Here is a 114,586-nt window from a genome sequence, read left to right as displayed (position 1 = left end):
CACCTCCGTGTCGCCGGACAAGGAAGCCATCGGCCGACTGGCGGTCGAGTCGGTTCTGGCACGGCTCGGCGGCGACGAGGTGTCCGAACCGCACCGCGTCTGGGCGGAGTACCGCCTGGTGGAACGCGAGAGCACTCTGGGGCGGGCGGCCGGCGGCCGCGGTCCCATGTGATCCCACGGACCGCGCACGGGTGAATCCAAGGGCCCGCCCAGTCCTCCCGGGGCGGCCTGACGCGCGTGGTGTGACGGCTCCTCCGCCCCAGTGCCACCGGCCCGCGGCTTCTCCGTCTCAGTGCTACCGGCCCGCCCCCAAGCCGGCCGTGTGCCACGTGTTTTTGACGTGAAGTTTCCTGACGTTCCGTCAAAACAGCTCCTTCAGCGCGTGTTGCGATAGCGCACGCATGCGAGAGGGGCCCGCGTGCCGAGTGTCACGTTCCCGGACGACGCTGCCGCCATCGAGGGATCCGGTCAAATCGCAGAACTGCCGGACCTCTGACCACGTTTGCGGGTGCGCGTTCCTTGGTCAGCCCGCGCCCCGTCGCCGTCTCACCGGTTACGGCGGAGGAACAAGGTAGTTCGCGGCACGCCGCGCACGCTGTGTGCGCAGGGGGTTTACAGAGTCCTTCCAACGATGTAAAAACTCTGTGCGGCGGGCCGAACGTCCTTTCCCGCCAGGGGAGAAGCACTACTCAGCTGGACCATGCTCGACCTCTGCCTACTCACATCTCCCCAGTGCCCTTTCAGCGTCACCCGGATCGGGGTCACCATGCAGCGCACTACTCACCGTCGTCTCATTGCCCGTCCCGTGGTCGTCTCCCTGGCCGCAGCCGTGGCGTTGACCGCCACCTCCTGCGCCAAGTCGGAGGACGACGGGGCGAACGACACCACCTCCTCGGCCGCCGCCGACTCCGCGCAGAAGGTCGCCGAGCCCAAGCCGGGCAGCAAGACCTGCACCATCGACGCGTTCGGCGGAAAGAAGCTGGACCTCAAGAACGCCACCGTCGGCTTCTCCCAGTCGGAGAAGGAAGCCAACCCCTTCCGTATCGCCGAGACGCAGTCCATCAAGGACGAGGCGAAGAAGCGGGGCGTCAAGCTGCTGACGGCCAACGCCCAGTCGCAGTTCTCCAAGCAGATCAGCGACGTCCAGGACCTCCTGGCCAAGGGCGCCGATCTCCTGGTCATAGCCCCGCTCAACTCCGACGGCTGGGAGCCGGTGTTCAAGGCCGCCGCGGCGAAGAAGGTCCCCATCGTAACGATCGACCGCAAGATCAACGCTGCAGCCTGCAAGGACTATGTGTCCTTCATCGCCTCCGACTTCGTCGAGCAGGGCAAGCGCGCCGCCGACCAGATGATCGAGGCGACGGGCGGCAAGGGCGAGGTCGCGATCCTGCTCGGCGCCGCGGGCAACAACGTCACCACCGAGCGCACCAAGGGCTTCAAGGATCAGATCGCCAAGAAGGCGCCCGGCCTGAAGGTGGTCTTCGAGCAGACCGGTGACTTCGCCCGGGAGAAGGGCCAGCAGGTCACCGAGCAGCTCATCCAGTCGAAGCCCGGCATCAAGGGAATCTACGCCGAGAACGACGAGATGGGCCTGGGTGCGGTCGCCGCGCTGAAGGGCGCCGGCAAGAAGCCGGGTGCCGTCAAGATCGTCACGGTGGACGGCACCCGCAACGCCGTCAAGGGCATCGTGGACGGCTGGATCAGCGGCGTCATCGAGTCCAACCCGCGCTTCGGACCGCTGGCCTTCCAGACGCTCGACAGCTTCACCAAGGGCGACGAAGTGGCGCAGGACGTCATCATCGAGGACGGCGCCTACGCCCCGGACAACGCGAAGGCCGACATCGGCAAGGCCTACTGACCCTCCGCAGGGGCCCGCTCCCGCGGGCCCCTCCGTCCTCCCCCACTCCTCGCATCGCACCCTGGAGGAACAGGTGGCACCCCCCGCCGAAGTGCTCGCCGTCCGCGGGCTGAGCAAGACCTTCCCCGGCGTCCGGGCCCTGGACGACGTGGACCTGACCCTGCACGCAGGTGAGGTCCATGCCCTGATCGGCGAGAACGGCGCCGGAAAGTCGACCCTCATCAAACTCCTCACCGGCGTGTACCGTCCCGATGCCGGTGAGGTCGTGTTCCAGGGCCGTCCGGTCTCCTTCGCGACCCCGCTGGAGGCCCAGAAGGCCGGGATCTCGACCATCTACCAAGAGGTCAACCTCATCCCGCTGCTCAGCGTGGCCCGCAATCTCTTCCTGGGCCGCGAGCCACGCAACCGGTTCGGCGTGCTGGACATGGCCCGCATGAACCGGGAGGCCGAAGAGACCCTGAGCACCTACGGCGTGCGCGTGGACGTCCGCCGGCCGCTGCGCACCCTCGGGGTCGGCGCCCAGCAGATGGTCGCCCTGGCCCGTGCCGTCGCCACGGACGCGCGGATCGTCATCATGGACGAGCCGACCTCCTCCCTCGAACCCCGCGAGGTCGAGACCCTGTTCTCGGTGATCCGGCGGCTGCGGGGCGCGGGCATCGCCGTCGTCTACGTCAGCCACCGCCTCGACGAGCTGTACGCCGTGTGCAGCACGGTCACCGTGCTGCGCGACGGACGACGTGTCCATCACGGCCCGCTGGCCGACCTCGACCGGCTCTCCCTGGTGTCGACCATGCTCGGCCGGGACCTGGGCGAGGTCCGCGAGGAGGGCCTGACCAAGTTCACCGGCGACCACGCGGCTGCCGACGCCGAACCGGTCCTCGCCGCCGCCGACCTGACCGTGCCGCACAAGCTGCACGGTGTCTCCCTGAGCGTGCGTCCCGGAGAGGTCGTCGGTCTGGGAGGACTGCTCGGTTCCGGGCGCACCGAAACCGCCAAGGCCATCGCCGGAGCCCTGCCGCTGCGCTCGGGCGGTGTCACGGTGGCCGGGGTGCCGCTGCGCACGGGATCGACGCCGGCCGCCCTGCGCGCGGGCATCAGCCTGCTGCCCGAGGACCGCAAGAGCGAGGGCATCGTGCCGGGCCTGTCGGTGCGCGAGAACATCGCGCTGGCCGTACTGCCCCGCCTCTCCCGCTTCGGCCTGGTCTCCGAGTCCCGCGTCGACAGCATCGTGGACACGTTCATCGAACGGCTGCGCATCAAGACCTCCTCGCCGCAGCAGAAGGTCGGTGAACTCTCCGGCGGCAACCAGCAAAAGGTGCTGCTCGCCCGGTGGCTCGCGATGAATCCCAAGGTGCTGCTGCTCGACGAACCCACCCGCGGCATCGACGTGGGAGCCAAGGCCGAAGTACAGAAACTCGTCGACGAACTGGCCGCCGACGGCCTGGGCGTCCTGCTCATCTCCTCCGACCTGGAGGAACTCATCGAAGGGTCCGACCGCGTGGTCGTACTGAAGGACGGCTCCGTCGTCGGCGAGCTGGCCGGCGACGACGTCACGGAAGAGAAGCTGATGCGCACCATCGCCGGCGACGGCCCCGCGCAGGACACGGTCAAGGAGGCGGCCATCGATGGCTGAAGCCACCCTGCGCACCCTCCCGCTGGACAAGGCCCGCATCCTGCCCTGGCTCCAGCGCTACGGCGTCTATGCCGGCGTGGCGGCGCTCCTCGTCGTCAACTCCCTCATCACTCCGTACTTCCTGACCGTCGAGAACTTCCGCACCCAGGCCGTCCAGGTCGCCCCCGTCATCATCGTCGCCCTCGGCATGGCTCTGGTCATCGGCACCGAGGGCGTGGACCTGTCGGTCGGCGCGGTGATGGCTCTGGCGGCCTCCGTGACAGCCCTCTACCTCGGCTACGGCCTGCTGCCCGCACTGCTGGTCGTCGCCCTGTTCGCCGCCGCGGTCGGACTCGCCAACGGAGCCCTGGTCGCCTTCGTCGGGGTGCAACCGATCGTCGCCACCCTGGCCCTCATGGTCGGCGGCCGAGGACTGGCCCTGGTGCTGCTGCCTCAGCTCAAGGACCTCCAGAATCCCAACCTGGCCTCCCTGGGCTCCGGCGACCTCCTCGGCTTCCCCTACCTGATCCTCATCGCCGCCGCCCTGGCTCTGCTGCTGGCCTTCGTGATGCGTCGCACCACCTTCGGACGCCAGCTCCTGGCCATCGGCGACAGCCGCCCCGCCGCACAGCTCTCCGGCCTGCCCGTCCGACGCGTGCTGATCATCGTCTACGTCGTCAGCGCTCTCCTCGCCGCGGTCGCGGGCGTGCTCGCCACTGCCCGTCTCCAGGCCAGCGACCCCACCTCGCTGGGCAACCTGATGGAACTGTCCGCGATCACCGCGGTCGTGGTCGGCGGCACCCCGCTGACCGGCGGCCGCGTCAACATCGCCGGCACCGTGGCCGGAGCCGTCCTCATCCAGCTCCTCACCGCCACCCTCATCAAGCACGATCTGCCGCCCTCCTGGACCCAGATCGCCCAGGCCATCGTGATCGTCGCCGCCGTCTACGCGGCACGCGGACGGGGGAAGCGTTGACCACCACGAAAACGGACGCGCCCGTGACCATCGCGAGCATCGAACCGCCCCAGGACGCCCACCCGGTGGGCTCCGCCCGCTCCGAACGACTCAGTGCCCTCGTCCAGCAGCACGGCGCCCTGGCCGTCCTGCTGATCGTCTCCCTCGTGGCGTCGCTGTCCTTCGACTCCTTCGCCACCGGCGACAACGTCAGCAACATGGCGACCAGTTCCGCCTTCCTGGCGATCGTCGCCCTCGGCATGACCTTCGTGATCATCACCGGCGGGATCGACCTGTCCGTCGGCTCCCAGTTCGCCCTCGGCGGCGTCCTGGCCGCCTGGGGATCGCGACACGGCACCCTGGTGGCCCTGCTGCTGCCACTCGCCGTGTGCGGGCTGATCGGCGTCGTCAACGGCCTGCTGATCGCCCGCTCCCGCCTCGCGCCCTTCATCGTCACGCTCGCCGCCATGCTGGGCGCGCGCGGCCTGATGCTGGCGCTCACCGACGAGGGCGCCGACACCTACCTCATCGGCAAGGGCTCCTTCCTCGCCCGACTCGGCCAGGGCACCACCCTCGGCCTCGGCAACCCGGTGTGGATCGCGCTCGCCCTGTTCGCCGGCGGAGCTGTCGTGCTGCGCCGGACCCGCTTCGGGCAGCACGTCTACGCGGTCGGCGGCAACGAGGACGCCGCCGCGCTGATGGGCGCCCCCGTGGCCCGTACCAAGATCCTCGTCTACGCCCTGTCAGGCCTGCTCGCCGGACTGGCAGGCGCCCTCAACGCCGCCTGGCTCGCCTCCGGCGTCACCATCCTCGGCAGCGGCATGGAACTGGACGCCATCTCCGCCGTCGTCATCGGAGGCACCCTGCTGACCGGCGGACTCGGCTACGTCAGCGGCTCGCTCGTCGGGGTGCTGCTGCTGAAGGTGATCCAGAACGTCATCAACCAGATCGGTTCGCTCGACTCCTCCTACCAGCAGGTCGTCAGCGGTGCCTTCCTCGCCGTGGTCGTCATCGCACAGACCTGGCTCGGGCGCCGCCGGCAACTGATCTGACAAGCCCCGGACCCGGCGGCCGAGCCCCAATGACCCGGCCGCCGGGTCCGGTTCCAGACGGTCGGGCCTCCCCCGGCCGTCTTTTGCACGCGCCCGTCTCGCCACCCCACGCGTCGAGGAGGCACGACGCGTCGACCACGCGCAGGCCGAAGGCACCTCGTCTGACGAAGACAGCGAGCGTGGTGGGCAACCACCGCGCTCGCTGCGCTCGTCCTGGCGGCCGGCACAGCACTGACGGCCACCGCTTCCGCGGCCGCCGCACGCCGCGCATGGACACCCCACCCGGACCGGTGCCAAGCCGACGACCCGTCCCTCTACGACATCAAGGCCGGCCTGCTCCCCGGCACCTCCGCTGTCGACGCCGTCGGCAGCTGCACCGTATGCCCACCATCGCCGTGGCCGGCGTGGGCGGAGCGCAGCGCCCGGTGACAAGGCACATGCCGTGCCGGACAGCCCCGGAAGTCCGCTTGAGGGCACGGGTGAACTGGCGTTGGAACGTCACCAGCTACGACAGCATCGTCCTCATGAAGAACCTGCCGTCGGCGACCCTTTGTGGCAGGACGGACAGACCCCAGCTCTTCACGGAGATCGTCAACAGCGGCAGTGGCACGCTGCTGAAGAACGACGCCTTTGGACGATCGGCCCGGGCCTCGGGGCCGTGACTCCCGTATTGCCCGCACAGCAGTGGCCCCGGTGGCGGGAGGTCTCCCTCCCGCCACCGGGACCACGTTCATGGGCGCTGCCGGTTACGGCTTCTCCTCGCTGTAGAGGTCGCTCACCTCCTCGGCGGTCAGGGCACGGTCGACGGCGTGGACCTCGTCCACCGCGCCGTGCCAGAAGTCGACGTTCGAGCCGTCCCAGTGGGCGCGGCCGACGGTCAGCGGGCCGGTGCTCGGGAAGGCGGCGCCGCCGGTGGCCGTCGCCGCGAGCTTTCCGTCGAGGTACAACCGGATCTGGTTGGTGCCGGCGTCGCGTACGCCGACGAGGTGGTACCAGCGTCCCGTCTCCGCGGAGACGGGCACCTGGGCACGACGCTCATCGGGGGTGCTGAAGGCGAAGTTGCCGTGTCCGTACTGCAGGTAGAACGAGTTGGCCGTGGCACGGGAGTCCTGGCTGACCGCGGTGGCGTAGTTGCCGGGGATGCCGTCGAGCCGGACCCAGGCGGACACCGAGTAGCTGCCGCTGGTGTCGAGCACCGGGCCCGAGGTCTCCGCGTACTGCTTCTGACCGTCGAATTTCAGGGCGCTGCCGCTGACGCCGTCGGTCCAGGAAGCGCCCTCGCGCAGGGTGAGGGGGGTCCCGTTGGGGCCGGTGTCCTCGGCAATGGTGCCGGTGCCCTCGTCCAGGGTCCAGTGCCCGCCGCCCTTGAGTTCCTTCTGGCCCGCCGCGGCGCCGGCGGCGATGACCTTGAGGTTGATCTTCCGTACCTCGGCGGCATCCATCTTGATCTCGCGCCGGTCGTACGTGTACAGGCCGTTGAGCTCGTTCTCCAGGTCGGTGATCTGTGTGTACACCGAGCCGGAGAGTTCGGCGCCGGCCTGTTCGAGGTAGAACTTCTCGGTGTTCTCGACGTACCTGCGGGTCAGCTCCGCCTTGGTGGTGACACCGCTGTAGATCACCGTGGGGGCTCCCGGCCACATGTGGCCCGGGGACCGTAGCGTGAAGCCGCCGTGCTCGCCGTCCATGGCGGCCCGCTTGTCGTCGGGGAAGGGCGGGTCCTCGTTGTTGTAGTCGTGGTGGTCGATGATGTCGCCCTTGCCCGAGTCACCCTTGGAGTTGCAGCAGTTGACACCGCTGTGGGCGTTGACGACTCGGGAGGGGTCGGCTGCCTTGACGGCCTCGGTAATTCGGCCGGTCTCCTCGCGGTTCCACTCGCCCCAGCCCTCGTTGAAGACGATCCAGCCGATCACGGAGGGCGAGTTGTGGTGCTGGCGCACCGTCTCCCGGCCCTGGTCGACGAACGCCTTCTGGCCCGTCTCGTTGGTGAGGTTGCCGGAGACGAAGTCCTGCCAGACGAGCAGGCCGAGCTTGTCGGCGTGGTAGAACCACCGGGCCGGCTCCACCTTGATGTGCTTGCGCACCGCGTTGAAGCCGAGCTTCTTGTGCGCCTTGAGGTCGAAGGCGAGTGCCTCGTCGCTGGGCGCGGTGTAGAGACCGTCGGGCCAGAAGCCCTGGTCGAGGGTGGCGAGAGAGAAGATCGGCTTGTGGTTGAGGACGAGCTTGTTGAAGCCTCCCACCTTCTCGATGCCGATCTTCCGCATACCGAAGTAGCTGCGGATCTTGTCGCTCGACCTGCCGTCGGTGAGGGTGACGTCGAGGTCGTAGAGGTACGGGTCGTCCGGGCTCCACAGATGCTGCTTCGCCACGGGCAGGGTGAGCTGTTTGTCCGCCGCCCCGCTGATCTTGCCGACCACCTGACCGCGGGTGTCACGGGCGACGGCGTCCACACGGGCGGACGAGGAGGCGCCTGCGGCGTCGACCGTCACCGCCAGGGTGCCGGTGTCGATGTCGGGCGTGGTGACGACGTTCTCGATCGAGACGGGCGCCACGGGCTCCATCCACACGGTCTGCCAGATACCGGAGCTCTGTGTGTAGAAGATGCCGCCCGGGTTCGTGGACTGCTTGCCCATGGGCTGGTCCGCGCCACCGGTGTCGGTGACGGCGACCACGATCTCCTGCTTGCCGGTGCCCTTCAGGGCGTCGGTGATGTCGGCGCTGAAGGCGTTGTAGCCGCCGGTGTGGTCGGCGACCTTCGTGCCGTTGACGTAGACGCGGGCCTGGTAGTCGACGGCGCCGAAGTTGAGCTTGAGCCGGTTGGAGCGCTCGCTCTTGCCCACCTTCCAGCTCTCGGGCACGTCGATGAGGCGGCGGTAGAACATGTGGTCCTCGTGCCGTTCGAGTCCGGAGAGCTGCGACTCGACCGGGTACGGCACGATGATCTTCTCGTCGAGGTTCTTGCCGAAGACCGGCTGTTCCCCGGCCTTGGCGCCGCTGAACTGCCAAGGCCCGTTGAGGTTCCGCCACTTGGGCCGCTTCTGCTGCGGGCGCGGGTACTCGGGCAGCGGGTGGTTCTTGTCGACCTCGTCGCCCCACTTCGTGGTGAGGCGGTGGGTGGAGTCGTTCTCCGCGTAGCGGATGACCTTCGGCACGGCCTTGCCGCCGGTCGTCAGACCGCCCTCACCGTCGTAGGAGACCCGGACCAGCTGGTTCTTCTGGATGGGCTCCGAGAGGTTGACGTAGAGGGAGGAGGAGTCCCCGGGGACGGAGGTGACCGAGTCGATCGGCATGGCGGTCGTGTCGGCCTCGACCTTCAGATGGTCCTTGACCGCCTGGAGGCCGCCGACCCTGCCCTCGAAACGGGCGCGCAGCCGCCGCCCGTTCTCGGCCACGGTCGGCTCCACCGGGAAGACCTCGAAGTCGGACGGCGGGGTGAACGCGGACATCGGCACGATCTGCTTGGCCAGCGTCGGCGTCGACCAGCGCAGATACATGTTGGCTCCGCCGGTGTCCTGGAACAGTTCCAGGCGGAACGTGTGCTTCTCACCGGCGGTCAGTTCGACGGGCTGACTGGTCTGTTCCCGGTCCCAGTCGCCCACCCAGTGGTCGATGACGGGCTTGTCGTCGATGAAGAGCCGGAAGCCGTTGTCGCCGATGGCGTAGAAGGTGTAGTCACCCGTGGCCGGCGCCTCGATCTGGCCCGTCCAGCGGGCGGTGGTGTGCTCCGTCTTCCCGGTCAACTCCTTGAAGGTGTCGGTCAGACCGGAAAAGTTGATCTGCGGGTCGAGTGTCGTCCCACCGAGTTCGGCGAAGTCCCGGGCGCCGGGGGCCGACATGCTGAAGTACTCGCCCTTCAGACCGTGCGTCTGGACGGCGGCCTGTCCGGCGGCGAATGCCGAGGCACTGCCCGTCGACTCTGCGGCTGCCGCGGCGGGCAGCAAGCCGCTCGGCGGCAGCACCAGGGCCGCGGTGGCGAGCAGCGCCAGCACTCTGGCTCTGGGGCGGGTGTCGTGTCGTGTCATCGAACCTTTCCTCGTACAGAGGCCGTGACCGCGTCCGACCGCCGGGGCAGGGTTACGGGCTCCTGCGAGGAAGCCCGTAGGGAGAAGCTGCACACCGGCTGAGGCACGTTCGGCGAGGCGGCCTTTTCAACGTTGGAAACCCTCTGCCAGCGGTATGACAGCACGCCCTCAGGAGGCTGTCCAGACCTCGCGCAGCACTTCGTCTCCAGACGCCACCGCGAGGAGGTGGCGAGGAACCCCCGAAGTCGTCGGATACGTCAGGGCCGCTGTGGAGGGGGCCTTGCGCCCGTCAAAGCACCTCGGCAGAGCACGAGTTGAACCAGACGCCCCCTGGTCGGCCGCGCGCTGTCGAATGCACGAACGGGCCCGCGAGCGGGTGTTCACGATCGGGAACGCCTGACCGCACTGGCAGCGGCAGCGGCAGCCGGCAGCTTGCCGACAACCTCCGCACCCGAGCGGGACACCTTTGACCGCTCGTGCAGGCAATCCTCTTAGCAGGCTGCGGAGTTGCGCGATCCGCGGCGGCCGGACCCACCCTGTCCTCACGGCACCGTCAGCGCGACACCGACGAAGGGCACTGGCACTCGGCTTCGCCTCACCACGGCAGTCCCGGCGCCGCAAACAGGTCTGCGCTCTGGCCACGACCGTCCTCGATCTGCTGGATTTCGGCCATGCATCTGAGGACAACGCGCGTGCCTCCCGTACTATCGCTAGAACCGAGGTGTGCGGTAGCAACAATCACTGCCCACACCGCACCAGCCTGAACAGCACACGATGAGACGTCACATGCACCGCGCCCCTGCCGTCCGTCGGCCGCGGCGCCCTGAAGGGGTGTGAACATCATGGCCGAAACCACAACCGTGACCACCGAGTTGACCTCGCAGTACAGCGCGCAGGTGGCCGGGGACCTTGAGCGGAATCTCAAGGAACAGGAACGTATTGCCGGCGAGATCGAGGCGTTGCAGGCGCAGTTGAGCGCGCTGCAGCACGACCACAGCGTCCTGGTGAACGTCCAGCAGGCCCTGGGCGTCCCGGCGCCGCTCGCAGCGCCTGCCCCTGAAGCCGCCGCGGCAGTGCCCGCTCCCCGCAAGAAGGCGGCGACAGCATCGGGCACGGGCAGGAAGCCGCGGACGGCGAAGAAGTCCGTGGACACGCCGCGGGCGAAGAGCAGCAAGAAGACAGGGGGCGTGACGCCGACCGCGTCGTCGTCCCTCCCCAAGCTCGTCGACCTCGTCCGCGACCACCTGGCAGACAGCGGTGAACCCCGCTCCGCCGCCGAAGTCGCCACCGCGCTGGGACAGCAGCACCCCGAGCGTGCCATCAAGAACACGGTCGTGCGCACCACGCTCGAAGGACTGGTGGCCAAGAACCAGGCCCAGCGCAGCAAGCAGGGCTCATCCGTCTTCTACACCACCCCGGAGGGCTCAGAGGCTGCCCGGGAGACGCCGGCCACGCAGCAGTCCGCTTGAGCGCTGACACCTCGCCCGTTCACCGCAGTCGGACCGCACCAGGCCCGCTGATGCCGCGCGGCATCAGCGGGCTCGTGTAGCAGCGGGCCTGGTCAACGGGGCGCCGCGTCCGGATCTCGCGGTGCAGGATGTGGTCCTCCGCATGGATGTGTTCCGGTTCCCACCGGCCATTGGTGCACGGCCGCGGTGACGTCTTTGCCCGTGGCGTCGACGCGGCGGGCGAGGTCGGCGGTGTCGAAGCCGCTGGTGGTGGCGGAGCCGTAGGAGTGTTCCTCGGTGTGGTCGGCACGCTGCACGACATCGTGGCGTATGCCCGGCGGCTCGACACCCAAGCCGGGCACGCTCATGGGACGCAGGACCAGCTCCTCAGGCCCCCGACCTCCGAGGAGCGCCCTCACCGCTTCTTCCGGCGAGGTCGCGGGTCTGCCGAGAACGCGCTGGACGTCGTCTGTCTGCTGTTCCAGCACACCGGTGAAGTCGGAGGCAGTGCCGCCGTGGTGGTCCTCGGTCAGGACGCGGACTGCGGCAGGCATCCGGTCGGCGGGGCAGCGGGTCAGCAGGCGGTCGACGACCCGTAGCCCAAGGGCTCCTGACTCGGCCGGCACGACGATCATTCTTCTCCTTCGCCAGGAGCTTCGGCCGACGGCCTCTCGGGCTCGACTTTGTGGCCCCGATTCCGGCACACCATGGCCGAGTCCGGCCGCGGCGGCGATTCTTGCCCCCTCCGTACGGGGGCCGGGCTTTCGCCGGCATTGAGATGGCTCTCTCGGTGTCGCCGAGCATCCGTGTGCGCCGTACGACCCGTAAGCACGCGCTGGTCGGGCACCTGCTCGTAGTAGACGCGCTCGGCTCGACAAGCGCGGTGCGCGCCTACGAGACGGGAACCCTCACACAGGCCGAGACGACCGTCGTACGGGCGAACGGCGTGTCCCACCTCGAGGCCGGGGTGAAACTTGCGCCCGTCGGTGCGGTCGCCGAGGCACGTCCCGTGCAGGAGCTGCCGCGGACGGCGGTTCTGTGCCCTGCCCGATCGGCGTGCGGCAGCAGCCACGGCCTGCCACCGACGCCGACCTGCTGCTCCGGGCTGAGCGAGCTTCCGGCGGTTGCTTGCGCTCAGCGTCGCTGCGGCACCTGGGCCTCGCAGATCCGCCATGTCTTGGTGTTCCCGCCAACCTGGGAGGCGATCCGTTCCCCAACCGTTCGGTCGGTCTCACACTGGCGTCCTCGGCGACGACGCCGGATCGATGAAAGGCCCATGACGATGCCCATATTCAACGACGGGATCTCCGAGACCGAACTGCCGATCGACTCGGCCGTGACGACCGATGTCGTGGTCGTCGGTTCCGGCCCTGCGGGTGCGTCCGCCGCGCTGCTGCTGTCGACCCTCGGCGTCGACACCATCATGATCACGAAGTACCGGTGGACGGCCAACACTCCGCGCGCGCACATCACCAACCAGCGGGCCATGGAGGTCTTTCGCGATCTCGGCATCGAGGACCAGGTCCTGGCCGATGCCACCGAACACGGTCTGGTCGGTGACACGGTGTTCTGCACCAGCATCGCCGGTGAGGAGATCGGGCGCATCCACACCTGGGGCACCCGTCCCGACCGGGAGGCCGACTACCGCCTCGCGTCTCCCTGTCTGACCGTGGACATCCCGCAGTCCTATCTGGAGCCGATCCTGGTGCGCAACGCGACGCAGCGTGGCGCCCAGACCAGGTTCTCCACCGAGTACCTTTCCCACACCCAGGACGCCGACGGCGTCACCGTGCAGGTGTTGGACCGGCTCACCGGCCAGGAATACAGCATCCGTGCGAAGTACCTGATCGGCGCGGACGGGGCCCGCTCCAAGGTCGCCTCGGACATCGATCTGCCCTTCGAAGGCGCGATGGACATCGCCGGCTCGATGAACATCACGTTCAAGGCCGACATCAGCCGTCTCGTCGCCCACCGGCCGTCCGTCCTGTACTGGGTCATCCAGCCGGGCTCCAACGTGGGCGGCATCGGCGCGGGTCTGGTGCGCATGGTGCGCCCGTGGAACGAGTGGCTGATCGTGTGGGGCTACGACATCGCGGAGGAACCCCCGACCGTCGACGAGGAAGCCGCGGCACAGATCGTGCGCAATCTCCTCGGAGTCCCGGATCTTGAGGTCGAGATCACCGGCACGAGCCTGTGGGGCAACAACGAGATGTACGCGACCCGGCTTCAGCAAGGCCGGGTGTTCTGCGCGGGCGACGCCGTCCACCGGCACCCGCCGAGCAACGGTCTGGGGTCCAACACCTCCGTCCAGGACTCCTACAATCTCGCGTGGAAGATCGCGGCCGTGCTCAAGGGGCATGCGGACCCGGCCCTGTTGGAGACCTACAGCGCCGAGCGGGCACCGGTCGCTGAGCGCATCGTCAAGCGAGCCAACAAGTCCAGCCGCGAATTCATCGACATCTTCAAGGCGCTGGGTGTCCTCGACGCGACGAGCGAGGCGGAGATGACGGCCGCCATCGAGGAGCGCAAGGCCAACACCCCTGCGGGCGCTGCCAAGCGGGCTGCCCTGGTGCGGGCGATGGATCTGAAGAACTACGAGTTCAACGCACACGGTGTCGAGCTCGGCCAGCACTACACGTCGACCGCCGTCGTTGCCGAGGGTGCCGAACCGCCGTCCTCTGCACGCGATGCCGATCTCTACTACGAGATGTCGACCGTCCCCGGGGCGCACCTGCCGCACGCCTGGGTGGGCGACAGCGCGCACCGCAAGGCCCTCATGGACCTGGCGCCCTACGACCGCTGGACCCTGCTGACCGGTATCGCGGGCGAGGCGTGGCAGGACGTGGCCGAGAAGGTCGGCCAGGACCTCGGCATCCCGCTGGGTGCCGTCGTCATCGGCCCGGGCCGCGAGGTCAGCGACCTGTACTACGACTGGGCCAAGCTGCGCGAGATCAGCGAGGGTGGTGTCCTGCTGGTGCGGCCCGACAAGCACATCGCCTGGCGTGCGATGGAGCTGCCCGAGAGTCCTGAGGACGAGCTGCGCGCCGCCCTGCTCTCGATCCTGGGGAGGGACTGACCCGTGCAGTTCGTACACGACACACTGGCGCAGCGGGTGAGGTTCGCCTCCGGCGCCGCGGCGGACGGGCTCGCCGCCGAAGTCGCCGCGCTCGGCGCCCGGCGGGTGATGGTGATCGCGGGTGCGTCCGAGGAGGAACTGGCCGACCGCATCACCGCCGGCCTGCCTGTGGCCCACCGGCACCGTGAGGTCGTCATGCACGTTCCCGTGGAGGTGGCACACAGGGCGCGAGCCGCTGCCGCCGAGCGTGACGTCGACGCCCTGGTCAGCGTGGGCGGCGGTTCGACCACCGGTCTGGCCAAGGCGGTCGCGCTGACCACGGGGCTGCCGATCATCGCCGTGCCCACCACATATGCGGGGTCTGAGGCCACTGCTGTGTGGGGGATGACCGAGAACTCGGTCAAGACCACCGGCTCGGATCCGAAGGTCCTGCCGCGCACGATCGTCTACGACCCCGCGCTGACTCTCACCCTGCCCGTCGAGCTGAGTGTCGCCTCGGGTCTGAACGCCCTGGCGCACTGTGTGGACTCCCTGTGGGCCCCGCGGGCCGATCCCATCAATCAGGCTCTGGCCATCGAGGGTGCCTGGGCCCTGCGCGTCGGCCTGCCTCTGGTCGCCGCGGAACCGGAGGCGATGGAGGGCCGGGAGAAGGCGCTGTACGGCGCGTACCTGTCCGCGGCCGCATTCGCGTCGGCGGGCTCGGGTCTGCACCACAAGATCTGCCATGTGCTGGGCGGCATGTTCAACCTGCCGCACGCCCAGACCCACGCCGTCGTCCTGCCCTACGTCCTCGCTTTCAACGCTCCGGGCGTCCCGGGTGCCGAGCGGCGTCTGGCGGCGGCCCTCGACGCTCCCAGCGCGAGCGAGGGGCTGGCGCGCCTGATCGACCGGCTGCGCGCCCCACGTTCGCTGCGCGATCTCGGGATGCCTGCCGACGGCATTGCCGAAGCCGCCCAGGCCGTCGTGGCGGCCGCCCCGGTCGGCAACCCCCGGCCGGTCACCCTCCACGCGATCACCGACCTCGTCCGAAGCGCCTGGGAAGGAAGCGATGCCTCATGACCCCCGACCTCACCACCCCTGGTGCCCCCGTCCCGGCTGAGCAGCAGGAGCGGGAAGCCGCGATCACCCGCGAGGTGCTCGAGTCCTTCGACGGCTGCACCGACCCTCGGCTGCGCGAGATCATGCGGTCCCTGGTCCACCACCTGCACGACTTCGTGCGCGAGGTCCGTCTCACCGAGCAGGAATGGAGTGCGGGGATCGACTTCCTGACCCGCACCGGTCACATCACCGACGAGCGGCGCCAGGAGTTCATCCTGCTGTCGGACGTGCTCGGCGCCTCCATGCAGACGGTCGCCGTCAACAACGCGGCGCACGGCGACGCCACCGAAGCCACCGTCTTCGGGCCCTTCTTCGTCGAGAACAGTCCTGAGATCGATCTCGGCGGAGACATCGCCTTCGGCGCGCCCGGACAGCCCTGCTGGGTGGAGGGCACCGTCACCGACACCACCGGGAGGCCGGTCTTCGGAGCGCGGATCGAGGTGTGGGAGGCGGACGAGGACGGCTTCTACGACACGCAGTACGGCGACGACCGGATCGCGGCGCGGGCACATCTGTTCACCGACGCCGACGGGCGCTACCGCTTCTGGGGGCTGATGCCGACGCCGTACCCCATCCCCCACGACGGGCCGGTCGGAGGGCTGCTGGCGGCGACCGGCCGTTCACCCATGCGGGCCTCGCACCTGCACTTCATGGTCAGCGCCCCCGCCCTGCGCACCCTGGTTACGCACATCTTCGTCAGCGGTGACGAACTCCTCGGCAGCGACTCCGTGTTCGGGGTGAAGGAATCGCTCGTGAAGGACTTCCACGTGCAGCCGCCGGGTACGCCCGCGCCGGACGGACGCGATCTGAGCGACCGTTCGTGGACCCAGGTGCGCTTCGACATCGTTCTGGCGCCCGAGGGGAGTTGACGGGGCCCGGCTGCGTCAGGGCTGTGCGCGGCCCTGACGCAGCACATCGGTGGCGCGCAGCCCGAAGCGCTGCTTGAACCGGTGGGAGAAGTGGGTGGCCGATCCGAAGCCGCAGCGCGCGGCGGCTTCGGTCACGGTCGTCACTCCTCCCTGCTGCAGCAGCGTGCGGGCGCGCTCGAGGCGGCGGTGGAGCAGGTATTGCGGAACGGTCGTGCCGCCCGAGGAGAAAACCCGTGAGAGGTGGCGCTCGCTGATCCCGACGCCGCGGGCGATGCGGGCCGCCGAGAGACCCGGGTCGGTCAGGTGCTCGTCGATGTATGCCTTGGCGACGGTCAGGTGGACGGTGGCGAGCGATGCTGTTCGACCGGTCACCATGGAGGCGAGCAGGTCCAGCAGGACATCCTCGTCCACGTCGGCGGAGCTTTCCGGACGCAGTGCCTGGGCGGCGAGCGTGGCCAGCGTCCTGGTCTGGACGACGGCGTCTTCGCCGATGACCAGCGGTTGTGCGAGAGAGGCCGGACCTCCGAGCTCGCGCCAGACCTCGTGGGGGATCTTGATCGCGAGTTCCTCCAGACCGTGGGAGAAGCCGCGCATGAAGGGCTGGTCGGCGTCGCAGACCAGCATCTGCCCGGGGTGCAGCAGGTGGACTCCGTCGTCGTGGTAGAAGAACGCGTCGCCGGCCAGGGTCAGGTAGCAGGCCACGGCTCCGGACGGGACGCGGCGGATCTCTGCCTCGGGCCGTTCGACGACGTGCGGGCTGCCGAGCACGCGTGCCACATGCGCCCGGGGGAGCTGCAGGTTGATCTCTGTCGCGTTCAGGGCCGCATCCTGAAGGGCGCGGCAGCGCAGGCCGATGAGGGCCGTGGCGTTGTGCTCTTCCCACAAGGCGATGCGTTGTGCCTCGGGAAGGCCGACGGTGCTGAAGCGCACCGGGGCGTCTGTCGTCCCGCTCGTCATTTCTACAGAGTAGGGGTACGGGCGGGGCTCTCTGGGTGTTCCAGGTCGTGGGCGCATCGTCTGATCACGGAGGAGACCTGCTCGGTTGCGGGGGTGCTGCCCCGGGCGCGGCGGGCGAGCACCAGGTCGACGGATTCGTCCTCGGCGATCGGCACGTAGGCGACGCTGCTGAGGCTGAGGCTCTGGACCGACGCGGGGACGAGGGCGACGCCGTGGCCGGCGGCGACGAAGACGACGAGTGTGGCGGTCTCGCCGACCTCCATCAGTGAGGGGGGCTGGAAGCCGGCACGTCGGCAGGCGGCCAGGACCTGGTCGTACATGGAGGAGCGGGAGCGTGAGGGGTGGATGACGAAGGGCTCGTCGGCCAGCTCTTCGAGCGCGATACGTCGTCGGCCTGCCAGCGGATGATGGGAGGGCAGAACGGCCACCAGGGATTCGGAGCGCAGGAGCGTGGTGCGGATGTCCTCGTGCTCGACGGCGCCGCGAAGGACCGCGAGGTCGTAGGCGCCGGCGAGGAGGCCGTCGACGAGGTCGGGGGTGAGGAGTTCGCCTCGCAGATCCATGGTGACGTTGGGCATTTCGGCGCGTACGGTGCGTGCGACATGGGGTAGCAGGTCGTAGGTGGCCGTGCCGATGAAGCCGATGGAGACGCGGCCGACGTGGCCGGTGGCCAGCTCCGTCATGTGGCGTCGGGCCTGTTCGGCCTGGGCGGTCAGGGAGCGTGCGTACTCGATGAAGTGCTGACCTGCTTCGGTGAGTGCGACGTGCCGGGTGGAGCGGGTGAACAGCGCGGTTCCCAGCTCCTTCTCCAGCTGCTTGATCTGCTGGGAGAGGGCCGGCTGTGCCACGTGGAGGCGGGTGGCCGCGCGGCCGAAGTGGCATTCCTCGGCCAACGTCAGGAAGTAGCGAATCTGCCGTAGCTCCATGACCTGATTCTATAAGGTATCGTTATCAATCGATCGCGATTAGGTCTTGGACGGGCCGTCCGGCGGACTCCTACCGTGACGGTGTGAACGACAGCTATCTCTATTCGGCGGCGCGGACCCCCTTCGGCCGGTACGCGGGCGCCCTCGCCCATGTCCGGCCCGACGACCTCGCCGCACACATCATCAAAGGAACTCTGGCCAGGACTCCGGCCCTGGATCCGCAAGAGATCGGCGACGTCGTCTGGGGCAACGCCAACGGCGCCGGTGAGGACAACCGCAATGTCGGCAGGATGGCGGTCCTCCTCGCCGGTCTCCCCACTTCGGTGCCCGCCACGACTGTCAATCGCCTGTGCGGATCGTCCCTGGACGCCGCCCTCATCGCCTCGCGCGCCATCGAGAGCGGCGACACCGACATCGTCCTGACGGGCGGGGTGGAATCGATGACCCGGGCTCCCTGGGTGCTGCCCAAGCCGGAGCGCGCCTACCCGGTCGCGAACACCACCGCGGTGTCGACCACGCTCGGATGGCGCTTGATCAACGAGCGCATGCCCAAGGAATGGACGGTCTCGCTGGGCGAGGCCAACGAACAGCTGGCCGACCGCTTCGCGATCTCCCGCGAGCGCCAGGACGCATTCGCCCTCCGTTCCCACCGTCTCGCCGACGAGGCCTGGAACGCGGGCTTCTACGACGACCTGGTCGTCCCCGTCCCGCAGGAAGACGGCACCGCTCTCCAGCGGGACGAGGGAATCCGCCCCGGAACCAGCATGGACAAGCTCGCCGCACTCAAACCGGCCTTCCGCACCGACGGCCTCATCACGGCCGGCAACGCCTCCCCGCTCAACGACGGCGCCTCGGCGGTACTCATCGGCTCGGAGGCCGCCGCGGAGCGCATCGGCAGCGATCCCCTCGCCCGCATCGCGGGCCGCGGCGTCTGCGCGCTGGATCCGCAGATGTTCGGCTTCGCCCCCGTCGAGGCGGCGAACCGGGCCCTCAAACGCGCAGGCATCTCCTGGTCGGACGTCGCAGCCGTCGAACTCAACGAGGCCTACGCGGTGCAGGCACTGGCATGCGTGGACGCCTGGGACATCGATCCGCAGATCGTCAATGCGAAGGGCGGCGCCATCGCCCTCGGCCACCCCCTGGGTGCCTCCGGCGGCAGGTTGCTGGGCACCCTCTGCCGCCGCCTGCAGGAGTCCGGGCAGCGATGGGGTGTCGCCGCCATCTGCATCGGCGTCGGCCAGGCACTGGCTGTCGTCCTGGAGAACGTCACCGGGAGCAGCCGATGACCGCGCAGCTGTACACCGACGCGGACGAGGCGGTCGCCGGCATCCAGGACGGCTCGACGGTGCTCGTCGGAGGCTTCGGCATGGCCGGCATGCCTGTGTCCCTGATCGCCGCCCTGATACGGCAGGGAGCCACCGGCCTCACCGTCGTCTCCAACAACGCCGGCAACGGCGACACCGGCCTGGCCGCGCTCCTCGCCAAGGGACGGGTCCGCAAGGTGATCTGTTCCTTCCCCCGCCAGGCCGACTCGTGGGTGTTCGACAACCTCTACCGGGCAGGAAAGATCGAACTAGAGGTCGTCCCCCAGGGGAATCTCGCGGAACGGCTCAGGGCGGCCGGAGCCGGCATCGGCGCCTTCTTCTGCCCCACCGGCGCCGGCACACTGCTCGCCGAGGGCAAGGAGGTACGCGAGATCAACGGCCGCACCCATGTGCTGGAGTACCCCATCAGCGGAGACGTCGCGCTGATCGGCGCCCACCGCGCCGACCGTATGGGCAACCTCGTCTATCGCAAGACCGCCCGGAACTTCGGCCCTGTCATGGCCACCGCGGCCGCCACGGTCATCGTCCAGGTCCAGGAGATCGTCGAGACCGGCGCGATCGACCCCGAGGCCGTCGTGACGCCCGGCATCTACGTCGACCGAGTCGTCCAGGTGGGTGATCACGCATGAACCGGACACCTTCACAGACGCCCGGGCAGGGCCCGCTGGGCAAGCACGACATCGCAGCGCTGATCGCTCGCGACATCCCGCACGGCTCCTACGTCAATCTCGGCATCGGCCAGCCCACCCTGGTCGCCGACCACCTCTCCCCCGCCTCTGGCGTCGTCCTCCACACCGAGAACGGCATGCTCAACATGGGACCCGCCGCCCGGGAGGACCAGGTCGACCCGGACCTGACCAACGCCGGCAAGGTTCCCGTCACCGAACTGCCCGGCGCCGCCTACTTCCACCACGCCGACTCCTTCGCGATGATGCGCGGCGGCCACCTGGACGTCTGCGTACTCGGCGCGTTCCAGGTATCCGCACAGGGCGACCTCGCCAACTGGCACACCGGCGCACCCGACGCCATCCCCGCGGTGGGCGGAGCCATGGACCTGGCGATCGGCGCGAAGAAGGTCTTCGTGATGATGAACCTGTTCACCCGCGACGGAACACCCAAGCTGGTGTCCGAGTGCAGCTACCCGCTCACCGGGCTCGCCTGCGTGAACCGCGTCTACACGGACCTGGCGGTGTTCGACATCACCGCGCAGGGTGTGAGCGTGCGACAGACGTTCGGTATCGACGTGCACGAGCTCACCGATCGTCTGGGCCTGCCGTTGCTGGCTGCGGCACCGGGGCGGTCCGCTTGACAGCGGCGACATGAGGCACTGCGGCGCGGTCCCGTTATGCCTTCGCGCGGCCGGTGGCCGCGCGAAGGCATAACGGGACCGCGCCGAGGAAGATCCTGCTCGGAGGGTAAGAGCTGCATCCGTGGGCACGATGCGTCTATGCGCGTCGCCGAGGACGCTGGGCTCATCAGCCATGAGGAGGGGTCATGAACCGTCAGATCCGGATTCGCGTCAACCGCCGGCCCGCCGCTCCACGCGAGATGCCGATCGACCGCAGAACGCCCTCGGGACGTCTGCTGCCGTACTGACTCGTCCACGGTGATTCCCCGTACTGATCGGCTCGTGCCGACCCGGACGTGCCGGCACCTTCACACCGACTCGCGCGCCAGTGGCCGTGCGACCCCTCACGGCTGTCGGACGGTCAGGAGGAACACCGGCGCGGCCGCATACGGCTGATCCACACCCCGAAGACTCCTGGCCGAGCTCACCCTCCGGTGCCGAACCACCTGGAGGCGGCGTCAATTCGCCGTGGTCCGCGACACGGTGGCGACACGCCGCGCACCGAGCAACGCCGCGCGTCGCTGGAGTATGACGATTTCGCCCCGTTCGCGAGAGGCCTCCCCCCGTGCGCGTGTGGCTTTTATGAACGGCGGGGGAAATTAGGCCCTCGTCCAGGGCAAACCACGTCCCGATCGGGTGAGTCGAACTGTGCGGCGTTGAGGGGATCTTGAGCCCTCGCCGCGCCGCACCCCTCTGTCTCCACGACTTCCGGAGCCGATGTGTCCCCCAGTCCCGAACCTTCCGCACGCGCACTCTCGCGACGGCCACCGCTGTCGTCCTGGCCGCCGGAGCCCTGCCGGCGCTGACCTCCGCGGCGAGTGCCGCTCCCCAGCAGTCCGCCCACCAGTTGCGTGCCGACCTCAACGGCGACGGCTACGAGGACCTGGCCGTCGGCGCTCCGTACGCCACCGTGGGGGGCAAGGCCCGCGCAGGCTATGTGGCCGTGCTGTACGGGTCCGCCGCGGGGCTTTCGGCGAGGAAGGTGTACACGCAGGCGTCCGCCGGCATCCCCGGCGCCGTCGAGCAGGGCGACCTGTTCGGCGGCCGGCTCACCACAGCTGACCTGGACGGCGACGGATACACCGATCTGCTCGTCGATTCCGGGAACGAGCGCTGGAGTCAGGACGGCATCGACCGGCAGGGCAGCCGGACGGTGCTGTGGGGTGGTTCGAAGGGCGTCGGCTCCGGCTCGCTGCTGCCCGCTGAGGGCACCGGTATCGGGCAGGCCTATCGGACCGTGGCCGGTGACTTCGACGGCGACGGGCACCAGGACCTGGCGCACAACGGCCGTGTGCTGTTCAGCCCGTTCGGGCGCGACGGCCGCCCGGCGAACACCCAGGAGGGAGCGGCCTTCAGCGACGGCGACCTGAACACGGTCGCTGCGGCGGTCGGGGACACCGACGGCGACGGCTTCGACGACATCGTGACGCTGGCCCGGACGTACGACCCGGACGACGAGGGCCAGTACGGCACCTACGTGTACTACGCGCGGGGCGGCCGCGACGGACTGCGGGCCCCGGTGCGGCTGTCGGACCTGACCGGGCCGCCCGCCGACACCGTGGCGCTCGGCGATCTCGACGGTGACCACCGGGCGCCCGCAGCCCCCGCCTGCGCCAGCACGCAGCGGCCGTCGCCCGTGAAACCCCGGAGACCTTCTGCGCGGAACTGCTGACCGGTCTTGCGCCGACAGCACCGACGACGTCGCCCTGCTCGCTCTGCGCCTGCCGCCGAACGACCACTCCCCCACGTCAACGGCGTCCCACGAGAGCTGACGGTTCGTGTGAACGCCACGCGGTGAGACGGCGCGACGGCGTCCCGCCACCGTGTGAAACCGCCCCGCTCTCCGTTCTCCCTCTTGCTCTACCTATCGAATTTCGATAGATTTCTATCGTAACTCGCTGGAAGGGTAGGTCATGGGAAAGCTGACAGTGCGTGCGCTGCGCGCCGTGCTCGCGGTGGTGTTCGCCGGCACCGTGTTCGTACAGGCATTGATGGTGTGGACGTTGGTCAGCGGGAGCGACCCGGAGGACGGGTCGCTCCCGCTGACCCCGTTGCGCGTGTGCACGATCCTGGGCATGGTTTCGGCACAGGTCGCCCTGGTCTGCGTCTGGCGGCTGGTGACGATGGTGCGACGCGGAACCGTGTTCTCCCGCGCCGCCTTCCGGTACGTGGACGGGATGATCGGCGCGATCGTGGCGGCTGCCCTCGTGTGGTTCGCGGTCACGGCCCTCAACGCGCCGGGCCAGCGGGACGACCCGGGTGTCACCGTCATCATGGGCGGGGTCGGCGTGGCCATCCTCGGGGTCGCACTCATCGTGCACGTACTGCGGATGCTGCTCAACCAGGCCGTCGCACGCGATGTCGAAGCGGCGCAGATGCAGGCCGAGTTGGACGAGGTGATCTGATGCCGATCGCCGTCGACATCGACGTGATGCTGGCCAAACGCAAGATGTCCGTGGGAGAACTCGCGGACCGCGTAGGGATCACACCCGCCAACCTGGCGGTACTCAAGAACGGCCGGGCCAAGGCGGTACGCTTCGCGACGCTCGCCGCGCTCTGCGAGGTGCTCGAGTGCCAGCCGGGCGACCTGCTGCGCTGGGAGGCCGAGGACGTCGCGGGCTGATGAACCGTGCCCGACCCGCCGTCCACCCTGGAGCGGAGTCTGCCGGCGGAGCGGCGTCGCGGCACGCGTTGCCGCCCGGGCCGAGCGAGGCATCTTGTCGAGAATCCGGCGACGGCGATACCTGAAGGCACTGCGTGCACGAACACCGCCCATGTACGGGCACGCCTCGAAACGCGGTCGCTCGGGAACGTACGCCGGGCCCCGCCTCCGCACACGGACTGGGCCACACACGCCTCCGACGGGTCGTTCCCCTCGGGCCACAGCACCACGGGCGCACCGGCGGGCCCGAGCCGCGTCCCTCTCCGGGCGCACTGCACGGATGGCGTCGCAGGCCGGGTCTTCGCCACCGGCCTGCTCGGCATGTGTTGGGGGCGTGACCCACCGGCTGCACGGATCGTTCACCGCGGGCACGACTCCTCGCTCGGCCCACGGAGACCCCCATGCGCTCCAAGATCCTGATCGTCGAGGACGACCACGCGCTGCGGGACGCGCTGCGCCGCGGGCTGTCCGACGACTTCGATCCCGTGCTCGCCCCCGACGGGGCGATGGCCCTGCGGCTGGCGACCCCCGCCGTCTCGGCGGCGGTCCTGGACATCGGACTGCCCGACGCGGATGGCCGGGACGTGTGCCAGGCCATGCGGGCCAACGGCTTCCCTGGTCCCGTGATCTTCCTGACCGCCCGCCACCAGCTCACCGACCGGCTGTCCGGGTTCTCCGCCGGGGGCGACGACTACCTGCCCAAGCCCTTCCACCTCGCCGAACTCGCTGCCCGGTTGAGAGCCGCGCTGAAGAGATCCGCTCCACGGTCCGCAGCCTCGTCCGGCGACGTGGTCCTGGACGCCGTGGACCACACCGTGACGGCTCACGGCGCGCCGGTCGCCTTGTCCCCGACCGAATTCCGGGTCCTGGCCACGCTCGTTGCCGCGGACGGCGGGATCGTGCGCCGTATCGACCTGGTTCGGGCCGGCTGGCCGGACGGCGCACAGGTCAGTGACAACACCCTGGACCAGTACCTGACCCGGCTGCGCCGCAAGCTGCGCGAGTCAGGCAGCGGCCTGAGCCTCGGCACAGCCCGCGGGATCGGACACCGCCTGTCATGAGCGGACCCCTGCGCCGCATGGTCCCCCGAACCCTGCGTGGCCGCCTTTCCCTGGTGGCGCTGGCCATCGCCGCGCTGCTGATGACGGTCCTGACCGTGGTGTTCGACGTGGTGATGGACCGGTACCTGCAACACCAGGCGGACGGCGAACTGCACACCCGGGCGGACGCAGTGGCCACCACCGTCGACACCAGCGGCAACCGGGTGCGAGTCCTGGAGACCGCCCACGACCGGCTCCTCGACTCGAACGTGTGGATCTACGCCGGCGATCGACTGCTGGAGAAGCCTCCCTCTGCCGCGACCGGCGGTCCGCTGACCGAGGCCGCGGACCGGCTGGCCGCGCAGCGCCGGTACGCCTGTACGACGGTCAAGGGCCGTCAGCCCGTCCGTCTGTGCGCGCTGGCCATGGCCGGACACCATGCCGCCGCTGTCGTGACCGCCCTGGACCTCGGCCCGTACCGGAGTTCGGTCGACACTCTGCTGCTGGGCTCTCTGGTGCTGGACACCGTGATGCTCGGGTGCACGTACGTGCTCACCCGCCTGTCCGTCGGCAGGGCCCTTCGCCCCGTGCGGACCATGACCGATCAGGCCGCCCAGTGGAGTGCCGTGGGCTCGGACGACCGTTTCGGCGCCGCGCATCAGCCGGCCGAACTCGCCAATCTGGGCACCTCGCTGGACGCACTCCTGGACCGCATACGCACCGTGCTGCGGCACGAGCAGCAGCTGACCGGGGAGTTGTCCCACGAACTGCGCACCCCGCTCACCCGGATCGTCATCGAGCTCGACTGGCTGCAGGCCCGGCCCCGCTCCGCCGGTGAGATGCGTGCGGTCCACGTGGTGATGGCCGAGGCCGCGCAGTCCATGCGGACGATCTGCGACACGCTGCTCAACGACGCCCGCGAGAGCTCCCTGAACCCGGCGACGCTTCCCGCTACCACCGACGTCGTGCCCGTCCTGCAGCGACTGCTCCAGGCCACCGAGGCTCCGAAGCGGCTGAAGACGACGCTGGAGACCGAGGGTCCGATTCTGCGGGCGGCGGTCGCGCCCGCTCTGCTCGAGCGGATCCTCAGTCCCCTGCTGGCCAATGCCGCCCGCTACGCCGGGTCCACCGTGACCGTGTCCGCGCGGACCATGCCCGGCGCAGTGGGCATCGACGTCGTCGACGACGGTCCGGGCGTGCCGGAGGCGTTCGTCGGCGAGTTGTTCCGGCCGGGGCGGCGCGCCGACGCCGATGACGGACACGACGGGGCGGGGCTGGGACTTCCGCTCGCGCGGCGCCTGGCCCGTGCCGTCGGCGGCGAGGTCTTCTACGACGCCGAGTACGCCTCCGGGGCCAGATTCACGGTCAGCCTGCCCGCCGGCGGCTGACCTGTCCCCGTTTCGCGGCCGATGCGGCGCTGCTCCTGCGCTCCTGCGCCTGGGCATAGACCATCAGACCGAACAGGACGGCAACGAGGATGGCCGACGAACCCGCGGTGCCGAGGTCCAGACCACCGTCGGCAACTGGCTTCGTGAGGAAGTCTCCCGCCGTCGCGCCGAGAGGACGGGTGAGAACGAAGGCAATCCAGAACAGGAGCACGTTCGGAACCGTGGGCACCTTCATCAGCGCGAGGAGCAGCGCGAGTACGCCGGTCACGAGCAGCGCGCCCCCTGCGTAGCCGAGGCCCGAGCTGTCGGACAGGAAGTCGCCCATCGAGGTGCCGAGCGTGTTGGACACCAGGATCGCGGACCAGAACAGGGCCTCGCCGCGGAAACTGACGATGTCACGGATCTGGAATGTCATCCCGCTCAGCTTCCAGGCGAAGAAGATGGCCAGGAGGATCGCGATCAGGATGGCTGCTCCGGCCGGGTAGCCCAGGCCGAGGCCCTGCGGGCCCCAGCCGAGCGAAGTGGCGCCGTCGGAGAGGTACCCGGCGCTGGCGTCGCGGTTCATGAAGTCGGACATCGTGGTGCCGGCCATGCTGGTCGACAGGATCACGGTCCAGTACAGGAACGGGTTGTAGCGGCGGGACCGCAGCTGGACGACCAGGGTCACCACAAAGATCGCGAACAGGGCGATCGTGGTGAGGAAGTAGCCGAATTTCAGGGTCTGCGCGAAGAGGTCGCCCGCTGTCTCGCCGAGAGTCGTCGCGGCGATCTTCATGATCCAGAATGCCAGTGTGACCTCTGGGAGTTTCTTCATCACCGCAGTGGTCGACACGCTCGCCGCGTCTACGCCGTCGAGAACCTCTGGTTTCTCCATCGTGGTGCTCCTGTCGTGCCGAACGACGCAGCGCCCGCCCCGAGACGCGGCGAGCGCTCCGCTCCGATGAGCCGACCGCAGACGGCAGCCGGCATGTCGACCGTGGCACGGCAAGCCTGAACGCGGCCTGAATGCCCGCCGGACGGAGCGTCAGGCCACCTGAGGGTCCCTGCCTCCGGATCGGTGACGTCCTTGCGGGAAACGGCCAGGTACACCGTCGGTCCCGCAGTGCCGCGAACACGCTCGCTTGCGACTCGCCGGCGGGCCCGCGCTCGCCCTCCGTGTCCGCCATGGAGCCGCCTCCGCCTGCCTGTCGTCTACAGTGAAGTAGACCGACTACTGTCGTGTAGACATAGGTGCGCGCGGAGCAAGCACGGCTTCGAGCGTTCCGGTCCGCCTGCCCCCTACCGGCATCACGAAGAGGCTCGTCCATGACGCTCGCGCACCAAGCCGCATCTCAGGTGAACCTCGCCGTGAACCTTCTCGACGCACAGTCGTTGGTCGCCGCCTTCGGCACCCTCGGCATCGCCGTCGTCCTCTTCGCCGAGACCGGTCTCCTCCTCGGCTTCTTCCTGCCGGGCGACTCACTGCTGTTCACCGCTGGGCTGCTGTGCGCCGGCTCGGCGACGCAGCCCGGTCACCTGTCTCTGGCCTGGGTCCTCGTCGCCGCGGCGGCCGGGGCCCTGGCCGGCGCACAGACCGGATACCTGCTGGGCCGCAAGGCGGGACCGGCGTTCCTGGCCCGCACGAAGTCCCGCAAGATCAAAGAAGGCGCCGACCGTGCCGGGGACATCCTCCACCGGTACGGTCACGCCAAGGCGATCGTGCTGGCCCGGTTCCTGCCGATCGTGCGCACCGTGCTGAACCCCCTGGCCGGCATCCTGGCCGTTCCGGCGCGCACCTTCGCACTGTCGCAGATCCTCGGAGGTCTGGTGTGGACGGTCGGCCTGGTCCTCGCCGGTTACGGCCTGGGCGCTTCAGTACCCAACGTCGACCGCTACCTCCTGCCGATCATCGCCGTGATCGTCATGGTCTCGCTCGTGCCGATCGGCCTCGAACTGATCCGCGCCCGGCAGGCCTGCCAGACAGGCGACAGCGCGTGAGCCCTCACCGCAACGACCTCGGGACAGGCTCCGCTCGGCGGCCTGCCGCTGTCCGGCTTCTTTTGGTGCGGTGGCCCCTGCGAACGTTCGGGGGATGTCACATGGTTCGACATCGAGAGCGGGGCGGGCATCCCGCGGCGCGCGGGCTCACTGTCGGTCCCGGCGGCGTCCGACATCATCTTTGTCCGATGACGTCAGACCCGGGTGCGGTCGACGAACCGCCCATCGGGTTGCGCCTCGGTACAGCGGCTCACCGTGCTCCGGCACACGAACCACGAAAGCGTCCCGGCGGCCCGTGGAGGTCTTCCCGCTATTCGCCGCCGTCGCCCCGGATCACGACGACCGGACAAGCAGCGTGCTGCGTGCAGTGCTGAGCAACGGACCCCAACAGCAGTCCTGAGAATCCCCCAAGGCCTCGGCTGCCGACGACGAGCAACTCCGCTTCCCGAGCGGCACTGAGCAGCACACTGGCGGGGGTGCCGTAGCGGATGTCGCTTCGTACCTCCACTGATGGCTGCGCTCCCACGGTTTCCTCAACGGCTTCTCTGAGTTCCTTCCGTGCCCGGCCTTCCAGGGCCGCTTCATCACTGCTCGAAGGGGGCAGCCACCCGAGCGCGCCGTGGAATTGCGGAAAGTCCCACGCGGTGACCGCCTCCACCACGCAGCCGGTGAGCTCCGCCTGACGCACCGCCCAGCGAAGCGCCCGCTTCGACGAGTCCGAGCCGTCCACCCCGACCACGATGCGGCGCGCTGCCTCAGGCTGGTCAGCCATGGTCTCTCCTCGACGTGATGATGGGGACAACCGCGCCGGAACGCGGGCCGCATCCACTTGGGCTTGGCCTCCAGCCTCGCGCCGATCACCCCGAATGCCCACTCCGAGAGGTCCGGATGGGGGCTGCGCCGGGCGGCTCCCTGTTTTCACCGAAAAGCATCACCGCCGGAGTGGCTGGATCGTCATACGTCACGATCCGCGGAAATGTGGCGGCAAGAGCGGCACGTCATTTCGGGCGGCGGCGCGTCGACCGGAGGGGCGAAGCAGGTGAAAGCCTTCGTGATGAAAGAAATCGGGCGGGTGGATTTCATGGAGAAGCCCGTTCCGCAGTTGGGTCCAAGTGACGCCCTCGTGCGGACGAGCCGAGCCCTCATCTGCACCTCCGACTCCCATACCGTCCAAGGTGGCATCGGACCTCGGGAGGACCTGACACTGGGCCATGAAGCGGTGGGAGTCGTTGACTCCGTGGGCAGCGAGGTGAAGGACTTCCAGCCCGGCGACCGTGTGCTGGTCGGTGCCATCACTCCCGACTGGGGCGACCTGGCTTCCCAGAACGGCTACCCCTCACAGTCCGGCGGGCCACTCGGCGGCTTCAAATTCGCCAACTCCAAGGACGGGGTCTTCGCCGAGTACTTTCATGTGAACGACGCCGATGCCAACCTTGCCAAAATCCCCGACTCCATCTCTGACGCAGCGGCTGTCTACTGCGCCGACATGATCTCCACCGGATTCATGGGCGCCGAGAACGGAAACATTCCGATGGGCGGGACCGTCGCCGTTCTGGCGCAGGGTCCGGTGGGCCTGATGGCGACCGCAGGGGCCAGGCTGCGAGGCGCCGGTCTCGTCATCGGGGTCGAATCGGTCCCCAGCCGGAAAAAGCTCGCACGGACCTATGGCGCGGACGAGATCATCGACTTCACCGACGAGGATGTCGTCGAGCGGATCCTCGAACTGACCCAAGGGCGGGGAGTCGACACCGCCATCGAGGCACTCGGCGCGGACGTGACCTTCCAGAGCGCAGTCAAGATCACCAAGCCTGGAGGAACCATCTCCAACACCGGCTACTTCGGCGAAGGGGAATTCGTCCGCATTCCCCGCGTCGAATGGGGCGTCGGCATGGCCGACAAGACGATCGCAACGGGTCTCTGCCCGGGCGGGAGACTGCGCATGGAACGGCTTTTGCAGGTACTGCAGAAACAGCGTATCGATCCGACCCATCTGACGACACACGAGTTCCACTTCGATGACATCGAACGCGCCTTCGAGGTCGCGGACAAGAAACTCGAAGACGTCGTGAAAGTAATGATCAGCTTCTAGACCACCCTCCTTCCCCGTGCGCGCCTCCAGGTCGCACGGATGTTCTCAGCGTTGCAGAGGCGAGGCGGCATGCACGATCCTGACCCTCCGTTCCGGCCGGTCCGCAGACGGAAGGGCTACCTGCCGCTGGAGGACCTCGGCCTCATCGGGGACGGCACGACCACCGCGCTGGTCGGCCTCGACGGCTCCATCTCCTGGATGTGCCTGCCCCGGTTCGATTCCGAGCCCCTGTTCTGCGGCTTGCTGGATCACGCACGCGGCGGGAGTTTCAGCCTGGCTCCGGAGGACCTGCTCGAGGCGCGGCAGCGCTATGAACCGGACACCGGCGTCCTGACGACCGAGTTGCGCAGCCCCACCGGCCTGGTGCGCGTCACCGATGCGCTGGCCCTGCGCCACGGCGCCGACCTCACCGATGACGCACCGGCCGACCGGTGCGAACTCGTACGCTCGGCGGTCGTGCTGGACGGGAACGTCCGCCTGCGAGTCGGCCTGGAGCCCCGCGGCGGCGCGCAGGCACGGGAATTGTTCAGCGGACTCGAAGTGCGCCCCTCCCGGCGACCGGACCTGCGACTCCATCTCCGGTCCAACCGTCCCTTGTCCGGCCTGCACAGCACACACGACCTGCAGCAGGGCGACCGTCTCGATCTCGTGCTGTCCTGGGGCCGCTTCCATCGTCACCACCGGCTCGACACCGACGCCATGCTGCAGGGCACCGTCGACGCATGGCGCCGCTGGATGCACCACTTCACCTACGGGGGCCCCGAGGAACTACTGGTCAGACGCTCCGCCCTGACATTGAAGCTCTGTGACGACTGGGCCAACGGCTCGCTGGTGGCGGCACCCACCTCCTCGCTGCCCGCACCGATCGGCGGCATCCGCAACTGGGACTACCGCTATACCTGGATCCGCGACGCGTCCTTCGCCGTGTTCGCCCTGCGCCGCATCGGCTTCCACGGCGAGGCGGACGCCTTCCTCGGCTGGGTTCTCGACGCCTTCGAATACAGCGGCCAACCCCGGATCATGTACGACCTCCACGGCGATCCGGTGCCGGACGAGGTCGAGGACAGCGAGTTGGAGGGCTACCAGCGCTCTGCCCCGGTGCGCTGGGGCAATGGCGCGGCCGACCAGCGCCAGCACGACGTCTACGGCGAGATTCTGGACTGCGCCCACCAGTGGCTGCGCTCCGACAAAGCGATCCAGCCCGCGCTGTGGGCCCGCCTGGCCACTCTGGCCGACGCCGCGGAGCAGGCCTGGCGCCAGCCCGACCAAGGCATCTGGGAAGTACGCAGCGAGGGGCGCGTGTTCACGTATTCGGCCGGACTGTGCCAGGTGGCCCTGGACCGGGCCGCGCAGATGGGACAGCGGCTCGGCCTGCCCGGTCGGATCGCCCACTGGCAGGCCTCGGCCGACGAGCTGCGCCGAAAGATCCTGGAGCAGTCCTGGGACGAGAGTGCGCAGACCCTCAGCGCGCACCTGGACGGCGGCGGCATCCTGGACGCCAGCCTGCTCGCGCTCCCGCTGCGCCAGGTGGTGCCGGCTGATCACCCGCGGATGGTGGCGACCACCGCGGCCATCGCGAAGCGCCTGTCAGCAGGTGACGGGCTGCTCTACCGCTACCTGCACGAGGAGTCGCCCGACGGCCTGTCCGGTGACGAGGGTGCGTTCGTGCTCTGCAGTTTCTGGCTGGTCGACAATCTGATCGGCCAGGGCCGCATCGAAGAGGCCGAGGAGCTGTACGCCTCGCTGTGTGCCCGAGCCAGCCCGCTGGGGCTCCTGTCGGAGCAGATCAACCCTTCCACAGGAGAGTTCATGGGCAACTTCCCTCAGGCGTTCAGCCACATCGGCATCATCGCCAGCGGCGTCAACCTGGCCCGGGCGAGGGAAGGTACGCAGGCGTGATCAACCGTCTCGCCGTCTTCGGCGCCACAGGCGACCTCGCCGCACGCTATCTGCTGCCGGCACTCGTTGCTCTGCGGGCAGCAGGACACCTCGGCGACGAACTGCAGTTGACCGGCGCAAGCAGGGAGGACTGGAGCAGTGAGCAGTACCGGGAGTGGGTCAACGCCCAGCTCGAACGTCATGGCGGCCCCGGTCCCGTCGACGCCGGAGAGGCGATCGCCGCATCGGCCCGCTACCTGAGGGCCGATGTCACCGATCCCGCCGAAGTCGCCGCCGTCATCGCCGGCGACGGACCCATCGCCGTCTATCTGGCCCTCCCGCCGACACTGTTTCCCCGCGCGGTCACCGCACTGCACGCCGCAGGTCTGCCGGCACGCAGCCGGATCGTGCTGGAGAAGCCGTTCGGCGAAGACCTGGCCAGTGCACAGGAGTTGAACCGGCTCCTCGCCGATCTCGTTCCGGAGCAGGCGGTGTTCCGGGTCGACCACTTCCTGGCCATGACCACCGTCCAGAACGTGCTCGGCAGCCGCCTGGCCAACCGTGTACTCGAGCCCATCTGGAACAGCACGCACATCGCCGAAGTGGAGATCGTCTGGGACGAGACGCTGGCGTTGGAAGGCAGAGCCGGCTACTACGACCACGTCGGAGCTCTCAAGGACATGATCCAGAACCACCTCCTGCAATTGCTCTGCCTGGTCGCCATGGAACCGCCGATCACCCTCGGCGAGCGAGACCTGCGCGACCGCAAGGTCGACGTGCTGCGGTCAGTGCGGCCCCTGACCGAGTACGACGTCGTGCACCGCACCCGCCGCGCGCGCTATCTGCCCGGAACGGTCGCCGGCCACAACATTCCCGCATACGCCGACGAGGACGGCGTGAGCCCACAGCGCCGGACCGAGACCTACGCAGAGGTGGAGCTGGAACTGGACAGCTGGCGTTGGGCCGGAACAATCTTCCGGCTCCGCAGTGGCAAGGCACTGGAGGCGGACCGCAAGCAGGTGGCAGTGCGTTTCCGCGCCGTGCCTCATCTTCCTTTCGGGCACAGCGGAGAAGCCCTGCCCAACGTGCTCCGCTTCAACCTTGAGCCCGAAGGACTGGCCCTGGATCTGACGGGCATCGGCGCACACGCCCACGAACTCACCCCCCTCTCGCTGACCGCGGAGATGGAACCACCGGGCCTGCCCGCCTACGGCCGGCTCCTGCTGGACGTCCTCAGAGGGGATCCGGCCCTGTCCATCCGTGGCGACGAAGCCGAGGAGGCGTGGCGGGTGCTCGAACCCGTACTGTCCGCGTGGGAGAAGGAACTTGTTCCGCTGGAGGAGTACCCGGCCGGCTCCCAGGGTCCGCCCCCACGTCAGCAGTACGCAGACGGCCGACGGCGACGAGAAGACCTGCCCCACGATACGGCCCTCCTCCCGGAGGACATCTGACACCCGCCCGGACCCCCGGTCCGGCAAGACGGGCAGCGGCCTGACAACGCTCGGTCGAGCCCTCCTCCACGCATCGGCTGGCGCCCACCGGCCGCGTCGACCGCAGGGGCGCTGTGCGGGACTCGCAATCGCGCCGCCGCGGCGGCCGGTCGACATCTCGACATGGGGCGGACCACGCCGCCTCGCCTTCGACCGACACCTCTTTCACATCCGGCCGCCGGGCGACGACCACCACGGATGTCAGGTACCAGGCGACGGGGCGGGGGCCGTGGTGGGCGGAATGGTTGAGGAGGGCGAGGAGATTGGTCCGTTCTGCATCCAGCCACTGTCCGGGTGCGATGGCTGACGGCATGTCCGGGTGTCTGCCTGCGCAGCGGCAGTTCACGGGCCTCGCCGGTTCGACGGGCTGCCGGTCGTGGTCGAAGCCGTGCAGGTTGACGTGGAGCTGGCCGTCCGGGAAGGGCTCGCGGACCCGGTGTGCCCAGTGCACGGCCGGCGCGGTCTTGCCGGTGCCCGCGGTGCCGCCGGCCGTCAGCGACTCGTCGTAGCGGTCGGACGCGCACGACAGCCCGCCGTGCGGCCATCGCGTGGGCCAGACCGTGGCGCCGGGCCGGTCTCTCTGCGGCCGGTCACGGCAGTCTCGCGCACACCTGAGCGAATCTCCGCGTGAACACCGACCACGCCGAGACCGCCGCCCCCTCGTCGGCCACGGCCTCGGCGTGCAGCCGGTCTCTGTCGAAGCCCTGGCGGGCCAGCTGCTCCCGGTCCCAGCCAGCGATCCGCTCGGCCTCCGCCTCCGGGTGGAACTGCACGCCCCATGCCCGCGCCCCGACCCGGAACGCCTGGTGGGGGCAGGCCGCGCTGGACGCCAACCAGGCGGCGCCCGGAGGGAGTTCGGTAATCGCGTCCACGTGCCGCTCGATCGCGGGAACCGTCGCGCCGAGCCCGTACAGCAGCGGATCATCGGCGGCTTCGGGGCGCAGCCGGATCTGTGTGCTCCCGAACTCGGGCTGCCCGTGACGCGCCCGTACGCTGCCGCCCGCGACCTGTGCGAGCAACTGGCCACCGAGGCAGATGCCGAGGACGGGCGTGCCGTCGCCCAAGGCCTGCGCAACGAGGCGGCGGGTGGCCGGGAGCCACGGCGCACGCTCGTCGTCGTCCGGCAGGAAGCCGCCGCCGAGCACGAGAAGCGGCCTGCCGTCGAGCGCCTGGGGCAGGGAATCACCCTCGTAGGGACGCAGCACTTCGAGGCCGATTCCCGCCTCGTCCAGCCAGGCCCCGACCCGGCCGGGACCGCCGCTCCTGGTGTTCTGCACGACCACGGCGGTCGGCGGGCCCGCTGCATGCGAGGGCGTCATGGCCTCAGCTCCCCTGCTCGGCATCTGCGTTCGCTGCGTCGATCTCCAGGTTGATCAAGGCAGCAGATCAGGGTGCGACGCGCGACGTCAACGGTCCATCGGCCGCCTTGTTCCGCGCCCCGGCGGATACCTCCGCTTCGCCCCTGAGTGCCTGACCGCGTACCTCGACCAGGATCTGCTCCTGCGGATGTGGCCCGTCCTGCGCACACCCGGCGTGCCAGTCCCACTCCGGATCCGCTGCGTCCCATACGCTGCGAAGACGTCCAACCTGATGTCCCTGGTATTGCGTGCATTGCCGCACGGCGGCGGCTCTTCACGCCGGGCCGGATGGCGCAGCCGCCGGATACGGGAAGGGGTGTGACATGAAGTCCCCGGGCGTGCACCTGCGGGAGATCACCGACGACAACCGGGACGCCGTTCGCGCCCTCCGCGTCCGACGACGCCAGAAGCAGTTCGTCGCCTCCGTGTCCAAGTCACTCAAGGAAGCGGCAAAGAAACCGGAGACCAATCCCTGGTACCGCGCCATGTACGTCGGCGACGAGCCGGTCGGCTTCGTGATGCTGTCGTGGAAGCCCCCGGCTGGTCCTTACAAAGGGCGGCACTTCATCTGGCGCCTCCTCGTCGACAAGCGGCACCAGCGGCGAGGGATCGGCCGGGAGACGCTCACCCAGATCGCCGCCCTGGTGCGCGCCGACGGCGCCACCGAGTTGCTGACCAGCTACGATCCCGGCGACGGCGAACCGTGGCCCTTCTACCGGAAGTTCGGCTTCGAGCCCACCGGGGAGGTCGACGACGGCGAGATCGTCCTGCGGCTCGTCCTTCCCACCCAGTGAGCCCATCCGGCAGGCAGTCTCCCGGCAGTCGCACGACCAAGGCTCGCCCCGCACCGGTGCAGTCCGTCCCTGCTGACACACTGCTCCCATGGACACCACGCCCGAGCAAATCAGCTCCCGGACCGCCGCCGCATGGACGGTCGCGCTCGCGGTCCTCGGAGGATTCACCGGCCTCGCCTGGGGCGGCCCGTTCCTCGCCGTCACCTGCTGCCTTTCTCTGGGCGGCGGCGCCGCCGTGGGCACGGCCCTGTCCCGCCGTCGCATCGTCGCGACCATGCGCGAAGGCCAGGGGAAGGCTGCCGCCCTCGGGTACGCCGACGGCATCGCCGACATGATGGTGCTGGGGATCTCCGCATACAGGGCTTCCGTCTTTCCGCTGTCCGGACCCGACGCGGTGGACGCCGCCGAGCGCAGGGCGCGCCGCAAGGCCGCCTACCAACTCACGGCCGCCGACGGGCTTCCCCATCACATTCGTGAGGCTGCGGCCGCCGCTCTCAAGGCGATCGACGAGGGTCATGATCGCGAAACCCAGTCCGCCGTGGAAGACCTCATGAAGGCCGTCCAGGAGCAGCGCCGCGCCACTTGACGGTACGAGCGGGACGGTGCCCCCTTCTACGCCTCATGCAGGATGACCGGCCGTACGCCATCAGCGTGGCGGCCCGGGCACAAAAGCTCCCACGACGACGGGCACGAGCCGGCACCGCGCAGCGGGCCGGTCTGCGCGCTCCTGCGCCGACCGCGGAACGCGGCGCTGCCGTAGCCGTGCGGCGTGGTACCAGTCATGGCCGGCAGCGGCTCGTCTGACCATCACCCCGCAGGCACGGACGACTTCGGCGCTCCGCACCTCCGGGCCAGGAATGCGTTGCCTCCGGGCCAGGGGTGCGTTTCCCTGGCCCGGAACGCGGCTGTCGACCGCCCCGGTCGTCGATTTCAGTAGGAGGTGTGACATTGCGAGACCGTCGACGTGATGCGCATCACCGCATGGGTGCTTCGGGTCGGGCATGCGCGATCATGTCCGGATGGACGCTCGTTTCCTTGGCATCGCTCAGTTGGCCGAAACCCCGTCCGTGGCGGTCGTGGTCGACGTCATGCGCGCTTTCACCGTGGCCGCCTGGGCCTTTGCCCAAGGAGCGGAAGAAATCGTTCTTGCCGAGTCGCTGGACGAAGCCCTCGCGCTCAGGGCTCGCCACCCGGATTGGGTGGCGCTCAAGGACGGTCCGCCCGCGCCCGGGTTCGACGCCGTCAACTCGCCGGGCCTGCTTCGGTCCATCGACCTCGGCGGACGGACCGTTGTGCAGAAGACCACGGCAGGGACGGTCGGCGCCCTCGCGGTCAAGGAGGCGTCGCTGGTGCTGTGCGCCGGCTTCGTAGTGGCGGAGGCAACGGCTCGCGTCTTGCGGACACGCCGGAGTGGCAGTGTCACGTTCGTGGTCACCGGCGAAGACGGGCAGGCCGATGAAGATCTGGCGTGTGCTCAATACATCGCGCGGAGGGCCACGGAGGCGGGGACGCCTGCTGCTGAGTACCTTCGCCGAGCTGCCGAGTCGCGCGCCGCTGCCGAGCTGGCGGAGGGTGTGCGTCAGGGAGTCCATCCCGATGACGTCGCACTCTGTCTCGAGCTCGACCGGTTTCCCTTCGCCATGGTGGCAGCCTTGGAAGACTCCCTCATGGTTCTGCGTCCGTGCGCCGTACCTTCGCTGGTCGACGAGGCTTCGATCTGATCGTTGGTGAGGTCCGGCTCTCTCCATGCGAGAGTCAGCCGGTCGGGCGCCGTCACCGCGAGCAGACCGACGGCTTCCGTGATGTACCGGTACACCGTGCTCGCGCACCTCGAACCAGGCCGCGAGCTGCGCGTAGGTGTTGCCCCAGGCGCAGGTGTGGCAGCACCAGCAGCGTCCGGTAGCCGACGCCGCCGAGTCCCGCGCGCGGCCCGATGCGCGGCCGGCCGGTCGGTCAGGCTGGGCGTCCTGAACGTTCTGAGCCGCTGGTGCGCCTGGACCGACCTCCTCGATGGCCAGAGGATGCAGCTTCTGATACGCGCGCAGCCCGCAACAAGTGGGCCGGGGACGGCGTCGACCACCGTATCTCCCGGTCCCGCGCGAAGACTTGCTCCCACTCACCGCGGGCTACGGACCCGCATGAGTCAGACGTCAGGTGGAAGCCACAGATTCGGCGAGCTTCTGGAATTCACCGAGGTCGTAGTTGGCGAGGACCGAGTCCAGATTGGTGAGTGCTCCGAGGTGCTCGACGAATCCCTTGGGGTCGTACTCGACCTGCAGAGTCACGCGGCTCGAGGTGTCGCTCAGTCGATGAAACGTCACGACGCCCGCATGGTGGACGCCCTCGGTGGTGTGCCAGGCGATCCTCTCTCCGGGGATCACCTCGGTCAGTTCGGCGACGAAGTTCTTGTCCGCTCCCGGCAAGGACAGTTGCCAGGCGAAGCGGCGTTCGTCCAACGGGTCCACCAGGCGGACGTGACTCAGGAAGGAAGGCCACCTGGTCACATCGCTCCACAGATCCCACGTAACGGACACGGGGGCTTGGATGTCGACGGTCTCCACCAGGGAAGCGGACACGCTGTACCTCTCTCTCGTCCTGGGGTCGGCGCCGGGCAGCGACGATTCGGTGAGTCCCGGCTACCCGCGCACCTCGGCCCCACACAGCGCGTGGGCACCCGGCCTCGCTCCACAGCACTCTCGTGGCGTGAGGCCGGCCAGTGCGGTCGCTGGAGACGGCTGCGCACTCGCCGGCCTTGTCCCTGACTGCGACACGCACGGCGGCCGGTGTCGGAAGCCGAGTTGCACGGCAGGTCCGTCTCTCGACCCGGAGTCATGAGTTCAGCCTGCGCAGGTCTCATGCGCAGCACAGCCGTGGTCAGGCGTTGATGGCCTGATTCAGGGTGGGGTAGCAGGCGACGATGGTGTCCAGGCCGACGATCTGGATCACGCGTAGGACGGCGTTGTCGGGGGCGGCGATCCGGATCCATCCGTGGGCGCTCCGCGTACTGCGGTGGGTGGCGGCAAGGGCTTGGATGCCGGTGGAGTCCATGAAGGTGACGCCGCTGAGGTCCACCACGATCCGCGGGGGCGAGGCGGTGTGTCCGGTGTTGAGGGCTTGGTGGAACTGCCCGGCGGAATCGTGGTCGATCTCGCCTCGCACCGTCAGTACGGTGATCTGGCCGGTGGTGCGGCTGGTGATGGCCAGCCGTGCCGACTCTGGTTCGTTACGGGTCACGTTCCCCAGACAGTTTTGATCTCTTCGAGTAGGCCCCTTTATGAGGCCCCGGCACGTGGTCCGGTGCACCATATGGCACCGTTACGCCTACGGTACCGGGGCGGTGACACTCGTCCAGCAATCCCGGACGGATACGGGGATGCGGAGCGGGCGGCAGTTGGCCAGGGAAACCAACAGCAAGGGTGTCCGCACAAGCCATTCACCACATACCTCGCACGTTCCAGCCCCGGTGTGCTCAGCCTCTCACCCTGCCTCGCGGAAGTGAGAGGAGGCTTGCGGAAACGCCTGTGCTACAAAGGACGTCTCGGCTCTTGTGGCCGCACGGTCGGTTGTTGGGGAAACAGCAGCCTCACCAGGTACTTCCCCACGTCGTCAAACACCGACCGCAGCGCATCGCCCGGTACCAGCACCGCCGGGCGAACGCAGTCCCCCGCACAAGACCGTTCTCCGTTCACAGCCGGTGAGCGTGCCGCCGGGTCCGACCGCATCGTTCTGCACCGCGTTGCCTGGCTGGACAAGGAGCGGTCATGACCAGCACCACCGCACACCTCGGAGCAGAGTCCACCCCGCTGTCGACCACCTCCGCGCGTGCCCTGTCGGAGCTGGAGCGGCTGGCCCTGCTCGCCGACACCACAGCTCAGCTCATCTCCAACAACGACGTGGACGAGGCGCTGCGCCGGGTGGTCGGCCTCGTGCTGCCACGTCTCGCGGACTGGGCCGTCATCGACCTGATCACAGAAAACAATGATGTGTCACGTTATCTGGTGATACATGCTGACGTTTCGGGTCTCACGGTGCGTGAGGATCTGCAAGGACCCATGCCCCCGGTGTCCGACGAATCCCCGATGCCTTTGTCCAGAGCCCTGCGGGGAGTGGCTTCGACCCTCGCCGGCCCGCAGACCTACCAAGGATCACCGGACAGCGGAATCGCGGTGGAACAGCACAAGCTGTTCAGAGCGACGGGGATCAAGACCGCGGCCATCGCCCCGATCCGCGGGCCGCGGGAGGTGCTGGGCGCCGTCACACTCGGCCGCTCCGAGAAGACCGAGCCCTTCACCCTGGATGATCTGGCCCTGCTGGAGGACATCGCCCGTCGCATCGGCCTGGCGCTGGAGAATGCCCGCCACTACCAGCGCCAACGGCAGGTCGCGGAGACGATGCAGCGCTACCTGCTGCCGCACCTGCCGCGCCTGCCGGGTGTCGCGATGGCCGCCCGCTACCTGTCCGCACCGGATGCCTCCTACGTCGGCGGCGACTGGTACGACGCCTTCGCCCTCCCCGGCGGTGACACTGCGCTGGTCGTGGGCGACGTGGTCGGTCACGACCTCGATGCGGCGGCCGGCATGGCACAACTGCGCAACATGCTGCGCGCTTTCGCCTGGTCGCAGGATCAGCCCACACATCGCATCGTCCAGCATTTGGATGAAGCCATGACGCAGATCACCGACGTCCGTATGGCCACCGTGATCCTGGCTCGGCTGGCGGCCGACCCCACAGGCGGGTGGCAGCTGCGGTGGAGCAGCGCCGGCCACCCGCCGCCGCTGCTCGTCGGCCGCGACGGCCTGACCCGCTACCTCTTCGAGGGCAATGGCCTGCTCCTTGGCATAGCTTCACACCGGCCGCGTTCCGAGGCCTGCGTCAGCCTTCCCGCGGGTTCCACCCTCGTCTTCTACACGGACGGCCTGATCGAATCCCGCAGGCAGCCACTTGACGCAGGGATGGAGAACCTGCGCCGGCACGCCGCGTCCCTGGCCCACCGCGATCTGGACGCCTTCGCCGACCAACTACTGCAACGCGCCCGGCCTCGCGACAACGACGACGACGTCGCCCTCCTCGCCCTCCGCCTCCCAGCCGTCGACGAGAGTCAAGACGTCTGACCGCGCCTTACGGTCGCGGACGCCGTCAGGAGCTCTCCGGGCCTCCCAGCGCAGCGCGCACCGACGGAGGGCACACCTGCTGTCATTCTTGAGCGTGACGAGCCAGGGGCTGCAGAAGGCACGGAGGCCGCTTCGGGGCGTGACCGTGTGGGCGTCAGAGGTTCTCGGCAGCGGAGGCAGCCGGTCCCTGCGGGATGTCAAGGCGGTTCGGTCAACGACACCGTTCCTCTGCCGCGGCATCGGCTACCGCGGCATCGGCCTGGTCATCTCGCACCGCCGCGAATGACCGCTCGACAGCCTGGAGCCATGGGCCGACGCGATGGTGGAGCCACGCGCGGTACCAGTGGCTAAGCGCTTGACCCTCACGTGGCGTGATGCCGCATGGTCGGTGGCGTGGAAGAACATCTGACCGTGGGACGTGCGGCCGAGCTGGCCGGCGTGAGCGTCCGCACGCTGCATCACTACGACGAGATCGGCCTCGCGCGTCCGTCCGCGCGGACCGCGGCCGGATACCGGGCCTACTCGGCGGACGACTTGGAGCGACTGCGGGAGGTGCTCGCCTACCGGCGGCTGGGCTTCGGATTGCGGGAGATCGCGGATCTGGTTGACGACCCGGCCACCGACGCGGTCGCGCGCCTGCACCGGCTGCGCGGCCTGCTGCTGGAACAGCGCGACCGCGCTGCCGCCATGGTGAGGGCCATAGACAGAGAACTGGGGGCACGGGCAATGGGGATCAGGACGACGCCAGAGGAACAACTGAAGGTCTTCGGGGCGCAGTTGTACGAAGCCATCGGGTCCGCCTACCCAGCGACGCGACGCACCGAGCCGCGGATCGCTGCGAGGGTCTGGGACGCGCTCGGGGACGCGCGGACGGTGCTGAACGTGGGTGCCGGCACCGGCTCCTACGAACCCCCGGACCACGACGTGACCGCGGTGGAGCCGTCGGCGGTCATGCGGGCGCAGCGTCCCGCGGGGGCGGCGCCGTGCGTAGCCGCCGCCGCGGAGAGTCTCCCGTTCAAGGACCAGTCCTTCGACGCGGCGATGGCCTTCAGCACCGTTCACCACTGGCAGGACCCGATCGCCGGGCTCCGCGAGATGCGGCGCGTGGCCCGCCGCGTCGTGGTGTTCACGCACGACTCAAGTGACACCGGCTGGCGTCAGCGGTTCTGGCTCTCCCGCGACTACCTGCCCGAGGTCGCCGACCTCGTCGCCGGCCGACCCTCGGTGGACCAGCTGGCCCGCGCCATCGGGGCCCGCATCGAACCGGTGCTCATCCCGTGGGATTGCGCTGACGGCTTCTTCGAGGCGTACTGGCGCCGGCCCGAGGCCTACCTGGACGAACATGTGCGCCGCGCGGTTTCGGTATGGACCAGGGTCGGGCCACAGGCCGAGCAGCGGGCGGTGGACAGGCTCCGAGACGACCTTGCCTCAGGCCGGTGGGCCGAGCGCAACCGCGACCTCGTCGATCTCGACGCGGCGGAGCTCGGCCTCCGCCTGCTCGTAGCCTGACCCCTCGTGCGCGAGAACGCCTGGAGGGCAATCGATGTCGTCCCGCGGGATGCTGGTGGGTGACCCCTCCGGCGTACGTCAGCAGGTGGGGTGCTGCGCCGGCCCGGGCAGTGAGCTCGGCGGCGGCCCGAATTCGAGGCGTACCGAGTCGTTGCGGGGGATGACCGGTGCGACTCCATCGGCCCGTGTCCCCAAAGAGGAGCACGGCGCCGGGCTGTGGTGCGGCAGGCGGTCCGCCGATCCGGCCGGCCCCGATGACGCCTGGACATCAGCGGCCGTGCGGTTCGGGGACGTCAGCGGCCCTGGGGCGGGACCGGAAGCCGATCCGCGTTGTACATGGCAGCAAGGTGGCTCATCCCTTGCCCACTCACCCCGCAGCACAACGGGGCCCGGCGTTGCGCCGAGCCCCGTCCTCTGCCTTTGGCTAAGCCTTGTCAGCCGCGGACGATGTTCTCGGCCTGGGGGCCCTTCTGACCCTGGGCGACGTCGAACGTGACCTTCTCACCCTCGACGAGCTCGCGGAAACCGTTCCCGGCGATGTTGGAGTAGTGGGCGAAGACGTCCGGGCCGCCGCCGTCCTGCTCGATGAATCCGAAGCCCTTCTCGGCGTTGAACCACTTCACGGTACCGCTGGCCATGCTGCTGTCCTTCGATATAGCCGGGACGTCCCGGCTGGTCTATGAAAAGGGGCTGCCCGCGAGCGAGCAACACCCAGCGTCTGTTCTACACCACCGGCCGCTCGTCATAACAGCAGGTCCGTGCCTCATTTTGAAGCGATCGCTGGTGAGGGCCCGGAAGGAAAGTCTTCAGCGCCGCTCACGCAGTACCCCAGGACCGTCCACGCCGACGAGCCACGGACACCGCCTGACCGCTCGCTCCGGGTCCACGCGGCACGACATCGCGGGCGCGAGTCGTTGTAGGGATGGCCGTCGTCAGCAATGACGGGCCCGCCTCGCCCCCTGCCGAAGTGGTCGGAGAGGGAAGCGATTCAGCGGTCTTCCTGTCAGGTTCTGGCAACTAGTTGGCACTTGGGACGTGAGTAGGCAGCACGCTCCTACCGTGTCTGCCACGGCGGGCGAGCATCGCCCGGCCGAGCGATGGAGGGGAGCAGACCGTGGCCAGTGTGGAAGTTTCACTCAAGGAGCTGATGACGGCCGTCGAGGGATCGGTGGGGGCCGCCGTTGTCGATTACGGCAGCGGGATGGCGCTGGGAACCCTGGGCGGAGGAGCCGACCTCGACCTGATGGTGGCAGCAGCCGGAAACACTGACGTGATCCGCGCGGAGGTCCGGGCCATGGAGCAGGTAGGCCTCGGCGGGCAGATCGAGGACATCCTCATCACTCTTGGGCACCAGTACCACCTCATCCGGCTGGTGACCGGCCGGGACGGCAACGGCCTGTTCCTGTACTTGGTGCTGGACAGGGCCAGGTCCAATCTGGCCATGGCCAGGCATCAGCTCAAGAACGTGGAGCAGCAGCTCGCCGTGTGACGGAATTTTTCGCGTGCCTGCGATGTGAAGAGTTCTGCAACTCTCCATATCCGCATTCCGCCATTTCGCGGATCTGGGCGGTGTACAGGTGCACGATCGGTTGTGCGGGGCGGGACACGCGAGTCTCCCGCCCCTCCCCGGCAGCCCCTCTCGGGGTCCTCGCTGACGCGCAGGGAGCGTATGTCTTGCAAGTTCCCCTTTATCAGGCCAAGGCCGAGTTCTTCCGGATGCTGGGGCATCCGGTGCGCATCAGAGTGCTGGAGCTGCTGCAACACGGTCCCGTCTCCGTCAGAGACCTGCTCGCCGACATCGACATCGAGCCGTCCAGCCTCTCCCAGCAACTGGCGGTCCTGCGCAGGTCGGGCATCGTCGTTTCGATCCGTGACGGAAGCACGGTCAGCTACGCGCTCGCCGGCGGTGACGTCGCCGAGCTGCTGAGAGCCGCCCGGCGCATCCTGACGGAGCTGTTGGCGGGACAGAACGAGCTCCTCGCCGAGCTCCGTCAGGCCGAGCCGCCCACTGCCGTGCCGTCCAGCAGCGGCTGACAGGCAGCGGCCGCTCTCGTCCCTGCCGGACGGGTCCAGCCGATGCCCGGCTCATTGCTCTGCCGTCTGGTCGCGCACACGTTCTGTTCGTCTGTGATGCCGGTCTGCCTCGGCCCGATCTGGCATCCGCCGATCTCGGCGGGAGTATCCGGGTTCCCCGAGCCTGCGCCGGGCGGCTCGACACTGACCTTGCCGGTGCCGCACGAGCCCCGGCTCTCCGACCGCCCGTGCCCCCTACGGCTGTTCCGCCGGTTGCCGCATAGCGGCCGGAGCGGCCTCGCTTCTCTCTTCTGTTCTTGTGGGCCGGCCGGATGCCCGCAGTGGGCAGCCAGTGCCGACGCGCGTGGCCAGGTCGGCTCGCAGAGCGGCCAGTTCGGCGATACGGGCGTCGACGACCTGAATCTTCTCCTCGAAGAGCGCGGACAGCGCTACCGCGGTGTCCGGTGCCTCGCGCAGTCTCTCGCCGTTCCGCGCGATCTCCGACAGTGAGAATCCGAGCGCCTGCGCAGTGCGGATGTATCGCAGCCAGGCCAGCGTCTCGGGTGGAAAGTCGCGATACCCGTTGGGCAGACGCCGACCTGCGACAAGGCCGACCTTCTCGTAGAACCGGATGGTGTCTCTGGTCATGCCTGCCTGCGCGGCAAGCTCCCCGATGCGCATGCCCCTCCATCGGATGTCGGACTTGACCTTGGACCGTACTCCACTGTTTAGCGTGAGGCATCACTGCCGAGAGACCAGCAGGAGCCTCATCGTGAGTCGTCTTCGCACCCCCGTGCACCCCAACTATCCCCGCCTCGTGCGCGCAAGCGCCTGGTACGACCTGGCCGTCACAGCCGGATTCGCAACTCCGTGGACCTACGCCTTGGTTCACGACGCACTGTCGTCGTGCGGCAACGCGCTCGGACTCGGCGCTCTGCCCGAACTCGACCCGTGGCAGATTCTGTACGCCAATCTGATGGGCTCGGTGGTGGTCGTCTGGGCCGTTCTGCGGATCGTCAGGACGCTGCCGGAGCACGGCCTGTTCGACGGCTTCGCGCGTATCCTGTTCGCCGCATGGCAGGCGTACGCCCTGGCCCACGGTGTGTCGCGGCTCCTGTGGCTGTTCTTCGGCGTCGAAGTGGCGTTCGGCGTCCTCCAGCTCATGCCGTGGAGGTGGGTCCGAGAGGCAGACCTCGCACGCAAGGATGCAGGCGCGACCGACGGACGCCGACTCCGCACAGCGAGTCGGTGACGTAGGAGCACGCCCACCCGTGCCGCTCACCGGTGGGCGTGTACGCGCCGTACCACGCGTCATCGGATCTGCGGGCGCCATTCGAAGAGCAGGATGGTCAGGTCGTCCCGCAGCTGGTTGCGCTGGTAATCGAGGATGGCGTGGATGAGCAGCCGCAGCACCTCGGCCGGGCGCTCTCCGGCGGCGTGGGAGCGGATGATGAAGTCGGTGAACCGCTCAAGGCCGAACTCCGCACCGTCCGCGTCGCGAGCCTCCACGACACCGTCGGTGTAGAGCAGGACGCAATCACCCGGTTCCAGGGTCGTCTCGTGGACCTGCCGGCCTGCTGGGGCGAAGGGGCCGGCCAGGCCGATCGGCGGCTGTGGGGGGCTGTCCAGCGCCCCGGCGAGCACCCGCTCGCCACGGATCAGCAGTGGTGGCGGGTGACCGCAATTGACCCAGCGCAGCACTCCGGTCTCGGCATCGAGCCGACACAGCACGCCTGTGCAGAACTGGTCGGGCAGCCACTGGGCGAGCGCCTGGTCGACGGAGCCCACGACGTCGGCCAGGTGGCCACCGCCGCGACGGGCGTTGCGCGCCGCCGCCATGGCGACCGACGTGGTCAGTCCGGCGTTCAGATCGTGACCCATGGCGTCGAGGATCATGGTGTGCAGGATGTTCTTGACCACCGAGTGGTCGAAGGCGTCGCCGGCGACGTCGTACGCCGGTTCCATCGCCGCGGTCGAGACGCACCTGGTGCTGCCGATGGTGCAGGGCGGCAGGAAGGCCCGCAGCATCTCGGCGGGCAACTGCATGGTCGCGGTGCGGGTACGGGCGGCGAGCCAGTCGCTGCAGGCGCGCTTGGAGGTGATCAGCATGGCGAGGAGATGGGCCAGCATCCGGATGCGACGCATCCGTATCCCATCGAGCGAGGCGGTCCGCACCGCCAGCACGCCCAGCCGCTGCGCACCGTCGACCAGAGGCATCCAGAGGATCAAGCCGTCGTCGGCCTCGGCCACCCGCGGGGAGACGGTGCGGTACGCCCAGCCGGCCGACGATTGGTCCACCGGCAGCGGCTCCAGAGCCTCATCGAGTGGGATGAGCAGCCGTTGTTGCAGGTCGACGAGGTAGATCAGCGCGGTGTCAAGGCCGAGCAATGAGGCGCACCGGTTCGCCAGGGCGGGCAGTTCGACCGGCAGTGCCGTCTGCGCCTCGACGATCAGCTCTTCCAGCCGGCTCTCGTCGATGGTGGTGTCGGGACCGGAGGACGCGTGCGGCGGATCCGGCACGGGGATCACCCCTTCCGTGCCCAGTCTCACACCGACCCCGACCTTTCTCACGTCAGGCGAACCCGTGACGAGGACGAGAACGGTCGGCTCAGCTCGACCCAGGCCCACCTCATGCGCGCCCTGTGATCAGTCGGTCCGGTGTGCTCCCGCTGATCCCGCAGCACACGTGCATGTCCTCGTACCGTTGGTCTGCGTCTGGTCGGACCCCGCCCACCCGGGCCGGCCCAGCACCACCCTGCTGACGTCCGACTACGCCTGGTCACTCTCGCCTGCCTACGATTCCTGCTGCCCTGACGTTGGGGGCACGATCCCGGGCGCTCACCAGCACTCACTCGTCTGTGGCGTTCCTCGCCGACGGCCCAGGAGTCCGTCAACAGGGATTGATGACCCGGTCAAGCACCGGTCGCCGTCCCTTTCGATCCTGAAGTGGGTGCTTGTACTTTTGATCCTGCTCGGCGGGGAGATCAAGTTGCGGACAGGTTCCCGGTGTTGCCGCAAGACAAGGAGCTGGGATGCCACGAGTGCTGAGCTGCTCGATGACACGTCCGCCTCCGACGTTCCTGCCCGTAGGTTCCGCGGGAAGAACAAGGGCAAGCGGTGGACGCGTGGCAAGGACACCGAGCTCGCGGTCGTCCGGCTGTCGCTCGATGTGAGCCGCCGTGAGGCGCGGCATCGGGTCGAGCGGCTGTTTGCGGCGATGTGGTCGGTGAAGCGTGCACCGCAACGCGATGCCCGGGACGTCGTCGACGCGTACTGGGCCGGCGATGTCCGCCGTGCCGTGGACGCGAAGGCGTGGCGGGCCGGGCTCGGCCTCTCCCGTGACGACTCCTAGGGCGGATCGACGAAGAAGCTGTCGTGGCGGAGCAGGAACTCCCGCAGCTCGTCGCCGCCGCGCTGCGCCACCTCGCCAATCTTCTCGAAGTACTCCTCGCGGGGCGCGCCGGGCGTGAAGAGCAGAAGCATCGACGCCGGCTCGTCGGCCTCGTTGTGGAAGGCGTGCAGACCGCCGGGCGGCACGTAGAGGAAGTCGCCGGGACGGGCGGTGACCCATTGGTCGCCGTTGAAGAGGTTCACTGCCCCTGAGAGGATGAAGAACGACTCCGAGATCGACCGGTGGAAGTGGGTGCTGGGACCGGGGGACGCCGGGCCCAGATCGACCCGGTACAGGCCGAACTCGCCGCCCGTGGTTGTGTGGGTGGCGAGGTAGTGGGTGCGGTTGCCTGTAGGTGCGCTGATGTCGGGCGAGGTGTCGGCGGGGCGGAACAGCGCGGTGATCTCGCCCTGTTCCCCGAGGTAACGGGGCTCCGGGTAGGACATGATCGATCGACGCCTCCTTCGCTGTCGGTCGAAACACGACATGAATCCAGCCTGCCTCGCTGGGGCCCGTGTGGCCTCCTGGGGCCCGTGCCTCGTGACTGCCACCACGGGCTGCCGGCTCGGATGCCGAGGGGTGCGACGGCATCGGTGTCGACGATCGCGCGGGCCTGTTCGAGCGGGAGGCCGACGTGACCCACCGGTCGCGAATTCAGGGCCGCCTGGAGCCCACGCAACTGCGCCGACGCACCCTGCGCAGCCACCGAAGATCCCGGAGAGCCATGGACAAGCAGAATGTCAGTGCCCGTCGCTCCCGTTGGGCCCTTCACGATCTTCAGTGAGGGTGGCTCGATGGGCGCCGGTGGGTGCGACTACGTGACCGGGTACGACGGGGACGTCGAGGCGGCTTCGGCGACTTTGCAGGCCGACGTGTTTCAGAACGAGTACGGCGACGGTGCGACAGAAGAGATCCGTCACCGTGCCTCACGCAGCTGAAGAAGGTACGCCGCGGTCAGCGCGACGGCCCGGTCCTCGTCGTGCGACAGCTCCACGAGGGCACGTGACGCGGTGGTCCCCGGGATGTCCGCCAGCGCCTGGGTCAGCCGTCCCCGTGCGGGGGCCTCGGTGGTGTCGGCGGCGAGGCGGTCGACGAGCCCGGTCGCGATCTGATCCGCCGTCACGGTGTCGCTCGCCAGGGCGCTCAGCGCGTCGGCCGCATCGGTGTCGTTCCTTCCCTCCACGATCATGTCGATGAGCGTCGGGACCACATCGGCCACACCTCGTGTCCCGAGCGCCAGAGCCGCACAACCGCGGACCGCGACGTCGGGGTTCGCGAGGGCGTCACGCAGCCGCGCGGTGGCTTCGGTACCGGGCATCTCGGCGAGGGATCGAACGGCGCGTTCCCGCACTGCGGCGACCGGTGAGCCCAGGCCCTCCGCGAGCAGTTCCGTGCCGCCCTCGCCCGATCGCGCCAGGGCCCATCGAAGGGCTCCGGCGACGTTCGGCTCCGTCTCGCTCAGCGCCGCCTCGGCCAGCGCCTCCACCGGCACCGGAACCTCGTCGACCGAGGAAAGAGCCGCGCGCTGGCGCGTGTCGGGGCTCTTCGACTCAAGTGCCTGGAGAAGCGCGACGACCTGGAGGACGTCCTGCCAGCCGGCGGGTTCCGCGGCGTCGATCCGGCGGAGCCGCGTGAGCAGTTCGTTCTCGGCCGCGAGGCGTTCACGTGTCTGACGGATGAGGTCGTCGACGAGCGCCGAGGGTGCGAAGCCGGGATCGTCGAGCGCACGCCCGATGTCACGCAGCGACAGCCCCAGCGACCGCAGGCTCTCGATGTGGAAGATCCGCCGGATGTCCTCACCGGAGTACTCCCGATAGCCGGAGCCCGTACGACCAGAGGGCCGCACCAGGCCGAGCGACTCGTAATGCCGGAGCATCCGGGCACTGACCCCGGACCGCCGCGCCACCTCACCGATCAACACTTCCCCATCGTCCCTCCTGGTCGAAGCCGCCGAGGGCCAGGATGCGTCTCGCCTCCTCGATCGCGAACTCGAATCCGGCATCCGGGTCGCGCAGCAGCCGCTCCGTGGCGAGCCCGTGCGCACGCACGCCGGGGTCAGGGGCCGTCGTCGCGGAACGCAGAGCCGGCAGAACGACGTCACCCAGGGCGACCAGCGCCCGGCTGAGGCTCAGCTGTGTCTCCCGTTCACCGCGCCCCAGCTGCGTCGCCAGCACCGTGGCCAGGGCGGACTCCTCGCCCTGCGGCACGAGTACGACTGCGGCCCGCCAGGCGCTCCGCGCCACCTCGTCGTCGACGTCGGTCAGGAGCGCCGGTGTGATCGACGGCCACGCCAGCCGGTCCCCGATCTTGGACAGCGTATGCAACGCCTGGCTCCGCGCCTGCGTACGCTCCGAGCGGACTTCGCGCAACAGACCGGGGAGCGTGACGGACACCGGATGCCGGGTGAGGGCCCAGGTCAGCATGTCGCGGACGAAGAACTCCGGCTCGATCGCGCATCGCTCGATGAGCTTGTCGACGAAGCGCGGGTCAGGCGTTGTACCGGCCTCCAGAGCCGCTCGCAGTCGTACGGACGACCGGCCGTCCTCCAGCGCCTGGAGCGCTCGTCTCGCATCCGTGTCCTGTCTCGTCATGGCCGTCGGGACCACCTCCTTGGCGAGCAGTGAAGGCCTTGTCACCGTGTCAAGGTCAAACGGGACCGGCCCGCTTCGCGATCACCGGTCACCTGCGCTGTGTACCGGGCGTCTTCATTCGGCACGGTGCATCGCGAAGACGCCGGTCACGAGGCCGGCGCGCGGCGCGCCGCCCGGACGGAAGGTTCAGGCGGCGCGGTAGAGCGCGACTGGATCGGCGGGCGCCGCGTCGCGCGCCAAAGTGGCATGCACGAGACGCGCCCCGCGGTCGCCGGCTGCGACCTGCGAGCGGCTCCGCGCGAAGACGACGAGGCGCAGCACCGCGAACCGCGCGACACCGGCGAGCGCGGAGGCCGACAAGTAGACGACCTGCTCAAGCACGGCGCCCGGTTGCACCACGAGGTGCTGCAGGACGAATATCGCCACGCAGGTCACCGCGTACGCGGCTGCCGCGGACCCGGCGGACTGCGCGTGCTGGCGCCGGGTTGCGCTTACGCCCGCACCGAAGGTGAAGCGGGCGTGCAGCTCGGTGGCGAGGAGCGTGGAGACCACGGTGATCAGGGCATTGGCCAGGCCCCAGGGAATCCAGCACGCGAGGGCCGCCACAGCGAAGCTGGAGGCGATACCCACTCCACCGCCGCAGACCACGAAGCGTGCGAAGGCGGTGACGGTGCCGGGTTCCCCCGGCTGCCGTCTCTGCACTGTGTCCATGGTCCGCCCCCTTTGATCGCCCACCCCGCGAAACGCGCGCTTCGCGGGCTACGAGGCCTCGAACGCGGGTTTCCGGCGAAGGAAACGCTACGTTGCATTCACGCCTTCAGCAATCTATTAATCGAGCAGAGTCGACATAATCGCAGGCAGAAGAAGAATAATCGTTGCGATGACTTGACTTTAACGCAACGAGCGGACCTTGATTCCATTGCAATGAATTGAGGGTGAACGCTATAGCGAAAGGTCGCCCGGCCTACGAGCACACGCCCGCCCTGGAAGCCACGACCGAGGCGGGCCCGACGCAGCACCAGGTCGTCGAGTACGTGGCGGGGCCGACGACGGACCCCTTGAGCAGCCGTATCGCCTCGCAGCAATTGCGCGCTCACCCACCACCTAGGGATCCGCCAAGACTCAGCCACAGAACCAGTCCTGACCGAACGTCACCTCGCCTGCGATGCGACGCCACTGAGCCTGCCCGCCGGGCAGAGGCCAGGCCCACGTGAGCTGCGCCGCCGCATCCAGGTCGTGGAGGCGGCGGACGAGTTGCGCGCCGGCGATGGCGGCACCGTCCGGGACGGCCGGGCCGTGGACGGCGCGGAGTTCGGCGAAGCGGGCCAGTTCGCGCTCGTACAAGCCGACGGCGTCATCGACGCGTACGGCGAGGTCATTACGCGGCACCGATCGGTGCAGGTGCAGCAGCGGAGGCTCCACGGACTCGGCGATCGCCGCGGCGAGCCGTGCGTGACCGTCCAGGATCAAGTGGCAGTCCAAGCCACTGACCCACCACAACAGGACGGGTGGGAGGACCCCTTCACGGGCCTGCTTGCGGTACGCCTTCACCCGACTGCCGCCCGGATCGGGCATCGGCCGCAGCGGAAGGACCTCCCACGAGCCCGAGTGGACGAACCAGTCGATGTATCCGTCCGGATGGCCCTCCACGAGCATCGAGCTCCAGTACTCGGCATGCGAAGCGTCAGTGTGATGCCGCCGCCGGAGCGCGCTCTGGGCCGAGAGCAGCCATCGATCCTCGTGCAACGGGCTGCCCGACGAGTCGATGAGGTACTGCGCGAAGCGGTGAGCCCACCGTTCCGCACTGCCCGCCAGGGCACGCGCCACGTCGGCGCGCAGCGGCGGAATGCACGAGCGGTACTCCTCGGTGCGCCAGAACTCCACGCCCTGGAATTGCTCGTCGACCTCGGCGAGCAGCACGGGGCGCGACTGCTGGGAGATCAGCAGTCGGGGCCCGGCACTGAGCACGCACAGTCCTGGCCGGCGGCGGTCCTGAATGTCCAGGGACAGACCCGCCCATGTGCCGTCGTCCCCTGTGACATTGCTGCGCCGCATGTCGAGAGCGAAGACGGCCGGCGGAGGGGGACGCGGCGCACCGGGCCCGCGATGGTGAAAGGTACCGGGGCGGGGCGCGGGCCGTTTCGATCTTGCGCAAGGTTTCCCGGGAAACCCCGCCGCGACCGCCACCTCCACCAGGCCTCGGCCTCCGCACGTTCGACGCAGGAGCGAGCCCCAACCCGTTCGCCGCACACCCGTTCCCGTCTCCAGGCCGCACAAGGAGCCCGCACCACGACCGTGATGCTGATACCGGTATAAGAATTGGGTCGACGTGCTTCGAGGAGTCACTGCCGCAACCGGCCCAGGTGGAGACGCGCTTGGTGCGATACGACGTTGCCTGATGAGTGCGCTGTGCCCTCAGGCCGGATCGGCCCGGACACGGCTGCTGCCGTACCCCCGATGTTGCGATCCCTGCGCGTCGGGTGGTTCACCGGCCGAGCCTGGAGTGAATGTCAGGTCCATCATGCCTGTTCGGCGGGTGTTTCGGTAGGACGGATAGCACGTCCGTTCGGGCTTGTCGCAGGTGTTGGTCCGCCCGCAGACTCGTCGTCATCCACATTCCGGCGTCCGTGCCGGCAACCGTCCGCGGCTGCCGGTGCGTTCGCCGTGCTGTCTCGTCGTGCGACGGGCGCGTCGGGGGCACGGGAACAGAGGGGGATCGTTGGATCAGGACATGGTCGTGCTGGCGAGGGTCAAGCTGCTCAGCGCCAACCGACGGGTGGTACGCGGCGCGGAGGGGCTGTGGGTGTACCGCCTTCTCACACAGGTCGAGCCGGAGGTGTACGGATCGAAGTTGGCGTACGTCCTGGTGGAGGCCAGCACCTCGCCCCTGGTGCGGGACCTGCCGGAGCAACGGCTGGCCCTGCTGGATGAGGCGGTGACGGTGGCGACGGCCCTCAGCGCGGCGAACCCCTACAGGGCGAAGATGCTGGCGCGGGCACTGGCTGCCCGGCAGCGGGAGTTGGAGAGCCGTCCGGCGACGTAACGGGCCGTCAGCGGCTCCGGGTGGCCGGGGTTCTTCCCACGTCTGGTCCAGCGACAGCTGGGCCAGACGTGTTCCCGCCTCTCCCTGTCCGGCAGCGCTCCACTGGCGGCGCTCACCGCACCGATGGCTGTCGGGCCGGTCGGGAACCCCGTGCACTCAAGCCAGTTGAGAGGTTTGGCGAAGCCCCCTCCCCTGTTGCTGCTGCGGCGCACATCACGGCTTCCGCCGGCCAGCGGTGAACTTTGAACTCACTGATGACAAAGTATGGACGCGCTCCACGAAAGGCCCCTACCGTATCGACACAACCGCACCAGTACCGCCCTCTCTGCGCGCCGCCCGCGTGGAGGGAAAGCTCGACCGGAGTGCGACCCGCCGGCCTCCGGTCCGACTGGAGGTCCGATGCATCGACGGTTGTTCTCACGTGCCCGAAGACGGCTCGCTCCGCTGCTTCTGGGCAGCTTCCTTGTCGGAGGTGTGTGGGCAGCGCCTTCGACCGCCGCAGCCGGCGCCGACATCCCGCCCCAGGAACCGGGAGTGACCCTGCGGGTCTTCGACACCCAGGTTCCGCTCAGCAAGTTGTGCACGCTCAAGCCGGGCCAGACACCCAACGTCGACAAGCTGATGCCGACCGTGGACTGGTCGACAACCGGTGACTTCGGCGGCTTCGCCGACAACTTCATGGCCGAGGCCTCCGGCTACCTGGTCGTGCCCGGCGACGGAACGTACGACTTCCGCCTCACCAGCGATGACGGCTCACGGCTGACCGTCGACGACCGGACAGTCATCGAGCACGACGGACTCCACGCGGCCGAACCAAAGGACGGATCCGTCCAACTCGGTGCCGGATCCCACCCCTTCCGCATCGACTACTTCGAAGCCGGCGGCGAGCAGCGCCTGGCGCTCGCTTGGAAGCCGCCGGGCGCAGACGGCTTCACCACCGTGCCGAGCGAGGCGCTGAGCACCGACAGCGGAGTCGTCCGGGTCACCGCTCCCGGCCGCAAGGAGTGCGAATCGGGGGCGGACAGCCCCGGCGACGGCCTGCCCCTGACCGAGGTACGACCCGACCTCGACCTCACCGACCTGCGCCCGGACGGCTTCGACCCTCAGGTCACCGGCATGGACTGGCTGCCCGACGGCCGCCTGGCGATCTCCACCTGGGGTGGTTCCCAGACCACGGCGGGCGAGGTGTACCTCCTGGACCACGTCACCGGAAAGACGAGTCGCGACAAGGTGACCGTGCAGCAGGTGGCGAGCGGACTGCGTGAACCGATGGGCATCAAGTACGTCGACGGTTCGCTGTACGTGTCACAGAAGCACGAGCTGACCCAGCTGGTCGACAGCAACGGGGACTTCGTCGCCGACGAGTACCGCACGATCGCCACATGGCCCTACGGCGGCAACTTCCACGAGTTCGCCTTCGGCCTGCTCTACCGTGACGGCTACTTCTACGTGAACCTCTCCGTCGCCATCAATTACGGCGGGGCGACCACGACTCCGCAGCCGGCCCCGGGCCGTGGCACCACGTACAGGATCAACAAGAAGACAGGGGACATCCACCCGGTCGCAGGCGGCCTGCGCACCCCGAACGGCATCGGCTGGGGTCCCGGTGGCGACATCTTCACCACCGACAACCAAGGCGGCTGGCTCCCCGCCTCGAAGCTCGTCCACATCAAGCAGGACCGCTTCTTCAACCACTACACCGAGCCCCAGGGCCCCTTCGACGACCGCTCCGTCACCCAGCCGGTGCTGTGGCTGCCGCAGAACGAGATCGCCAACTCCCCCAGCACACCGCTCTACCTGGCCAAGGGCCGGTACGCCGGGCAAATGCTCTTCGGTGACGTCACCTACGGCGGGCTCCAACGCGCCTACCTGGAAAAGGTGAAGGGGCAGTACCAGGGCGCCGTGTTCCGCTACACGCAAGGACTCGAAGCCGGCGTCAACCGCATCACCATGGGCCCCGACGGAGCCATCTACGCGGGCGGGCTCGGCGCCGACGGCAACTGGGGTCAGGAAGGGAAACTGAAGTTCGGCCTGCAGAAACTGACGCCCAACGGCGGCAACACGTTCGACATCAAGGAAATGCGCGCCGTGAACGGCGGCTTCGACCTGGAGTACACCCAAGCGCTGTCACAGGCCACCGCGGAGAAACTGGCCTCCCGCTACCAGGCCGAGCAGTGGCGCTACACCCCCACGTCGGACTACGGAGGGCCGAAGATCGCAGAGGAGCGGCTCGGCGTCCGCTCGGCAACACTCGCCGACGACGGACGCACGGTCCATCTGCAGATCGACGGCCTCAAGCCCGGCCGCGTCGTGCACGTCCGCTCCCCACGCCCGTTCGCATCCGTCTCCGGTGAGGCCCTGTGGAGCACGGAGGCCTGGTACACCCTCAATGCCCTGCCGGGAAAGCAACCGCCACCCGCCACACTGTATGAAGCCGAGGAGGCGCGGCTGACCGGGACGGCGGGCATCAACACCGACCACACCGGCTACTCCGGCAGCGGCTTCGTCGATCGCTACAACACCGAGGGCAAGGGCGCCACGACCTTCGACGTCACCGTGCCCGAGGCCGGCGAGTACGACGTGAACCTGCGCTACTCCAACGGGCCCAACCCCTACCAGGGCACCAAGTCACTCTCGTTGTACGCCAATGGGCAGAAGCTGAGGCAGACGAAGCTCGCCTCGACCGGCACCTGGGACGCCTGGTCGACGCAGACCGAGCGGATCGATCTCCGCAAGGGGAAGAACACCATCGCGTACCGCTTCGACTCCGGCGACGCCGGCCACGTGAATCTGGACCTGATCACCGTGCGCCCGCACGGCACCCGGATCACCCTCTTCGACGGCTCCACCGGCTCGCAGAGCCAGTGGCAGCACACCAACGGGCGGGCCGTGCAATGGCCGCTGACCGACGAGCAGTCCATGGAGGTGTGCTGCGGCGACATCCGCACCAAGGACGCCTACCAGGACTTCAAGCTGCACGTGGAGTTCCGCGTCCCGCTCCTGCCGGACGACGTGACCGGCCAGGACCGGGGCAACAGCGGCGTCTACCTCCAGGACCGCTACGAACTGCAGATCCTCGACTCCTACGGTGACACGACACTCGACACGAACGAAGCCGGAGCGATCTATCTGAAGAAGGCGCCGGACGTCAACGCGGCAACGGCCCCGCAAACGTGGCAGACCTACGACATCACCTTCCACGCGGCACGATTCGATGCCGACGGCACCAAGACCGCTGACGCTCGCGTGACCGTCGTCTGGAACGGCAAGAAGGTCCACGACGACGTCACGATCAACGGTCCGACCGGCGGAGGCGCGTCGGAGGGACTGTCAGCCGGAGCCGTCCGCCTCCAGGACCACGGCAACAAGGTGCGCTACCGCAACATCTGGATCGAACCGCTGAGCTGACGTCGAGCGTCGAGGGAACGACGAGAAGCGACTGACGCGCCTACGACCCTGTAGGCGCGTCAGTCGCACACAGGCCGCACCCGGCCTCCCGCGTGCCAGTCGGTCTTCCCGCGTCCTTCTTGAAGCCGTTCGACGACAGCTCCTTGACCTCGGCCGGGAAATTGACTGCCGTCCCGGAGACCAGGACGTCGACCGGGCCCCACTACGAGCTCACCGCCTCGAGCACTTCCGAGTCCGATCCCGTGTCCCGCACGTCGGCCACGAAGCCGCGTACCGGAGTCCCCTGCGCGCCGAGCTGCTTCACGGCCGCGCCGACGTTGGACCGCTTCCGGCCGACCAACGCAACCGCGGCACCCCTCGCGGCGAACGCTGCTCCAGGACGTCCGGCCCGGCGACGACCAGTGCATCACAAGTACGCCGGCCACGTGTGGTGGTCGATGGCGCCGGAGCCGGCTTGATCCGCTGTCTTCCCATGCTCCCACCCCCGCATTGGCCCAGTTCCCGCTGCGGCGACACCGTTTCCTGGGAAGACCTGCCGGCTCGCATCAAGCCGACGAGTTGGCGGTGGCAGATGAGGGGGCACGGGTTTTCGTGGGCCCGGCCATGGTCGGCGGGCATCTGATGCGTGACCTCGTACCCTGTTCACCGTGTCCTCCTCCCGCCTGCGTCGCGTCGCCGTTCTGGTTCTCGCGGGTGCGAAGCCGCTTGATGTCGGCATCCCCGCTCAGGTGTTCACGACCCGGGCGAGCATGCCGTACGAGGTGCGGGTGTGCGGTGCGGCACCCGGCCTGGTGACGGGCGGCGACGGCCTGGCCTACCACGTCGCCCACGGTCTCGACGCGCTGGCGTGGGCCGACATCGTCTTCATCCCCGGCTATCGGTTCCCGGACCGCGACGACCCGCCTCAGGCCGTCGTGGATGCGCTCATCTCCGCGCACGAGCGAGGTGCACGGCTCGCCGCCATCTCGACCGGCGCCTTCGCGCTCGCCGCGACAGGCCTGCTCGACGGCAAGCGCGCCACGACGCACTGGCACTACACGCATGCGCTCGCCCAGAAGCATCCGCTGATCCGGATCGACGAGAACGTCCTGTTCGTCGACGAGGGCAGTGTGCTGACATCGGCCGGCGCCGCCTCGGGCATCGACCTGTGTCTGCACATCCTGCGCGGCGACCTCGGGGTGGCCGCGTCGAACCACGCGGCCCGGCGCCTGGTCGCGGCCCCCTACCGCAGCGGCGGCCAGGCGCAGTACGTGCCGCGCAGCGTGCCCGAGCCGCTCGGTGAACGTTTCGCCGCCACCCGCGAATGGGCCCTGCACCGACTCGACGAACCACTCAGCCTCGAATCCCTCGCCCAGCACGCGGCGGTCTCACCGCGCACGTTCTCGCGCCGCTTCGCCGAAGACACCGGGTACACGCCGATGCAGTGGGTCATGCGCGCCCGCATCGACCTGGCCCGCGAACTGCTCGAGCGTTCGAAGCGCAGCATCGAGCAGATCGCCAACGACGTCGGTCTGGGCACCGGCGCGAATCTGCGGTTGCACTTCCAGCGCATCCTCGGCACCACACCGAGCGAGTACCGGCGCACCTTCACCCGAGGCGAGTAGCCCAGCCGTCCCGCGCTTGGCGCGATCCTTACGAACCATGGCGCTCTCGCCACGGCCACGGACGGATCGCGCACGCGAGGCTGGTGGGGAACCGAAGGGACACCCCACATGACTCGCATCGCCATCAACGGATTCGGCCGCATCGGACGCAACGTGCTGCGCGCCCTGCTGGAACGCGACAGCAGCCTCGAGATCGTCGCCGTCAACGACCTCACCGAGCCCGCCACCCTCGCGCGGCTCCTCGCCTACGACTCCACCGCGGGACGGCTCGGCCGGCCGGTGACCGTCGACGGGAACACCCTGGTCGTCGACGGCCGGCGCATCACGGTGCTCGCCGAGCGGGATCCGGCCCAGCTGCCGTGGGCCGAGCTCGGCGTCGACATCGTGCTGGAGGCGACCGGCCGCTTCACGTCGGCCAAGGCGGCCCGCGCCCACCTGGACGCGGGAGCGAGCAAGGTGCTCGTCAGTGCCCCGTCGGACGGCGCCGACGTGACGCTCGCGTACGGGGTCAACACGGACGCGTACGACCCGGCCGTGCACACGATCGTCTCGAACGCCTCCTGCACGACCAACGCGCTCGCGCCGCTGGCCGCGGTGCTCGACGACCTCGCCGGCATCGAGCACGGCTTCATGACCACGGTGCACGCCTACACGCAGGAGCAGAACCTGCAGGACGGCCCGCACCGCGACGCCCGCCGCGCCCGTGCCGCCGCCGTCAACATCGTGCCGACCACGACGGGCGCCGCCAAGGCGATCGGCCTCGTACTGCCCGGACTCGACGGCAAGCTGTCGGGCGACTCGATCCGTGTGCCGGTGCCGGTCGGCTCGATCGTGGAGCTCAACACCACGGTCGCCCGCGATGTGACCCGCGACGACGTGCTGGCCGCCTACCGCACCGCCGCGCAGGGCCCGCTGGCCGGCGTCCTGGAGTACTCCGACGACGCCCTCGTGTCCTCCGACATCGTCGGCAACCCCGCCTCGTCGATCTTCGACGCGCCCCTCACCCGAGTCGAGGGCCGACACGTCAAGGTCGTCGCTTGGTACGACAACGAGTGGGGCTTCTCGAACCGCGTCATCGACACCCTGGAACTCCTCGCCACACGCTGAACGGTCCACGAAAGCGTGAGCTGAACCACGTGCGGGCGTGACCCGCTCAAGGAGACCTGGCCCGCTCCTTGTCCGGCGGTCCGTGGCGGCCGGCCCCGAGCGTGGCGAGCGATGACACCCCAGCCGAACATCGCCGCCGGGTGCGCCACAGCCCATACCTTTCAGGCGTCGGCCCGGCGCAGCCGCTCGGCTGCTTCTTCGGCCGGCCGAGCGGCTGCACGGCCGTTCGGCCGCCGTGGCCGATCACCTCGGGCAGGGCGGCGCGCCGCAGCCGAGTGCGCACGCGGCGCGCCGTCTCGTCCGGCCGGCCGGGCCCGGGGCGATCGTTGAGGTCCACGTCCGTGTCGTCCGGACACGGCCAGGGCCGCGGATCGGCATGGTCCCAGCCGTTCCACGATGGCGCGGGAGGCAGCGGCGGCACGTCCGCAGCTGACGGCGCTGCCGTCACCAGGCGGGCCAGCGCAGCCGCGAACAGTTCGGGCGCGTCCGGACGCGGCGGCAGCACGGTGCCGTCGGGGACCAGTGCCTCGGCCGTGCCGACCAGACCCCTCAACGGCCCCCGGCCACCAGGAGGCTCCGGCCCCACCAGCGGCTGCGGACACGGGAAGCCGGCTTGGTGCGTGCCGCGTTGCGCCTCCAGGCGGCCGGCCATTCGTTGCTCGAACGGCCTTGCATTGACAACGACTTCGCGGCCGTCCGCCGGCCGCAGTCCCACGACCGTGGACGGGTGAGCGCGTTCGAAGAGAGTCTCTACGGGCGGCGAGCCCAGCCACTTGGCACACCTCGTGGGCCATTCGCCCACCGCAAGATCTCCCTGTCCTCGGCATCACCGCACCTCGCCACAGGAGCGGTCGCCTGATCAGCGTTGCGCACGGCCTCGATCTTCGCGACTCGGACGGTCATCCGGGCAGGTGCGCGGCGCGGCTGCGCAGGGCAGGCTCCAACCAGGGAGTCCCTGTCTGCCTATTGCGATCGCATGAGGTCCAGGTCCTCGCCCCATGCATCCAGTACGTCGCCATGTCCGGCTTCTCGGGCCGCCGCCTCGGCAAGGGCGAAAAGGCGCCGCTGCACAGATACGTCGCCTGTTGCCGAGATCCGGTCCAGGTCGCGGAGCAACACGTCGGTGTCCCAGCCCGGAAGCGGGTTTCGGGCAAGCTCCCATGCCAGGTATTTGTTGTAGGGGCGGGGGCGACGGTCGAGAGCGAAGAGCAGTTCGAGCAGGAACCGAATGCTGTCGGCGGCGTCGAGGAGAGCGGCGAGAGCCTGGCCGTCCCGGTGGTTCTTGACGGAGCGGTAGAGCGAGTTGGCGTAGGCGTCGAGCCAGCCGCGAGCGTCCTGGAATGCCTCGTCGGCTCCCAGACGTGCCTTGTCGGCAAGGATCCGGGCGATGCCTCCGTCGAGCCGGTCGAGCACGATCCGGGCGCGGGCGAGGGCGTAGCGCTCGAAGCCGGGCATCCCGGCCGCACGGAACTCGGTGAGAGAGACGACGACGAGGTCCAGCTCGGGGGTGCGGTGGCCCGCGAACCGGGCGAGGTCGGTCGTGGCGTCATCGGCGACAACTACGTAAAGATCGTGATCGGAGTGCCGGGTGATCATGCCGTCGTGAGCCCGGGAACCTTTGAGGACGAGCCCGACGACGGATGAATCTGCGGTGGCTAGTTCGACGAGCGCGTCGTAAGTGAGAGGCTGCTGAGCAGTCATGGTGTGGATCTCCACTGCGGTGACGACAGGATTACCTGCTGAGGCCGCCCCTTGCACGAGAGGCGCCCTGTACTGTCTGCGGCCGCGCGCGGCCGCCGCCCGGAAGATCAACGCACATACGGACTCTACTGCCCGGGCGGCCGGTGCGGCAGGGCGTTCGGGGAGACGTCGGCATGCCGACTGCCCGTTGGCCAAGGCCACTCACGAGGGCTACGACCGGCACATCCATGAGGCCGCGAGTCCCCTGACGGAGTTATGAACGAAGGGGCGGTGGCATCAGTGCCTCATCGGCTGCCGGACGGCTGGTCTCACGTGCTGCTCTGCGGCCACTGGTGCAGCGGCGCACGGCCATTTCGCCGTGCGTGTCGCCAGCCACCGATCCCGAAGCCGCGAGGAACTCATCTGCAGCCTTTCGCCGATGGCATGGCGGAGATGTCGGGGCGCGGCACCGAGGCCGGTGATCGGTGCGAGTCCGGCTCCTGTCATCGCCAAGCCCCCGGTGTGCGTGGTGTGTTCAGGGGCGGGATGGGACGCCGTCGGCTGCCCGCTGTGCAGGCAGTTGCACGCTGATGTGCGGGGCCAGCGCCTTGAGGAAGCCGACCGCATCGAAGATCTCACCCGCGGACGCAACCCCGACGGCTCGGGTCCGGCCGCTGAGGACTCGGTCGACGGCTTCACCGACGAGCGGTGCGGTGACCGCGTAGATGTCTTGCCCGGTGGCTACGGCGCGGCGTTCGACACCGCCGGCGCGTACGACGGCGTCGACGACGAACGTCTGGTCGGAGCGGCCGCTCGCGTCGACCGCCGTCGGCGCCGGCGTTTCGGGGTTCGACAGGTCACGGGCGGCCTCAGTCGTCATGTAGGTGCACACCTCGGCGATGTCGAGGTGGCTGGGCACGGTGATGACTTCGGCCATCGTGAACTCGCCGATGACCGGGCGCGGGCCCATCGGTTCGGGGAAGGGCCACTCCAGGATGGGCTGGGCGTCGTCGCGGTACTCCAGGCGTCCCTGCGAGTAGCGCACGCGCCGGCCGTCGCGCCGCTCGTGCGACACGGCGCCCGAGGCACGCGTACCGGCGGTGGGGTGCCAACTGTTGAGCCCGAAGGCGACATGTGCCTCGTCCGCCGTGGCCCAGTCCCCCATGACGGCGGTGACGAGCAGGTCACCGAGGCCGCCGTAGAAGGCCATGGCGGGGACGATCACCGTCCGTGCGGCGCGTGCACGGCCTGCGAAGTGGGCGAACGTGTCACGGTTGGCCTCCACCTCGGCGGCGACGTCGATGTACGGAATCGAGGCACGCAGGGCGGCCTCGATCACCGGGCCGGCGGTCGAGGCGAAGGGGCCGGCGCAGTTGACGACAGCGGCAGTGCCCTCGAGCGCACGGTCGAGCGAGTCCGAATCGTCGATGGACGCCGCCCGCATCTCCAGCCCCGTCTCGACGGCGTACTTCTCCAGCTTGACCCTGTCACGGCCGGAGAGGACCGGGACGAACCCGCGCTCACGCAGCTCCGCCACGACGAACCGCCCGGTGTGCCCGTACGCACCGAACACCGCGACCTTGCGCACCGTTCCCATAACCCGTCTCCTCGCTCCCGGACCGATCAACTGCACTCATCCTCGCCAGCCGGCAACCCGGAAACCAGTGTCCGGAACGACCTGCACCATACAATTCCGGACATGGCCACTGTCGCGATCGCCGTCACCGACGGAATGCTCCATTTCGAACTGTCCCTCGCGTACGAGGTCTTCGGCCCGCCCGCGGACGCTGTGAAGGTCCCCTGGTACGAGGTCGCCGTGTGCGGACCCGAGGGCGTACGGATCGGCAACTTCCGCCTCTCACCGGATCACGGGCTGGATCGCCTGCGGCACGCCGACACCGTCATCGTCCCGGGCTGGTCCGACATCGACGTCGACCCACCCACCGAACTGGTCGATGCCGTACGGGAGGCCCATGAAGCCGGCGCGCGCGTGGCGTCGTTGTGCACGGGCGCGTTCGTGCTCGCAGCCGCCGGTCTGCTCGACGGGAGGCGCGCGACGACGCACTGGGCACACACGCGGGAACTGGCTGCCCGCTACCCGAATGTGGACGTCGACCCCGACGTCCTGTACCTGGACAACGGCAGCGTCCTCACCTCCGCGGGCAAGGCAGCCGCCATGGATCTGTGCCTGCACATCGTCCGCCTCGACCATGGCTCGTCCGTGGCCAACGCCGTGGCCCGGCGCCTGGTCGTCCCGCCGCACCGGGACGGCGGGCAGTCCCAGTACGTCACCACCCCCGTGCCCTCTCCCGCGAACCACCCGCTCGCCGATCTCTTCCCCTGGGTCCTGGCCCGCCTGGACCGGCCTCTGACCGTCGAGGACCTTGCCCGCCAGGCACGCATGAGCTCCCGCCATCTGGGCCGCCACTTCAAGTCGGTCACCGGCACCACCCCGCTCCAGTGGCTGCTGACCCAGCGGCTCCGCCGCGCACAGGAACTGCTGGAGATCAGTGACGACGGCATCGACACCATCGCGGAAGCGACAGGCATGGGCACCGCCACGACCCTGCGCCGCCACTTCAACCGCACCGTGGGCGTCCCGCCGGACACGTATCGCCGCACCTTCCGCGCATAAGCACGCACGACGTGGGGCTCTCCCCGCAACGCCGGACCGACGCGACGGCCATACGGCCTGCCCGCCCTGACGGGAGGCGTCAACCCGGGCGCGTATTCATCGGTCCCAGCACTGCATGGCGTGAAGCGGACAGAAGTGGTGGGCACAGGGATCGGTCACGACTGAGCGAGAGTTGTCTTCAGGCCTGACCGGAAGGCCGTCAGCCGCGTCCTGGACGGACAGGAGTGGGACTTCGACGACAGGTGGCGGCTGCCGGGCACGGGGCCATGGAGACCGACCGACGAGCGGACCGGCTGGAACGACGGCCGGCACGTCCAACTGTCGCTCACCTCACGCACCGCGGTCGCACCTCGCAAACCGGAGCCGGGCAGGCCACTGAGCCGCTACCGAGCCGCGAAGAAATATCCCGGACCTACACCTGGACATTCGAGCTGCGACGCAGTGACAGCAAGGCACTTGAGATCTACTTCCTCTTCGGTGACCCCGACTCCCGCAGCACATAGACTCTGCGTAGGGTGAAGCCCTGACACCGCGCCCCACTCCCGCGCCTCAGCGACCGCGATCAGCCCGGCGTACTCAGTGGAGGCACAGGCAGAACGGATGACCGGCCGGATCCGCGTAGACCCGCCAGTTCGCATCCGGGCGGAGCTGATCCGTCCGCTCCAGCACGGTCGCTCCGAGGGCGAGGGCCCGTTCTTCCTCCCCGTCGAGGTCGTCCACATCGAAGTCCAGATGGAGCTGCTGCGGGCGCTGCTGGCCGGGCCATTCGGGCGGCCGGTATCCGTCCACCCGCTGGCAGGCCAACGGGGTCCCCTCGAACCCGTGCACCTCGACCCAGTCGGGATCCTTGGGGTCCGCAACCACCCGGCCGCCCAGCAGACTCGCGTAGAACTCCGCGAGCCGTACTGGATCGGCGCAGTCCAGCGCGACCGCCTGCAGCTTACGAATCACTTCCGACACCCCTCACTCGTCGGCCATTCAATACGAGGCCATGCACAGGAGCGGACGTACCCACCGCGGCGGCGGGCATGCGCGGCGGTACGCCCGACGCCAGACGGCCGATGACCTCGTGCTTGAACCGTCCCTCAAGAGCACAGGCTGGAGCCGGTGAATCGAAGACGCTGCAGCGCACCGGCGTCTGCGGATCAGTGGTGAAGTGATTGCGCAGCCATGGCATCACAGGCATGGAGAGGGGGCGGCGGTGCGACCACACTGGCCCGGACGGCAGCCGATCACGCTGCTGCCTCTCCATACCGACCCCGGTCACCGCCTCGACCACACAGATGAAATCGACCACACAGATGAAGTGGAGGCGGTACCGCCTCCACTTCATCGAGGGTCTCATCGCCAGGACCGGGCTCTCAAACTGCCGTGGGCTGGGTCGTCGAGGGTCTCCAGAGCCCACGGCCCTCGGCGCCTGGATGAGCGTCCCGATGGGGCACAGTGACACCCTGCGCAGACCTCAGGATGCGCCCGGCGACCGGGCCTGCTCTTCGCCCCCCATCACATGGTGAACTTGCCTCATTTCCCTTCCACGCGATGTAGAGAATCTCTTGGCGGCTCCGTTCATGGGGCGAGTGCGCCACACTGGGCGCGCCGAAGATCAAGGAGTTCACGTGCCGAAGTTCCTGTTGTTGGTCAATCACGAGGGCGGAGTGTTCGAGGAGCCCATGGACGAATGGGCTCCCGACGACATCACGGCCCACTTCGACTACTACGAGGCGTTGACCAAGGAGCTCGTCGCGAGCGGTGAGATGGTGCAGTTCACCGGGCTGGCCGACCCGCGTCTCGCCAGGATCGTGCGCTCGGACGGGGCTGCGGCCCCGGTGGTGACCGACGGCCCGTTCCCGGAGTCCAAGGAGGTTCTGGCCGGGTTCAATGTCATCGACGTGGCCTCCGAGGCCCGCGCCGTGGAGATCGCCGCCAGGATCTCGGCCGTGCCCGGCCCCGGCGGGGTTCCGACCCGACAGCCGGTCGAGGTACGCCAGGTGATGAACGACACCGCCTTCGACCTGTGACCGACCGCCTGGATGTCGAGGACCTGCTGCGCGCGCTGGCGCCGCAGGTCCTCGGCCTGCTCGCGCGACGGCTGGGCGACTTCGACGCATGTGAGGACGCGGTCCAGGAAGCCCTGATCGCAGCCGCCGGGCACTGGCCTGCCCGCGGGGTGCCGGAGAATCCGCGCGGCTGGCTGTTGCAGACCGCCGCGCGCCGCTACACCGACCAGATGCGCAGCGACACAGCGCGACGACGGCGCGAGGAACGTGTGGCAAGGGAGCCGGCCCAGTCCGAGGCCCCGGCCGCCGACGACAGCCTCGCGCTGTTGTTCATGTGCTGCCATCCGGCGCTCACGCCTGCCTCGGCGACGGCTCTGACACTGCGGGCCGTCGGCGGCCTGACGACCGCCCAGATCGCAGCCGCCTACCTGGTGCCCGAGGCGACGATGGCACAGCGCATCAGCCGGGCCAAGCAACGCCTGAAGGCGTCATCGGTGCATTTCGAGGTGCCCGCGCCGGGTACGCCGGACTGGCCTGGCCGGCTCCGCTCCGTACTGCACGTGCTGTATCTGCTGTTCAACGAGGGCTACACCACGTCCAAGGGCCCGACGCTGCACCGAACGGACCTGTCCGGTGAGGCCATCCGGTTGACCCGGCAGGCGCACCGGATCCTGCCGGCCGAGGGTGAGGTGGCCGGGCTGCTGGCCCTGATGCTTCTGACCGAGGCGCGCCGACCGGCACGCACCGGCCCGCACGGCGAGCTGATCCCCTTGGCCGAACAGGACCGCTCGCGTTGGGACCGCCGGCTGATCCAGGAGGGGTCCGCGCTGCTCATCGGCACGTTCGGCGACCAGGGACGGCCCGGCGAGTACCGGTTGCAGGCCGCCGTCGCAGCCGTCCACAACCACGCTGTTCGGGCTCAGGACACTGACTGGCCGCAGATCCACGGACTGTACGAGTTGCTCGAACACATGACAGGGAGCCCGCTCGTCACTCTCAATCGCGCGGTCGCCCTGGCCATGGTCGACGGCCCGAGGGCCGGCTTGGCACTGCTCGACCGACTCACCACCGACGACCGCGGCCCACTCACCGGCCATCATCGGGTGCACGCGGTACGAGCACACCTGCTGGAGATGGCGGGAGAGTCGACGTCGGCAGTGGATCAGTACCGCCTGGCCGCAGCCCTCACCACCAACGCCCCCGAGCAGCGCTACCTCACGACCAAGGCAGCGCAGTTGCACCAGCGTTCGCGGCCACACCCCGACTGAACGATCGATCTGCTCGAACAGGTCGGGGTCGTCTGCCCTGTACTCTCCTCGCGCGCAAAGGCGCCGGGACGCACAACGGCGCCGGCCGTTCAGCGACGGCTCCCTGTCCTGGTCATCGAGGCCGGGGGCGGCACAGGCCTCGACCACGGACCCTGAAATGGCGGGTGCACCGTCGTGTCAGGCGGATAGCCTGCGCCGATGGAACGTATGGAGAGAGCCGTTGCGACGGTCGTCGGGTCAGCTGTGGGCGACGCTCTCGGAGCTCCCTTCGAGTTCGGCCCGCCGGGTGCGTTCGCTGCCCGGTTCCCAGCGCCAGGGCGCGGTGGCGAGATGTGCGGAGGCGGCGGTTGGGAGCCGGGCGAGGCCACGGACGACACGCAGATGGCCGTCCTTGTCGCCGAGTCGCTACTGCAGCGGGGCGGGCCCGACCTGCCGGACATGTTCGCTCGCTTCCAGCAGTGGGCGGCAGGCGAACCCAAGGACATCGGCCTGCAGACCGAGGACGTACTGACCAACGGCATGCCCTGGGACCTCGCCGCCGCACTTCACTTCCAAGTCAACCGACGGGCAGCCGGCAACGGCTCGTTGATGAGGGCATCGACATCCGCGGTCTACTTCGCACGGGCCGGCCAGTCGGCCACGATGGATGCCGCGCGGCGCATCGCCGCACTCACCCACGGCGATCGCGCGGCCTGGGAAGGCTCCGCCATATTCCACGAACTCATTCGCCTCAGCCTGACCGGCGTCGATCCCCTCCGCGCCCTTCCTGACGTTCTGGACCTCGTCGATGCCGGCCACCGCCAGCGATACGCCACGGTTCTTGCCACTGACTGGCATCCCGACCAGGCGACCGAGTTCAACGGCGCGGTCTGGCCCTGTCTGGGGTCGGCGGTCTGGGCTCTGCGCAGTACGACCGGCTTCGAGGATGCCCTTCGGGCGGCGATCGACATCGGCGGTGACACCGACACCGTCGCCGCGGTCACTGGAGGTCTCGCGGGCGCCTACTACGGATGGGAAGCGATCCCTGCCCGCTGGACCGAGTCCTTGCATGTCCCCCTGCCGGGGTTCGGCGGACGGGTGCTGCGGGTGGCCGACCTGGCCGAGCTCGCGCGTCGCCTCGATGCTGGCCTCGACTGACCCGGTCAGCGCCAGGGCCACGCCACCAGCATCCTTTGTCCCTACGACGCCGTCAGACGACTCCGTCAGCATTCATGCTCGACCGACTCCTCGCTTTGGTCGCGCGCCTTGTTGATGGCGGCTTGAAGTTGCGGCCATGTCGGATCTGTTGCGGCGGCGGTCGTCACTGCTGGCAGATCGTCGGATGCCCAGGTGCGGGTCCGTCCATGACGACGAGGTGTGAGTCCAGGTCGCCCCTCGTCGGGAATCTCGGACGTGGACTCCGAGAACGCGGCAGGCCGAGGCCGCCACCCGGGCCGGCGAACTGCGCGACCAGATCGACCACCTGAACGCTGACCTGTCCGAGACCGCACGACCCGCAAGGTCGTCGCGGAACTCGCCCCGACAGGGACCGAACCCGAGCCGCCCGAGTTGACCACCGCCTACCAGGTCATCGTGAACGTCTTCGACACCACCCCGATCAGGTGTTCCGGGTTCGTGATCTGCACGAACTCCTCGGCATGCGCACCGACGACCCGGCCGTGAACGTCGCCCGCAGCCGCCTCGGACGCCTCACCCGTCAAGGCTTCCCGGCTCCACCCGGACGCGGTCTCTCCCAAAAACGGACTTGCCGTCGCACTTCGCAGGCTGGGACGGCCGCCACTCCCGCCTGATCAACCCGAACACCCACGAGTCGGACACCTCGCCGTTCACCACGCAGTCTTCCCGCAGTGTCCCTTCACGCACGAATCCGATCTTCTCCAGAACCCGGGCAGATGCCACGTTGCGCGTGTCGGTCTCGGCCTGAACTCGATTCAGGTCCAGTGTGTCGAATGCCCACTGCAGCAAGGCGTGTGCGGCCTCCGTCGCATAGCCGTGGCCCCACATCGCCTCGTCGAGGACATAGCCCAACGACGCGCTGCGGTAGTCCGGGTTCCATCCGGTCAGACCGCACCAGCCGACGAAGGCCCCGTCACTAGCACGGTCGATGGCCACCCGCGCCCCGGTGCCTTCGTCCGCCATCTGCCGGCACATCGCGATGAAGCGCTCGGCGCGAGCCCGTTCGTTCCACGGCGGGGAGTCCCAGTAGCGCATCACGTAGGTGCTGCTGTGCAGCGCGAAGAGGGGGTCCGCGTCGGCGTCGGTGAAGGCGCGCAGCCGCAGGCGAGCGGTGTGCAGCACGGGGGTGGCCAAAGTCATGCGGACCATCTTGTGTCCTCACGGGGCGGGCAGAAAACCGAATATCCGATCCCGGTCCGGCCCTCACGACCAAGGCATCCCTTGCCAGCAGACCGTGTATGCGACGACCCGGACACGAACGTCACCCGCAGCCACCTCTGACGCCAAGGCTTCCTCACCCGACCCGGACCAGGCCACTACTGGAAGCGAACTTGACGGCCTCTCAGGGGATCACCTCTACCGATCTGCCGAGCACGGCGAATGCACACGCCCTCGGGGGCCAAGTCGTCCGGGACCGGGCTGCGTTGTGTCCAGCCGTGCCGACTCGACCGAAATTCGCTTGACCGTGCCACCGGTCGACGCTGCAGAGTGGCGAGACACCACGAGTCATGGTGCTGGTATCCCGGGGAGGCAGCAGCAGCGATGGAGATACGTCCTACGACCGACCAGGACCGCGACGTCTTCGTCGACACACTCCACGCTGCGTTCGGGCGCTTCCCGGAAACCCCGACCGAGGGTGGCGGGGTGTGGTGGTCGGCGCTGGAGATGGACCGGAACCTGTTCGCCGTCACGGCGGACGGGCGGCCCGTCGGCACCGCCGGCGCATACTCCTTCGAGCTCACCCTCCCCGGTGAGATCCTCGTCCCGGCCGCCGGGGTGACCGCCGTCGGCGTCCTGCCCTCGCATCGACGCCAGGGCGTGCTCAGCGCGATGATGCGACATCAGCTCACCGAGCTGCGGGTCCGAGGCGAGTTCCTCTCTGTACTGCTGGCTTCCGAGGCCCTGATCTACCGCAGGTTCGGCTATGGACCGGCGACCTACACGGGGCGGTTGACGGTGCCGCGCCATCAGGGCGCCCTCGCCCTCCCCCGGGCGCGCGGATCGGCCGACGCCCCAGCGACCGGCTCGGTCGATCTGCTGCGGCGTGCCGAGTGCGGCGAGATCCTGGAAGAGATCTACGACCGGTACCGTCGCGCACAGCCCGGCGCGCTGTCCCGGCCGCACCGCTGGTGGACCTCGGGTGCGGGGCAGCCCCCGGTCTCTCCGGCGCCGCGCTACGTCGCTGTCCACCGGGACGCCGACGGCGTCCCGGACGGGTACGCCAGCTACTCCATCGGCGAGCCCGACACCCTGACGGTCGACGAGACCATCGCCGTCGACGACGCCGCTTCCACGGCCCTGGCCCGGTTCGTCCTCGGACACGACCTGGTCGCCCAGGTCGTGTTCAAGCACGTCCCATCCGAGCACCCGCTGCGCTGGCAGCTGGCGGACTTCCGTGCAGGCCAGGTGAGCAACGACACCGACTGGCTCTGGGTGCGGCTGCTGGACGTCCCGCGTGCCCTGACCGCACGCGGATGGTTCACGGACGGCGAGCTCGTCCTCGACGTCGACGACCCGTTCCTCGGCGAGCGCGTCCGGTACCTGCTGACCGTCCGGGACGGCAAGGCGGACTGCGTCCCGACGGGCCGGGAGCCCGACCTCTCTCTGGACGTGAGCGATCTGGGCTCGATCTACCTCGGCGGCACCACCCCGAGCACGCTCGTGCGTGCCGGACACGTCCAGGCCCACCGCCCGGGCGCGGCTTCCCGCGCCGACGCGCTCTTCCGTGCCGACCGCCCGCCCCACTGCCTGCACTGGTTCTGACCCCGGAGCAGTGGGAGCCGGCGGCGATCTGACACGCAGCGAGGGGGGACCGGGAGTGGTGGTGGTCCGCCATGGGCCACCACCACTCCCGGGTCCCCCCCTCCCAGCCGACGTCACGCGGTGCAGAGCGGTCACGCGATCCGACCGGCCATCAGCCGTCCGCGCGCACCACGTCCACATCGTCCGCACGGACGTAGGCGATCCGGTAGCCGAACTGGATCTCGTAGTACACGTCGTTGCCCACGACCACCCGATGTGGTTGCTCGTTGAAGCCCGAGCCGCTGTCGACGTACGAGCCGGTCGTGCTGCCCTGGGTGGCGTAGCGCTGGCCCGCCGACAGTGCGTACGGCAGGGGGGAGACGGACTGCACGGGCACGTCCGCCGGGTAGGCGTCTTCTTCCGGGAGGGCGCGACCGTAGACGGGAATGTCCTCCAGGCCGGGCTTCGGAGTCACCATCCGTCCGGCGGCGCCGACCGCCGTCGGGTGTGCGGGCGGGTTCTTGAACCATGCCTTTTGGCCCAAGTACCAGATGGCTGTCCACTCCCTTCTGCGCTCGGCGACGGCGTACGTCTGCCCGGTGGAGATCCGTGCTCCCATGTCGGCGACACGGAGGGTGGAGTCCCCTCCCCCGGGATGCTTCCCTTCGTCGTGGACCAGCGGCGCGTTCTCGCTCGGCTCGGAGTACAGCCGTACCGCGCTGGACCCGTGCGCCGGGCAGGGTTCGTCGTCTCCGGCGCAGTTCGTGAACACCGGCTTGTTCGAGGCGAAGTCGGGCAGGACGGTGACCAGTTCGCTGTTCGGGCCGGCGGTGGCGCGCAGTGGCGCGCCGAGAAGATCGAAGTAATGCCGCCAGTCCCAGTACGGGCCCGGGTCCTCGTGCATGCCCGGGATCGTCGAAGCGGTCGGTCCGGGCACGTTGTCGTGACCGAGGATGTGCTGGCGGTCCAGTGGAATGCCGTACTTCTTGGCGAGGTAGGACACCAGGCGGGCCGACGAGCGGTACATCTGTTCCGTGTACCAGGAGTCCGGATGGGTGAGGAATCCCTCGTGCTCGACGCCGATGGATCTGGCGTTGATGAACTGGTTTCCGGCCTGCCAGGCGACGTCCTTGGTCTTGACGTGCTGGATCACGCTGCCGTCGCTGGAGCGGATCGTGTAGTGCCAGGACGCCTCGCTGGGGTCCTGCACCGTTTTGATCATGACCGGGCTGGTGTCCTCCGTGTCGTGGATGACGATGTAGTCGATCTTCTCGTCCTTGGGACGGTCGGCGGGGTCGTGATTCCCGTACCGGTCGTCACCGAACTCCACGTGGGGTGAGGGAATCCAGTCGCAGGCGAGTGTCGCCGGGCATTCGACGTCGGTGTGAGGTGCCTTCGCCGGGCGGACGGCCCGGACCTGCGAGGCGTTCGGCCGGGCGGCGGGGCTGGCCGCGAGTGTGACCTGCTGCCCGGTGTCCGTGGTGCGTCGGGCACCTTTACGGATCACCGCGAAGACGTCGTCGGCGAATTCGGCTGCCGCAACGCTGTTCGTCGTGCCGGTGAAGCGCGCCACGGCGCCCCACCAGTCGCCCGGGTCGGTGCTGAGCGGTCTGCCGAGCTGCCGCTGGGTGTCCGCCAGCAACGCGGCGCCTCCGCGCACGTTCTCGGCGGCATCCGTACGGAGCCTGCGCGACGATATGCCCACGAGCCTCGCTGCCTGTTCCAGCGTGGTCATCTGCTCGGGCGGGGGCCCTTGCGGCACAGGTGCGCCGGATATCGCGGCGGACGAACCTGCCTGGGCGTGGGGTGCGCTGTTCTGGTGCGTCTGGGCCAGAGCGGTACGCGCGTCGGTGAGGTGCATCGGCCCGTACCCGCCACTGACGCTCGGGACGCCGGCGTGTGTGTCCCACCGGGACTGCACGTAGGACACACCGAGCAGCACGCTCTTCGGGACCCGGTACTCGGCGGCCGAATCCGTGAACGCCTGCTGCATCGACGTGACGGACGGCGTCCGCGGACTGCCGGGCGCGAAGTCACCGAGTATCGGCACCAGCAGGGCGGCCATCGCCGCCGTGTACGACGTCGCCCGAGCGGCGTATCTGGCTGCTGGAGCACGGGAAGTGACGGCTCGCACGCACGGCCTCCCTCACAGACGGAACAAGCGGAATACGGCGCTCGGCGCCGCGCGGCGGCGTTCGTACACCGGGCTGCGCAAAGGCCGTTCAGCCCGAGCCAGGACGGTCACCCGCCCCTGGACGCCTCTCCCTGCACGATGCCTCGCCCCGCACGCCCCGTCCTGCGGAACGTCACCGGCGTGGCCCAACCGCCTGCCCGTTGCCACCCGGTCGGCGGCGGAGGCCCGGGGGCGCGTCGTCGGTCCCCACCGCCCCCATGTGGGCTTCAAGAGCACGCGCACATGAACCGCGATCCTGTGCCCGGTTACGCGTGTGGCCCCGGCCGGAATACCGGCCGGGGCCACAGACGAAGCAGCGGTCGTCAGGTCTGGCACTGCTTTGTCGCTGCGGTGGACCAGTTGCTCCAGGCGGCGCCGTCGGCGCGGGCATGGACCCGGATCTCGACTCTCACGGGAGCGCACACCCGGGTCGTGCTCCCCACCTCGACAGGGCCGATCTCCTGGCCTGCCTTGACGTAGGCGCGACCGGTGCCCACTTTGGCCCAGGAGCCGCCATCAGGGCGGGCGAATGCCTCGTAGGAGACGTTCAGTGCTCTTGTGCCGGCGTTTCGCAGCTTGATGTACGCCGTCATCTCGCGCGAGGGAAATGCGCCGACGGTTCCCCGCTGGGCGCTGATACAACCGTTGACGGCGACGCGACCGGTCGACGTACCACCGCCGCAGGCGACTGCCGCGGCGTGAGCGTCGGCCGGAATTGTCAGCAGGGTGAGCGCGGCTGCACACAAGGCCGTCGCGGTACGCCTCAAATACACTTCCTGGTCCCTTCTCTGAGCCGATTTCTTCGAAGAAACCATGGCTGTTCGGGCCCTATGAGCGTTTACCGTCGTAGTTCGCCCGAACAGGCGCAGCCGTCCCGAGGACGGGTTCGGCCTTCCGGGCGAGGCCACGCCCCTTTTCCGGCGGCCTGGGGCGTAGCTCCTTCTCGTCCGTTGCGGTCCGGACAGCCGGTCCTATGCTCCGTCCCGAATATCTCCGCGTTTCGGCTCACCGCCCCGTACCGCTTGGTCGAGCATGGGGCCGAGTTCTCGCGCCACGGTCGTCAGTGGGCGCACGTCCTGCTCCGCGCGGGCCATCAGGATCGCTCCCTCCAGGGCGCTGATCATGAGCGTGGCGAGCGGCTCGGCGCGCTGTGCCGGGACGTCCATGTCCGTGAGGGCCCGGGCGATCGGGGCGGCCCAACCGGCGAACGCCTCGGCCGCGGACCGGCGTGTGGACTCCGTCGACTCGGCGCAGTCGACCGTGGCCGCGGCGACGGGACAGCCGGAGGCGAAACCGAGCGTCTCGTACTCGTCGGTCCACTGCCGCACCATCGCCGCGAACAGACCGGCCGGGGTCGGTTCGGTCATGCCGGCCATGAAGAGCGCGATGCGTTTGCTCGCGTAGCGGCCGGCCCAGGCGACGGCTTCGTTGACCAGTTGTTCCTTGCCGCCGGGGAAGTAGTGCTGGAGCGAGCCGCGGGGCGCCTCGGCATGGGCCGCGACGTCCCGCATGCCCGTCGCTGCGACTCCGTCGCGCCGGATGAGCTGCGCGGCGCTGAACACCATCCGTTCGCGCGGGCCTCGCTCGCTCATCGCCATCGCCTGCCTCCCCTCCAGGCATCCACTCTATGACAGTCGTCATGACGGGCGATACTATGACGGCTGTCATAGTCGGCGCGGCGACCTCGCCGCCGCGCGTGGGCAAGGTGGTGCGCTCGTGGACGTCGGCTTCATCGGTCTCGGGGTCATGGGGCAGCCCATGGCGCTTCGCCTGGCCCGTGCGGGCACTCGCCTGGTGGTGTGGAACCGCACCTCCGCCCGCACCGAGCCCCTGCGCGCGGCCGGCGCGGTGGTGGCGGCGGACCCCGCGGAGGTGTTCGCGCGGGCCGACGTGGTGATCGTCATGCTGGCCGACGACCTCGCGATCGACGCCGTCCTGGGCCGCGGCACTCCCCACTTCACCGCGCGCGTCGCCGGCAGCACGGTCGTCCACATGGGCACGACCTCGCCGGAGTACTCGCAGGGCCTGGAGGCCGATGTCCGCGCGGCGGGTGCCCGTTACGTCGAGGCACCCGTCTCAGGTTCCCGAGTCCCGGCGGAGCACGGCGAGTTGGTGGCGATGCTGGCCGGCGACGAGGAGGCCGTGCGGCAAGTACGCCCGTTGCTGGGGCCCTTGTGCCGAGAGACGTTCGTGTGCGGCCCCGCGCCGAACGCGCTGCTGATGAAGCTGTCGGTGAACCTGTTCCTGATCACTCAGGTCACCGCTCTGACAGAAGCCTTCCACTTCGCCGAGCGCCAGGGCGTGGACCGGAACCTGTTCCTGGATGTCCTGGGCGCGGGTCCGATGGCCAGCGCGGTCACCCGGATGAAGACGCCGAAGCTGCTGGCCCGCGACTTCGCGGTGCAGGCGGCGGTGCTGGACGTCCTGAAGAACAACCGGCTGATCGCCGAGGCGGCTCGCAAGAACGGCCTCTCCTCTCCGCTTCTCGACGTCTGCCACTCCTTGTTCCAGGAGACCGTCTCGCTCGGCCACGGCGCCGAGGACATGGTGGCCGTCCTGCACGCGATCGAAGCACGCACCCAGGGCGCTCTGCCGGCCGACGTGGACCGGCGTACCGGTGGCCACAGAGCCGATGCCATGACTGCTGACCGTCGCCACGCACCCGGCGGCGCATGACGAAGCCTGCCCTGGGAACAGACCGGCACTCAAAACCCTGACAACGGCGCCGAACGCGCCGCCCCTCGGATCTCGCGCATCGCGCTGCCCACTTGCGGACAGGGGCAGGGTGTTCCGTGTCCGTCCGGGCGGTCAGCGGACCCGCAGGTCGGACGGGAGTCGACGGCCGCGGATCAGTGGCCGGCGCTCTGGCCACCGTCGACGTGGAGGATTTCACCGGTGACGAACGGAGCGTTCTCGAGATAGAGCACCGCGTCGACAACGTCCTTCACCTCGCCCATGCGGCCGACTGGATGCAGGGCGGCGAGCGTCTCGTAATAGCCCTCGGTCATCGGTGTCTTGATGGTTCCCAGAGCGACGGCGTTGCTACGGATGCCGCGGGTGGCGTATTCGATGGCCAGGGCCTTCGTGGCGGACTGCAGGCCTCCCTTGGTCATGGAGGCGAGAACGGAGGGCACCTTGGAGTTGGCGTACTCGGCGAGGGTGGTGGTGATTTGCACGATGTGACCACCGCCCCGGGCCAGCATCTGTTGGATCGCGAGCTGGCTGATCCGGAAGAAACCGGTCAGGTTCACGGCGACCATGGAGTTGTACTGTTCCTCGGTGTAGTCGGTGAACGCGTTCCCGATGTAGATCCCGGCGTTGTTGACCAGAGTGTCGATGCGGCCGAACCTCTCGATGCCTGCGGCGATGACGCGCTCGGCAGTGGCGCGGTCGGCGATGTCGCCCTGGACGGTGTGGACGTCCGCGTCCTGCGATTCGTCGATGGTGCGCGAGGTGGCGACGACGGCGTAGCCGAGTTCGCGATAGCCGACGACAAGGCCCGCTCCGATGCCTTGCGATGCACCGGTGACGACCGCGACCTTCTGAATGTGACTGCTCATGATGACCTGCTCCGAAGGGTCGGTGTGGCTTGACCGGTCGCCGGCTCCCGAGCCTCAGCGACTTCCGGGGCGGTTGCACACAGGTCGGCGCCTGTTCCCCGGCAAACGGCCGGCGACCGGACCGGGCCCCCGCGTGACTGATGCGGTGTCAGCGGCGCGGGGCGAGCTGTCTGACCTCCTGAAGGATTCATACGCTGCCGTCCGGTGAGACAGGAGCTCTTGCACACCGCTCGCGCTCAAGAACACAGATTCACGTGCCGGACGGCCAGGACGTGCCCCGCGGCGTCGATGAGGCGGCTGCGGGAGAGGTGCCCGTTGGCCACCGCACTGGTGATCGCCGTGGCGATGGAGGACGTCTGGGCGCTGACGTTGCTCCCCAGGTCGAACAGGACCATGTCGGCGCCGGAGCGCAGGGCCTGGACGGCGGCGGCGGGGACGCTGAAGCCGGCGGCGGAGATCGCCTTGGCGCTGAGCGAGTCGGTGACGACCAGCCCCTTGAATCCCAGCTTGCCGCGCAACTCGTAGCTGATGACCGTGGGTGACAGGCTCGCTGGGTTGGTGCCCAGGCCCGGCACGATGTTGTTGGAGACCATGATGGCCGGGGCTCCGGCCTTGATGGCCGCGGTGAACGGCGGAATGCCCACCTTCTGCAGGGTGGACCAGGGAAGGGTGCGGGCGGGGCCGAAGTCGGAGTTGTAGGTGGAGCCGCCGATGCCCGGGAAGTGCTTGACGACGGGTATCACGCCTCCGGCGCGAAGCCCGTTCATGTACGCGACACCGGCTTTGGAGACCACTGCGGTGTTCCCGCTGAAGGACCGCCACCCGTCGGGATTCGTCTTGCTGGGGGGCACGTTCCTGCCGTCGACGTCGACCACCGGCGCGAGGTCCATGTTGACCTGGGCGGCCGCCATCTTGGTGGCGACCTTCGTGACGTTCTGCTGGATCTGAGCCGGGGTCCAGTGCGCGCCCATGTACGCGGGCCAAGGCAGGGACCCGACGAGGTTCGACATGCGCTGGATGCCGCCGCCCTCCTCGTCGGTCATCACCAACAGGCCCAGGTGGCCGGGTACATGGGACTTCAGCGTGGTCAGCCGGGTGCCGAGGTCGGAGGGCGCCTTGCTGCCGAACAGCAGCACACCGCCCGCACCCGCGCCCACCTCGGCAGTGGCGTCGGACACCGAGGTCTCCGACACCGGGACCGCGATGGTCAGCATGGCCAGCCGTTTGTTCGACCATGCGGCCAGCTTCGTGCTGTTGGTGCACGCGCCGGCCGCGGGGGTGAGGGCCGGAGTGAACGTCGGACCGGGGTGAGAAGGTGCGGCGGATGGGGCGAGAGACACGCCGGGACCACTGGAGTGCGGGGCCGCCTTGGGGGTGCCCGTGGCACAGCCCGCCAGGAGCATCGCCGCCACGGCCGCAGCGGTGCTCAGTCTGCGTGCGTTTCTCGCGCGGCCGGGGAGTCGCGGGGGTGGTGTCACGCTTCCGTGGTCGCGGTACTCCAGGGGATTCATCGCAGGCCTCCTTCGGCGAGGCGCGACGGTGACGGCACCTGTCGCGCAGAGGGCCGTACGAGCATGTGACGGGGCGCAGCGTGTGAGAGGCGCACCGGCCCGCATCTGCTCGCTGATCCACGGCCGGACTTCCACGATCTCGCGTCTCGGGGCCGGACGGAAGTCCAGCCGACGTGAGTCGGGACCTTCGAGGCCGCTTCACCCGGTCCGCAGCACCTTTCACCGTGGGGAAGTGTGCGGGGCCGGGGCGCCTTCGGTCCGGGAACCAGCAGGTCAGAGCATGATCCCAGCACGCCTGCCCCACCCACACATACCGCACGCCATCTCAGTCCTCGGCGACCCGGATGATCGTCCTGCCGGTGACACGCAGCTTCGGGGCGAAGGCGGCGAGAGCCTCCTTCAGCGGGACGACCGCGCCGACCCGCACATCGAGTCGTCCGTCCCGGACCCGCTGCGCCAGGTCCGCGAGGCGCGCACGGTCGGGTTCCACGACGAAGAACAGCGCCCGCCCGTCCTCGGGCTGGACGGTGGGCGGCTGGGCGATCGTGACCAGCGTGCCGCCGGCACGTACGAGCGCGGCCGAGCGCTCGAGGATGTCGCCGCCGATGACGTCGAAGACCACGTCGACCTCACCGGCCTCCTTCACCCAGTCGGCCTCGAGGTCCAAGAACGTGTGCGCACCCTGAGCCAGGACGGTGTCGCGGTCGGCGGACCGGCCGGTGCCGATCACGCGGGTTCCCGCCTCCAGGGCGAGCTGCACCGCGATCGAACCGACGGCACCCGCGGCGCCATGGATCAGAACGGTCTGGCCGGTCAGGATCCGCGCGTGGTCGAAAAGGCCCTGCCAGGCGGTCAGCCCGGAGATCGGCAGTGCGGCCGCCACCGTGTGGTCGACGTCCGCGGGGAGCGGGGCGAGGTTGCGGGCCTCCACGGCGACGTACTCGGCCAGCGAGCCGTTGCGTGCCCAGTCGGTCAGTCCGAAGACCCGCTGGCCGACGGTGAGGCCGGTGGTCCCGTATCCGAGCGCTGCCACGACTCCCGAGACCTCGTGTCCGGGCACGCTCGGTGTGCGGTCGTGGCCGGAGCGGTCGGTCCACGTCGCGGGCCAGTCGAGCTCTCCGCGGGTGAATCCGGCGGCGTGCACCCGCACGACGACGTCGTTCTCGGCCGCATGGGGATACGGCAGGTCGGTCAGGGTCAGCCCGCTGACGCCTGCGTCGCGGCCCGGGGCGGTAATGGCTTGCATGGCTGTTCCTCTGTCTGGTTTTTCGAAGCGTGCATGGGTCGATCACACCAGGCGATTCTTACCGTTTCGTCATGCTCCCTCCCCAGTGTCCAACCTGGCGGCTGCCGGTCGCCGGGCCGCAGCGTCCACCGAGTACGTCCGCGCCCGGCCGGGCGGCGTGGACGAGGGCCAAAGGCTATGACGATCGCGGCCGGAAGCCACTGGTGCCATCGGATTTCCTCTGGCCTCCGCGAAATCAATTCGGCCAGGGTGCGTCGATGACACGCTCGACCATGGTCTTGCGATGGAAACCTGGAACAAAGTGTTCCAGGACGTCCGAATTCACGGTCCCGTAGGTGGTGTCGGGTCGATACCTGAGCCCGTCGATGAATGCCTGCAGGAATTCCTTCCTGAATTCTCCGCGCGGATGCGCGGCGATGATCTCGTCCACCTCGCCGCCCTGCAGCCCGTCGAGCCCCCAGCCGACCGCGTCGGTCAGCACGCCGTAGTTCGTGGCAGCCGTCTCCGGGCCCATCCGGCCGGGAATCCCCGGCGTGGTGTGCAGCGCGATCGCCGTCCATACGACCTCGGCGGCGCTCTTCGAGAACCCGCGGTCGAGCAGGAACTTGCGCGCGTGGTCGGCGCCGTCGAGCTCGAAGCGCTGCTCCGTCTCGGAGAACGGGGTCGAAAGCCCCGTGTCGTGGAACATCGCGGATATGTAGAGCAGCTCCGGATCAGGCTCGAGGTCGAGTTCTCGCGCATGCAGAGAACCGAAGAGGAAGACACGCCGTGAGTGGTGGAAGATGAGAGGACTGTTCGTTTCCCGAAGGAAACCGGTGGCCTCCGCCACTGCTGCGGTCTCGGGTATTTTCACTCCTGCGATGATGTCGTTCATGATGTTCGCTCTTTCGATGTGCTGGTGAGGAGTAAGCGGTGCTCCTGTTCTCTACGATGCCGACTGCGAAGCTTCTCCGCCGCCTCGGCGTGGCCATGAACCACTCGAATCCAGACACCTGAGGAATGGGACTGTGAGCTCCACAACGCATCGGGTCGCGATCCTCGTCTACGACGGGGTCAACCTGCTGGACGTCGCCGGCCCGGCAGAGGTGTTCGGCGAGGCGAACCGGCTGGGCGCCGACTACCGGATCATCCTGCTGTCGACGACCGGTACCGACGTCGCCTCGTCGATCGGCGTGCGCGTCGCGGTCGACGGCAGCCCCGCTTCCGAGCCGGACCCTGACACGTTCGTGATGCCGGGCGGGGTCGTCTATCCCAGAACTCCCGTCACGCGGGATCTGATCGAGGCCTCACGGGAGTTGGCGGTCCGCTCCGGACGCGTCGCGTCCGTCTGCTCCGGAGCGTTCGTCCTCGCCGCCACCGGCCTCCTGGACGGCAAGCGTGCGACCACCCACTGGAAGATCACGAGCGAACTCGCCGCCCGGCACCCGAGGATTCGCGTGGAACCCGATGCCATCTACGTGCGCGACGGCACCACCTACTCCTCGGCCGGCGTCACCGCCGGCATCGACCTGGCACTGGCTCTCGTCGAGGAAGACCACGGCCCTGACATGGGCCGGGACGTCGCCCGCGCCCTGGTGGTCTACCTGCAACGCGCGGGCGGCCAGTCACAGTTCTCCGCGCCCTTGCAGGGCCCACCTCCCCGCTCCCCCGCCCTGCGCACCGTCGTCGACCTCGTGAAGGCCGACCCTGCGGGCAACCACTCCCTCGGCGAACTGGCCGGGCATCTCCACCTCAGTCCGCGCCATCTCACGCGGCTCTTCCGAGAGGAGTTGTCCACGACGCCGGCCCGCTACGTCGAGTCGATCCGGTTCGACATCGCCAAAGCCCTGCTCGACCAAGGCCATACCGCCACGCAGGCGGCGTCGTTGGCCGGGTTCCCGAGCTACGAGAGTCTCCGGCGCGTCTTCGCACGGGAGTTGTCCATCAGTCCCGCCGCATACCAGCGCCGCTTCCGCACTGCCCGCCGGGGCCGGTAGTACGGACACACGGAACGGTCGATCCGCGGGAGGCCCATCCGTCGGACGGACCAAAGCATCTGAGAGAGGGGCTGTCCCCGAAGGCAGGCCACCTCCCCTGTTCCGGTCGGATCCCGTTTCATGTCGCCGAGATCGTCACACGTTCGAGCCGGACCGCGGTGGCTGACGAGGCGATGGCTTCGACCACGCCCTTCGACCGGTCGTCCGCCACCTCCCCGAAGATCGTGTACTGCCCGTTCAGATGGGGTGCAGGCGCCAGGGTGATGAAGAACTGCGATCCGGTGCTGTCCCTGCCGAGATTCGCCATGGCGAGTCGGAAGGGCTGCTCGAACCCCCGGTCCGGATGGATCTCGTCGGGAATCCGGTATCCGGCGCTGCCGTGTCCGGTGCCCAGCCGGTCGCCGCCTTGGGCGACGAACCCGGGCACTCGGCGGTGGAAGACCGTGCCGTCGTAGAAGCCGCCCTCGCCGGTGGTCCCGGTCAAGGGGTCGGTCCAGGTGCGGCTCCCGGTCGCCAGGCCCACGAAGTTGTCCGCCGTGTAGGGGGTTTCGTCGGGGTGCAGGGCGAGATGGATGTCGCCGAGTTCGGTGTGCAGGACCGCTGCCAGGGATCGATAGGTCCTCAAGGAGGAGGAGAAGGGGCGCCGGGCGGGTGTCTGGCGTACCCGCACCGGGGAGTCGCCCATCGGGTCGTGCAGGGGGTCGAACGCGTTCCGGTCGCTGGGGTCGCCGCATCCGACCGTGCCCGGTGCGCTGGTGTGCAGTCCGGCCGCGCTCCATCCCGGCGGGCCTGCCGGGATCCGGGCCGGGGCCGGCGGGCTCGACCCGAGCCATGCCGGGTGACCCTCCGCGGAGGCGAGGCGGTGCGCGTGGCACAACTCCCTGACCTCCGCGGAGGCGTGGGTCAGCAGCGTGTCGAGATCGGTCGCTGCCTGGGCGTCCAGCACTGCGCGCATGGTCGTGGTGTCGTGATACTTGTCGAAGAGCGAGCCGTTGTTGTGCTCCAGGGTGAAACACTGGTCGACGAAGACCCGGTCGGGCAGCTCGTGCCGGACGTAGCGCCGCATCATGGCGGCCACAGGCGCCCATGCCTCGCCGCCGAACTCGACGCCCGGTCCGGCGAACGCGTCCGTGGCGAGTCGCAGTGCCGGGCCGTGGCCCCTCTCCCGGCGCAGCCGCTGCCATGTGACGCGGCTGTCGCCCTGGTTGATCTCCGTGATGAAGTCCGCCAGTTCCTGCGGGTAGTGCTGGGTCCGGGCTCGTTCGTAGTGACCGAGTTCGTTGCCGATCACGTTGTCCAGGTGTCCGGCCAGTTCGGCGCACAGGTCGGGCAGCCAGCGGAAGAGCCGTGCTCCGGCCGTGCGGTCGCCCGCCGCGGTCAGCCATTCCAGCAGGTAGAAGTCCGCGGCGGTCGAGGACGGGTCGACGGAGTCGACGAACCAGCGTGGGCTGTGCGCGGAAAGGTCCGCGGCCATCATGTTCAGGGCTTCGTCGCGGTCGATGTCGCCGTCGAGGTGGCGGGGCCAGTGCCGTTCGGCCACCGCGTGCAGCCGCGCGTAGCGCCACTTGGTGCCGAGCACGTCGACGCAGGGCCGGTGCGTGGCGTCCCGTGAGCGGACCAGATGACCGGCCGTCATCTCCACGAGGATCTTGGTGAGGACGACCCGCAGGCGACGCTGGTAGGGAGCGCTGCCCGGAAGGCGACGGACCAGTTCGGTGGACAGGTGGTTCTCGGGGATGGCGCCGGACTTCAGCTGTGCCCAGCCCAGCATGGTCAGGACGGCGTCGGCGAGCGTCGATCCGCGAAAACGGCGGCAGTCGACGTAGAGCCCTGTGATCTTGCCCGCGTCTATCAGGAAGCCCGTGGCGGGCGGGGCGGGGGCGAGGGGCACCAGGTGGAGGTCCAGGGTCCGTTCGGTCTCGGCGGTACCCAGCGCCGCGCACAGGGGGGTCAGGTAGCGCGCGGGTGTGAGGAAGTCGTTGATCTCCGCGGCCGCCTGCTTGCGGATGTCCTCGAACCCGGGGAGCGCCTCGGCGAGGGTCGGCGCCGCCGCGGTCAGCGCCGTGGTGACGAGCGTCGTTCCGTGGCGGAGGCGTTCGTCGTCGACCAGGTCGACGAGGTCTTCCGGCCTGCGGGCGGCGGCCAGGAAGGCGGGGAGCCCGGATCCTACGGCTTTCGCCCATGACCGCAGTCCGTCACGGAACAGGTCCGTCTCCGGAGTGACCGGTCTGGGAAGGAAGTTGGGTTCCCACGAGCCGGTGCGCCCGATCAGCTCGCGGTGCAGCGCCAGAGCGAGGTCGAGAATGCTGCTGCGTTTCTGACGGAACTTCACATCGCCCCCCGCTGCCCGTCCTGCTCGGTGAGCAGACCCGCTTCCCGCAACTCGGTCGTGATGCCCCTGCACCGCCGTTCGGTCAGCGCGGCGAACGTGGGCGCCACCTTCGACAGGTTCAGCGCGTACTCGGTGGCAGTCTGCGGGGAGAGCCCGTGGCTGAGGCCCCAGACCAGCGCCGAGCGGGGTGGCAGCCGGAAGTGCCGGCCGGCGGGTTCGACGAGCGTCACCATGTCGTCGTACGCGCGTGGGAAGAACGCCGGGGATCTGTGCAGGGGACCGCTCCCAGGCCGCCAGGCCGGCCAGTGGGAGACGTCGGCGCCCTGCCAGCCGAGGGTGGCCGTGGCGATGAGACAGGTCTGGGCGAACGATGTGAGGGCGGTCAGGCCGGCTTGGGGGTCGACGGCCAGGGGGTCGTCCCTCAGCAGGCGTTGGAAGTCCGCGAAGGGAAATCCGTCGGGGCCGCTGCGGGCGAGCTGGCGCCACACCCATTTCTCGCCGAAGTAGAGGTCACCGCCTGCTGCTGCCAGCGCCTTCCCGGCGCAGACCAGGGCGCGCCGTCCGGCCAGCGCGGCCGGGTCCAGATCGTTCGGGTCGTCCGACCGGGCCAGTCCGAGGCAGTCCTCGGCCGCGAAGAACGCGGCGAGCATCCAGTTGTTCATGACCAGCCGGGCCAGTCGCAGGGGATGTTCGTCGAGCCGTTCGCGCAGTGTGACCAGGACGCCGTTGTCGGTCACGACGTCGCCGGTGCGCAGCCGGACGGCCAGCGCGATCTCGCGATCCGACAGCGGCTGTCCCGCATGGTCCGAGCACAGTCCGGGGCCGAGGACCCGGCCGACGAGTGACTCCAGGGTGTCGAGGCGCAGATGCTGTACGTCGATGCGGATGGTGTCGGCGAACATCTGCCTGCGTGTCTCGCCCGCCGACGATCCGACCAGGTAGACGTCGATGTCGCTGGTGGCGCTGCCCAGTCCGACCACCGAACTGCCGGCGACGAAGGCGGCGTCGGCGTCCGTCGACGCGGCCAGGCGGGAGGCGATGCTCCTGCCCAGACGCACCCGGTCCCGGACCGACGAGATGACGGTCATGCGCTCTCCCTCCTTGGCACGGGTGGCTACCAGCCGGGGTTCTCGGGCAGCGCGAGTCCGAGGTACTTGCCGTCGTCCGACACCATGACGCCCGCGCGACAGCACTGTTCGAGGAACGCCGTGACCGTGTCCTCGGGCACGGACAGGTCGAGCTCCGCCAGCTTGCGGGCGACCACCGCAGCCGTGCGGGGTGCGTCGCCGCAGGCTTCGTAGGCCTCGGCCTTCCAGCCCGCGAGGACGGCCCGTACGGGCTGGTCGGTCCGGCGGTCGATGAGTGTCAGTTTCCCGGGCAGCCGCTGGTAGACGAGGCTGGGCCTGGCCTCGCCGAAGCGGGTCTGCCAGTGCGCGACGGCGGCGTTGAGCGCGGCGACCGTCTCGTGGGACACGGTGCCGGACGCCTCGTAGTCGAAGAAGTACGCGATCTTGTCGAGGTCCAGCGCGGGCGGGTAGACGTGGCTGTAGCTGGCCCGGGGCCGGACCTTGTCGATGGGGAAGGCCGGGTCGGTGAAGTAGGGGCTGAAGCGCTCCAGCCAGATCCGTCCGCAGCCGCCGGGCGGCTGAAGGTGATGCAGCAGCGGGAGCAGGCGCAGTTGTTCGGAGTAGTCCTCCTCGGTCTCCCCGGGGAATCCGGCCAGGATGTTCCACGCCACGTCGATGCCGTAGTAGGCGGCCCATTTCAGCAGCCGGATGTTGATCAGTTTGCCGGCACCTTTGCGCATGAGCTTCAGGACATGGGTGCTCAGGCTCTCGATGCCGGGCTGGATGCGCAGGATCCCGGCGCTTTTCAGGGTGGCCAGCTGATCGCGGGTGAGATTGGCCTTCACCTCGAAGAAGAGGTTCACGTCCCAGTGCTCTTCGGCCAGCCGCGCGCACAGCGACGAGAAGTACCCCATGTCGAGGATGTTGTCGACGGTGTCGACGTGCACCACGGGGTAGTCGCGCAGCAGCGCGGCGAGTTCGGAAAAGGCGCGTTCGCCTGACTTGGAACGGTAGGCCATGCCGAGTGCGTTGAGGCCGCAGAAGGTGCAGTGGTGCTTCTGGCCCCACCAGCATCCCCGGGAGAACTCGACCGGCAGACGTACGGGGGTGCGGCCCAGCAGCCGGGCGCGGTCGAAGCGTTCCAGCCAGGAGAAGTAGTCCCGGTAGTCGGGGGTGGGGAGGTCGTCGAGGGCCTGCGGGCGCTGGGCGTCACCGGTCGGCGGCGCGTCCGCGGCGGGATGCCCCAGGACGCCGGGGATGGGGGTGTCGGTGCCGTCGGCGATGTTCTTCAGCAGCGCGGGAAGGACGAGGTCGCCCTCGCCTGCCACCACATGGTCGAGCCAGGGCAGCTTCCGCGCGTACTCGGCTCCCATCTCCCCGTCGAAGTTGGCGCCCCCGTAGACCAGGGTGACGTGCGGGTGGAACTCCTTGATCTTCCTTCCCAGGGCGAGCGACGCCGTGTTCTGCAGGAAGGTGGAGGTGAACCCGATGACGTCGTACTCTCCCCACTCCGGACGGGCCGCGCATGCGGAGATCCATTCCGGCAGCTTCTCGCGGCGCAGTTCCACGAGGTCCTCGATGCCCTTGCCGGTGAGTTCGTCCCAGATGGACTTCACCTCGGGGTAGGCGGCGAAGTAGTCGTCGTCCGGGGTCACTTCGCCGAACGCCGCGTAGGAGAAGAGCCACTCCCCCATCAGGTGCAGCCGCTCCGAGGCGATGTTGGCGATCGCGTCGTACGCCTTGCTGCCGAAGAAGGAGGCGAACTCGATGTTGAGGTAGTGGCTGTCGCATTCGTGCCCGGCGCTGCGGGTGATCGACTGCAGTAGTCCGCATTGGATGGAGGGCGCGTGAATGCGCGCCCAGGGCATGTTCACCAGGGCGACGCGCAGGGCTCTGCTCGGCGGTGCGGCGGACAGTGCGTGGTCCGCCTCGGTCCGCACAGCCAGGGGCAGGCGAATGATGCTCATCGGGTTCCCCTCGGGTGTCGGCACATCGGTCACTCGAAGTCGTCGTGGCCGTGCCGGCTCGCGCGCCGGGCCTGGACGAGGATGGACAGGGCTGCGAGCACGGTGAAGCCGGCCCCTGCGGCGATCTCGAGGCCCAGGTCGCCGAGCCAGGGCCGGCCGGCCATCCCCGCGCGTACGGCGTCCAGGCCGTGCCGGGCCGGCAATACCTGGCCGATCGCGTCCACCCATCCCACCCGCCCCGGCGGAACGATCGCGCCGCTGCACAGCATGACCAGGTAGGACAGGACGTTCGGGGCCACCACGTCGGCCCGTCTGCCGACCGTCATCGTCGCTCCGGCGAGCCCCAGCACGCTGAGCGTCAGCGCGATCAGCGCGTACACCCATGCCCAGGGCAGCAGGCGCAGGCCGAAGTCCGTCATGCCGAGCAGGGGCGCCGCGATCGCGCCTTGGACGACGAGGAGGAGCCAGCCCATGACGGGGTAGGGCAGCGCCCGGGCGATCTGGGTGACGGTGGGCGACAGGGCACCGGTGCGCACCCGGGCGAAGGTGGCGTACTGCTTGTCCAGGACGGGCACGGCGACCACACCGTTGACGTTGGTGCCGCTCAACGCAAGGACGAGCGATCCGGCGAAGGCGTACTCGCGATGCCCGGGTCCGGCGAGGACGCCCGCGAGCGTGGTGAAGAACAGGATCTGCAGGACCCCGCGGGGCAGGGTGGCGCCGAACAGACCGGCGGGCGTCTGGAGTGCTCGGTACTCCAGCCAGCCCATCCGGGCCGCCTCGGCCGCGCGCCAGAGGGGCAGGGAGCGGGGCGCGGCGGTGTCAAGCGAGGTCAAGCGTCCCCTCCTTCCGGGACGTCTCGACGGACCGGTGGTAGGCGAAGCCGGCGGCCAGGAAGTAGCCGAGCGTCAGCAGCGTCGCGATGCCCAGCGGGGCCGCCGTGATGCCGCCCGTGGCCCCGTCGACCAGGCAGTTCTTGATCCAGTGCAGGCTGAGCACATCGGGCGCCCAGCGCAACCACGCGGGCAGCGCGTCGGTGGGGATGAGCAGCCCGCCCACCGCGAACACTGGGTACATCAACGCGTGGGACCAGACCAGGCCGTTGCGGGTCACCAGGAAGAGGCAGGACACCAGCGCGCCGAGGGCGGTGCCGGAGCACACCAGTACCAGCAGCGACAGGACGATCCACGCGGGGTGCGACATGCTCAGCGGCAGGCCCAGCGCCGCCGCGGTGACGCCGGTGCTGAGGAGGATCGCGCCGACGCTGGTGACGGTCGCGCCCAGGCTCTTGCCCAGCAGGACCAGGTACGGCGACCAGACTCCCGAGACGCAGCGGGCCAATGTGCCGAAGCTGCGCTCGCGGCGCAGGACGCCTCCGCTCATCCATACCGTGGAGCCCCACAGCGCGGTCAGCATCACCGCCACGACGAGCTCGGTCGCGCTCTCGGGGTGGGCTCTGCCGGTCTCCACCGCGATGACGAGGAACACCGCCGGAAGCATGCCGGAGTTGACCAGCAGCAGCGGGTTGCGCCGCATGGCCCGCTGTTCCATACGGAACGCGGTCACGAACATCCACAGGGCGCCGCTCATCGCACTCCACCGACCCGGCTGCCTGCGGCGAGGCGCGTGGCCACGTGCGCGTAGACGTCCTCCAGCCGTACCGGTTCTATGCGCACGTCCAGGACGGTGACGTGCGCCAGCGCCTTCTCCAGCAGTCCGAACGAGCCGACGCTCCAGTCCCGCACGTGCAGCCGGAGGGTCCAGAGCCCGTCGGCGGTGTCGACGCCGCCGACGGCGATGTCGGGGGACGACACGGCTCCGGCGTCGGGCGGGGTGCCGGTGCCGCGCACGATCACCGTGGCGGTGTAGCCGGCCTGGCGGGCGAACTCCTCGACCGACAGGTCCGCCGCCAGGGTGCCGTCCGCGAGGATGATCACCCGGGCGGCGAGGCGTTCGATGTCGAGCAGGTGGTGGCTCGTGAGCAGGACGGAGACGCCGGTGTCGCGCAGCGCGGCGATGGTGCCGCGCAGTCGTTCGGCCTCCACGGGGTCGAGGCCCACGGTCGGTTCGTCCAGCAGCAGCACGCGCGGTTCGCCGATCATGCCGATGGCGATGTGGAGCCGCTGACGCATCCCTTTTGAGTACGTCTCCACCGCGCGGTCCGCGGAGCCGACCAGGCCGACTTCCTCCAGGGCGGCGTCCACCTTCGCGCCCAGACCCCGTCGGCCCGCGCCGGCGAGCACGGCGAAGAACCGCAGGTTGTCCCGGGCGTTGAGCTTGGCGTAGAGGCCGCGGTCGCCGCCCAGGACGACGCCGGTCATGCGGCGTACCGCGCGAAGATCGCGTGTGACGTCGTGGCCGAAGAGCCGCGCGGCGCCGGCGGTGGGCAGCAGCAGGGTGGCGAGGATCTTGGTCAGGGTGGTCTTGCCCGCGCCGTTGCTGCCCAGCAGGCCCACGATCTCGCCGGCCCCGACCTGGAAGCTGACGTCGCGCAGGGCCACGATCTCGCGTCCGCGGTCGGTGAAGGAGCGGCCGAGCTGTTCCACGACGATCGCCGGTTCGCTCAAGGCCTGGCCCCCGTCGGGTGGTTGGCCGCCGCCTCCTGGGCGACGGCGCGCGCCGCGGCCAGCCGGGCAAGGGGGATCCGTGGTGGTGCGCACGAGATGTGGTGGTAGCCCGCCTCGGCGAAGAACCGCACGGCCGTCTCGTCGGCCGCCTGCTCGCCGCAGACTCCCAGGGTGATGTCGGGGCGTACGGCCCGTGCCTCGTCGGCGACCTGGCGGGCGAGGGTTCCGACGGCCTCGAGGTCCAGGCGTGCGAAGGGTGAGGCGTCGAGCAGGCCCATGTCCTGGTAGGCGGGCAGCAGATGTTGTTCGGCGTCGTCGCGGGACAGGCCCCACACGAGTGCGGTGAGGTCGTTCGTGCCCAGGCACAGCAAGTCCGCCCGGCGGGCGAGGGACCGGGCCAGCAGCGCGGCCCGCGGCGTCTCGATCATGGCCCCCAGCGTGATGCCGACGTCGGCCGCTGAGGTGCCCAGGCGGGTGCAGACGTCGTCGAGGACGCCTCGGACGAAGTCCAGTTCCGCCGGGGTGCTCACCATGGGGACGAGGAGTTCGGGCCGTGGTTCCCGGCCCGCGCGGCGCAGTGCGTGGGTCGCCTCCGTCAGTGCCTTGATCTGCACGGCGGTCAGCGCCGGGAGCAGGATGCCCATCCGCACGCCTCGTACCCCGAGCATGGGGTTGTGCTCGTGCAGACGGCGGGTGATGTCGAGCCGGTCCCGGTCGGCGGACGCCCCGCCGGCTGCCGTGGTGAGGGAGAGTTCGGTCAGGTCGGGGAGGAACTCGTGGCGTGGTGGGTCGAGCAGGCGGACCGTGACGGGCAGCCCGTCCATCGCCGTGAGGATGTCCGTGATCTCCGCCCGCAGGAAGGTGTGGATGGTGCGGAGGTCCTCCGTCATGTCGGGGCCGGGTCGTGCCATCAGGACCCTTCGGAGCACTTGGTGGCGCTCGCCGAGGAACATGTGCTCCAGGCGGCACAGTCCGACCCCGCTCGCGCCCAGCGCCCGCCCGGCGGCGGCGTCGGCGCCGTTGTCGGCGTTCACGTGCACGGCGATGCCGGGCAGCCCGGACAGCGCGTCGTCCAGCCAGCCGGGCAGTTGCGGGGTGGCCTGCCGTTCGGCGGAGGGCTCCTGGCCGCCGAGGTGGACGATTCCGGCGTGTCCGTCCACGGTGATCAGGTCGCCGGCCCGCACGGTGCCGCCGCGCGAGGTGCGCAGGACCCTGGAGCCGGCGTCGAGTACGCCGTCGACGAGGGCGGTGACGGCCGGCAGTCCGAGTCCGCGCGCCACGACCGCGGCGTGCGAGGTCAGTCCGCCCCGTTCGGTGACGACGGCCGTGCAGGCCAGCAGGCCGGGAAGGTCCTGCGGTTTCGACTCGGTGAGGACGAGCACGGGTCGTTGTCCGTCGGCCTGCGCGGCGACGGCGGCGGCCGCGCTGAAGACGACGGTGCCGGAGTCGATGCCGGGGGACGCACCGAGACCGCGCGCGGCCACGGGCAGTGCGGGGGACCGTACGCTCGCGGCGCGCGCCCGTTCGACGTCCAGGGGCTCGACCAGTCGCACCGCCTGTGCGGGGGTCAGTCGGCCGCGTTCGTAGCGGGAGGCGACGGTGTCCAGGAGAGCGGCGCCGTGCAGGACGGCACGGGTCGCTCTCACGACGGTGAGCGTGCCTTGTTCGACGACGAACTCCACTCGCGCCGGCCAGTCGAGCTCGGTCTCGGCGGCGTCCACCGCCGCCCGCAGCTGCGGGCCCCAGGGCTGTGTGTCGATGAGTCCGGCGAGATCCACGCCGCCCTCGGTCAGCAGCTGGGCTCCCGATCCCCCGGCGAGGTAGGAACCGGTCACACCGGGCCGGCCGGTGGCCGGTTCGCAGGAGTGAGCGAGTCCGCTGCCTCCGCCGGGGCCGCACCACAGTGTCTGGCGGGCCAGCGCGAACCAGGTCGCCCGGCCGGACTCTGTCGTGGTCAATGCCCTTACCAGGGCGATGATTTGATCGACCGGGTCGTCCGGAAGCACGGCGTCGGGGTCGGCGGCGGCAAGAGCGGCGGCGAGTTCGGCCCTGCGCCGCACGGCGAAGTCCTCACCGGCGAGCCCTGCCAGCCACCGTTGGCCGGCAGGGCTCATCCCGAGAAACGACAGGCAGCCGCCCTTCAGGCAGGGCAGCCAGGCTGTCAGGAAGACGGGGTGCTGCGCACTCCCGAGGCGATGGTCGGGATCTAGTTCGGCGATCGCCTTACGGAGGGTGTCGTCGGCGGCATCGACCGGCAGCCGCAGCGCTGAATCAGCAGGAAGAGCGTCCGGCAGATGACCCATGACCACGTACTGAATCCCCATCCCCCGTGGCGGGGTCCGGCACCGTTTCCGGTGGTGAACCCCTGGTGGCAACGAGCCCCCTGCACAGACGGGGGCGGTTGACGAGCGGACCCTACCGGCTCACGAACTCCGGGCGGACACCGAGCAGGTACACACGGTCGTCCAGGTCAGCGGCTTCCTCCGGGGTGATCGGAGAGAATTCCAGCTCAGCCAGGTCGGCGAGCTCCTCGACGTTCGGGTTTGATATGTCCATGAATTGACGCTAACAGCGCACCACTCCGGCCACAAGATGAACTCTGAGTGCACAGAAGGGAATTGACGAGACATCGACTCATTCGAGGCGCACACATCGTCTGAATACCGCTGCTCGCCCCGGCGCTCTCCGGGGGTGCCGTCGACCGACATTTTCCGGCCATTCGCTGAGGGGAGACACAAGACCGCCCGGCTATGCTCACGCGGGTGCGGATTACCAAATATGCCCACTCCTGTGTCCGGTTGGAACACGACGGCGGCACTCTGGTCATCGATCCCGGCGTCTGGAGCGAACCGGAGGCACTCGCCGGCGCCGACGCGGTCCTGGTGACCCACGAGCACGACGATCACGTCGATCTGTTGCGGCTGAAGGGGCTGGGCGTGCCCGTCTACGCCCCCAAGTCGGCGCGGATCCAGGGACTGGACTTCACCGGCGTCGACGTCTGCGAGGAGTTCACAGCGGCGGGCTTCCGGGTGACCGCCCAGGGCGGCAGGCACGCGCTCATCTACGGAGGCCTCCCGGACTGCGCGAACCTGGCCTACCTCGTGGAGGACCGCCTCTACCACCCCGGAGACTCCCTTCACCGCCCCGACCGACCGGTGGAGACCCTGTTGGTTCCCCTGCAGGGTTCATGGATGAAGACTGACGAGGCCATCGACTTCGTCCGCGCCGTCGAACCGGAACGGGCCTACGGAATCCACGACGGGCAGATCAACGAGCGGGGCCTGAGCAGCCTGAACGGCTGGCTCACCGGCGAGTGCGGCGGCCGCTACTGCTGGCTCGCGCCGGGGTCGTCCGCCTGATGGCCGAGCCGTCCACCCCCGCCCTCTACACGGTCACCGGTCGACGAGGACCGGGACGCCTGAGCACCATGGCCCGACCCCGCGACCACGGACACCTGGCCGGCGACATGGCGGCGCTGCGCCGCACCGGAGTCGACATCGTCGTCTGCGCCCTCCCCGACGCCGAGCGCACCGAACTGGGACTCACCGACGAGCCCCACCACGCCGAGGCCGCCGGGCTGCGGTTCGTCGCCCTGCCCATCCCCGACTTCACGGTCCCGTCCGTCCTCAGCGTGTTGCCGGTGCTGCGGGAACTCGTCGAGTCCCTGCAGTCGGGCGCCCATGTCGTCGTCCACTGCCGCTGCGCCATCGGACGGTCCTCCCTGATCGCGGTCAGCCTGATGGTCCTGGAGGGCACGGCGCCCGAGGCCGCCTGGACGGCCGTGGAACGGGCCCGGGGCGCGAGCGTGCCCGACACGGAGGAACAGCGCGGGTGGACGCTGGAGTTCCACCGCCTGGTCTCGCCGGGCGGGGCGCCGCGGGCGCCCAAGCGACACGTCTAAGGACAGGCGGACTCGACCAGCAGCGCCAGGTTCTCCAACGCCATGCGTGTTCCGGTCTCGTTGTCCGCGACCGGAACCACGTCCGGCACCCCCTCGTGCACGATGACGACCTCGGTGCCGCCGTCCACCTCGGTCAGCTCCGTGGTCATGACCATCTCTCCGCGCAGGGCGGGGTCGGCCGTCTCGAACTCGAGCACCTCGACCACTCGCTCGTCGGGGACGAGCTCCGCGAAATGGCCGTGGTAGGTGTCCGTGTGCGCCTCGGACTTGCCGGTCGCGCTCGGCACGTCATACGTGAGCGATACGCGGAACACCCCGCCCTCACGGGCGTCGAACGTGTGCACCTCACTCCGCATGCCCGTCGGTACCCGCCAACGCGCGACCGCGTCCGCGTCCAGAAGTGCCCGATAGACGGCGGCCCGTGAGGCGTTCAACCGCCGCGACACTCGCGTCGTGTACACGCTGTCAGGGTACACAGGGCAGACACGAATGAAGGGGCCGTGCAGGCACGTTCTGCCGCGCACCGAATCCGCCACCCGGCTTTCCCGACTCGACCAGCTGGGCCCCGCGCGACAGATGAACCGCAGCGGCAGCGCCGCGGACTGGCCGCTGAGCGGCAGCCACCGGCTGAGCGCAACGCTTCGGGTCGTGTCGGTGACGTCCAAGGAGTGCACCGGCCAGATCCACCTCGGCTCCGGCGACTCCTCGACGAAACCGCTGGTGGAGCTCTACTACCGCTCCAGCGGTGACATCGTCGTCGGCACCGAGGACTCCCCCTCGGGCGGCCAGGCGACCCACACGGTGGGACATGCGTCCGTGGGCAAGACATGGACGTACACCATCGCCGTGTCCGGCGGAGACACCATCGACCTGACCGTCAACGGCAGCACAACGCACTACCCGATTCCGTCGTCGTTCTTCCCGTACAAGCAGTACTTCAAGGCGGGTTCCTACAACCAGTCGTCCTCGGGCAGCACCACGAAGGGCGCACGGGTCGCCTTCTACGGCCGGAACGTCTCCCACGGCTGACGCGTCATCCGGCCGGCCAACAGACCGCCGGCCGCAGCCACTTCGGTCAGCCCGATGAAGCGGATCAGGTCCGTGCTCAGCCCCATGCGTGACTGCGGAGCAGCGGCCCCGGCGCCCTTCAGTACCGACAGCCCAGCGCGGACGGCGCCTTCAGGCTGCTCGGTCGTTGGATGCCATGGCGGCGGTCCTCGCACTGCTCACGGCCCGTCCGCGTTCCGATTCCGGGAAGCGGAGGAACATCGCGCGTAGCTCCTCGGCGCTGACGTTGGCGCCGAAAGGCTCGGTGCCCGGTTCGAGCCGAACTCCTTCGGCGAGGGAACCTGCCACCACAGGATCGAAGCCGAACGCGTTCACGAGGCCCGCGACGGTGGCCAGGTCGTCCGGATCGTCACCGGCGATGGCGATCGCCTTGCGTCCCGGCGTGCTCGCGGGCTCGGCTCCGTCCTCGAGGTCGTGGTAGCCCATGTGGTTGAAGGCCTTGATCACCCGTGCCCCGGACAGGTATGCCTGCACGATCTCACTCGAAGAGGTCAGCGGGTCGGTGAGGTCGTCGCGGATGCCGTCGACCTCCCACCAGTAGTTCATGGCGTCGATGACGAGCTTGCCGCGCAGCGCCTCGGAGGGAATCGTGCGGTACTTGCCGAGCGGGAGCGCCAGGATGACGGCATCGGCCTCCGCGGCGGCCGCCGCGGTGACCGGGACGGCGCCGGGGGTGAGGACTTCGATGGTGAGTGCGATCTTGGCGGGGTCGCCCGATCCGGCGATGAGCACGCGATAGCCGGCCGCCAGGGCCAGACGTGCCAGCACGGTGCCGACCTTCCCCGCGCCCAGGATGCCGACCGTGCCCACGCCGGCGGCGTCGGTGATGTCCATTTCTTCTCCGTTCATGGGGTCAGCCTGCGAGGATGTCGCGGACCATCGGGAGCACCTCGGTGCCGTACAGCTCGACGGCGCGCAGGCGGGCACTGATCGACTGGGCCCCCGCGGTGTAGATGAGGTCGAAACGGCCGACGCCGAGCGCCTTGATGGCGCGGGCCATCTTGCGGGCGACCGTCTCGGGCGATCCGATGTAGAGCGAGCCGTGCTCGATCTCGGTCTCGTACTCGTCCTTGCGGACGGGCGGCCAGCCCCGCAGGGCGCCGATGCGGTCCCGGATGACCTTGTAGTGCGGCCAGTGCTGTTCCCGGGCCTCCTCGTCCGTGGCGGCGATGAAGCCGGGCGAGTGCATTCCGACCGGGTGAGCGGTCGTGCCGAACTTGTCGGCGGCTCGCCGGTAGAGGTCGATGTAGGGCGCGAAGCGTTCAGGGTTGCCGCCGATGATGGCGATCATGAGAGGGAGTCCGTAGCGCGCGGTGCGGATGACCGACTCGGGTGTGCCGCCCACACCGACCCAGGTGCTCAGGTGCCCGGACTCGGTCTTGGGGAAGACGTCGGCGTTGTCGAGCGGCGCCCGCTTGCTGCCGCTCCAGGTGACGGGCTTCTCCTCCAGCAGCTTGGCGAAGAGTTCGATCTTCTCCTCGAACAGCACGTCGTAGTCGGCCAGGTCGTATCCGAAGAGCGGGAACGACTCGGTGAAGGAGCCGCGCCCGAGGATGACCTCGGCCCGGCCGTTCGAGAGTGCGTCCACGGTCGAGAACCGCTGGAACACGCGGACCGGATCGTCCGAGCTCAGTACGGTCACCCCGGACGAGAGCCGGATACGGCTGGTACGTGTGGCGATGCCGGCGAGCACGGTCTCCGGACTGGAGATCGCGAACTCGGAGCGGTGGTGTTCACCGAGTGCGACGGCGTCGACGCCGATCTGCTCCGCGAGAACGGCCTCGTCGAGGACCTGGCGGATGGCCCGCGCGTCGGACACCGGGATGCCCGCGTCGTCCTGCGGCACATCGCCGAACGTGTCCAGACCAAAGACGAGATCAGACATGGGTCAGCTCCTTCGCGAGCAGTTCCCTCACACGCGGCGCGACTTCGCGGCCCAGCAGCTCGATCGTGCGGGCCCGGGCTTCCCGGGGGAGGTACATGACGTCGTACTTGAGGTCGAAACGGGTGAGGTGCAGATCGCGGGCCATCGTCGCGATCTTGCGTGCGACGGTCTCGGGGGAACCGACGAAGAGCGCGCCCTTGTCCACTTCCGCCAGGTAGCGCTCGCGGGTCGGCTTGTAGAAACCGCGCTCCTCCGCGAGCGCGGCGACGACCGGTTGCCAGTACCGCCACCAGGTCTCAATCGCCTCCTCGTCGCTTTCGGCGATGAGCCCCAGCGAGTGCTGGGCGACGGGTTGCCTGGCGTGCCCGAATTGTTCGAGTGACCGGTGGTAGAGCTCGACATGGCCGGCGAAGCGCTGGGGGCGTCCACCGATGACGGCCAGCATGAGCGGCAGACCGTAGCGGGCCGCGCGGACCACGGAGTTGGGGCTGCCGCCCACGCCGATCCAGGTGGGAATGCCACCGGGCGGCATCCGGGGGCGCAGTTGCTGCTCGACGAGCGGCGGCCGGAACCGGCCCGACCAGGTCACCGTCTCTTCTCGCTGGAGGCGCATGAACAGGTCGAGCTTCTCCTCGAACAGTTCCTCGTAGTCGGCGAGGTCGTAGCCGAACAGCGGGAACGACTCGGTGGCCGATGCCCGCCCCAGTACGAGCTGGGCGCGGCCGTTCGAGGCGGCGTCCAGCGTGGAGAACTCGTGGTAGAGCCGCACGGGGTCGTTGGTGCTGAGTACGGTCACCGAGGTTCCGAGCCGGATCCGTTCCGTCGCGGTGGCGATCGCGGCGAGCAGGACGGGGGTGGCGCTGTCGTTGTGGCCCGCGCGGTAGTGCTCGCCGACGCTGAACACGTCGATCCCCACGGCTTCGGCGAGCTGGGCCTCCTCGATCAACAGGCGGACGGTCTCGGCATCGCTCATCAGCCGACCGCCGTCGGTGGCGACCTCTCCGAACGAGTTCAGCCCCAATTCGAACGCTGTGGCCGTCATTGCACTCCTCCTACTGGCACCAGTCGCATACGATGCACGGGCAACCAATTGCTTGACGCGTCAATCATCAGCCATTCTGGTTGATGTGTCAACCAAAGCTCGTGGCGCCTGCGGTGCGAAGCGGGACGCCCCCCACCGCGGAGGACCTGGACCCGTGGTGGCAGGCCTCCATCGAGACGGCCCAGGCGCTGGGCTCCGAGCTCTCCTCGCGGCGCGGGATGCGGGAGAGCGGTCGCACCCCTCCGGTCCGACTGCCCGCACCGAGCGGGGGGCCGCAGCCGGTCATCGCACCAGGTCAAGCGCATTACGCAACGGGGTGATCCGACGCGAAGGATGCGCGACTCAGGCGGGGCCGAAGAGGCCGAGCGATCCCCCGCCGAGGCCCCTGCGACATTCTGGTGACGTATCAACTAGTTTAGACTTCGTCCATGACAGAAACGGTGCGATGGTTGACGCCTGAGGAGCAGCACGCGTGGCGCTGCTTCGTCCGTCTTCAAGAGACGCTCCGTGCCCGGCTGTCGCGCTTGTTGCAGACGGAGTCCAATATCTCCGAGGCGGACTTCGCCGTGCTGGTCGAGCTGACGGACGCACCCGACGGTAGGCAGCGAGTCCTGGATCTTGCCCGTGCGTTGGAGTGGGAGAAGAGTCGGATCTCCCACCAGATATCCCGCATGGCCAAGCGTGGGCTGGTGATACGGCAAGAGTGCGTCGAGGACGGGCGGGGCGCCTTCGCGGTGATCACGGACGCCGGGCGCGCGATGATCGAGGCTGCTGCCCCCCTGCATGTCGAGGCGGTGCGCACCCTGTTCCTCGACCATGTCACGCCGGCGGAACTGCGGGTGCTTGCTCAGATCTCCGAGCGCGTGGTGGAGAAATCGAACCAGGACGCCTCCTGACCGGTACAGGTCGAGCGAGTCGTCGCACCGTGGCCCCAAGGAACCCACCTCGGCTCGTTTCAGCAGTTCGAGGCGACCGGTCGGCGGGATTGCCGGGACAGCGGCAGGGGCCTCGTCCTCCCCGATGGGCGTGTCCCGGTTTCACCTCCCGCATCAAGGGGACGCGGCACAGTGAGCCTGCCTGGAGGTGCTGACATGAGTGCCGGACAGAAAGCCAAGGCCAAGGCCGAACAGGTCGTCGGCAAGACCGTACGGAAAGCCGCCCACGCGGTGCACAACGAGACCCTCGCAGCGAAGGGCGCCGCCCTCGAAGCACGGGGCAAGATGCGGAGCGCCAAGGAAGGGGCCGAGGACGCCTTCAAGCCCTGATCCCCTGATCATGTCCTGACCTTGCACACACCGTGGCCGCATGGAATCCAGCGGAACCGGACGTGGTCCACCGCATTCCGGATCATCCACGCCGCGTCTGCCGCAGGGGACGTCCATCGCCGAGAAGCTACGGCGGGGATGCCTGCTGCCCGCAGCTTCCGGGCCAGATGTTCCACTTCCGGACGCGTTCCTGTGCACTCGTCGCTCAGCACACGGCCCAGCACCGTCCCGGCGTCGACGAGGTCAAGGCCGAACTCAGAGCGGAGCACTGGCAGGAGCACGACACGCCTCGTCGGGCACTGAGTATCCGCAGCGTCGCTGGTCCAGCAGCTATTCGCCGAGCGGGGGGTGCTCCGGCCTCGGGTGGTGCCCGCCCAGATGGGCGCGTCACAGATCGATCCGGATTAAAATGCGAATAGTTCCGCCTATTTGGAATTATTAGGAATAATTTCTGTGATACAGCACATAAGGGGATGTCATGGAGGGCATTGCCGATATGGGAGGCACCCTGGGCTGGGGTCCCGCTCACCCGCCGAGGCGTGATGAACCGGTCTTCGACGAACCCTGGCAGGGCCGGGCATTTGCCCTGGCGCTTCTCTCCAGCCGCGTCGCCTGCGGCGGCTACAACCCGGACGCGTTCCGGCACGCGCTTGAGCGCCTCGACCGAGTCGCCTACCTGGACGACGGCTACTTCGGGCGCTGGCTCAACGCCGCGGAGCTGATGCTCACCGAAAGCGCGACCCTGGCGCCGGGAGGGATCGACGCGCGCGCCCGCAACCTGCACGGCGAAGACGTGGAGGAGCCGCCGACCCCCGACCCCCGACCCGACTACGCGCCGACCGCCGTGCCGGTCGGCGTGGGCTCGCTGCGCTCCGTGGACACCGAGCCGGCCTTCGCTGCGGGCGAGCGTGTACGGGCCAAGGACGTGTCGGTGCCCGGGCACACCCGGCTGCCGGGCTATGTGCGAGGACACATCGGTGTCGTGGAGCACGTCCGGCCCGCTTCCGTACTGCCGGACACCAACGCGCACTTCCTGGGCGAGAACCCGGAGCACGTGTACTCGGTGCGGTTCGACTCGCGCGAGCTGTGGGGCGCCGACACCGCGCCCTTCGCACTCACCGCAGAGATGTACGAGAGCTACCTGGAGACCACGTCATGACCACCACCGGCGAAGCCGGCGACCGCCTCCCGCCGTCCCTGCGCGCCGAGGCTCTCGAGCAACTGCTCACCGAACGCGGCCTGATCGACCCGAAGACGATGGACGGGATCATCACCACCTACGAGACCAACGTGGGCCCGCTCAACGGCGCCAAGGTCGTCGCCAAGGCGTGGACCGACCCCGAGTACCGGCAGCGGCTGCTTGAGGACGGCACCGCCGCCATCAAGGAGCTGGGCTTCTCCGGGCAGCAGGGCGAGCACATCGTCGTCGTGGAGAACACCCCGACCGCCCACCACGTGGTGGTCTGCACGCTGTGCTCGTGCTACCCGTGGCCCGTGCTCGGCCTGCCGCCGAGCTGGTACAAGGACCCCGCCTACCGTGCGCGCGTGGTCAAGGAGCCGCGCAAGGTGCTGTCCGAGATGGGGCTGCAACTCGACGACGACGTGCACATCACCGTCCACGACTCCACCAGTGAGGTGCGGTGGCTGGTGCTGCCCGAGCGTCCGGCCGGTACCGAGCACCTGGCCGAGGAGGAACTCGTGCCGCTGGTGACCCGGGACGCGATGGTCGGCGTGGCCAAGGTGACGGCGCCATGAGTGCGCCGCTGGACATCGAGGGGCAGGTCGCACCGCCGCGCTCCAACGGCGAGTTGGTGTTCGCCGATCCGTGGGAGAGCCGCGCCTTCGGTATGGCCGTCAGCCTGTACGAGGCAGGCGAGTTCACCTGGCCGGAATTCCAAGCCGCACTGATCGCCCGGATCGCGGCCTGGGAGACGACGGCGACGCCGGAGGAGCCCTACAACTACTACCAACTCTGGCTGGCCGCCCTGGAGGACGTACTCGTCGGCCTCGGCGCCGTGACCACGGACGAGGTCGCCGCGCGCACCCAAGCCCTGGCGCAACGCCCTCCGGGCCACGACCACTCCGACCCCCACGACCACCCGCACCCCCACTGAGCCGCAACGCCCTTCCCGGCCTTGCGAGCCGTCCTGGCGTGCCGGGACCTGGCCGAGGACGGGTTCGACGACGGCCCTGCGGCCGGCGGCGACCGGGCGACGAGCCCGTGAGAGCGTCCGGACGGCGCCCGCACCAGGCCGCGTAGCCATGGACCAGCAGTTTCAGCATCAGCCGGGTAGGTGGCGACCAGCGGCAGGTCACGGCTCCGCAGAGGCCTCCAAGACAGGCTTGACGCTCTCTCCCCCGGCCGCCGCTGGTTCCCCTGCGCAGCAGCCTCGCCCCGCTCGGCGATCGCCGGATGGCCTTGCCCACCGGCAGATAGGAGCATATGCTCCTATCGAGAACGACCCCCTGCATCCTGCGCGATCCAAGATCCGTGCGTCATCAGGCGGCCGCCCCCCAGGAGGCGGAGAGGGCCGTCACCGGCTTGGCACGACGGGGCGGTGACTGTCTCAACGCAGGCGACCGGTGGGACCGGGCGCCTGCGGCCGGGAGCAGTGCGCGACCTCAGCCCCATCCGACAGAACAGCGCACAGAGTGCGCTGTGGCCTCTGAGTGAAGGAATCCTTTATGTCCATCAAGAACAAGGTGCTGGCTGCCGCGGCGATGATAACCGTGGTCGGCGGCCTCGGTACGGCGGGAACGGTCTCCGCGAGCGCGGCCACCCCGGAGTGCGCCGACAGCTGCATCCAGATCTACAGTGCGAAGTACGGCACGTCCGCGCAGCCCAACCTGGTGGAGACCGTGCATCGGGGGGTGGCCAGGGTCGGCCAGCCCACTGTGATGCACCCCGTCAGCAAGTCCGACCCGTCCGGAGACATCGTCGGTCACCGCGCGGGCCCGGTGTCCGACTTCTACAAGGACGGCCTCGTGTCCGCCAGGGTGAACAAGCACTACGGCGACCTGCGCGCGGTGGAAGTCGAGTACGCGCCGCACGGCAAGCGCACTGGTCTGTGCGCGGGCCTGGCCAGCACCGCATACCAGAACGAGGGCCTGACCCTGCAGAAGTGCGGCATGTCCGCCAAGACCGTCTGGATCATCGACACCCCGGATTCCCCCTCAACCGCCTCCGAGGGACACTTCCCGCTGGTCAATGGCTCGACCACGAACTTTGCCCACCCCTACGCGATGACCTTCACGCACAACTCCCCCGACCACTGCGACTACAGGGACGGCGGTCGCCCGACCACGGTGCCCGCGCAGATCCGAGTCGCCAGGCTGGTGGGCAACCCGACTCACGTCCCCGCCAGCCAGCTGTGGGGTACGACGAAGTAGGAGGCCGTTCCTGCAGCTCCGATCGGCTCTTGGGTGCCTGGCCCCATCTCGAGCCGGTCGCGGCCGGCCCGCGCTCACTGGCTCCGACCGCCGGTGGCCAAGTTCCCGCGGCGAGCTCGCGCCGCACAGCAAGATGACCGACTTGGCCACCAACAGGATCCGGCAGATCGCGCCGCCCCGGCTCAAGCCGCCGCCTCGCGGGCCGACGGCGAGGCCTTCCACATCACTCGCTGACGATCAATCAGAGCGCGCCGGGCCGCCCGAGGCTCCCCCCATCAAGGCAGCGCCGACGTCTCCGAGCCCCCGCTGAGCATGGCCGACGACACGTACGGCGGCCTGTTCCGTAGCCTGGAGGGCATGCGCATGCGCCCCACCCTGAGCTGGTCCCCCGCCGAGGACCTGCCGCCGGGTACCACAGATCCGCAGCCGGTAGCCGCAGCGTTGGGCGCCGGCGGTGTGCTGGTACTCAGCGGTGCCGGCATCTCCACGGAATCGGGCATCCCCGACTACCGAGGCGAGGGCGGGAGCCTGAGCCGACACACGCCGATGACCTACCAGGACTTCACCACCAGCGCTCACGCCCGGCGCCGGTACTGGGCGCGCAGCCACCTCGGCTGGCGCACCTTCAGCCGTGCCCGTCCCAACGCCGGGCACCGAGCCGTCGCCGCTTTCGCGCGGCACGGCCTGCTCTCGGGTGTGATCACCCAGAACGTCGACGGCCTGCACCAGGCCGCCGGCAGCGAGAACGTCGTGGAGCTTCACGGGAGTCTGGACCGGGTCGTCTGCCTTTCCTGCGGCGCGTTCAGCCCGCGTCGCGAACTGGCCCGGCGCCTGGAGGAAGCCAACGCGGGCTTCGAGCCCGTGGCCGCCGGGATCAACCCGGACGGTGACGCCGACCTCACCGACGGACAGGTCGGGGACTTCCGCGTGGTGCCCTGCACGCTCTGCGGCGGCATCCTCAAACCGGATGTGGTGTTCTTCGGCGAAGCCGTGCCCCCCTCACGGGTCGAGCACTGCCGCGAACTGGTCCGCGAGGCGGCCTCGGTCCTGGTCCTGGGATCCTCCCTGACGGTCATGTCCGGACTCCGGTTCGTCCGCCAGGCGGCCCAGGCCGGAAAGCCGGTGCTGATCGTCAACCGGGACCCGACCCGGGGCGACCAGCACGCCATCACCCGGGTCGCGCTCCCCCTGGGGGCGGTGCTCACCTTCGCCGCCGGCCGGCTGGACATTCCCCTCGACGCCGAGGCGGCGGATCCGGCGAGGTGACGACGGCGACGCGACGCGGGTGGAGATCGTCCCGTCGGCCCCTGGGGTAGACGCGGAACCGCACGAGCCGTCTTCCGTGCAGATCATGCCTCGGCGCCGGCCTTGAGGGCGTCAGGTGGGTGTGGGCCAGGTCCGCAGCAGTGCGGCGATGCTCCCTGCGGTGCAGGCCGGGTCGAGGAGCAGGTCCTTCACGGCGACGGCGTCCTCGCGTGCGGGCTTGACGGTGATCCCGGCTGCTTCGAGGTACATGACGCCGGTGGCGGCCGCGACGGCCAGGTTGGAGCGCTCGAGCCAGCGGCACCGGCCCAGCGTGTGCACCAAGGCCGCGGCTTTCGCGTAGGGACCGTCATAGACGGAGTGCTCGAACAGCTCGGCCGGTGGCGGGTGACCGCGGAAATGGGAGCGCCGTAGTCGTCGGGGGCCGGGTCGTCGGCCCCGGCGGCCTCAGCGACCTCAGCGACCTCAGCGACCTCAGCGACCTCAGCGACCTCAGCGACCTCAGCGACCTCAGCGACCTCAGCGACCTCAGCGACCTCAGCGACCTGCAGGATCCCCCCGGCCGCAACCGACCCAAACCCCCTGGCCGCACGCATGGCGACGACGCACGCGCCGAGGTACGCGGCGACGGCGCCTCGCTACGCGCCGGTCACGGGCTACCGGTCGATGGCGTTCGGCAACGCCGGGCTCGAGGCCGTCCACGACGACGTCCTGTGCGCCAGGACGTCCGGCGCCGCCGCGGGCGACGTCGTGACAGCCATCGAACCCGCCGTCCAGAAAGCCGCGTTCGGCGCGCTGGGCGACAAGCAGCCGCGTCCGGCGCACCGTCCCCCTGGCTCTAGCCGGCGGACGGTGTCGCGTGGTCGGCCCCATGACTACGAGACGCCTTCGGCTTCGACTGGGAGAGGAGCGCTATTTCCTCCTCCGAGAGCCGCAGCGCGCCGGCCGCGATGTTCTGCTCCAGGTGGTCTCGATCACCGGTCCCGGGGATGGCCAGGACATGTGACCCCTGGTGCAAGGTCCAGGCAAGACGGACCTGTGCGGCGGAGACCGCGTGTGCGCGGGCGATGGCGAGTACCTCCCCGCTGTCTCGGGCTGCCGGGCCTGCCTCGCGCCCGGAACCGGCAATCGCGAAGAAGGGAACGAAGGCGACGCCGAGTTCGCCGCAGCGGCGCAGCAGAGCCTGATCCTCGTTCGACGCGCCGATTCCGTACGGGTTCTGCACGCACACGACGGGGGCGATGGCGAGGGCCTCGGTCAATTGCTCGGACGTGACGTTCGAGATGCCCAGGTGCCGGATCAGTCCCGCGTCGCGCAGTGCGGCCAGGGCACCGAAGTGATCGCTGATCGAGCCTGTCCGCCGACTCGGTGGCACGCGGAGGTTGACCACGTCGAGGTGGTCCCGACCGAGTTGTCGCAGGTTCTCCTCCACCTGGCCACGCAACTGTGCGGGCGTGGCCCACCACCATCCCCCTGACGAGTCGCGGCCCGGCCAGACCTTGGTCGTGATGACAAGTTCGTCCGGGTACGGTGCCAGCGCGCGATTGATCAGCTCGTTCGCGGAACGCGTCGCCGAGAAGTAGAACGCGGCAGTATCGATGTGATTCACTCCCAGCTCAACAGCCCGCCGCAGCAGGACGATCGACTGCTCGCGGCCACGCGGCGCGCCTCGGTCGAAGGGCGCGGTCCCGGTCAGACGCATCGCGCCGAGCCCGAGGCGGTTGAGGATCAGATCACCTATTCGCCACGTACCGGCGGCTCCTGCGGCGTTCGTTGGTTGGCTCATGCGAAAGGGGCTCCTCTTGCGGCTGGGGTGCGGAACGGTGGTGGGGCGCGCAACTTCAGGCCCCTCGTGGGTCCGGCAGTGTCGAAGCGGTCGCACCACATGCCGGGACGCGCGTGCCCGGGCATGAAAAAAGCCTCCTCGGCGGATCGCAGTCCGCGCCGAGAAGGCTCGCTTATGTGGGTAGCTTATCAGGTCTGGTCAGGCGGCTGCCGGCGGATAAGGTCTCGGACAGCTCAGAGCTGCAGACGGGGCGTGGGTCTTCATGCTCCCCCGCACCGAGCACCGAGCACCGAGCACCGAGCACGACGGTGCCCCGGTGGCTTGCCCCGGCGTGTGCCGGAAAGGCCAGTGACTACGCGGGTTGCCACAGCTCGACCCGATTGCCGTCCGGGTCAGTGACCCAGCCGAATCGACCGACTCCGTCCATGTCCTGTGTTTCCTCGCCCACGTCCGCTCCCTTGGCACGCAGTTGCGCGAGCATCGCGTCCAGGTCGCGCACCCGGAAGTTCAGCATGGTTCGCTGGGCGCGGGATCCGAAGTAGTCGGTGTCGGACTCGAACGTCGCGAACACCGTCATCCCGCTCTCCTGACGCCACAGGCCGTGCTCGTCGGCGTCCAGGCCCAGGCAGTCGCGATACCACGCACTCAGCGCCACCGGATCTGCGGCCCGCAGGAAGTACCCACCGATTCCCAGCACACGTTCCATGCCGCCATCTTGTCAGGAGGGTCGTCAGGCGGGCCGTCACCACACCGTCGCCGTCTCATCCCTCCCCTCCCCCCGGTCCTCGGCGCGCGGGCCCTGCCGGCCCTGCCCGTGTGCCGCGATGGCTGCGTTCGTGCCCGCCGTCTTCAGAGGGAGCAGCAGACGCGGACAGCGCAGACAGATCGGCTTGTCTCCCAACAGGCAGCAGACCGGGGCGAGTCGGGAATCAAGCCGCACCCGCGGCTTGTTGACCACCGCCGAACGCTCTCCTCCCCTCGGGAAGTAGGCAGACCCATGACGTCCTCGCCGACAACGATGCGCGCAGTACGGCTCACGGCCCCCGGCCCCATCGAGAACCTGCGGTTGACCGCCCTCCCGCTTCCGCCGGAGAGGGAGGGCTGGGTACGCATCCGCGTCGAGGCGTTCGGCCTCAACCGCTCTGAGCTGAAGCTGCGACTGGGGGTGAGCGTGGGTGTCAGCTTTCCCCGAGTGCCGGGTATCGAGGCTGCCGGTACGGTCGACGCGGCCCCGGCCGGCAGCGGGCTTGCCCGGGGACAGAAGGTCGTCGCGATGATGGGCGACATGGGGCGCACCTACGACGGCGGGTATGCCGAGTACACGTCGGTGCCGCTGTCCCAGGTCATCCCCGTCGACACCGACCTGCCCTGGGAGGTGCTCGGCGCGCTGCCGGAGATGGTGCAGACCGCCTACGGCTCGCTCACCGTCGGCCTCGACCTGAAGCCCGGCCAGTCCGTGCTGATCCGAGGCGGCACTTCGTCGGTCGGGCTGGCGGCCGCCGCGCTGGCCGCCTGGCGCGGCGCCACGGTGCTCTCCACCACCCGACGGGCCGACCGCCTCGCCCTGCTGAAGGCGCACGGTGTCGACCACCCCCTGCTGGACACCGGAGAGGTCGCACCCGCCGTGCGCGAGCTGTACCCGGACGGCGTCGACGCCGCCCTCGATCTCGTCGGCACGCCCACCCTGCCCGACACCCTGCGTGCGGTACGCGTGCACGGCACCGGGTGCTTCGGCGGCAGCCTCTCCAACCAGTGGACGGTGCGGGACTTCTCCCCCAACGAATACCTGCCCAAGGGGGTGCGCCTCTCAGGCTACTTCGGCGACGCCGCCGACCTGCCCCGCACAGCCTTCCAGGAGATTCTCGACGCGGTCGCAGCCGGTCGGCTGGCCTTCCCGGTCGACCGCGTCTACGACGGTCTGGAGCACGTCCCGCAGGCCCACGACGACATGGAACAGGACCGCGCCATCGGCAAACTCGTCGTCCGCGTCCGCCATTAGGGTCGGTTCGGCGCGTGGAAGAACGGGGCTCGCAGCAACGTCGCACCTTCTCTCCTCCCTGTGTGGGAGCCCGCATCGGCGTACGCACAACACGGCGGTGAGGACCAGGAACGGCCCCCGAGGGCCTACAGGTTCGCCCGCGCTGCGGCCCAGCACCCGCAGCCCGACGCCCCCTTCAGCCTCGCAGCCCGCGCCTGAATGCGGCCCGCGGCGACAACCGCCGCGCGTAGGGGGTGAGATCGGTCTCGGAGGTGTCGACCGCCAGCTCCGTGGTGATGAAGTTGTCGAGCTGCTGCATATTGCCGAACAAGTCGTCCGCCGCGACGGCCCCTGCTTCACCGCAGTAGGCGTTCCAGTCCTGCAGCATGTCCAGCAGCCGTTCGATGTCGTCGGTGGGCCGGCCATCGCCGTAGGGTGCGCGCTCGACGTACCGCTGTGCGGCGGTCCTCAACCGGTCGATCGTGCCCCGGTCCTCCGGATCCTCAGGAGGACGCGCGAGATACGTCCGACCCGGCACCTGATGGAGCAACCGCTGCAGCCGACGCCACTCCTTGAGGACGACCCCCAGCACGTCGTGTTCGGCCCTGCGCTGGGCACTCTCGTCGTTTGCCTGCTGGGCCCGCTGTCCGTCACGCCTGTGCTGCACATGGCCGTTCACAGTCGCAGCCACCAAGTGGACGACAGCGAGAACACCGAGCAGGCCCAAACCAAGAAGCATGAACCAGGCCTGCCCCCGTGCTCAGATCATTACGCTGCGGCAGGGCCGGCCGAAGCCGCGGACCGCGTCCTCGGCCCGTACACCTGCGTTCCGGTGTACGGCCGCCAAGCGGCTCGCCGTGCTCTCGCTGACCTGCCCGACGGTCCCGGCACGGAGGTCACGGCGGTGACTCGTCACGCAGTGCGTCTCGGTGCCGGCCGCGCGCTGCCTGGGAACGCACGCCGCGGACACGGTACTCAGCCCCATCGCGGGTGAGCGTTCCGGGCGCGATGGTGTGCCGGCCGTCGCGGAGCGGACAGTCTCGTAGGCGTCGCCGTCGAGGAGGATGGCGAAGGGCCCCGACAGCTCTTCCGGCGGGGCCCTTCGTTCATGCCGGACCGTCGTGTCAGACGGTCTTCCCGAGCTTGGTGACCTGCGCCTCCATGAGAGCGGCCGGCACCTCGGGCGCCTTGCCGCCCAGGGCGTTCATCGCGTAGAAGACGACCAGGGTCGAGCCGCTGCGGACGACGGAGTAGGTGACCGGGAACTTCTCGCCCTCGATGTCACTGGTCATCGTGTACGACACCGACTCGTCGCCGAGGCCGGGGTCCTTGAGAGGCTTGACGCCGGTGTACTTGTAGTCGGTGTGCTCGTAGGAGTTGCACTCCTCGCTCTGCTTGCGCAGGTCGGCCACCACCTTCTTGGCGTCGGCCTCCTTCTGCGCGAGCAGGCCCATGCGCAGCAGCGTGCCGTCGGTCTGCGTCAGGCTGGTCAGCGAACGGGACACACGGGCCGTGGCGTCGGGCTCGGTGCCGAGCAGGGCCATGTCGGCGACGGCCTGGCAGGTGGCGGGCTTCGCGGGCACGCTCACCTCCGGGATCTCGTCGTCGGGGGTGTTGCCGACGCGGTAGCCCTTCACGTCCGCCTTCGTGATCGCAGCCTTCGTCAACTGCGCCTCGGTGAGCGGCTTCAGACCCTCCTGCGCGGCGGGCGTCGCCTTCGCCGCAGGCTTCTTCGAGCCACTGTCCTTCTCGTCGGAGCCCTGCCCACCGCATGCGGCAGTCGCGCCGAGCGCCGCCGTCACACCGATTCCGACCAGGACGCGTCCCAGAACTGACTTCACGTTCGTTCCCACCTCATGTGTCCGTGGGCGCGTCCAGATGCCGGTCGCGCCGCGCCGACATCAAAGCCCATGGCCAGCAGGCTTTGCCAGCCCGTTAGGGTCTCTTGGCGTAACGATCAGAGATCAACATTTTGGTTGTACGTCGCGAAAGTGGCGCTCGTCACACCCGGCCGTCGCGCGGTCGTCGGGCACCACGCCAGCCGACAGAGCACGGCAACGGTCCACCGTACTGGCCGGGCCTCTCGTTCAGGAACAGTCGTGACGCGCCTACCAGGTGTCGCCGGACTGCCGCTCGCGACGGTCACGGTGGCTGTCGATCAGGTTGGCGAGCGTGTTGATGGTCCAGATGGTGCCGAGCGACAGAGCGGCGAAGGTGATCAAGAACGCCGCGGCGGCCGAGGCCAGGAGGATCGCCCCGCCGGCGGGCTCCGCCGCCCGGATCAGTGAACCCGCCTGTCCGCCTGCGGCTCCCACGGCCGGGACCAGGAGGGCCATGAGCAGTACCGGGCCGCGCCGGGGCCGGTCGTCGTCCTCGTCAGCCGACACCTCGTGCCGGCGCCCCTGCTGAAGTTCGTCCCGGTCCGTCACGCGGCCCAAGTCTGCCTTGTTCTGTGGGTGATGCAAGGGTTTCGGGATCACCGGCGTGCGTGCCGTGCGGCGTGGGCGCGACGGCCCGGACCGGCTGCCCGGGGAGACACCCTGCGGGAGGCTCTCGCCATCGGCGCTTCGTACACGTCTCCGCCCGCGGCACCGTGACCGCCTCGGGCCGCACCAAAGACCGGGCCGGCACAACGGCATTTTCCGGAGGGCCAGTTGGTGGCCGTCCAGCTGGACACTCTGACCGGTTCCCGACCGGTCACGCGCCGGACTCTGGCGTACGGAGCGATCCGTGGAGACCATCCCGAGGAGAGCACCCCGGCACGGCCTCGGTGAGGGAGCCCAGATGAAGGCCATCGTCCAGGACGCCTACGGTTCCGTCGACCAGTTGCATCTGCGGGACATCGATCCGCCTGTCCCCCGCGAGGACGAGGTGCTCGTGCGTGTGCACGCCGCCGGCGTCGACCCGAGCGTGTGGCACCTCATGACCGGACGGCCCTACTTCGCCCGCCTGAATCCACAGATCGGTCTGCGGCGGCCCGCCCGTCGTGTGCGCGGCTGGGACGCCGCGGGGGTCGTCGAAGCGGTCGGAGCGGGCGTGACCTCGCTGAAGCCCGGCGACGAGGTCTTCGGCCAGTGCGACGGCTCCTTCGCCGAGTACGCGTGCGGCAAGGCCGAGCAGCTCGCCCCCAAGCCGGCGAGCCTCTCGTTCGAGCAGGCCGCCGCCTTCCCGGTCTCCGCCGTGACCGCCCTCCAAGGGCTGGAGATGGCGCGTCCGGGTCCCGGCGGGGAAGTCCTGGTCATCGGCGCCTCCGGCGGCGTCGGCACGTACGCCGTGCAACTCGCCGTTCATTACGGGGCCCGGGTCACCGGCGTCTGCGGGACCGCCGGAGTCGGTCTTGTCCGCTCTCTCGGGGCCGACGACGTCATCGACTACACGCGGGAGGACATCACCGACCGGCCCACCCGCTACGACTTCGTCCTGGACGCCGCCGGCAACCGCTCGCTCTCCCGGCTGCGCCGTGTCCTGGCCCCGCGCGGCACCGCGGTCTTCGTCGGTGGTGAGAACGCCGGGCCCGTGTTCGGGGGCACCGACCGGTGGGTGCGCGGTCTGGTGCTGTCCGTCTTCGTCCGGCAGAAGCTGCGACCGGTGATCGCGATCACCCGGCGACAGGACCTGCTGACGCTCACCGAACTCGCCGAGTCCGGCGCCGTCAAACCGGTCGTCGACCGGAGCTATCCGCTGTCCGAAGCCGTGAACGCCGTACGTCACTTGGAGACGGGACATCCCCGAGGCAAGATCGTCATCGCCATCTGAGCCGTGGCGGCCCCCGGCGCGCAGGGTCGGTGCCCGGCTCCTGCGCCCGGCTGCCGCCTGCCCGGTGCCTGGTGCTTTCCCGTGATGTCACGTGGCCACGCCGGAGTTCCGGGATTCGGTGTGCAGAATCCGGTTCTCATATCTCGATGACCGACAACGCGGTAAGTGCCCTTATAGGCGGCCATATTTCGCGAGTTGTGGACGGCGGTGTAACGCGACCACGCCAGTAAGGCGCAGAAGGGGTGAGGAGCCGGCAAGCGCCTCGGACCGAATTGCAGCGCCAGGGCCGCTCTGCCGACACAAAAACGCGTCAGATGGGAATTTCTCGTGAACAACCCAGACCCGGTTTCCGGGTACTCCACGTACAACCAGCCTGCGGGCCCGGAGTGCGTCGTGCGCCACCGCGACGGCGGACGACGGGTGGCGCTGGCGGTCTGCACGGTCGCGGACACTGCGGCCGGCCTGCTGCTTCTGTGGGTCCTGCTGTTCCTGCTCGATGCGAACCGGACGAATGTGTTCGTCGAATTCGTGCGGGGCGCCGCGGACTGGCTGGCTTGGTGGTCGCAGGACATTTTCACGATGGACACAGAAGGCCTACGCGTCGTTCTCAATTATGGTCTTCCGGCGGTTCTCTATTTGCTGATCGGTCACGGAATCGCTGCCCGGCTCAACCGGGTCTGAAGGTCCGGTGGGCTTTTACCGGGGAGCAGGAACGGCCATGGAAGAGACACGACAGCGAAAGGACCGGTAGTGACGCTCAGCCCTACCGAGAACATTCAACTCACGATCTACGACGACTTGGTCCGCGAGCGCGGGGACGTGGTCGCGGAGGCCAAGCGGGCCGCGGAGCACACGCAGCACCAGGCGGCTGCACTGCTCGGCAGCCCGGACGATGCCTTCGCCCCCTGGCGGTACGGAACGCCCTGACCGCAGGCCAGGACAACCGTCAGCCGACGTGACGCAGGACGATTCCCGAAGCTCCGCGTGCGGACGGGTCCGGCTGGGTCACTGCCCGAGGCGGTGGCCCAGCGGCCGCGGTGGCGAGCATCCCGCTCAGCACTGCCGCTCACGCCGGTGGAGCGGTGGTCGACCGGATCCGTTCATCGCTCGTAGGTGCCGTACATGATCGCCCGCGCGAGGGCGTGAGTGAACAACAGGAAATCCATGTAGGCGGGTGTCGTCGTCGCGGACACCGGCAGTTCGTCCAGGGCGACGGCATGGACCACGAGGAAGTACCGGTCCGGCCCGTTGCCCGGTGGTGTCGCCGGACCGAGGTACCTTCTGTGGCCGGCATCGTTGGCCAGTGTCACCGCGCTGCCGGGCAGGCTGCCACCGTCCCCCGCCCCGGCCGGCAGGTCGGTCACGGAGGCCGGAAGATTGGCCAGGGCCCAGTGCCAAAAGCCCGACGCGGTGGGCACGTCGGGGTCGAACATCGCGACCGTGAAGCTGCGCGTCCCCTCGGGGAAGCCGGACCAGCTCAACTGCGGTGAGATGTCATGCCCGCCCGCCCCGAGGATGCCACTCACCTGCTCGCGGGCCAGTCGTCCACCGTCGGCCACGGACTCCGAAGTCAACGAGAAGCTCCTGATCTGCGGCATGAAGTCGTAGGGACCATACGGTTTGATCATGGCTGTCCTTTGCGAGGGCCTGCTCGGGTGAGGGGATCGTCGCGCCTGCACCCTCGCCGGCGACGGGGTCCGTCGCGCTGAGAGGCCGTTTTCAACGCTAGGACCGGCATGACCGCCCGGCAATCCGGATCGGTCCCGCTCCACTGGCGCGGACATTCCATCGCGTACGGAGCCGGCGCGGCGGCCGAGGTACCCGATGAGCGCCACCACAAGCCTCACCGCGTTCATGAAGGCAGCGAACCGCGGAGTGTCACGCGCGAGGATCTGTCGGTAGTGGAATGTGGGCGCCAGGCCCGGATGCGCGGCCACGGCGGACGCAGCAACCTGGTGATATCGCATGCCGCGGCCGCGACGACCGGTGACGGCACTCGGACACCGTCACGCCGAACGGCGCGCGCCGCGGCTCGACGGCGAAAGCGAGGCACCCCCCATGCAGATGCGAGCAGCTCGGATGCACGGTTACAACGAGCCTCTTCGGATCGAAGAGGTTCCCGTGCCCGAACCCGCACCGGACGAGATTCTGTTGAAGGTCGCCGCGACCGGCATGTGCCGAAGCGACTACCAGCTCGTCGAGGGCTATTTCAAAGGCCCGTTCCCCGTGGACTTCCCCTACATTCCCGGCCATGAGGTCACAGGCCGAGTGGCGGGACTGGGCAGTGACGTTCCGCAGTCCATCGGCTACTCCGAGGGCGACACGGTGGTGGTCAACCCCAGTTGGGGCGACGGCACATGTCGCCAGTGCCGTGAAGGCAACGAGCAGTTGTGCAGCGGTACCGGTCGGTGGGTGGGCTTCGGTCCTCCGGGCGGTTTCGCCGAGTACATGGCGGTGGAGCACCGTCATGCGATCCCGGTCTCCGAGGAGGCCGCGAAGACGCCGGAGCTCCTCGCGCCCATGACCGATGCGGGGATGACGCCGTACCGGGGGATGAAGAAGCTGCGGGACGCGGGCAAGCTCGGTGCGGGCCGCACCGTCGCGGTCACGGGCATCGGCGGTCTGGGCAGCTACGCGGTTCAGTACGCGAAGCTGCTCGGAAGCGGAGCGACGGTGGTGGCCCTCGCCCGTTCGGACAACAAGCTGGACGTGGCGAAGGAGAACGGCGCGGACCACGGCATCAACGTCAAGGACAAGTCCGCCGAGGCCATCCAGGACGAATTGGAGAGGCTGACCGGCCGGAGAACGATCGACGCCATCCTGGACTGCGTCGGCAGCGACGCTTCTGTATCCATGGGGTTCGACCTGCTGGGTCCTGAGGGCGCCTTGGCGGCCGTCGGTCTGATGAGCCACCGCGTCGAGCACAACCAGTTCCCCTTCGTGGGAACGGAGCTGTCCTACCTCGGTTCCTTCTGGGGCAACCACCTTGACCTGGTCGAGGTGCTCTCCCTCGCCGAGGCCGGCCTCGTCAGGCACAACGTCACCAGCGTCAAGCTCGATGACGTCAACGAGAATCTGGAAGCCCTGGGGCGCGGCGACGTCGTCGGGCGCCAGGTGATCGTCTTCGAGTGAGGCCGGCGCCGCCGTCCGCGCCGTGAACTCGTCGGCAGCCGAGGGCCGTCCCGCCATCCGCCTGCCCCGGGCGGGTGGCGTGCAGTGCACGCAGACCGAGCCCGACCGCCTTGTTCTTGTCACCATCAGGCGCGTGCGCCGGCCGCTGCCAGGGCGCGGTGTATCTCGGAGATCACCACCGATCCTTCGCCCACGGCGGACGCCACGCGCTTCACCGAACCCGCTCGCACATCGCCGACCGCGAAGATGCCCGGCACGCTGGCCTCCATCGCCATGGGCCTGCGGCCCGACGGGAACGCGGACGTGTCCGTCACATCGCCGCCCACGCGCACGAATCCCTTCGGGTCGGTCTCCAGACAGCCGTTGAGCCAGTCCGTGTTGGGCACGGCGCCCAGCATCAGGAAGACATTGGACGTGGGATCCACACGTGACTCCCCTGTCGCGCTGTTGCTCCAGCGCACGGACTCCACATGGCCGTTGCCCTGCAACGCGGTGATCTCGGATCGCGGGTGGACCGAAATCTTCGCGGATGCCTCGATCCGGGTGAGCAGGTACTGGGACATCGAGTCGGCGAGCCCTCGTCCCCGCACGAGGACGCGGACGTGACTGGCGAACTGGGAGAGGAACACCGCCGCCTGGCCCGCGGAGTTCGCTCCGCCGACGACAAAGGCTTCTTCGTCCGCGCAGAACGGCCCTTCGAGGGCCGTGGCGGCGTAGTGGACTCCGTTTCCTTCGAACTGGGCGAGTTCCGGCAGGTCCAGACGCCGGTAGTGAGCGCCGGTCGCCACCACGACGGTGCGGGCTGCGACTGCTTGGCCGTCATTGAGGAGCAGGGTGAACGGGCTGCTTGCGCAATCGACGCCTTCCACGGACCGGGGTATCGCGATGCGAGCGCCGAACTTCCGTGCCTGCACCTGGGCCCGTGCGGCAAGTTCATGGCCGCTGATGCCGAGCGGGAATCCCAGATAGTTCTCGATCATCGAGGAAGTACCCGCTTGTCCGCCGGGTGCGGTGGCTTCGATCACGACCGTGCTGAGGCCTTCGGACGCGGCGTAGACGGCGGCGGCCAGACCGGACGGGCCGGCGCCGACCACGGCGACATCGACGGTCTCGAGATCACTGAGGACCTCGACGATGCCTACGCAGCTGGCGACTTCAGCGATCGTCGGGTTCTCGAGGTAGCCGCCGGAGCGGCAGACGACGACCGGCCACCGCACCGACGTTCCC

At 69.2% G+C, this 114,586-nt stretch carries 105 protein-coding genes and 3 pseudogenes (2 of these 108 only partly in view); 58 read left to right on the top strand and 50 right to left on the bottom strand.

Going from position 1 to position 114,586, the window contains the following annotated elements; all coding sequences use genetic code 11:
* The 6 genes from H305_RS0115385 to H305_RS0115360 all read left to right on the top strand — a co-directional run.
* On the top strand, positions 1–172 hold the end of the coding sequence (locus tag H305_RS0115385) for a LacI family DNA-binding transcriptional regulator (protein ID WP_028801167.1). The gene continues 860 nt to the left of window position 1, outside the view; the window shows 172 of its 1,032 coding nt (coding positions 861–1,032); its start codon lies off the left edge, out of view; it ends in the stop codon at positions 170–172.
* A 594-nt stretch (positions 173–766) separates the two neighbouring features.
* Positions 767–1,858, top strand: coding sequence for an ABC transporter substrate-binding protein (locus tag H305_RS0115380; protein WP_028801166.1), 1,092 nt, complete (start codon positions 767–769; stop codon positions 1,856–1,858).
* A 73-nt stretch (positions 1,859–1,931) separates the two neighbouring features.
* Entirely contained in the window at positions 1,932–3,491 is a 1,560-nt protein-coding gene (locus H305_RS0115375; RefSeq protein ID WP_028801165.1) for a sugar ABC transporter ATP-binding protein, read from the top strand.
* Positions 3,484–4,446, top strand: a complete 963-nt coding sequence (locus tag H305_RS0115370; RefSeq protein ID WP_028801164.1) for an ABC transporter permease — start codon at positions 3,484–3,486, stop codon at positions 4,444–4,446. Before H305_RS0115375 ends, H305_RS0115370 begins: the two co-directional genes overlap by 8 nt.
* Positions 4,443–5,477 (top strand): ABC transporter permease, encoded by a 1,035-nt coding sequence (locus H305_RS0115365; RefSeq protein WP_107440030.1) that lies wholly within the window; start codon positions 4,443–4,445, stop codon positions 5,475–5,477. Before H305_RS0115370 ends, H305_RS0115365 begins: the two co-directional genes overlap by 4 nt.
* Before the next feature lie 479 nt (positions 5,478–5,956).
* On the top strand, positions 5,957–6,139 hold the full coding sequence (locus H305_RS0115360) for a hypothetical protein (protein ID WP_028801162.1): 183 nt from the start codon (positions 5,957–5,959) through the stop codon (positions 6,137–6,139).
* A gap of 84 nt (positions 6,140–6,223) precedes the next feature.
* Here H305_RS0115360 and H305_RS0115355 read toward each other — a convergent pair whose 3' ends face one another.
* On the bottom strand, positions 6,224–9,496 hold the full coding sequence (locus H305_RS0115355) for a glycoside hydrolase family 2 (protein ID WP_028801161.1): 3,273 nt from the start codon (positions 9,494–9,496) through the stop codon (positions 6,224–6,226).
* Positions 9,497–10,338: 842 nt separating this feature from the next.
* On the opposite strand from H305_RS0115355, the gene H305_RS0115350 reads away from it, so the two are divergent.
* Positions 10,339–10,965: a hypothetical protein gene (locus H305_RS0115350; RefSeq protein ID WP_028801160.1), complete on the top strand. Its 627-nt coding sequence runs from the start codon at positions 10,339–10,341 to the stop codon at positions 10,963–10,965.
* Between the two features lie 92 nt (positions 10,966–11,057).
* On the opposite strand, the gene H305_RS54785 is transcribed toward H305_RS0115350, so the two are convergent.
* A complete protein-coding gene (locus H305_RS54785) occupies positions 11,058–11,579 on the bottom strand; it encodes a hypothetical protein (protein ID WP_028801159.1) in 522 nt (173 codons plus the stop codon).
* 647 nt (positions 11,580–12,226) lie between these two features.
* Between H305_RS54785 and H305_RS0115340 the strand changes: the two genes are divergently transcribed.
* From H305_RS0115340 to H305_RS0115330, 3 genes are read left to right on the top strand one after another with little or no spacing between them, the layout of a single operon-like run.
* Positions 12,227–14,020 carry an FAD-dependent oxidoreductase gene (locus H305_RS0115340; RefSeq protein WP_028801158.1) on the top strand — a complete coding sequence of 598 codons (1,794 nt, stop codon included), beginning with the start codon at positions 12,227–12,229 and terminating at the stop codon, positions 14,018–14,020.
* A gap of 3 nt (positions 14,021–14,023) precedes the next feature.
* A complete protein-coding gene (locus H305_RS0115335; RefSeq protein ID WP_028801157.1) occupies positions 14,024–15,079 on the top strand; it encodes a maleylacetate reductase in 1,056 nt (351 codons plus the stop codon).
* The gene (locus H305_RS0115330; protein ID WP_028801156.1) at positions 15,076–15,987 is read left to right on the top strand and encodes a dioxygenase; all 912 of its coding nucleotides are present in this window, start codon (positions 15,076–15,078) and stop codon (positions 15,985–15,987) included. Before H305_RS0115335 ends, H305_RS0115330 begins: the two co-directional genes overlap by 4 nt.
* 15 nt (positions 15,988–16,002) lie before the next feature.
* Here H305_RS0115330 and H305_RS0115325 read toward each other — a convergent pair whose 3' ends face one another.
* A complete protein-coding gene (locus H305_RS0115325; RefSeq protein ID WP_028801155.1) occupies positions 16,003–16,944 on the bottom strand; it encodes a helix-turn-helix transcriptional regulator in 942 nt (313 codons plus the stop codon).
* 2 nt (positions 16,945–16,946) lie between these two features.
* Entirely contained in the window at positions 16,947–17,870 is a 924-nt protein-coding gene (locus H305_RS45995) for a LysR substrate-binding domain-containing protein (RefSeq protein WP_051370604.1), read from the bottom strand.
* 83 nt (positions 17,871–17,953) lie between these two features.
* On the opposite strand from H305_RS45995, the gene H305_RS0115315 reads away from it, so the two are divergent.
* The 8 genes from H305_RS0115315 to H305_RS0115275 all read left to right on the top strand — a co-directional run bounded on the left by H305_RS0115315 (position 17,954) and on the right by H305_RS0115275 (position 25,633).
* Entirely contained in the window at positions 17,954–19,156 is a 1,203-nt protein-coding gene (locus H305_RS0115315) for a thiolase family protein (RefSeq protein ID WP_028801154.1), read from the top strand.
* Positions 19,153–19,824, top strand: a complete 672-nt coding sequence (locus tag H305_RS0115310; protein WP_028801153.1) for a 3-oxoacid CoA-transferase subunit A — start codon at positions 19,153–19,155, stop codon at positions 19,822–19,824. Before H305_RS0115315 ends, H305_RS0115310 begins: the two co-directional genes overlap by 4 nt.
* Positions 19,821–20,504, top strand: coding sequence for a 3-oxoacid CoA-transferase subunit B (locus H305_RS0115305; RefSeq protein ID WP_051370603.1), 684 nt, complete (start codon positions 19,821–19,823; stop codon positions 20,502–20,504). The genes H305_RS0115310 and H305_RS0115305 overlap by 4 nt, the downstream gene beginning before the upstream one ends.
* A 706-nt stretch (positions 20,505–21,210) precedes the next feature.
* A complete protein-coding gene (locus tag H305_RS54000; protein WP_051370602.1) occupies positions 21,211–22,215 on the top strand; it encodes an FG-GAP-like repeat-containing protein in 1,005 nt (334 codons plus the stop codon).
* A 241-nt stretch (positions 22,216–22,456) separates the two neighbouring features.
* Positions 22,457–22,948, top strand: coding sequence for a DUF2975 domain-containing protein (locus H305_RS0115290; protein ID WP_028801151.1), 492 nt, complete (start codon positions 22,457–22,459; stop codon positions 22,946–22,948).
* On the top strand, positions 22,948–23,166 hold the full coding sequence (locus H305_RS0115285; RefSeq protein WP_028801150.1) for a helix-turn-helix domain-containing protein: 219 nt from the start codon (positions 22,948–22,950) through the stop codon (positions 23,164–23,166). The genes H305_RS0115290 and H305_RS0115285 overlap by 1 nt, the downstream gene beginning before the upstream one ends.
* 440 nt (positions 23,167–23,606) lie before the next feature.
* Positions 23,607–24,266, top strand: a complete 660-nt coding sequence (locus H305_RS0115280; protein ID WP_028801149.1) for a response regulator transcription factor — start codon at positions 23,607–23,609, stop codon at positions 24,264–24,266.
* Complete coding sequence (locus tag H305_RS0115275; protein WP_028801148.1) at positions 24,263–25,633, top strand: sensor histidine kinase; 1,371 nt, start codon at positions 24,263–24,265, stop codon at positions 25,631–25,633. The genes H305_RS0115280 and H305_RS0115275 overlap by 4 nt, the downstream gene beginning before the upstream one ends.
* Here H305_RS0115275 and H305_RS0115270 read toward each other — a convergent pair.
* Entirely contained in the window at positions 25,611–26,507 is an 897-nt protein-coding gene (locus H305_RS0115270) for a membrane protein (protein ID WP_028801147.1), read from the bottom strand. The two genes, H305_RS0115275 and H305_RS0115270, sit on opposite strands and share 23 nt — an antisense overlap.
* Positions 26,508–26,938: 431 nt before the next feature.
* On the opposite strand from H305_RS0115270, the gene H305_RS0115265 reads away from it, so the two are divergent.
* On the top strand, positions 26,939–27,610 hold the full coding sequence (locus H305_RS0115265) for a DedA family protein (protein WP_028801146.1): 672 nt from the start codon (positions 26,939–26,941) through the stop codon (positions 27,608–27,610).
* Positions 27,611–27,920: 310 nt separating this feature from the next.
* On the opposite strand, the gene H305_RS0115260 is transcribed toward H305_RS0115265, so the two are convergent.
* Positions 27,921–28,382 carry a universal stress protein gene (locus tag H305_RS0115260; protein WP_028801145.1) on the bottom strand — a complete coding sequence of 154 codons (462 nt, stop codon included), beginning with the start codon at positions 28,380–28,382 and terminating at the stop codon, positions 27,921–27,923.
* A gap of 204 nt (positions 28,383–28,586) precedes the next feature.
* Between H305_RS0115260 and H305_RS0115255 the strand changes: the two genes are divergently transcribed.
* From H305_RS0115255 to H305_RS0115245, 3 genes are all read left to right on the top strand, one after another.
* Positions 28,587–29,699 carry an NAD(P)-dependent alcohol dehydrogenase gene (locus H305_RS0115255; protein ID WP_324608100.1) on the top strand — a complete coding sequence of 371 codons (1,113 nt, stop codon included), beginning with the start codon at positions 28,587–28,589 and terminating at the stop codon, positions 29,697–29,699.
* Between the two features lie 69 nt (positions 29,700–29,768).
* Positions 29,769–31,598: a glycoside hydrolase family 15 protein gene (locus H305_RS0115250; protein WP_028801143.1), complete on the top strand. Its 1,830-nt coding sequence runs from the start codon at positions 29,769–29,771 to the stop codon at positions 31,596–31,598.
* On the top strand, positions 31,595–33,028 hold the full coding sequence (locus tag H305_RS0115245; RefSeq protein ID WP_028801142.1) for a glucose-6-phosphate dehydrogenase: 1,434 nt from the start codon (positions 31,595–31,597) through the stop codon (positions 33,026–33,028). Before H305_RS0115250 ends, H305_RS0115245 begins: the two co-directional genes overlap by 4 nt.
* A 629-nt stretch (positions 33,029–33,657) precedes the next feature.
* Here H305_RS0115245 and H305_RS0115240 read toward each other — a convergent pair.
* Complete coding sequence (locus H305_RS0115240; protein WP_028801141.1) at positions 33,658–34,386, bottom strand: type 1 glutamine amidotransferase; 729 nt, start codon at positions 34,384–34,386, stop codon at positions 33,658–33,660.
* 362 nt (positions 34,387–34,748) lie between these two features.
* Here H305_RS0115240 and H305_RS0115235 point away from each other — a divergent pair, with 362 nt between their 5' ends.
* The 3 genes from H305_RS0115235 to H305_RS0115225 all read left to right on the top strand — a co-directional run bounded on the left by H305_RS0115235 (position 34,749) and on the right by H305_RS0115225 (position 36,940).
* Positions 34,749–35,219 (top strand): GNAT family N-acetyltransferase, encoded by a 471-nt coding sequence (locus tag H305_RS0115235; RefSeq protein ID WP_234020823.1) that lies wholly within the window; start codon positions 34,749–34,751, stop codon positions 35,217–35,219.
* 88 nt (positions 35,220–35,307) lie between these two features.
* Positions 35,308–35,805 carry a hypothetical protein gene (locus tag H305_RS0115230; protein WP_028801139.1) on the top strand — a complete coding sequence of 166 codons (498 nt, stop codon included), beginning with the start codon at positions 35,308–35,310 and terminating at the stop codon, positions 35,803–35,805.
* A 433-nt stretch (positions 35,806–36,238) separates the two neighbouring features.
* Positions 36,239–36,940: a 2-phosphosulfolactate phosphatase gene (locus tag H305_RS0115225; protein WP_028801138.1), complete on the top strand. Its 702-nt coding sequence runs from the start codon at positions 36,239–36,241 to the stop codon at positions 36,938–36,940.
* A gap of 429 nt (positions 36,941–37,369) precedes the next feature.
* Here the strand turns inward: H305_RS0115225 and H305_RS0115220 are convergent, their stop codons facing one another.
* Both H305_RS0115220 and H305_RS0115215 read right to left on the bottom strand, forming a co-directional pair.
* The gene (locus tag H305_RS0115220) at positions 37,370–37,795 is read right to left on the bottom strand and encodes an SRPBCC family protein (protein ID WP_028801137.1); all 426 of its coding nucleotides are present in this window, start codon (positions 37,793–37,795) and stop codon (positions 37,370–37,372) included.
* Between the two features lie 298 nt (positions 37,796–38,093).
* Positions 38,094–38,453: an STAS domain-containing protein gene (locus H305_RS0115215; protein ID WP_037763970.1), complete on the bottom strand. Its 360-nt coding sequence runs from the start codon at positions 38,451–38,453 to the stop codon at positions 38,094–38,096.
* Positions 38,454–38,980: 527 nt separating this feature from the next.
* Between H305_RS0115215 and H305_RS0115210 the strand changes: the two genes are divergently transcribed.
* Both H305_RS0115210 and H305_RS0115205 read left to right on the top strand, forming a co-directional pair.
* Positions 38,981–40,330, top strand: a complete 1,350-nt coding sequence (locus tag H305_RS0115210; RefSeq protein ID WP_028801135.1) for a PP2C family protein-serine/threonine phosphatase — start codon at positions 38,981–38,983, stop codon at positions 40,328–40,330.
* Positions 40,331–40,711: 381 nt separating this feature from the next.
* Positions 40,712–41,839 (top strand): MerR family transcriptional regulator, encoded by a 1,128-nt coding sequence (locus H305_RS0115205; RefSeq protein WP_199791405.1) that lies wholly within the window; start codon positions 40,712–40,714, stop codon positions 41,837–41,839.
* Positions 41,840–42,273: 434 nt separating this feature from the next.
* Here the strand turns inward: H305_RS0115205 and H305_RS0115200 are convergent, their stop codons facing one another.
* Entirely contained in the window at positions 42,274–42,477 is a 204-nt protein-coding gene (locus H305_RS0115200; RefSeq protein WP_028801133.1) for a cold-shock protein, read from the bottom strand.
* Between the two features lie 476 nt (positions 42,478–42,953).
* Between H305_RS0115200 and H305_RS0115195 the strand changes: the two genes are divergently transcribed.
* Together H305_RS0115195 and H305_RS0115190 are read left to right on the top strand one after the other, a co-directional pair.
* The gene (locus H305_RS0115195) at positions 42,954–43,328 is read left to right on the top strand and encodes a hypothetical protein (RefSeq protein ID WP_028801132.1); all 375 of its coding nucleotides are present in this window, start codon (positions 42,954–42,956) and stop codon (positions 43,326–43,328) included.
* A gap of 185 nt (positions 43,329–43,513) precedes the next feature.
* The gene (locus H305_RS0115190) at positions 43,514–43,873 is read left to right on the top strand and encodes an ArsR/SmtB family transcription factor (protein ID WP_028801131.1); all 360 of its coding nucleotides are present in this window, start codon (positions 43,514–43,516) and stop codon (positions 43,871–43,873) included.
* Positions 43,874–44,107: 234 nt separating this feature from the next.
* Here the strand turns inward: H305_RS0115190 and H305_RS45985 are convergent, their stop codons facing one another.
* Positions 44,108–44,533: a MerR family transcriptional regulator gene (locus H305_RS45985; protein WP_078629056.1), complete on the bottom strand. Its 426-nt coding sequence runs from the start codon at positions 44,531–44,533 to the stop codon at positions 44,108–44,110.
* A gap of 91 nt (positions 44,534–44,624) precedes the next feature.
* Between H305_RS45985 and H305_RS45980 the strand changes: the two genes are divergently transcribed.
* Positions 44,625–45,104 (top strand): hypothetical protein, encoded by a 480-nt coding sequence (locus tag H305_RS45980; protein ID WP_051370601.1) that lies wholly within the window; start codon positions 44,625–44,627, stop codon positions 45,102–45,104.
* Between the two features lie 59 nt (positions 45,105–45,163).
* On the opposite strand, the gene H305_RS0115175 is transcribed toward H305_RS45980, so the two are convergent.
* Complete coding sequence (locus H305_RS0115175; protein WP_028801130.1) at positions 45,164–46,402, bottom strand: PP2C family protein-serine/threonine phosphatase; 1,239 nt, start codon at positions 46,400–46,402, stop codon at positions 45,164–45,166.
* Between the two features lie 400 nt (positions 46,403–46,802).
* Between H305_RS0115175 and H305_RS0115170 the strand changes: the two genes are divergently transcribed.
* A complete protein-coding gene (locus tag H305_RS0115170) occupies positions 46,803–47,204 on the top strand; it encodes a hypothetical protein (RefSeq protein ID WP_028801129.1) in 402 nt (133 codons plus the stop codon).
* Here H305_RS0115170 and H305_RS0115165 read toward each other — a convergent pair.
* The 5 genes from H305_RS0115165 to H305_RS0115140 all read right to left on the bottom strand — a co-directional run bounded on the left by H305_RS0115165 (position 47,201) and on the right by H305_RS0115140 (position 51,889).
* Complete coding sequence (locus H305_RS0115165; protein ID WP_028801128.1) at positions 47,201–47,689, bottom strand: cupin domain-containing protein; 489 nt, start codon at positions 47,687–47,689, stop codon at positions 47,201–47,203. The two genes, H305_RS0115170 and H305_RS0115165, sit on opposite strands and share 4 nt — an antisense overlap.
* Positions 47,690–48,159: 470 nt before the next feature.
* Complete coding sequence (locus H305_RS0115155) at positions 48,160–49,164, bottom strand: MerR family transcriptional regulator (RefSeq protein WP_028801126.1); 1,005 nt, start codon at positions 49,162–49,164, stop codon at positions 48,160–48,162.
* Positions 49,151–49,834, bottom strand: coding sequence for a HEAT repeat domain-containing protein (locus H305_RS0115150; protein ID WP_037763968.1), 684 nt, complete (start codon positions 49,832–49,834; stop codon positions 49,151–49,153). The genes H305_RS0115155 and H305_RS0115150 overlap by 14 nt, the downstream gene beginning before the upstream one ends.
* A gap of 186 nt (positions 49,835–50,020) precedes the next feature.
* Complete coding sequence (locus H305_RS0115145) at positions 50,021–50,545, bottom strand: hypothetical protein (RefSeq protein WP_037763966.1); 525 nt, start codon at positions 50,543–50,545, stop codon at positions 50,021–50,023.
* Positions 50,546–50,956: 411 nt separating this feature from the next.
* A complete protein-coding gene (locus H305_RS0115140; RefSeq protein ID WP_028801123.1) occupies positions 50,957–51,889 on the bottom strand; it encodes a hypothetical protein in 933 nt (310 codons plus the stop codon).
* Positions 51,890–52,553: 664 nt separating this feature from the next.
* Between H305_RS0115140 and H305_RS0115135 the strand changes: the two genes are divergently transcribed.
* The 4 genes from H305_RS0115135 (at position 52,554) to gap (ending at position 58,996) form a co-directional block, all read left to right on the top strand.
* Positions 52,554–52,877 (top strand): hypothetical protein, encoded by a 324-nt coding sequence (locus H305_RS0115135; RefSeq protein WP_028801122.1) that lies wholly within the window; start codon positions 52,554–52,556, stop codon positions 52,875–52,877.
* A gap of 399 nt (positions 52,878–53,276) precedes the next feature.
* Entirely contained in the window at positions 53,277–56,285 is a 3,009-nt protein-coding gene (locus tag H305_RS0115130; RefSeq protein ID WP_028801121.1) for a family 16 glycoside hydrolase, read from the top strand.
* 647 nt (positions 56,286–56,932) lie between these two features.
* Complete coding sequence (locus H305_RS0115120; RefSeq protein WP_028801120.1) at positions 56,933–57,889, top strand: GlxA family transcriptional regulator; 957 nt, start codon at positions 56,933–56,935, stop codon at positions 57,887–57,889.
* A gap of 108 nt (positions 57,890–57,997) precedes the next feature.
* Positions 57,998–58,996 (top strand): type I glyceraldehyde-3-phosphate dehydrogenase, encoded by a 999-nt coding sequence (gene gap, locus H305_RS0115115; protein ID WP_028801119.1) that lies wholly within the window; start codon positions 57,998–58,000, stop codon positions 58,994–58,996.
* Positions 58,997–59,042: 46 nt separating this feature from the next.
* Here the strand turns inward: gap and H305_RS52400 are convergent, their stop codons facing one another.
* The 3 genes from H305_RS52400 to H305_RS45970 all read right to left on the bottom strand — a co-directional run bounded on the left by H305_RS52400 (position 59,043) and on the right by H305_RS45970 (position 62,273).
* Positions 59,043–59,798: a hypothetical protein gene (locus H305_RS52400; RefSeq protein WP_158690534.1), complete on the bottom strand. Its 756-nt coding sequence runs from the start codon at positions 59,796–59,798 to the stop codon at positions 59,043–59,045.
* A 161-nt stretch (positions 59,799–59,959) separates the two neighbouring features.
* Complete coding sequence (locus H305_RS0115105; protein ID WP_028801118.1) at positions 59,960–60,697, bottom strand: hypothetical protein; 738 nt, start codon at positions 60,695–60,697, stop codon at positions 59,960–59,962.
* Between the two features lie 514 nt (positions 60,698–61,211).
* A complete protein-coding gene (locus H305_RS45970) occupies positions 61,212–62,273 on the bottom strand; it encodes a saccharopine dehydrogenase family protein (RefSeq protein ID WP_037763963.1) in 1,062 nt (353 codons plus the stop codon).
* A gap of 102 nt (positions 62,274–62,375) precedes the next feature.
* On the opposite strand from H305_RS45970, the gene H305_RS0115095 reads away from it, so the two are divergent.
* Positions 62,376–63,311: a helix-turn-helix domain-containing protein gene (locus H305_RS0115095; protein ID WP_028801117.1), complete on the top strand. Its 936-nt coding sequence runs from the start codon at positions 62,376–62,378 to the stop codon at positions 63,309–63,311.
* A 576-nt stretch (positions 63,312–63,887) separates the two neighbouring features.
* On the opposite strand, the gene H305_RS0115090 is transcribed toward H305_RS0115095, so the two are convergent.
* The gene (locus H305_RS0115090) at positions 63,888–64,262 is read right to left on the bottom strand and encodes a VOC family protein (RefSeq protein WP_028801116.1); all 375 of its coding nucleotides are present in this window, start codon (positions 64,260–64,262) and stop codon (positions 63,888–63,890) included.
* 665 nt (positions 64,263–64,927) lie between these two features.
* Between H305_RS0115090 and H305_RS0115085 the strand changes: the two genes are divergently transcribed.
* The 3 genes from H305_RS0115085 to H305_RS0115075 all read left to right on the top strand — a co-directional run bounded on the left by H305_RS0115085 (position 64,928) and on the right by H305_RS0115075 (position 67,713).
* Positions 64,928–65,329: a YciI family protein gene (locus H305_RS0115085; protein ID WP_028801115.1), complete on the top strand. Its 402-nt coding sequence runs from the start codon at positions 64,928–64,930 to the stop codon at positions 65,327–65,329.
* A complete protein-coding gene (locus H305_RS0115080; RefSeq protein ID WP_028801114.1) occupies positions 65,326–66,576 on the top strand; it encodes an RNA polymerase sigma factor in 1,251 nt (416 codons plus the stop codon). Before H305_RS0115085 ends, H305_RS0115080 begins: the two co-directional genes overlap by 4 nt.
* Positions 66,577–66,774: 198 nt before the next feature.
* The gene (locus tag H305_RS0115075; RefSeq protein ID WP_028801113.1) at positions 66,775–67,713 is read left to right on the top strand and encodes an ADP-ribosylglycohydrolase family protein; all 939 of its coding nucleotides are present in this window, start codon (positions 66,775–66,777) and stop codon (positions 67,711–67,713) included.
* A 422-nt stretch (positions 67,714–68,135) separates the two neighbouring features.
* Here the strand turns inward: H305_RS0115075 and H305_RS53405 are convergent, their stop codons facing one another.
* Together H305_RS53405 and H305_RS45965 are read right to left on the bottom strand one after the other, a co-directional pair.
* Positions 68,136–68,276 carry a hypothetical protein gene (locus H305_RS53405; protein WP_158690533.1) on the bottom strand — a complete coding sequence of 47 codons (141 nt, stop codon included), beginning with the start codon at positions 68,274–68,276 and terminating at the stop codon, positions 68,136–68,138.
* Entirely contained in the window at positions 68,266–68,892 is a 627-nt protein-coding gene (locus H305_RS45965; RefSeq protein WP_078629069.1) for a GNAT family N-acetyltransferase, read from the bottom strand. The genes H305_RS53405 and H305_RS45965 overlap by 11 nt, the downstream gene beginning before the upstream one ends.
* A 402-nt stretch (positions 68,893–69,294) precedes the next feature.
* On the opposite strand from H305_RS45965, the gene H305_RS0115060 reads away from it, so the two are divergent.
* The gene (locus H305_RS0115060) at positions 69,295–70,515 is read left to right on the top strand and encodes a GNAT family N-acetyltransferase (protein ID WP_028801112.1); all 1,221 of its coding nucleotides are present in this window, start codon (positions 69,295–69,297) and stop codon (positions 70,513–70,515) included.
* A gap of 151 nt (positions 70,516–70,666) precedes the next feature.
* Here the strand turns inward: H305_RS0115060 and H305_RS0115055 are convergent, their stop codons facing one another.
* From H305_RS0115055 to H305_RS45960, 3 genes are all read right to left on the bottom strand, one after another.
* The gene (locus H305_RS0115055; protein WP_037763958.1) at positions 70,667–72,559 is read right to left on the bottom strand and encodes an N-acetylmuramoyl-L-alanine amidase; all 1,893 of its coding nucleotides are present in this window, start codon (positions 72,557–72,559) and stop codon (positions 70,667–70,669) included.
* Between the two features lie 431 nt (positions 72,560–72,990).
* The gene (locus tag H305_RS0115050; protein WP_234020848.1) at positions 72,991–73,440 is read right to left on the bottom strand and encodes a hypothetical protein; all 450 of its coding nucleotides are present in this window, start codon (positions 73,438–73,440) and stop codon (positions 72,991–72,993) included.
* Between the two features lie 198 nt (positions 73,441–73,638).
* Positions 73,639–74,265 carry a TetR/AcrR family transcriptional regulator gene (locus tag H305_RS45960; RefSeq protein WP_051370598.1) on the bottom strand — a complete coding sequence of 209 codons (627 nt, stop codon included), beginning with the start codon at positions 74,263–74,265 and terminating at the stop codon, positions 73,639–73,641.
* A gap of 118 nt (positions 74,266–74,383) precedes the next feature.
* Here H305_RS45960 and H305_RS45955 point away from each other — a divergent pair, with 118 nt between their 5' ends.
* Entirely contained in the window at positions 74,384–75,343 is a 960-nt protein-coding gene (locus H305_RS45955; protein ID WP_051370597.1) for an NAD(P)-dependent oxidoreductase, read from the top strand.
* Positions 75,344–75,516: 173 nt separating this feature from the next.
* Here H305_RS45955 and H305_RS0115035 read toward each other — a convergent pair whose 3' ends face one another.
* The 4 genes from H305_RS0115035 to H305_RS0115020 all read right to left on the bottom strand — a co-directional run bounded on the left by H305_RS0115035 (position 75,517) and on the right by H305_RS0115020 (position 79,858).
* Entirely contained in the window at positions 75,517–76,227 is a 711-nt protein-coding gene (locus tag H305_RS0115035) for an SDR family NAD(P)-dependent oxidoreductase (protein ID WP_028801109.1), read from the bottom strand.
* 236 nt (positions 76,228–76,463) lie between these two features.
* Positions 76,464–77,738, bottom strand: coding sequence for a glycoside hydrolase family 3 N-terminal domain-containing protein (locus tag H305_RS0115030; RefSeq protein WP_028801108.1), 1,275 nt, complete (start codon positions 77,736–77,738; stop codon positions 76,464–76,466).
* Between the two features lie 325 nt (positions 77,739–78,063).
* Positions 78,064–78,984: an NADP-dependent oxidoreductase gene (locus tag H305_RS0115025; protein WP_028801107.1), complete on the bottom strand. Its 921-nt coding sequence runs from the start codon at positions 78,982–78,984 to the stop codon at positions 78,064–78,066.
* A gap of 235 nt (positions 78,985–79,219) precedes the next feature.
* Complete coding sequence (locus H305_RS0115020) at positions 79,220–79,858, bottom strand: HD domain-containing protein (RefSeq protein ID WP_028801106.1); 639 nt, start codon at positions 79,856–79,858, stop codon at positions 79,220–79,222.
* 133 nt (positions 79,859–79,991) lie between these two features.
* On the opposite strand from H305_RS0115020, the gene H305_RS0115015 reads away from it, so the two are divergent.
* Complete coding sequence (locus H305_RS0115015) at positions 79,992–80,960, top strand: GlxA family transcriptional regulator (protein ID WP_028801105.1); 969 nt, start codon at positions 79,992–79,994, stop codon at positions 80,958–80,960.
* A 118-nt stretch (positions 80,961–81,078) separates the two neighbouring features.
* Here the strand turns inward: H305_RS0115015 and H305_RS56040 are convergent, their stop codons facing one another.
* The 8 genes from H305_RS56040 to H305_RS53400 all read right to left on the bottom strand — a co-directional run bounded on the left by H305_RS56040 (position 81,079) and on the right by H305_RS53400 (position 91,449).
* The gene (locus tag H305_RS56040; RefSeq protein ID WP_324608099.1) at positions 81,079–83,292 is read right to left on the bottom strand and encodes a peptidylprolyl isomerase; all 2,214 of its coding nucleotides are present in this window, start codon (positions 83,290–83,292) and stop codon (positions 81,079–81,081) included.
* On the bottom strand, positions 83,289–84,380 hold the full coding sequence (locus H305_RS0115005; RefSeq protein WP_028801103.1) for a hypothetical protein: 1,092 nt from the start codon (positions 84,378–84,380) through the stop codon (positions 83,289–83,291). The genes H305_RS56040 and H305_RS0115005 overlap by 4 nt, the downstream gene beginning before the upstream one ends.
* Positions 84,381–84,406: 26 nt before the next feature.
* Complete coding sequence (locus H305_RS0115000) at positions 84,407–86,326, bottom strand: RiPP maturation radical SAM C-methyltransferase (protein WP_158690532.1); 1,920 nt, start codon at positions 86,324–86,326, stop codon at positions 84,407–84,409.
* 29 nt (positions 86,327–86,355) lie between these two features.
* On the bottom strand, positions 86,356–87,162 hold the full coding sequence (locus tag H305_RS0114995; RefSeq protein WP_028801101.1) for an ABC transporter permease: 807 nt from the start codon (positions 87,160–87,162) through the stop codon (positions 86,356–86,358).
* A complete protein-coding gene (locus H305_RS45950) occupies positions 87,149–87,916 on the bottom strand; it encodes an ABC transporter permease (RefSeq protein ID WP_051370595.1) in 768 nt (255 codons plus the stop codon). Before H305_RS45950 ends, H305_RS0114995 begins: the two co-directional genes overlap by 14 nt.
* Positions 87,913–88,893, bottom strand: coding sequence for an ABC transporter ATP-binding protein (locus tag H305_RS0114985; protein WP_234020822.1), 981 nt, complete (start codon positions 88,891–88,893; stop codon positions 87,913–87,915). Before H305_RS0114985 ends, H305_RS45950 begins: the two co-directional genes overlap by 4 nt.
* Positions 88,890–91,217 (bottom strand): putative PEP-binding protein, encoded by a 2,328-nt coding sequence (locus H305_RS45945; RefSeq protein ID WP_051370594.1) that lies wholly within the window; start codon positions 91,215–91,217, stop codon positions 88,890–88,892. The genes H305_RS0114985 and H305_RS45945 overlap by 4 nt, the downstream gene beginning before the upstream one ends.
* A gap of 91 nt (positions 91,218–91,308) precedes the next feature.
* Complete coding sequence (locus H305_RS53400; protein ID WP_158690531.1) at positions 91,309–91,449, bottom strand: hypothetical protein; 141 nt, start codon at positions 91,447–91,449, stop codon at positions 91,309–91,311.
* Between the two features lie 194 nt (positions 91,450–91,643).
* On the opposite strand from H305_RS53400, the gene H305_RS0114970 reads away from it, so the two are divergent.
* The gene (locus tag H305_RS0114970) at positions 91,644–92,252 is read left to right on the top strand and encodes an MBL fold metallo-hydrolase (RefSeq protein ID WP_078629053.1); all 609 of its coding nucleotides are present in this window, start codon (positions 91,644–91,646) and stop codon (positions 92,250–92,252) included.
* Positions 92,252–92,794 carry a protein-tyrosine phosphatase family protein gene (locus tag H305_RS0114965; RefSeq protein WP_037764061.1) on the top strand — a complete coding sequence of 181 codons (543 nt, stop codon included), beginning with the start codon at positions 92,252–92,254 and terminating at the stop codon, positions 92,792–92,794. The genes H305_RS0114970 and H305_RS0114965 overlap by 1 nt, the downstream gene beginning before the upstream one ends.
* Here H305_RS0114965 and H305_RS0114960 read toward each other — a convergent pair.
* Complete coding sequence (locus H305_RS0114960) at positions 92,791–93,255, bottom strand: SRPBCC family protein (RefSeq protein ID WP_028801097.1); 465 nt, start codon at positions 93,253–93,255, stop codon at positions 92,791–92,793. The two genes, H305_RS0114965 and H305_RS0114960, sit on opposite strands and share 4 nt — an antisense overlap.
* 109 nt (positions 93,256–93,364) lie before the next feature.
* Between H305_RS0114960 and H305_RS45940 the strand changes: the two are divergent.
* A pseudogene (locus tag H305_RS45940) lies at positions 93,365–93,823 on the top strand (polysaccharide lyase family 7 protein); the annotation flags it as partial.
* A gap of 150 nt (positions 93,824–93,973) precedes the next feature.
* On the opposite strand, the gene H305_RS45935 reads toward H305_RS45940, so the two are convergent.
* From H305_RS45935 to H305_RS0114935, 3 genes are read right to left on the bottom strand one after another with little or no spacing between them, the layout of a single operon-like run.
* Positions 93,974–94,711 (bottom strand): NADPH-dependent F420 reductase, encoded by a 738-nt coding sequence (locus tag H305_RS45935; RefSeq protein ID WP_234020820.1) that lies wholly within the window; start codon positions 94,709–94,711, stop codon positions 93,974–93,976.
* Between the two features lie 4 nt (positions 94,712–94,715).
* Positions 94,716–95,747 carry an LLM class flavin-dependent oxidoreductase gene (locus H305_RS0114940; RefSeq protein WP_028801096.1) on the bottom strand — a complete coding sequence of 344 codons (1,032 nt, stop codon included), beginning with the start codon at positions 95,745–95,747 and terminating at the stop codon, positions 94,716–94,718.
* Positions 95,740–96,789, bottom strand: a complete 1,050-nt coding sequence (locus H305_RS0114935; RefSeq protein WP_028801095.1) for an LLM class flavin-dependent oxidoreductase — start codon at positions 96,787–96,789, stop codon at positions 95,740–95,742. The genes H305_RS0114940 and H305_RS0114935 overlap by 8 nt, the downstream gene beginning before the upstream one ends.
* Positions 96,790–97,217: 428 nt before the next feature.
* Between H305_RS0114935 and H305_RS0114930 the strand changes: the two genes are divergently transcribed.
* From H305_RS0114930 to H305_RS0114900, 7 genes are all read left to right on the top strand, one after another.
* Positions 97,218–97,685, top strand: coding sequence for a MarR family winged helix-turn-helix transcriptional regulator (locus tag H305_RS0114930; RefSeq protein ID WP_028801094.1), 468 nt, complete (start codon positions 97,218–97,220; stop codon positions 97,683–97,685).
* A gap of 195 nt (positions 97,686–97,880) precedes the next feature.
* The gene (locus H305_RS53995) at positions 97,881–98,054 is read left to right on the top strand and encodes a hypothetical protein (RefSeq protein WP_199791404.1); all 174 of its coding nucleotides are present in this window, start codon (positions 97,881–97,883) and stop codon (positions 98,052–98,054) included.
* Between the two features lie 478 nt (positions 98,055–98,532).
* A complete protein-coding gene (gene nthB / locus H305_RS0114920; RefSeq protein WP_028801093.1) occupies positions 98,533–99,213 on the top strand; it encodes a nitrile hydratase subunit beta in 681 nt (226 codons plus the stop codon).
* A complete protein-coding gene (gene nthA, locus H305_RS0114915) occupies positions 99,210–99,809 on the top strand; it encodes a nitrile hydratase subunit alpha (protein ID WP_028801092.1) in 600 nt (199 codons plus the stop codon). Before nthB ends, nthA begins: the two co-directional genes overlap by 4 nt.
* On the top strand, positions 99,806–100,168 hold the full coding sequence (locus H305_RS0114910; protein ID WP_028801091.1) for a nitrile hydratase accessory protein: 363 nt from the start codon (positions 99,806–99,808) through the stop codon (positions 100,166–100,168). The genes nthA and H305_RS0114910 overlap by 4 nt, the downstream gene beginning before the upstream one ends.
* Positions 100,169–100,739: 571 nt before the next feature.
* Entirely contained in the window at positions 100,740–101,444 is a 705-nt protein-coding gene (locus tag H305_RS0114905; protein ID WP_028801090.1) for a hypothetical protein, read from the top strand.
* Between the two features lie 357 nt (positions 101,445–101,801).
* Entirely contained in the window at positions 101,802–102,710 is a 909-nt protein-coding gene (locus H305_RS0114900) for an NAD-dependent protein deacetylase (RefSeq protein ID WP_028801089.1), read from the top strand.
* 111 nt (positions 102,711–102,821) lie between these two features.
* Here the strand turns inward: H305_RS0114900 and H305_RS45930 are convergent.
* Positions 102,822–103,165: pseudogene (locus tag H305_RS45930) on the bottom strand (fic family toxin-antitoxin system, toxin component); the annotation flags it as partial.
* 136 nt (positions 103,166–103,301) lie between these two features.
* On the opposite strand from H305_RS45930, the pseudogene H305_RS56375 reads away from it, so the two are divergent.
* A pseudogene (locus tag H305_RS56375) lies at positions 103,302–103,445 on the top strand (hypothetical protein); the annotation flags it as partial.
* A 100-nt stretch (positions 103,446–103,545) separates the two neighbouring features.
* Here H305_RS56375 and H305_RS45925 read toward each other — a convergent pair.
* A complete protein-coding gene (locus H305_RS45925; protein ID WP_051370593.1) occupies positions 103,546–104,493 on the bottom strand; it encodes an aldo/keto reductase in 948 nt (315 codons plus the stop codon).
* A 352-nt stretch (positions 104,494–104,845) separates the two neighbouring features.
* On the bottom strand, positions 104,846–105,199 hold the full coding sequence (locus tag H305_RS0114885; RefSeq protein WP_028801088.1) for a VOC family protein: 354 nt from the start codon (positions 105,197–105,199) through the stop codon (positions 104,846–104,848).
* Between the two features lie 291 nt (positions 105,200–105,490).
* Here H305_RS0114885 and H305_RS0114875 point away from each other — a divergent pair, with 291 nt between their 5' ends.
* Entirely contained in the window at positions 105,491–106,492 is a 1,002-nt protein-coding gene (locus H305_RS0114875; RefSeq protein ID WP_107440029.1) for a zinc-binding dehydrogenase, read from the top strand.
* Positions 106,493–106,667: 175 nt separating this feature from the next.
* Here the strand turns inward: H305_RS0114875 and H305_RS0114870 are convergent, their stop codons facing one another.
* From H305_RS0114870 to H305_RS0114855, 3 genes are all read right to left on the bottom strand, one after another.
* A complete protein-coding gene (locus H305_RS0114870; protein ID WP_158690530.1) occupies positions 106,668–107,162 on the bottom strand; it encodes a hypothetical protein in 495 nt (164 codons plus the stop codon).
* 433 nt (positions 107,163–107,595) lie between these two features.
* On the bottom strand, positions 107,596–108,312 hold the full coding sequence (locus tag H305_RS0114860) for a hypothetical protein (protein ID WP_158690529.1): 717 nt from the start codon (positions 108,310–108,312) through the stop codon (positions 107,596–107,598).
* A gap of 267 nt (positions 108,313–108,579) precedes the next feature.
* Positions 108,580–108,900, bottom strand: coding sequence for a hypothetical protein (locus H305_RS0114855; RefSeq protein ID WP_158690528.1), 321 nt, complete (start codon positions 108,898–108,900; stop codon positions 108,580–108,582).
* Positions 108,901–109,255: 355 nt separating this feature from the next.
* Between H305_RS0114855 and H305_RS0114850 the strand changes: the two genes are divergently transcribed.
* The 3 genes from H305_RS0114850 to H305_RS53990 all read left to right on the top strand — a co-directional run bounded on the left by H305_RS0114850 (position 109,256) and on the right by H305_RS53990 (position 111,154).
* Positions 109,256–110,227 carry an NAD(P)-dependent alcohol dehydrogenase gene (locus tag H305_RS0114850; RefSeq protein WP_028801081.1) on the top strand — a complete coding sequence of 324 codons (972 nt, stop codon included), beginning with the start codon at positions 109,256–109,258 and terminating at the stop codon, positions 110,225–110,227.
* 327 nt (positions 110,228–110,554) lie between these two features.
* Entirely contained in the window at positions 110,555–110,908 is a 354-nt protein-coding gene (locus H305_RS45920) for a hypothetical protein (RefSeq protein ID WP_028801080.1), read from the top strand.
* A 69-nt stretch (positions 110,909–110,977) separates the two neighbouring features.
* The gene (locus H305_RS53990) at positions 110,978–111,154 is read left to right on the top strand and encodes a hypothetical protein (protein WP_199791403.1); all 177 of its coding nucleotides are present in this window, start codon (positions 110,978–110,980) and stop codon (positions 111,152–111,154) included.
* Between the two features lie 173 nt (positions 111,155–111,327).
* Here H305_RS53990 and H305_RS0114835 read toward each other — a convergent pair whose 3' ends face one another.
* Positions 111,328–111,855: a YbhB/YbcL family Raf kinase inhibitor-like protein gene (locus H305_RS0114835; protein ID WP_028801079.1), complete on the bottom strand. Its 528-nt coding sequence runs from the start codon at positions 111,853–111,855 to the stop codon at positions 111,328–111,330.
* A gap of 493 nt (positions 111,856–112,348) precedes the next feature.
* Between H305_RS0114835 and H305_RS0114830 the strand changes: the two genes are divergently transcribed.
* On the top strand, positions 112,349–113,359 hold the full coding sequence (locus H305_RS0114830; protein ID WP_199791402.1) for an NAD(P)-dependent alcohol dehydrogenase: 1,011 nt from the start codon (positions 112,349–112,351) through the stop codon (positions 113,357–113,359).
* A gap of 125 nt (positions 113,360–113,484) precedes the next feature.
* On the opposite strand, the gene H305_RS54775 is transcribed toward H305_RS0114830, so the two are convergent.
* On the bottom strand, positions 113,485–114,586 hold the 3' portion of the coding sequence (locus H305_RS54775) for an FAD-dependent oxidoreductase (protein WP_037763947.1). Its footprint extends 593 nt past the window's final position; only the last 1,102 of its 1,695 coding nucleotides appear in the window; its start codon lies beyond the right edge, outside the window — the gene reads right to left on this strand; the stop codon is at positions 113,485–113,487.

Origin of the sequence: Streptomyces sp. 142MFCol3.1 (genome assembly GCF_000424945.1) — a bacterium.
Taxonomy (GTDB): domain Bacteria; phylum Actinomycetota; class Actinomycetes; order Streptomycetales; family Streptomycetaceae; genus Streptomyces; species Streptomyces siamensis.
Note: the sequence above shows the minus strand (reverse complement) of the source record. Positions and strands in the feature narration are given on the sequence as shown.

Bases quoted from the DNA above. Each gene is read 5' to 3' on its own strand.
- H305_RS0115380 (WP_028801166.1), top strand. From the start codon at position 767: ATGCAGCGCACTACTCACCGTCGTCTCATTGCCCGTCCCGTGGTCGTC.
- H305_RS0115370 (WP_028801164.1), top strand. From the start codon at position 3,484: ATGGCTGAAGCCACCCTGCGCACCCTCCCGCTGGACAAGGCCCGCATC.
- H305_RS0115355 (WP_028801161.1), bottom strand. From the start codon at position 9,496: ATGACACGACACGACACCCGCCCCAGAGCCAGAGTGCTGGCGCTGCTC.
- H305_RS0115350 (WP_028801160.1), top strand. From the start codon at position 10,339: ATGGCCGAAACCACAACCGTGACCACCGAGTTGACCTCGCAGTACAGC.
- H305_RS54785 (WP_028801159.1), bottom strand. From the start codon at position 11,579: ATGATCGTCGTGCCGGCCGAGTCAGGAGCCCTTGGGCTACGGGTCGTC.
- H305_RS0115340 (WP_028801158.1), top strand. From the start codon at position 12,227: ATGCCCATATTCAACGACGGGATCTCCGAGACCGAACTGCCGATCGAC.
- H305_RS0115330 (WP_028801156.1), top strand. From the start codon at position 15,076: ATGACCCCCGACCTCACCACCCCTGGTGCCCCCGTCCCGGCTGAGCAG.
- H305_RS0115325 (WP_028801155.1), bottom strand. From the start codon at position 16,944: ATGACGAGCGGGACGACAGACGCCCCGGTGCGCTTCAGCACCGTCGGC.
- H305_RS45995 (WP_051370604.1), bottom strand. From the start codon at position 17,870: ATGGAGCTACGGCAGATTCGCTACTTCCTGACGTTGGCCGAGGAATGC.
- H305_RS0115310 (WP_028801153.1), top strand. From the start codon at position 19,153: ATGACCGCGCAGCTGTACACCGACGCGGACGAGGCGGTCGCCGGCATC.
- H305_RS0115305 (WP_051370603.1), top strand. From the start codon at position 19,821: ATGAACCGGACACCTTCACAGACGCCCGGGCAGGGCCCGCTGGGCAAG.
- H305_RS0115290 (WP_028801151.1), top strand. From the start codon at position 22,457: ATGGGAAAGCTGACAGTGCGTGCGCTGCGCGCCGTGCTCGCGGTGGTG.
- H305_RS0115285 (WP_028801150.1), top strand. From the start codon at position 22,948: ATGCCGATCGCCGTCGACATCGACGTGATGCTGGCCAAACGCAAGATG.
- H305_RS0115280 (WP_028801149.1), top strand. From the start codon at position 23,607: ATGCGCTCCAAGATCCTGATCGTCGAGGACGACCACGCGCTGCGGGAC.
- H305_RS0115275 (WP_028801148.1), top strand. From the start codon at position 24,263: ATGAGCGGACCCCTGCGCCGCATGGTCCCCCGAACCCTGCGTGGCCGC.
- H305_RS0115270 (WP_028801147.1), bottom strand. From the start codon at position 26,507: ATGGAGAAACCAGAGGTTCTCGACGGCGTAGACGCGGCGAGCGTGTCG.
- H305_RS0115265 (WP_028801146.1), top strand. From the start codon at position 26,939: ATGACGCTCGCGCACCAAGCCGCATCTCAGGTGAACCTCGCCGTGAAC.
- H305_RS0115260 (WP_028801145.1), bottom strand. From the start codon at position 28,382: ATGGCTGACCAGCCTGAGGCAGCGCGCCGCATCGTGGTCGGGGTGGAC.
- H305_RS0115255 (WP_324608100.1), top strand. From the start codon at position 28,587: ATGTGGCGGCAAGAGCGGCACGTCATTTCGGGCGGCGGCGCGTCGACC.
- H305_RS0115250 (WP_028801143.1), top strand. From the start codon at position 29,769: ATGCACGATCCTGACCCTCCGTTCCGGCCGGTCCGCAGACGGAAGGGC.
- H305_RS0115240 (WP_028801141.1), bottom strand. From the start codon at position 34,386: ATGACGCCCTCGCATGCAGCGGGCCCGCCGACCGCCGTGGTCGTGCAG.
- H305_RS0115235 (WP_234020823.1), top strand. From the start codon at position 34,749: ATGAAGTCCCCGGGCGTGCACCTGCGGGAGATCACCGACGACAACCGG.
- H305_RS0115230 (WP_028801139.1), top strand. From the start codon at position 35,308: ATGGACACCACGCCCGAGCAAATCAGCTCCCGGACCGCCGCCGCATGG.
- H305_RS0115225 (WP_028801138.1), top strand. From the start codon at position 36,239: ATGGACGCTCGTTTCCTTGGCATCGCTCAGTTGGCCGAAACCCCGTCC.
- H305_RS0115210 (WP_028801135.1), top strand. From the start codon at position 38,981: ATGACCAGCACCACCGCACACCTCGGAGCAGAGTCCACCCCGCTGTCG.
- H305_RS0115205 (WP_199791405.1), top strand. From the start codon at position 40,712: ATGGTCGGTGGCGTGGAAGAACATCTGACCGTGGGACGTGCGGCCGAG.
- H305_RS0115200 (WP_028801133.1), bottom strand. From the start codon at position 42,477: ATGGCCAGCGGTACCGTGAAGTGGTTCAACGCCGAGAAGGGCTTCGGA.
- H305_RS45985 (WP_078629056.1), bottom strand. From the start codon at position 44,533: ATGCGCATCGGGGAGCTTGCCGCGCAGGCAGGCATGACCAGAGACACC.
- H305_RS0115165 (WP_028801128.1), bottom strand. From the start codon at position 47,689: ATGTCCTACCCGGAGCCCCGTTACCTCGGGGAACAGGGCGAGATCACC.
- H305_RS0115150 (WP_037763968.1), bottom strand. From the start codon at position 49,834: ATGACGAGACAGGACACGGATGCGAGACGAGCGCTCCAGGCGCTGGAG.
- H305_RS0115145 (WP_037763966.1), bottom strand. From the start codon at position 50,545: ATGGACACAGTGCAGAGACGGCAGCCGGGGGAACCCGGCACCGTCACC.
- H305_RS0115140 (WP_028801123.1), bottom strand. From the start codon at position 51,889: ATGCGGCGCAGCAATGTCACAGGGGACGACGGCACATGGGCGGGTCTG.
- H305_RS0115130 (WP_028801121.1), top strand. From the start codon at position 53,277: ATGCATCGACGGTTGTTCTCACGTGCCCGAAGACGGCTCGCTCCGCTG.
- gap (WP_028801119.1), top strand. From the start codon at position 57,998: ATGACTCGCATCGCCATCAACGGATTCGGCCGCATCGGACGCAACGTG.
- H305_RS0115105 (WP_028801118.1), bottom strand. From the start codon at position 60,697: ATGACTGCTCAGCAGCCTCTCACTTACGACGCGCTCGTCGAACTAGCC.
- H305_RS45970 (WP_037763963.1), bottom strand. From the start codon at position 62,273: ATGGGAACGGTGCGCAAGGTCGCGGTGTTCGGTGCGTACGGGCACACC.
- H305_RS0115095 (WP_028801117.1), top strand. From the start codon at position 62,376: ATGGCCACTGTCGCGATCGCCGTCACCGACGGAATGCTCCATTTCGAA.
- H305_RS0115075 (WP_028801113.1), top strand. From the start codon at position 66,775: ATGGAACGTATGGAGAGAGCCGTTGCGACGGTCGTCGGGTCAGCTGTG.
- H305_RS45965 (WP_078629069.1), bottom strand. From the start codon at position 68,892: ATGACTTTGGCCACCCCCGTGCTGCACACCGCTCGCCTGCGGCTGCGC.
- H305_RS0115060 (WP_028801112.1), top strand. From the start codon at position 69,295: ATGGAGATACGTCCTACGACCGACCAGGACCGCGACGTCTTCGTCGAC.
- H305_RS0115055 (WP_037763958.1), bottom strand. From the start codon at position 72,559: ATGGCCGCCCTGCTGGTGCCGATACTCGGTGACTTCGCGCCCGGCAGT.
- H305_RS45960 (WP_051370598.1), bottom strand. From the start codon at position 74,265: ATGGCGATGAGCGAGCGAGGCCCGCGCGAACGGATGGTGTTCAGCGCC.
- H305_RS0115035 (WP_028801109.1), bottom strand. From the start codon at position 76,227: ATGAGCAGTCACATTCAGAAGGTCGCGGTCGTCACCGGTGCATCGCAA.
- H305_RS0115030 (WP_028801108.1), bottom strand. From the start codon at position 77,738: ATGAATCCCCTGGAGTACCGCGACCACGGAAGCGTGACACCACCCCCG.
- H305_RS0115025 (WP_028801107.1), bottom strand. From the start codon at position 78,984: ATGCAAGCCATTACCGCCCCGGGCCGCGACGCAGGCGTCAGCGGGCTG.
- H305_RS0115020 (WP_028801106.1), bottom strand. From the start codon at position 79,858: ATGAACGACATCATCGCAGGAGTGAAAATACCCGAGACCGCAGCAGTG.
- H305_RS0115005 (WP_028801103.1), bottom strand. From the start codon at position 84,380: ATGACCGTCATCTCGTCGGTCCGGGACCGGGTGCGTCTGGGCAGGAGC.
- H305_RS0115000 (WP_158690532.1), bottom strand. From the start codon at position 86,326: ATGAGCATCATTCGCCTGCCCCTGGCTGTGCGGACCGAGGCGGACCAC.
- H305_RS45950 (WP_051370595.1), bottom strand. From the start codon at position 87,916: ATGAGCGGCGCCCTGTGGATGTTCGTGACCGCGTTCCGTATGGAACAG.
- H305_RS45945 (WP_051370594.1), bottom strand. From the start codon at position 91,217: ATGGGGATTCAGTACGTGGTCATGGGTCATCTGCCGGACGCTCTTCCT.
- H305_RS53400 (WP_158690531.1), bottom strand. From the start codon at position 91,449: ATGGACATATCAAACCCGAACGTCGAGGAGCTCGCCGACCTGGCTGAG.
- H305_RS0114970 (WP_078629053.1), top strand. From the start codon at position 91,644: ATGCTCACGCGGGTGCGGATTACCAAATATGCCCACTCCTGTGTCCGG.
- H305_RS0114965 (WP_037764061.1), top strand. From the start codon at position 92,252: ATGGCCGAGCCGTCCACCCCCGCCCTCTACACGGTCACCGGTCGACGA.
- H305_RS45935 (WP_234020820.1), bottom strand. From the start codon at position 94,711: ATGAACGGAGAAGAAATGGACATCACCGACGCCGCCGGCGTGGGCACG.
- H305_RS0114940 (WP_028801096.1), bottom strand. From the start codon at position 95,747: ATGTCTGATCTCGTCTTTGGTCTGGACACGTTCGGCGATGTGCCGCAG.
- H305_RS0114935 (WP_028801095.1), bottom strand. From the start codon at position 96,789: ATGACGGCCACAGCGTTCGAATTGGGGCTGAACTCGTTCGGAGAGGTC.
- H305_RS0114930 (WP_028801094.1), top strand. From the start codon at position 97,218: ATGACAGAAACGGTGCGATGGTTGACGCCTGAGGAGCAGCACGCGTGG.
- H305_RS53995 (WP_199791404.1), top strand. From the start codon at position 97,881: ATGAGTGCCGGACAGAAAGCCAAGGCCAAGGCCGAACAGGTCGTCGGC.
- nthB (WP_028801093.1), top strand. From the start codon at position 98,533: ATGGAGGGCATTGCCGATATGGGAGGCACCCTGGGCTGGGGTCCCGCT.
- nthA (WP_028801092.1), top strand. From the start codon at position 99,210: ATGACCACCACCGGCGAAGCCGGCGACCGCCTCCCGCCGTCCCTGCGC.
- H305_RS0114910 (WP_028801091.1), top strand. From the start codon at position 99,806: ATGAGTGCGCCGCTGGACATCGAGGGGCAGGTCGCACCGCCGCGCTCC.
- H305_RS0114905 (WP_028801090.1), top strand. From the start codon at position 100,740: ATGTCCATCAAGAACAAGGTGCTGGCTGCCGCGGCGATGATAACCGTG.
- H305_RS0114900 (WP_028801089.1), top strand. From the start codon at position 101,802: ATGCGCATGCGCCCCACCCTGAGCTGGTCCCCCGCCGAGGACCTGCCG.
- H305_RS45925 (WP_051370593.1), bottom strand. From the start codon at position 104,493: ATGAGCCAACCAACGAACGCCGCAGGAGCCGCCGGTACGTGGCGAATA.
- H305_RS0114885 (WP_028801088.1), bottom strand. From the start codon at position 105,199: ATGGAACGTGTGCTGGGAATCGGTGGGTACTTCCTGCGGGCCGCAGAT.
- H305_RS0114875 (WP_107440029.1), top strand. From the start codon at position 105,491: ATGACGTCCTCGCCGACAACGATGCGCGCAGTACGGCTCACGGCCCCC.
- H305_RS0114850 (WP_028801081.1), top strand. From the start codon at position 109,256: ATGAAGGCCATCGTCCAGGACGCCTACGGTTCCGTCGACCAGTTGCAT.
- H305_RS0114835 (WP_028801079.1), bottom strand. From the start codon at position 111,855: ATGATCAAACCGTATGGTCCCTACGACTTCATGCCGCAGATCAGGAGC.